103 protein-coding genes (1 of these 103 running past the window's edge) are annotated in these 115,343 nt (G+C 44.5%); 38 read left to right on the top strand and 65 right to left on the bottom strand.

Features of this window, described 5'->3' with window-relative positions:
• From AC6R00_RS01730 to AC6R00_RS01705, 6 genes are all read right to left on the bottom strand, one after another.
• Nucleotides 1-747: the 5' portion of a GGDEF domain-containing protein gene (locus AC6R00_RS01730; RefSeq protein WP_500639148.1), read on the bottom strand. Its footprint begins 444 nt before the window's first position; only the first 747 of its 1,191 coding nucleotides appear in the window; it begins with the start codon at nt 745-747; its stop codon lies beyond the left edge, outside the window.
• 152 nt (nt 748-899) lie between these two features.
• Nucleotides 900-1,085: a hypothetical protein gene (locus AC6R00_RS01725; protein ID WP_500639147.1), complete on the bottom strand. Its 186-nt coding sequence runs from the start codon at nt 1,083-1,085 to the stop codon at nt 900-902.
• A gap of 169 nt (nt 1,086-1,254) precedes the next feature.
• Nucleotides 1,255-2,286, bottom strand: a complete 1,032-nt coding sequence (locus AC6R00_RS01720) for a hypothetical protein (protein ID WP_500639146.1) — start codon at nt 2,284-2,286, stop codon at nt 1,255-1,257.
• A gap of 148 nt (nt 2,287-2,434) precedes the next feature.
• The gene (locus AC6R00_RS01715) at nt 2,435-3,103 is read right to left on the bottom strand and encodes a YiaD family glycine zipper/OmpA-like lipoprotein (protein WP_069666170.1); all 669 of its coding nucleotides are present in this window, start codon (nt 3,101-3,103) and stop codon (nt 2,435-2,437) included.
• A gap of 144 nt (nt 3,104-3,247) precedes the next feature.
• Nucleotides 3,248-3,931: a DUF2786 domain-containing protein gene (locus AC6R00_RS01710; RefSeq protein WP_486786208.1), complete on the bottom strand. Its 684-nt coding sequence runs from the start codon at nt 3,929-3,931 to the stop codon at nt 3,248-3,250.
• A gap of 204 nt (nt 3,932-4,135) precedes the next feature.
• Nucleotides 4,136-4,819 carry a DUF3334 family protein gene (locus tag AC6R00_RS01705; protein WP_004742872.1) on the bottom strand — a complete coding sequence of 228 codons (684 nt, stop codon included), beginning with the start codon at nt 4,817-4,819 and terminating at the stop codon, nt 4,136-4,138.
• A 204-nt stretch (nt 4,820-5,023) separates the two neighbouring features.
• Between AC6R00_RS01705 and ydiJ the strand changes: the two genes are divergently transcribed.
• Both ydiJ and AC6R00_RS01695 read left to right on the top strand, forming a co-directional pair.
• Nucleotides 5,024-8,056, top strand: coding sequence for a D-2-hydroxyglutarate dehydrogenase YdiJ (gene ydiJ / locus AC6R00_RS01700; RefSeq protein ID WP_500639145.1), 3,033 nt, complete (start codon nt 5,024-5,026; stop codon nt 8,054-8,056).
• Between the two features lie 72 nt (nt 8,057-8,128).
• On the top strand, nt 8,129-8,590 hold the full coding sequence (locus AC6R00_RS01695) for a methyltransferase family protein (RefSeq protein WP_486786206.1): 462 nt from the start codon (nt 8,129-8,131) through the stop codon (nt 8,588-8,590).
• Between the two features lie 247 nt (nt 8,591-8,837).
• Here AC6R00_RS01695 and hutU read toward each other — a convergent pair whose 3' ends face one another.
• From hutU to hutC, 5 genes are all read right to left on the bottom strand, one after another.
• Nucleotides 8,838-10,850 carry a urocanate hydratase gene (gene hutU / locus AC6R00_RS01690; RefSeq protein WP_500639144.1) on the bottom strand — a complete coding sequence of 671 codons (2,013 nt, stop codon included), beginning with the start codon at nt 10,848-10,850 and terminating at the stop codon, nt 8,838-8,840.
• Between the two features lie 14 nt (nt 10,851-10,864).
• Nucleotides 10,865-12,367, bottom strand: coding sequence for a histidine ammonia-lyase (gene hutH / locus AC6R00_RS01685; protein ID WP_004742801.1), 1,503 nt, complete (start codon nt 12,365-12,367; stop codon nt 10,865-10,867).
• An 89-nt stretch (nt 12,368-12,456) separates the two neighbouring features.
• Nucleotides 12,457-13,455: a formimidoylglutamase gene (gene hutG / locus AC6R00_RS01680; protein ID WP_425666747.1), complete on the bottom strand. Its 999-nt coding sequence runs from the start codon at nt 13,453-13,455 to the stop codon at nt 12,457-12,459.
• Nucleotides 13,448-14,626: an imidazolonepropionase gene (hutI, locus tag AC6R00_RS01675; RefSeq protein ID WP_500639143.1), complete on the bottom strand. Its 1,179-nt coding sequence runs from the start codon at nt 14,624-14,626 to the stop codon at nt 13,448-13,450. Before hutI ends, hutG begins: the two co-directional genes overlap by 8 nt.
• Nucleotides 14,627-14,781: 155 nt before the next feature.
• The gene (hutC, locus tag AC6R00_RS01670; RefSeq protein WP_004742804.1) at nt 14,782-15,492 is read right to left on the bottom strand and encodes a histidine utilization transcriptional repressor HutC; all 711 of its coding nucleotides are present in this window, start codon (nt 15,490-15,492) and stop codon (nt 14,782-14,784) included.
• Between the two features lie 190 nt (nt 15,493-15,682).
• Between hutC and AC6R00_RS01665 the strand changes: the two genes are divergently transcribed.
• Nucleotides 15,683-16,426, top strand: a complete 744-nt coding sequence (locus AC6R00_RS01665; protein WP_500639142.1) for a sporulation protein — start codon at nt 15,683-15,685, stop codon at nt 16,424-16,426.
• Here AC6R00_RS01665 and AC6R00_RS01660 read toward each other — a convergent pair.
• Entirely contained in the window at nt 16,423-17,397 is a 975-nt protein-coding gene (locus tag AC6R00_RS01660) for a DUF3187 family protein (protein ID WP_500639141.1), read from the bottom strand. The two genes, AC6R00_RS01665 and AC6R00_RS01660, sit on opposite strands and share 4 nt — an antisense overlap.
• 107 nt (nt 17,398-17,504) lie before the next feature.
• Nucleotides 17,505-18,278 carry a nucleotidyltransferase family protein gene (locus tag AC6R00_RS01655; RefSeq protein WP_494505081.1) on the bottom strand — a complete coding sequence of 258 codons (774 nt, stop codon included), beginning with the start codon at nt 18,276-18,278 and terminating at the stop codon, nt 17,505-17,507.
• A gap of 340 nt (nt 18,279-18,618) precedes the next feature.
• Here AC6R00_RS01655 and AC6R00_RS01650 point away from each other — a divergent pair, with 340 nt between their 5' ends.
• Nucleotides 18,619-19,269, top strand: a complete 651-nt coding sequence (locus AC6R00_RS01650; protein ID WP_500639140.1) for a thiopurine S-methyltransferase — start codon at nt 18,619-18,621, stop codon at nt 19,267-19,269.
• 64 nt (nt 19,270-19,333) lie between these two features.
• Here AC6R00_RS01650 and purT read toward each other — a convergent pair whose 3' ends face one another.
• Nucleotides 19,334-20,509 (bottom strand): formate-dependent phosphoribosylglycinamide formyltransferase, encoded by a 1,176-nt coding sequence (gene purT, locus AC6R00_RS01645; RefSeq protein WP_500639139.1) that lies wholly within the window; start codon nt 20,507-20,509, stop codon nt 19,334-19,336.
• 279 nt (nt 20,510-20,788) lie between these two features.
• Between purT and AC6R00_RS01640 the strand changes: the two genes are divergently transcribed.
• The gene (locus tag AC6R00_RS01640; RefSeq protein WP_500639138.1) at nt 20,789-21,994 is read left to right on the top strand and encodes a cyclic di-GMP phosphodiesterase; all 1,206 of its coding nucleotides are present in this window, start codon (nt 20,789-20,791) and stop codon (nt 21,992-21,994) included.
• 46 nt (nt 21,995-22,040) lie between these two features.
• On the opposite strand, the gene cdd is transcribed toward AC6R00_RS01640, so the two are convergent.
• The 4 genes from cdd to sbcB form a co-directional block, all read right to left on the bottom strand.
• Nucleotides 22,041-22,928, bottom strand: a complete 888-nt coding sequence (gene cdd, locus AC6R00_RS01635) for a cytidine deaminase (protein WP_494505077.1) — start codon at nt 22,926-22,928, stop codon at nt 22,041-22,043.
• 243 nt (nt 22,929-23,171) lie between these two features.
• Entirely contained in the window at nt 23,172-23,849 is a 678-nt protein-coding gene (locus tag AC6R00_RS01630) for a CidB/LrgB family autolysis modulator (RefSeq protein WP_500639137.1), read from the bottom strand.
• The gene (locus AC6R00_RS01625; protein WP_069666187.1) at nt 23,849-24,214 is read right to left on the bottom strand and encodes a CidA/LrgA family protein; all 366 of its coding nucleotides are present in this window, start codon (nt 24,212-24,214) and stop codon (nt 23,849-23,851) included. Before AC6R00_RS01625 ends, AC6R00_RS01630 begins: the two co-directional genes overlap by 1 nt.
• 145 nt (nt 24,215-24,359) lie before the next feature.
• The gene (gene sbcB, locus AC6R00_RS01620; RefSeq protein WP_500639136.1) at nt 24,360-25,784 is read right to left on the bottom strand and encodes an exodeoxyribonuclease I; all 1,425 of its coding nucleotides are present in this window, start codon (nt 25,782-25,784) and stop codon (nt 24,360-24,362) included.
• Nucleotides 25,785-25,991: 207 nt separating this feature from the next.
• On the opposite strand from sbcB, the gene AC6R00_RS01615 reads away from it, so the two are divergent.
• On the top strand, nt 25,992-26,375 hold the full coding sequence (locus AC6R00_RS01615; protein WP_500639135.1) for a hypothetical protein: 384 nt from the start codon (nt 25,992-25,994) through the stop codon (nt 26,373-26,375).
• 229 nt (nt 26,376-26,604) lie between these two features.
• On the opposite strand, the gene AC6R00_RS01610 is transcribed toward AC6R00_RS01615, so the two are convergent.
• A complete protein-coding gene (locus AC6R00_RS01610; RefSeq protein ID WP_500639134.1) occupies nt 26,605-27,978 on the bottom strand; it encodes an L-cystine transporter in 1,374 nt (457 codons plus the stop codon).
• A 177-nt stretch (nt 27,979-28,155) separates the two neighbouring features.
• Nucleotides 28,156-28,767, bottom strand: a complete 612-nt coding sequence (locus AC6R00_RS01605; RefSeq protein WP_500639165.1) for a Rossmann-fold NAD(P)-binding domain-containing protein — start codon at nt 28,765-28,767, stop codon at nt 28,156-28,158.
• A 592-nt stretch (nt 28,768-29,359) separates the two neighbouring features.
• On the opposite strand from AC6R00_RS01605, the gene AC6R00_RS01600 reads away from it, so the two are divergent.
• The 9 genes from AC6R00_RS01600 (at nt 29,360) to btuD (ending at nt 37,826) form a co-directional block, all read left to right on the top strand.
• Nucleotides 29,360-29,971 (top strand): flavin reductase family protein, encoded by a 612-nt coding sequence (locus AC6R00_RS01600; protein WP_500639133.1) that lies wholly within the window; start codon nt 29,360-29,362, stop codon nt 29,969-29,971.
• Nucleotides 29,972-29,980: 9 nt separating this feature from the next.
• Nucleotides 29,981-31,012 (top strand): nicotinate-nucleotide--dimethylbenzimidazole phosphoribosyltransferase, encoded by a 1,032-nt coding sequence (gene cobT, locus AC6R00_RS01595; RefSeq protein ID WP_500639132.1) that lies wholly within the window; start codon nt 29,981-29,983, stop codon nt 31,010-31,012.
• Complete coding sequence (locus tag AC6R00_RS01590) at nt 31,012-31,785, top strand: adenosylcobinamide-GDP ribazoletransferase (protein WP_500639131.1); 774 nt, start codon at nt 31,012-31,014, stop codon at nt 31,783-31,785. Before cobT ends, AC6R00_RS01590 begins: the two co-directional genes overlap by 1 nt.
• The gene (gene cobU, locus AC6R00_RS01585) at nt 31,785-32,336 is read left to right on the top strand and encodes a bifunctional adenosylcobinamide kinase/adenosylcobinamide-phosphate guanylyltransferase (RefSeq protein WP_500639130.1); all 552 of its coding nucleotides are present in this window, start codon (nt 31,785-31,787) and stop codon (nt 32,334-32,336) included. Before AC6R00_RS01590 ends, cobU begins: the two co-directional genes overlap by 1 nt.
• On the top strand, nt 32,336-32,965 hold the full coding sequence (locus AC6R00_RS01580) for a histidine phosphatase family protein (protein WP_500639129.1): 630 nt from the start codon (nt 32,336-32,338) through the stop codon (nt 32,963-32,965). Before cobU ends, AC6R00_RS01580 begins: the two co-directional genes overlap by 1 nt.
• 13 nt (nt 32,966-32,978) lie before the next feature.
• Nucleotides 32,979-34,769, top strand: coding sequence for a M3 family oligoendopeptidase (locus AC6R00_RS01575; RefSeq protein WP_500639128.1), 1,791 nt, complete (start codon nt 32,979-32,981; stop codon nt 34,767-34,769).
• Nucleotides 34,770-34,972: 203 nt separating this feature from the next.
• Entirely contained in the window at nt 34,973-36,001 is a 1,029-nt protein-coding gene (locus AC6R00_RS01570; RefSeq protein WP_500639127.1) for a succinylglutamate desuccinylase, read from the top strand.
• 87 nt (nt 36,002-36,088) lie between these two features.
• Nucleotides 36,089-37,084 carry a vitamin B12 ABC transporter permease BtuC gene (btuC, locus tag AC6R00_RS01565; protein WP_500639126.1) on the top strand — a complete coding sequence of 332 codons (996 nt, stop codon included), beginning with the start codon at nt 36,089-36,091 and terminating at the stop codon, nt 37,082-37,084.
• Nucleotides 37,071-37,826, top strand: coding sequence for a vitamin B12 ABC transporter ATP-binding protein BtuD (gene btuD / locus AC6R00_RS01560; protein WP_500639125.1), 756 nt, complete (start codon nt 37,071-37,073; stop codon nt 37,824-37,826). The genes btuC and btuD overlap by 14 nt, the downstream gene beginning before the upstream one ends.
• 314 nt (nt 37,827-38,140) lie before the next feature.
• On the opposite strand, the gene AC6R00_RS01555 is transcribed toward btuD, so the two are convergent.
• On the bottom strand, nt 38,141-38,716 hold the full coding sequence (locus tag AC6R00_RS01555; RefSeq protein ID WP_500639124.1) for a nucleoside triphosphate pyrophosphohydrolase family protein: 576 nt from the start codon (nt 38,714-38,716) through the stop codon (nt 38,141-38,143).
• Between the two features lie 184 nt (nt 38,717-38,900).
• On the opposite strand from AC6R00_RS01555, the gene AC6R00_RS01550 reads away from it, so the two are divergent.
• The gene (locus tag AC6R00_RS01550; RefSeq protein ID WP_500639123.1) at nt 38,901-39,986 is read left to right on the top strand and encodes a sensor domain-containing diguanylate cyclase; all 1,086 of its coding nucleotides are present in this window, start codon (nt 38,901-38,903) and stop codon (nt 39,984-39,986) included.
• 48 nt (nt 39,987-40,034) lie between these two features.
• Here AC6R00_RS01550 and AC6R00_RS01545 read toward each other — a convergent pair whose 3' ends face one another.
• Together AC6R00_RS01545 and AC6R00_RS01540 are read right to left on the bottom strand one after the other, a co-directional pair.
• Entirely contained in the window at nt 40,035-40,607 is a 573-nt protein-coding gene (locus tag AC6R00_RS01545) for a DUF1415 domain-containing protein (protein ID WP_500639122.1), read from the bottom strand.
• A complete protein-coding gene (locus tag AC6R00_RS01540; protein ID WP_500639121.1) occupies nt 40,604-41,839 on the bottom strand; it encodes an MFS transporter in 1,236 nt (411 codons plus the stop codon). Before AC6R00_RS01540 ends, AC6R00_RS01545 begins: the two co-directional genes overlap by 4 nt.
• 111 nt (nt 41,840-41,950) lie before the next feature.
• On the opposite strand from AC6R00_RS01540, the gene AC6R00_RS01535 reads away from it, so the two are divergent.
• The 3 genes from AC6R00_RS01535 to AC6R00_RS01525 all read left to right on the top strand — a co-directional run bounded on the left by AC6R00_RS01535 (nt 41,951) and on the right by AC6R00_RS01525 (nt 44,752).
• Nucleotides 41,951-42,820, top strand: a complete 870-nt coding sequence (locus tag AC6R00_RS01535; protein ID WP_500639120.1) for a LysR family transcriptional regulator — start codon at nt 41,951-41,953, stop codon at nt 42,818-42,820.
• A 117-nt stretch (nt 42,821-42,937) separates the two neighbouring features.
• The gene (modF, locus tag AC6R00_RS01530; protein WP_500639119.1) at nt 42,938-44,395 is read left to right on the top strand and encodes a molybdate ABC transporter ATP-binding protein ModF; all 1,458 of its coding nucleotides are present in this window, start codon (nt 42,938-42,940) and stop codon (nt 44,393-44,395) included.
• A 111-nt stretch (nt 44,396-44,506) separates the two neighbouring features.
• Nucleotides 44,507-44,752 (top strand): Rho-binding antiterminator, encoded by a 246-nt coding sequence (locus tag AC6R00_RS01525; RefSeq protein ID WP_171324053.1) that lies wholly within the window; start codon nt 44,507-44,509, stop codon nt 44,750-44,752.
• Here AC6R00_RS01525 and AC6R00_RS01520 read toward each other — a convergent pair.
• Nucleotides 44,749-44,982 (bottom strand): glutaredoxin family protein, encoded by a 234-nt coding sequence (locus AC6R00_RS01520; protein WP_004748350.1) that lies wholly within the window; start codon nt 44,980-44,982, stop codon nt 44,749-44,751. The genes AC6R00_RS01525 and AC6R00_RS01520 overlap by 4 nt on opposite strands.
• Nucleotides 44,983-45,097: 115 nt before the next feature.
• On the opposite strand from AC6R00_RS01520, the gene AC6R00_RS01515 reads away from it, so the two are divergent.
• Genes AC6R00_RS01515 through AC6R00_RS01505 form a run of 3 tightly spaced genes read left to right on the top strand, consistent with a single transcriptional unit; the run spans nt 45,098 to nt 46,871 of the window.
• Nucleotides 45,098-45,601 (top strand): M48 metallopeptidase family protein, encoded by a 504-nt coding sequence (locus tag AC6R00_RS01515; RefSeq protein ID WP_171324051.1) that lies wholly within the window; start codon nt 45,098-45,100, stop codon nt 45,599-45,601.
• A gap of 4 nt (nt 45,602-45,605) precedes the next feature.
• Entirely contained in the window at nt 45,606-46,658 is a 1,053-nt protein-coding gene (gene rlmF / locus AC6R00_RS01510) for a 23S rRNA (adenine(1618)-N(6))-methyltransferase RlmF (RefSeq protein ID WP_500639118.1), read from the top strand.
• A gap of 27 nt (nt 46,659-46,685) precedes the next feature.
• Nucleotides 46,686-46,871 carry a hypothetical protein gene (locus tag AC6R00_RS01505; RefSeq protein ID WP_500639117.1) on the top strand — a complete coding sequence of 62 codons (186 nt, stop codon included), beginning with the start codon at nt 46,686-46,688 and terminating at the stop codon, nt 46,869-46,871.
• Here AC6R00_RS01505 and pilW read toward each other — a convergent pair.
• Entirely contained in the window at nt 46,868-47,566 is a 699-nt protein-coding gene (pilW, locus tag AC6R00_RS01500; RefSeq protein ID WP_500639116.1) for a type IV pilus biogenesis/stability protein PilW, read from the bottom strand. The two genes, AC6R00_RS01505 and pilW, sit on opposite strands and share 4 nt — an antisense overlap.
• A gap of 122 nt (nt 47,567-47,688) precedes the next feature.
• Here pilW and AC6R00_RS01495 point away from each other — a divergent pair, with 122 nt between their 5' ends.
• Nucleotides 47,689-48,522 carry an alpha/beta fold hydrolase gene (locus AC6R00_RS01495; RefSeq protein WP_500639115.1) on the top strand — a complete coding sequence of 278 codons (834 nt, stop codon included), beginning with the start codon at nt 47,689-47,691 and terminating at the stop codon, nt 48,520-48,522.
• Here the strand turns inward: AC6R00_RS01495 and metA are convergent.
• Nucleotides 48,519-49,460 carry a homoserine O-succinyltransferase MetA gene (gene metA, locus AC6R00_RS01490; protein ID WP_500639114.1) on the bottom strand — a complete coding sequence of 314 codons (942 nt, stop codon included), beginning with the start codon at nt 49,458-49,460 and terminating at the stop codon, nt 48,519-48,521. The two genes, AC6R00_RS01495 and metA, sit on opposite strands and share 4 nt — an antisense overlap.
• A 130-nt stretch (nt 49,461-49,590) precedes the next feature.
• On the opposite strand from metA, the gene AC6R00_RS01485 reads away from it, so the two are divergent.
• Nucleotides 49,591-49,986 (top strand): AAA family ATPase, encoded by a 396-nt coding sequence (locus tag AC6R00_RS01485; RefSeq protein WP_500639113.1) that lies wholly within the window; start codon nt 49,591-49,593, stop codon nt 49,984-49,986.
• Nucleotides 49,962-50,399, top strand: coding sequence for a DUF3859 domain-containing protein (locus AC6R00_RS01480; protein WP_500639112.1), 438 nt, complete (start codon nt 49,962-49,964; stop codon nt 50,397-50,399). The genes AC6R00_RS01485 and AC6R00_RS01480 overlap by 25 nt, the downstream gene beginning before the upstream one ends.
• 86 nt (nt 50,400-50,485) lie before the next feature.
• On the opposite strand, the gene AC6R00_RS01475 is transcribed toward AC6R00_RS01480, so the two are convergent.
• Nucleotides 50,486-50,869 (bottom strand): hypothetical protein, encoded by a 384-nt coding sequence (locus AC6R00_RS01475; RefSeq protein WP_500639111.1) that lies wholly within the window; start codon nt 50,867-50,869, stop codon nt 50,486-50,488.
• A 265-nt stretch (nt 50,870-51,134) separates the two neighbouring features.
• On the opposite strand from AC6R00_RS01475, the gene AC6R00_RS01470 reads away from it, so the two are divergent.
• On the top strand, nt 51,135-52,430 hold the full coding sequence (locus tag AC6R00_RS01470; protein WP_500639110.1) for a methyl-accepting chemotaxis protein: 1,296 nt from the start codon (nt 51,135-51,137) through the stop codon (nt 52,428-52,430).
• Nucleotides 52,431-52,527: 97 nt separating this feature from the next.
• On the opposite strand, the gene AC6R00_RS01465 is transcribed toward AC6R00_RS01470, so the two are convergent.
• From AC6R00_RS01465 to AC6R00_RS01420, 10 genes are all read right to left on the bottom strand, one after another.
• Nucleotides 52,528-53,037, bottom strand: a complete 510-nt coding sequence (locus tag AC6R00_RS01465; RefSeq protein ID WP_500639109.1) for a MerR family transcriptional regulator — start codon at nt 53,035-53,037, stop codon at nt 52,528-52,530.
• A 153-nt stretch (nt 53,038-53,190) separates the two neighbouring features.
• Nucleotides 53,191-53,820: a MarC family protein gene (locus AC6R00_RS01460; protein ID WP_004748373.1), complete on the bottom strand. Its 630-nt coding sequence runs from the start codon at nt 53,818-53,820 to the stop codon at nt 53,191-53,193.
• An 87-nt stretch (nt 53,821-53,907) separates the two neighbouring features.
• Entirely contained in the window at nt 53,908-55,044 is a 1,137-nt protein-coding gene (locus AC6R00_RS01455; protein ID WP_500639108.1) for an ABC transporter permease, read from the bottom strand.
• A complete protein-coding gene (locus AC6R00_RS01450; protein WP_500639107.1) occupies nt 55,041-56,204 on the bottom strand; it encodes an ABC transporter permease in 1,164 nt (387 codons plus the stop codon). The genes AC6R00_RS01455 and AC6R00_RS01450 overlap by 4 nt, the downstream gene beginning before the upstream one ends.
• A gap of 12 nt (nt 56,205-56,216) precedes the next feature.
• Nucleotides 56,217-57,197, bottom strand: coding sequence for an HlyD family secretion protein (locus AC6R00_RS01445; protein ID WP_500639106.1), 981 nt, complete (start codon nt 57,195-57,197; stop codon nt 56,217-56,219).
• A gap of 9 nt (nt 57,198-57,206) precedes the next feature.
• The gene (locus tag AC6R00_RS01440) at nt 57,207-58,607 is read right to left on the bottom strand and encodes a TolC family protein (RefSeq protein ID WP_500639105.1); all 1,401 of its coding nucleotides are present in this window, start codon (nt 58,605-58,607) and stop codon (nt 57,207-57,209) included.
• A gap of 237 nt (nt 58,608-58,844) precedes the next feature.
• Nucleotides 58,845-59,333: a GNAT family N-acetyltransferase gene (locus tag AC6R00_RS01435; RefSeq protein ID WP_500639104.1), complete on the bottom strand. Its 489-nt coding sequence runs from the start codon at nt 59,331-59,333 to the stop codon at nt 58,845-58,847.
• Between the two features lie 238 nt (nt 59,334-59,571).
• Nucleotides 59,572-61,098, bottom strand: coding sequence for a tripartite tricarboxylate transporter permease (locus AC6R00_RS01430; RefSeq protein WP_004748386.1), 1,527 nt, complete (start codon nt 61,096-61,098; stop codon nt 59,572-59,574).
• A gap of 17 nt (nt 61,099-61,115) precedes the next feature.
• Nucleotides 61,116-61,634, bottom strand: coding sequence for a tripartite tricarboxylate transporter TctB family protein (locus AC6R00_RS01425; RefSeq protein WP_004748388.1), 519 nt, complete (start codon nt 61,632-61,634; stop codon nt 61,116-61,118).
• A 208-nt stretch (nt 61,635-61,842) separates the two neighbouring features.
• Nucleotides 61,843-62,814 carry a tripartite tricarboxylate transporter substrate binding protein gene (locus AC6R00_RS01420; RefSeq protein WP_367938894.1) on the bottom strand — a complete coding sequence of 324 codons (972 nt, stop codon included), beginning with the start codon at nt 62,812-62,814 and terminating at the stop codon, nt 61,843-61,845.
• Nucleotides 62,815-63,207: 393 nt separating this feature from the next.
• Here AC6R00_RS01420 and AC6R00_RS01415 point away from each other — a divergent pair, with 393 nt between their 5' ends.
• Nucleotides 63,208-66,354, top strand: coding sequence for an HD domain-containing phosphohydrolase (locus AC6R00_RS01415; protein WP_500639103.1), 3,147 nt, complete (start codon nt 63,208-63,210; stop codon nt 66,352-66,354).
• Here AC6R00_RS01415 and AC6R00_RS01410 read toward each other — a convergent pair.
• The 23 genes from AC6R00_RS01410 to AC6R00_RS01300 all read right to left on the bottom strand — a co-directional run bounded on the left by AC6R00_RS01410 (nt 66,320) and on the right by AC6R00_RS01300 (nt 96,086).
• On the bottom strand, nt 66,320-67,063 hold the full coding sequence (locus AC6R00_RS01410; protein ID WP_500639102.1) for a protein kinase domain-containing protein: 744 nt from the start codon (nt 67,061-67,063) through the stop codon (nt 66,320-66,322). The two genes, AC6R00_RS01415 and AC6R00_RS01410, sit on opposite strands and share 35 nt — an antisense overlap.
• Nucleotides 67,064-67,065: 2 nt before the next feature.
• Complete coding sequence (gene tssM / locus AC6R00_RS01405; protein ID WP_500639101.1) at nt 67,066-70,443, bottom strand: type VI secretion system membrane subunit TssM; 3,378 nt, start codon at nt 70,441-70,443, stop codon at nt 67,066-67,068.
• Nucleotides 70,440-71,645, bottom strand: coding sequence for a type IVB secretion system protein IcmH/DotU (icmH, locus tag AC6R00_RS01400; RefSeq protein ID WP_500639100.1), 1,206 nt, complete (start codon nt 71,643-71,645; stop codon nt 70,440-70,442). Before icmH ends, tssM begins: the two co-directional genes overlap by 4 nt.
• Before the next feature lie 4 nt (nt 71,646-71,649).
• A complete protein-coding gene (gene tssK / locus AC6R00_RS01395; RefSeq protein WP_500639099.1) occupies nt 71,650-72,981 on the bottom strand; it encodes a type VI secretion system baseplate subunit TssK in 1,332 nt (443 codons plus the stop codon).
• A gap of 20 nt (nt 72,982-73,001) precedes the next feature.
• Entirely contained in the window at nt 73,002-73,484 is a 483-nt protein-coding gene (gene tssJ / locus AC6R00_RS01390; RefSeq protein WP_500639098.1) for a type VI secretion system lipoprotein TssJ, read from the bottom strand.
• Nucleotides 73,484-74,428 carry a type VI secretion system-associated FHA domain protein gene (locus AC6R00_RS01385; RefSeq protein WP_500639097.1) on the bottom strand — a complete coding sequence of 315 codons (945 nt, stop codon included), beginning with the start codon at nt 74,426-74,428 and terminating at the stop codon, nt 73,484-73,486. The genes tssJ and AC6R00_RS01385 overlap by 1 nt, the downstream gene beginning before the upstream one ends.
• 3 nt (nt 74,429-74,431) lie before the next feature.
• Nucleotides 74,432-75,154 carry a transporter substrate-binding domain-containing protein gene (locus AC6R00_RS01380; RefSeq protein WP_500639096.1) on the bottom strand — a complete coding sequence of 241 codons (723 nt, stop codon included), beginning with the start codon at nt 75,152-75,154 and terminating at the stop codon, nt 74,432-74,434.
• Complete coding sequence (locus AC6R00_RS01375) at nt 75,142-76,149, bottom strand: ABC transporter substrate binding protein (protein ID WP_500639095.1); 1,008 nt, start codon at nt 76,147-76,149, stop codon at nt 75,142-75,144. The genes AC6R00_RS01380 and AC6R00_RS01375 overlap by 13 nt, the downstream gene beginning before the upstream one ends.
• Entirely contained in the window at nt 76,146-78,689 is a 2,544-nt protein-coding gene (locus tag AC6R00_RS01370; RefSeq protein WP_500639094.1) for an MFS transporter, read from the bottom strand. Before AC6R00_RS01370 ends, AC6R00_RS01375 begins: the two co-directional genes overlap by 4 nt.
• A gap of 25 nt (nt 78,690-78,714) precedes the next feature.
• Complete coding sequence (gene tssH, locus AC6R00_RS01365) at nt 78,715-81,327, bottom strand: type VI secretion system ATPase TssH (RefSeq protein WP_500639093.1); 2,613 nt, start codon at nt 81,325-81,327, stop codon at nt 78,715-78,717.
• Between the two features lie 57 nt (nt 81,328-81,384).
• Nucleotides 81,385-82,314, bottom strand: a complete 930-nt coding sequence (locus tag AC6R00_RS01360) for a type VI secretion system baseplate subunit TssG (protein WP_494505035.1) — start codon at nt 82,312-82,314, stop codon at nt 81,385-81,387.
• A 15-nt stretch (nt 82,315-82,329) separates the two neighbouring features.
• A complete protein-coding gene (gene tssF / locus AC6R00_RS01355) occupies nt 82,330-84,081 on the bottom strand; it encodes a type VI secretion system baseplate subunit TssF (protein ID WP_494505034.1) in 1,752 nt (583 codons plus the stop codon).
• The gene (gene tssE, locus AC6R00_RS01350; protein WP_494505033.1) at nt 84,074-84,499 is read right to left on the bottom strand and encodes a type VI secretion system baseplate subunit TssE; all 426 of its coding nucleotides are present in this window, start codon (nt 84,497-84,499) and stop codon (nt 84,074-84,076) included. Before tssE ends, tssF begins: the two co-directional genes overlap by 8 nt.
• Nucleotides 84,499-85,896 (bottom strand): type VI secretion system contractile sheath domain-containing protein, encoded by a 1,398-nt coding sequence (locus AC6R00_RS01345; protein WP_500639092.1) that lies wholly within the window; start codon nt 85,894-85,896, stop codon nt 84,499-84,501. Before AC6R00_RS01345 ends, tssE begins: the two co-directional genes overlap by 1 nt.
• Nucleotides 85,897-85,951: 55 nt before the next feature.
• Nucleotides 85,952-87,430, bottom strand: a complete 1,479-nt coding sequence (tssC, locus tag AC6R00_RS01340) for a type VI secretion system contractile sheath large subunit (RefSeq protein WP_500639091.1) — start codon at nt 87,428-87,430, stop codon at nt 85,952-85,954.
• On the bottom strand, nt 87,430-87,933 hold the full coding sequence (gene tssB / locus AC6R00_RS01335; RefSeq protein ID WP_004748702.1) for a type VI secretion system contractile sheath small subunit: 504 nt from the start codon (nt 87,931-87,933) through the stop codon (nt 87,430-87,432). The genes tssC and tssB overlap by 1 nt, the downstream gene beginning before the upstream one ends.
• Before the next feature lie 19 nt (nt 87,934-87,952).
• Nucleotides 87,953-88,474, bottom strand: coding sequence for an Hcp family type VI secretion system effector (locus AC6R00_RS01330; RefSeq protein ID WP_069666239.1), 522 nt, complete (start codon nt 88,472-88,474; stop codon nt 87,953-87,955).
• 29 nt (nt 88,475-88,503) lie between these two features.
• Complete coding sequence (locus AC6R00_RS01325) at nt 88,504-89,910, bottom strand: type VI secretion system protein TssA (protein WP_500639090.1); 1,407 nt, start codon at nt 89,908-89,910, stop codon at nt 88,504-88,506.
• Nucleotides 89,911-90,122: 212 nt separating this feature from the next.
• Nucleotides 90,123-90,422, bottom strand: a complete 300-nt coding sequence (locus AC6R00_RS01320; protein WP_004742854.1) for a PAAR domain-containing protein — start codon at nt 90,420-90,422, stop codon at nt 90,123-90,125.
• Nucleotides 90,419-90,991, bottom strand: coding sequence for a DUF6931 family protein (locus tag AC6R00_RS01315; RefSeq protein ID WP_500639089.1), 573 nt, complete (start codon nt 90,989-90,991; stop codon nt 90,419-90,421). The genes AC6R00_RS01320 and AC6R00_RS01315 overlap by 4 nt, the downstream gene beginning before the upstream one ends.
• A complete protein-coding gene (locus AC6R00_RS01310) occupies nt 90,991-92,973 on the bottom strand; it encodes a type VI secretion system Vgr family protein (RefSeq protein ID WP_500639088.1) in 1,983 nt (660 codons plus the stop codon). Before AC6R00_RS01310 ends, AC6R00_RS01315 begins: the two co-directional genes overlap by 1 nt.
• Before the next feature lie 262 nt (nt 92,974-93,235).
• On the bottom strand, nt 93,236-95,023 hold the full coding sequence (locus AC6R00_RS01305) for a M28 family metallopeptidase (protein ID WP_500639087.1): 1,788 nt from the start codon (nt 95,021-95,023) through the stop codon (nt 93,236-93,238).
• Nucleotides 95,024-95,288: 265 nt separating this feature from the next.
• Nucleotides 95,289-96,086 (bottom strand): hypothetical protein, encoded by a 798-nt coding sequence (locus AC6R00_RS01300; protein WP_500639086.1) that lies wholly within the window; start codon nt 96,084-96,086, stop codon nt 95,289-95,291.
• Between the two features lie 269 nt (nt 96,087-96,355).
• On the opposite strand from AC6R00_RS01300, the gene AC6R00_RS01295 reads away from it, so the two are divergent.
• The 8 genes from AC6R00_RS01295 to AC6R00_RS01260 all read left to right on the top strand — a co-directional run bounded on the left by AC6R00_RS01295 (nt 96,356) and on the right by AC6R00_RS01260 (nt 107,037).
• Entirely contained in the window at nt 96,356-97,051 is a 696-nt protein-coding gene (locus AC6R00_RS01295; RefSeq protein ID WP_494505024.1) for an FCD domain-containing protein, read from the top strand.
• 29 nt (nt 97,052-97,080) lie between these two features.
• The gene (prpB, locus tag AC6R00_RS01290; protein ID WP_500639085.1) at nt 97,081-97,977 is read left to right on the top strand and encodes a methylisocitrate lyase; all 897 of its coding nucleotides are present in this window, start codon (nt 97,081-97,083) and stop codon (nt 97,975-97,977) included.
• 111 nt (nt 97,978-98,088) lie between these two features.
• Entirely contained in the window at nt 98,089-99,231 is a 1,143-nt protein-coding gene (gene prpC / locus AC6R00_RS01285; RefSeq protein WP_500639084.1) for a bifunctional 2-methylcitrate synthase/citrate synthase, read from the top strand.
• Between the two features lie 59 nt (nt 99,232-99,290).
• Nucleotides 99,291-101,882, top strand: a complete 2,592-nt coding sequence (acnD, locus tag AC6R00_RS01280; RefSeq protein ID WP_500639083.1) for a Fe/S-dependent 2-methylisocitrate dehydratase AcnD — start codon at nt 99,291-99,293, stop codon at nt 101,880-101,882.
• 9 nt (nt 101,883-101,891) lie between these two features.
• Nucleotides 101,892-103,073 carry a 2-methylaconitate cis-trans isomerase PrpF gene (gene prpF / locus AC6R00_RS01275; RefSeq protein ID WP_500639082.1) on the top strand — a complete coding sequence of 394 codons (1,182 nt, stop codon included), beginning with the start codon at nt 101,892-101,894 and terminating at the stop codon, nt 103,071-103,073.
• 55 nt (nt 103,074-103,128) lie between these two features.
• A complete protein-coding gene (locus tag AC6R00_RS01270) occupies nt 103,129-105,006 on the top strand; it encodes a propionyl-CoA synthetase (RefSeq protein WP_500639081.1) in 1,878 nt (625 codons plus the stop codon).
• Between the two features lie 117 nt (nt 105,007-105,123).
• Nucleotides 105,124-105,603: a GNAT family N-acetyltransferase gene (locus tag AC6R00_RS01265; protein ID WP_500639080.1), complete on the top strand. Its 480-nt coding sequence runs from the start codon at nt 105,124-105,126 to the stop codon at nt 105,601-105,603.
• 12 nt (nt 105,604-105,615) lie between these two features.
• Nucleotides 105,616-107,037, top strand: coding sequence for a bifunctional NUDIX hydrolase/phosphatase PAP2 family protein (locus tag AC6R00_RS01260; RefSeq protein ID WP_500639079.1), 1,422 nt, complete (start codon nt 105,616-105,618; stop codon nt 107,035-107,037).
• A gap of 19 nt (nt 107,038-107,056) precedes the next feature.
• Here the strand turns inward: AC6R00_RS01260 and AC6R00_RS01255 are convergent, their stop codons facing one another.
• The gene (locus AC6R00_RS01255; protein WP_500639078.1) at nt 107,057-107,866 is read right to left on the bottom strand and encodes a Cof-type HAD-IIB family hydrolase; all 810 of its coding nucleotides are present in this window, start codon (nt 107,864-107,866) and stop codon (nt 107,057-107,059) included.
• Nucleotides 107,867-108,021: 155 nt separating this feature from the next.
• On the opposite strand from AC6R00_RS01255, the gene queE reads away from it, so the two are divergent.
• Nucleotides 108,022-108,690: a 7-carboxy-7-deazaguanine synthase QueE gene (queE, locus tag AC6R00_RS01250; protein ID WP_500639077.1), complete on the top strand. Its 669-nt coding sequence runs from the start codon at nt 108,022-108,024 to the stop codon at nt 108,688-108,690.
• A gap of 11 nt (nt 108,691-108,701) precedes the next feature.
• Complete coding sequence (gene queC, locus AC6R00_RS01245) at nt 108,702-109,400, top strand: 7-cyano-7-deazaguanine synthase QueC (protein ID WP_500639076.1); 699 nt, start codon at nt 108,702-108,704, stop codon at nt 109,398-109,400.
• On the opposite strand, the gene AC6R00_RS01240 is transcribed toward queC, so the two are convergent.
• The 4 genes from AC6R00_RS01240 to AC6R00_RS01225 form a co-directional block, all read right to left on the bottom strand.
• Nucleotides 109,357-111,327 carry a GGDEF domain-containing protein gene (locus AC6R00_RS01240; protein WP_500639075.1) on the bottom strand — a complete coding sequence of 657 codons (1,971 nt, stop codon included), beginning with the start codon at nt 111,325-111,327 and terminating at the stop codon, nt 109,357-109,359. The two genes, queC and AC6R00_RS01240, sit on opposite strands and share 44 nt — an antisense overlap.
• A gap of 149 nt (nt 111,328-111,476) precedes the next feature.
• Complete coding sequence (locus tag AC6R00_RS01235; protein ID WP_004743853.1) at nt 111,477-111,830, bottom strand: DUF2750 domain-containing protein; 354 nt, start codon at nt 111,828-111,830, stop codon at nt 111,477-111,479.
• A 100-nt stretch (nt 111,831-111,930) separates the two neighbouring features.
• Nucleotides 111,931-112,542 (bottom strand): OmpA family protein, encoded by a 612-nt coding sequence (locus AC6R00_RS01230; RefSeq protein ID WP_500639074.1) that lies wholly within the window; start codon nt 112,540-112,542, stop codon nt 111,931-111,933.
• A gap of 1 nt (nt 112,543) precedes the next feature.
• A complete protein-coding gene (locus AC6R00_RS01225; RefSeq protein WP_500639073.1) occupies nt 112,544-113,848 on the bottom strand; it encodes a TolC family outer membrane protein in 1,305 nt (434 codons plus the stop codon).
• A 419-nt stretch (nt 113,849-114,267) separates the two neighbouring features.
• On the opposite strand from AC6R00_RS01225, the gene AC6R00_RS01220 reads away from it, so the two are divergent.
• Nucleotides 114,268-115,343: Ig-like domain-containing protein (locus tag AC6R00_RS01220; protein WP_500639072.1), on the top strand; the 1,076-nt coding region annotated here is incomplete at its 3' end.

The following is a 115,343-nucleotide window of genomic DNA, read 5'->3' as shown; positions in this document are numbered from 1 at the left end:
GATGACGCAAAGATCTTGGCGCTTCTCTTTGGCACGCTGCCATACGGCTTCTATCTTTTGATTGAAGTAGGTGCGGTTTTTGAGCTCGGTTAACGCATCCTGCTCAGCGAGTGCCTTTATCGAGTGGTTTGCTTCAGAAAGTTGCCGAATTAATTGTTCTTTTTCAATCTCTTCTGCGATTCTTTTTAACGCTTTATTGTGCAGAATTCGGGTGTATAAGCTAACGTAAATGACGCCGCATAGCACTAAGGTAAACGCTTCAAATAAACGCTCTAAGCCAATTGAAAAGTAAACAACAAGCGGCAGAATCAGTGACCAAAAGTATATTTGCAGTGCTGAAATAGAGTTGATGTGAAAGATAGTACCAGCGAAGGCGAGGGCGGTGCACCAGATTGTGGTAGTCAGTAAGTTGTGTTCTGGAGCGATCTCAATATACCAGATAGATCCTAATGACCAGACGAAGCCGATTAAAGATCGAGTCGTAAGCAGAGCAAACCAATGTGTCTTGGTCATGCTGTGTTTATCGATATGTGGCCTTAAAGAGCGGTCAACGATATATCGCGCGCTAATGACACATAAGAACAGACCCGCCCAGATAATGCTTTGACTTGATAGCCCGTAATTGAATACGGTCAAACTTAGAACCAAAGTGGCTAAAGCACCTTGTAGAATCGCGATCATAGGGAAGGCATCCATCATTTCCAGATGCTTTCTACGATCTATTTCTATTGCGATATCAGGGTTCATTAAGAGGCTACCGTTCTCAATACCTAATTTGAACCTACCTTAATCACTTTGACTTGTAAACGAAGTGTTAATAAAACTGATGCGTATACCAATAAAGCAAAAAGCCACCTTTTAAGGTGGCCTTAGTGTCGTCCTTGGAGAAAGAGTACGAATTAACGTAGTGAGCTGATTTGACGCCCACGCTGTTGTAATTCGGCAATGTTGAACTGACGTACATCCAATGTCGCTAAGTCATTGCACTCTTTACATGAATGATGGCTTTTACCGTCAACGTATTCATGTTTGGTTAGCATGCTTGGCTTTTTGCACCAATCGCATACACCTTCGATAGTAAACATAGATTTCTCCCCACCCTATTTACTAGGTGTTATTTTCGGTGCAGATTATGACATGAATAACGGTATATGGTTAACTATTTGTTACGTGTAATGGGAGGGGGATCGATTGCGTAGCCTTGTAATTTAAGCCTTGTCTAAAATTGGAAATCTAATTACTTGGGTTTTGTAACTATTTGTTAACGTGTTTGAGTATGACTTTAAGTGCCTGATTTAGGCGCTTCATCTCTTCCTCACTTCCTTTTAGGTCTGGATGATAAACTTTAGACAACTGCTTGTAGCGAAGTTTGATCTGTTTTTCATCAGGGATCTTGGCAGGGTTAAAGCCAAACAGTGTGCAAGCGAGGGTGATTGGTTTATCTTGCGCGACAGATTGAGATTTAGTGCTCGGTTTTGTCTGAGCTTGAAGTTTTTTAATATGGCGATACATCGCCTCCATCTGGCGTTTTTGTTGCTTTAAGGTTTCATCTTTACGTCGAATTTCCCGGTCAACTTTGACTTGCTGCCTTTGGGCATCGGAATCACTGCTTTCGGTAAGCGCTCGAAGTGAGCGGTTCGTGCGCAACAGCCATATGATGAGCGCAATACACACTGCGAGCAGGCCAATTAATGCATAGATAGTGGTGCTTTGTGCTTGTCCTTGGTGGGCGAGGGACTTTGCTTTAGGGCTTAGTTCTATATCTTGATGGTCAAAGGCCACTTCTAACTGATCAATAGCCGCTACTTGCTTAGCTCTACGATTATTAAACTGCTGTTCAAGTACCCGAGCATAATCTTTCTCTGCATCTGGGTTCTCTTTCGCGGCTTGTTCATACCAAAGCTCCGCTAGATCCAGGTTGTCAGGCTGCTCTTTTACTTGCTCGTACAACTGGCCAAGTAATAATGGAGCTTGTTTGTCACCGGATATTGCAGCTTTGCTAAGCCAAAATATCGCATTCTCGATATCTACCTTTGTGCCAAGGCCTTTATAGTAAGCACGTCCTAGGTTTGCTGCTGCGGAATCACTCCCATTGTTCGCTGCTTGTTGATACCAGTAGAAAGCTTCTGAGTCAGACTGAGTCACCCCTTGCCCTTTCTGGTATCTATCTGCGAGCTCCAACTGAGCGTGGACATTGTTATTCTGAGCGCTTTGTGTGAGCTCTTCTACTGTTTGAGCAAAACTCACTGAAGAGTAAACAAGTAGTAGAAGGGATAGGATTCGCAAATCAGCCTCTAGTCACTAGGATAAAAGTGGTTGTATTTGCTAAGTATATCAATTAGCCAGAAAAAATAGACAATTATTGTCTCGAATCGATATTACGAATAAAAAAATGGCTTCCTTGGAAGCCATTTTTGCAACGATCTCGCCAAGATTATTTTAGCGGTAAGATCTGAATTTCTACGCGTCGATTGCAAGCTCGACCTTCTGAAGTACTGTTAGTACAAAGCGGGTATCGTTCACCATTGCCGCGAGCAACTGCTCGACCTGCTGCAACACCCTGTGAAACTAGGTAAGAACGTACTGATTCAGCGCGACGCTCTGACAAGATTTGGTTGGTTGTATCGCTACCTGTACTGTCAGTATGGCCATCAATAACAAGGCTAGTATCTGGGTACTCAACCAAGATTCTTGCTACGCCACGCAAGGTTTTATGAATGCTAGGGTCAAGTTGATAAGAGCTTGTTTGGAAGCCAATGCCGTTTTCTAGACGAAGCAATAACTGATTTTCTCCAACGCGCTCTACTTGCACACCAGAGTCCATAAGTTCTTTGCGTAGTGCGGCTTCTTGTTGGTCAAAGTAGTAACCGATACCGCCACCGACAGCGGCACCACCCGCAGCACCGATCAGCGCGTGTTGTCGACGCTCTGTTGCATCATCACCGGTTGCTAAGCCAACAGCAGCACCTGCGATGGCGCCGATAAGTGCACCTTGGGTTGCTGAGTTGGTTTCGGTTTCGCCAGTGGTTGCGTTTTGGCGCTGTGTGGCTTGGCACCCAGAAAGGGCTATTGCGATGGCTAAAGCAGCCGTAATCTTCTTCACGATAACATCTCCGTGTATCATTATTATTGCCAGACAAGGTTAGTCTGGGTCTCGAATGCCATGAATTAAACCGATGGCATTCGCTATGTCAACGCGGAAAAGATTAATTTACTGAATATTAACGGTGGGTGAACAAAGCTTGCTCTATCTGAGCATTTTTGGTGCTTGTGCCCCATCTATAGGACGGTTAACTGAGACGGTACGACCTTTCTTTAAACCGACTTCATAATCTTCGGTTAAGTTCTTCATCGCTTCTCTGAGTTGTTGTTTGAATGTCTCTCGGTCGATGTTTTTGAACTCTTTATCGATGTAGTCATCAATTTTTTTCGCCGAATCTTCATCAGGGCTGATGATCGGTAACTTTTCTAAAGCCCCTTCAACCCAGCCTGAAAGGAAAGAGTTTACTCGTCGAGTGACCTCTGTTGTTGGTGTGCCGGAGCCTGAAAAACCATTGCGGAAACGACCAGTTTGTTCATTCATTTCACGATAGACAATATCAAACGCAAAAGCTGCGAAGATGGCACGGTCAGCTTCACCAATGAACTCTACACGTTTCAAACCTTTGTGATTGAGTAAAACGGCTTCGACGCCAAATTTCGTGTTAATGCCGCGAATAATTCTAAGCAGATTTGAACCAACGTTGGCTGGCAGGAGGTGAGTCGATTGGGTTTTGCCCATCTTGATAAACTCAATATCGTCTTTATCGAGGCCGTACTTAAGCATCAAGCGATGAGCCATCTTGATTGCATTCGCCGCTTCGTTAACGTTAGCAGAGTTACCAAGTTCTAAACATTTCGCAATTTTCTTAAGGGCTTTTTGTTTATCCATCGACCGCTTCAAATCTCACTAATTTAGCAAAGTCGGACATTTTACCGTTTTCTGGTTAAAAACGGAAATGAGTTGTCGTTATAAGGCGCTCAGTCAGGATAATGAGAATAGAGAATAGAGAATAGAGAATAGAGAATAGAGAATAGAGAATAGAGAATGCCATCGAACTGTCGACGGCATTCCATTAGCAAGAGTGAGGTTACGCTAGATACCTAGTTCATCCAGCAGGTCATTGGCATTACTGTCTTGCTTCTCTTCCTTTTTGTCGTTTTTCGCTTTCATCTTTTGTTGAGTTTGCTCCAAGATATCATCAGGGCACTCATCTTCCGTCGCTTCAAACTCTTCTAGCTGAATGAACTCCGTTTTGTCCATTGCTAGCTCTAGGTAGAAAATATTGCCTTGCTCGGTAGAGAAGGTCACACGGCGCGCCTGAGGACGATCAAGATTGGTATCGACCGATAGGTTCACCTGTTTGTTCAAAGAAAGCATTTTCGGTTGGTTTTGCGTGATGTGAGTATGAAGGTCTTTGCGCACTTGGTTAGTAAAGTGACCGACCAATTGGTTCATAAGCTCACCCAATACATCCGCCACTTCATCAGAAGTATGCAGAGTCGCAAGCTCTTCTTCAGGCATACCCATGTTGCGCATGTAGTTTGTGTACACCTCAAGCGCAGCTTTAGAAGTGAAGTTGATAACGACTAGACCTGAAAATCCACCATCAAATAGTACAAAGCAGCCGAAATCAGGCTTAAGGCTTGTTTTCGTAATCTTCTGTACCATAGCTGAGTATGAAATTTGCGAGCTTGTCGCAGAGGTTAAAACGCCAGAAACGGACTGGCACAATTTCAAAAGAATATCTTCTGTTGTGATGACTTTATTTTTTTTCATTGATGACTCGCTCATAAGAGACACTTAAAGTTTGTCCAATAATTCTAAGTGTGGGAAAAAAATGCGATAAGTTCCATTCTGACACTGCATTTCTGTTTTGATCACCCTTTTAAATGTTGTAAAGTGACCTGATTCAAATAATAGTTTTTAAACTGAAGTGAACCCACTGCTGATTGGATCAGCGTAGTAGGGGGCAGGAAGCAAATGTTACCAAGATTACATTCACAGTCGGATGTTGATCCGATCGTACTCACCTTTCTCGAAGAACTTAAAGCCGCCGGATTTAGCGGTGACATCGAAAGCCAGTTTTCTAGCCGCTTAGCTGTCTCCACTGATAACAGCGTCTACCAAGAGTTACCTCAAGCGGTCGTGCATCCCAGAACCACCGAAGATGTATCACTTATAGGTAAGCTTAGTACTCAATCGCAGTATGAACGAATCAAGTTTTCTCCTCGTGGAGGCGGCACAGGTACCAACGGACAGTCCCTGACGAAGGGCGTCGTAGTTGACCTGTCTCGTCATATGAATAAGGTTTTGGAGATCAATGAGAAAGAAGGTTGGGTTCGCGTACAAACGGGTATTGTTAAGGATCAACTTAACGATGCAATAAGACCGTTTGGTTACTTCTTCTCTCCAGATTTGTCGACCAGTAACCGCGCGACTTTGGGCGGTATGATCAACACCGATGCCTCTGGCCAGGGTTCACTTAAGTACGGTAAAACATCGGACCATGTACTTTCGCTGCAAGCTGTGTTTGCTGATGGCTCATGCTTAGAGTCAGATTTATCGAAAGGCATGCCGCAGGAAGGCGAGTATGCATTTGAAGCATTTCACGTTACCGAAAAGGTATGTCGCGAGAAACGATCTCAAATTGAAGCGAAGTTTCCTCCTCTTAATCGATTTTTAACGGGATACGATCTAAAAAACGCGCTCGATACCGACGCAGACAAGTTTGATTTAACCCGTGTGCTGTGTGGCGCGGAAGGTTCACTCGCGTTTATCACTGAAGCAAAACTCAATCTCACGCCAATCCCCAAAGCTCGAACTTTAGTTAATGTTAAGTACAACAGTTTTGACTCTGCACTGCGAAACGCCCCCTTTATGGTTGAAGCGAATGCGCTCTCAGTAGAAACCGTTGACTCTCGGGTACTTAACTTAGCCAAGCAAGATATTGTTTGGCACACAGTGAGTGACCTTTTGACCGACGTTCCTGGCAAAGATATGCAAGGGATCAATATGGTCGAGTTTGCTGGTCAAGATGTACAGGAAGTCGAGCTGCAGGTAAAAGCGTTAACTGCGCGCCTAGAAAGTATGCTAGAGAACAATGAAGCCGGCATCATCGGTTATCAAGTCTGTAGCGATGTTGCTAGCATAGGTCGTATTTACAATATGCGTAAAAAGGCCGTTGGCTTGCTAGGTGCGGCAAAAGGACGAGCGAAACCCGTCGCCTTTGCGGAAGACACGTGTGTTCCACCAGAAAACCTTGCCGACTTTATTGCGGAGTTCCGTGAACTGCTTGATGCGAAATCGTTGAACTACGGCATGTTTGGCCATGTTGATGCAGGTGTTCTCCACGTTCGCCCGGCGCTTGATCTATGCGATCCGAAACAAGAAAGCTTGATGCATGAAATTTCCGACGAAGTGGTTAAGCTGGTGGCGAAATATGGTGGCTTAATGTGGGGGGAGCACGGTAAGGGTTATCGCTCAGAGTATGGGCCAGAGTTTTTCGGCGAAGAGCTATTTACAGAGTTACGCAGAGTAAAAGCGGCTTTCGACCCTCACAATAAGATGAATCCGGGTAAGATCTGTACACCGCTTGAAAGTACAGAAGAGTTAGTAAAAGTAACCGATACTAAGCGCGGATATTACGATCGTCAGATTGATGTTCAAGTTCGCGATAGTTTTAAACAAGCCATGGAATGTAATGGTAATGGCTTGTGCTTCAACTACGACACTTCCTCTCCAATGTGTCCTTCAATGAAGGTGACAGCCGACCGACGACATTCGCCAAAAGGGCGAGCAGGTCTAGTTCGAGAGTGGCTTCGTCAATTAACTGAGCAAGGAATCGATATCCTTGATCTTGAGAAGCAGGCACTGGAAGAAAGCTCGTCAATCAAAACCATGATTGATCGCGTGCGAAATAACCTCAATAAGCGACATGAGTATGACTTTTCTCATGAAGTTTATGAGGCAATGAACGGCTGTCTCGCGTGTAAAGCGTGTGCGAGCCAATGTCCAATTAAAGTGGATGTTCCAAGCTTCCGTTCTCGATTCCTTAATATCTATTACTCTCGTTATCAGCGTCCCGCTAAGGATTATTTGGTCGCGAACATTGAGTCTATGCTTCCTGTATTGGCGAAAGCGCCGAAACTGGTTAACGGTGCGTTAAAGCAAAAGTGGGTGCAAGACTTAACCGCTAAATCAGTAGGTTATGTTGACTCACCTTTACTCTCAGTGCCAACTTTAGCCAAGAGACTAACGTCGCTTAAGTCATTTGATCTACAAGATCTCGCGGCGCTATCGAAAGATGACAAAGCGAATCATGTTGTCATCGTTCAAGACCCATTTACTAGCTACTATGATGCGCAGGTTGTCGAAGATTTTGCTTCTTTGGTGACTAAGTTGGGCAAGACCCCGGTATTGCTACCATTTAAACCCAATGGTAAAGCGCAGCATGTGAAAGGCTTCTTAAAACAATTCGCCGTAAATGCGAAAAGTACCGCTGCCTTTTTACAGCAGGTTGCTGATATTGGGATCCCGTTAGTAGGCGTAGACCCTGCGTTAGTGCTCTGCTATCGCGATGAATACCAAGAGGTGTTAGGTGATAAGCGTGGCGATTTCCAAGTCCTCACTGTTCATGAATGGCTTGAGCCTAAGTTGAGCGAGATGGATAAGCAGCCATCAAATGGCCAAGAGCCTTGGTATCTATTTGCTCACTGTACCGAAAAAACCAAGATGCCAAATGCTGAAAAGGAGTGGGGGGCAATATTCGCTCATTTTGGGGCTCGGCTTGATACCGTACCTGTTGGTTGTTGCGGTATGGCCGGGACCTTTGGTCATGAAGTCGATAAGCTGCAAATGTCGAAAGATATTTACGGATTGAGTTGGAAACCTCGACTGCAAGACTTACCTAAGGAGCGCTGCTTGATTACCGGCTACTCTTGCCGAAGTCAAGTCAAGCGTTTCGAAGATGTAAAGGTTCAGCATCCACTGCAAGCGCTATTGCAAATTATCTAAAAATTAAATAGCTCAGCCGATACGGCTGAGCTATTTTGTATACAGTAGACCTCTGTTTGTTAAGGAATATCAATGGATAAGCTAGAAAGGAAGATTCCGCCCGTTGCTCTCTTTTTGTTGTTCTTTGTGGTGATCAATCATATTAGTCATGAACTTCTCGCATTTAAGGTCGGTTTGCCATTGAATTCGATTGTTTTCGGGCTGTGCTTTTTAGCGGCAGGCATTGCGGGCTTAGGTGGGGTGTATGAGTTTAAGCGCGCTAAAACGACGGTAAATCCAATCAAAGTCGAAAACGCTTCATCAGTAGTCGACTCAGGAATCTTCGGCTACAGCCGCAATCCAATGTATCTGGGCTTATTTCTGTTGCTATTTGGTTTCGCCTATTGGCAACAGAACCTACTCGCGATTGTGTTTAGTTTCGGTTTTGTCTGGTATATGAATCGTTTTCAAATACGACCCGAAGAACGCGCTTTAGAGTCTCTGTTTGGTGCCGAATATTTAGATTACAAACAGCGAGTTAGGCGCTGGATTTAGAACTTTTATCGTTCTCGAAGCGGCCATTGAAGCGGCTCGCGCATGGCCATATGGTATCGAGTGACGTTCAAAGCGCGATTTATTTGGTCGTGAGGAAGTTTATGAACTCGAATTTGAGTGCTCAACAAGCGTCAAAAGTTCTTGCGAATTCAATCGCTTTTCTTAAGTAACTCGTGAGCGTTTGGTTCTTCTTGTTTAGATACACATGCTACGCCCATAGTTTGGACGTAGCATGTGATTTTGAAGGTTAAATCGCTAAGTCATCAATAATTTGATCGTCAACCAAATTAGCGAGAGTTACTTTTAGCTTAGGTGTTCTATCCATTTCGCGCTTAATGGCAAAGTTGGCCTCTTCATTGCGAGCCCAGCTGCGTCTAGCGATGCCGTTGTTAACATCAAATAGAAGCATGGATTGAAGCTTGCGCTCCGCGTCACTGCTGCCATCAAGCAGCATACCAAAGCCACCATTGATAACTTCACCCCAGCCTACGCCACCACCGTTATGGATTGAAACCCAAGTGGCACCGCGGAAGCTATCGCCAATCACATTGTGAATGGCCATGTCAGCAGTAAAGCGACTACCGTCATAGATATTTGACGTCTCTCTAAATGGAGAGTCTGTACCACTGACATCATGATGATCTCGTCCTAGGACTACAGGGCCAATTTCGCCTCGATTAATGGCATCATTAAACGCTTTCGCAATTTCCATTCTACCTTGAGCATCGGCATACAGGATCCTTGCTTGTGACCCTACGACTAACTTATTGGCTTTGGCGTCATTGATCCAAGTAATATTGTCCTGCATCTGTTGCTGGATCTCAGCAGGAGAGCTTTGCATAATATTACTTAAAACTTGTGCCGCTATTTCATCTGTTTTGTCGAGATCTTCCGGTTTACCGGAGGTACAAACCCAACGGAATGGACCAAAGCCATAGTCAAAGCACATTGGCCCCAAAATATCCTGCACGTAAGAAGGGTACTTAAAATCAATACCGTTTGCTGCCATAACATCAGCGCCTGCACGCGAGGCTTCTAACAAGAAGGCATTACCATAGTCAAAGAAGTAAGTTCCTTTCTCAGTATGCTTGTTGACGGCGGCACCATGGCGTCTTAATGTCGCTTGTACTTTTTCTTTGAATACGTCCGGTTCTTCTCTAATCAAACGATTAGACTCTTCGTAGCTAATATCAACTGGATAGTAGCCGCCAGACCAAGGGTTATGCAGTGACGTTTGGTCTGAGCCTAAGTGAACAAAGATCTCTTCTTCTAGGAACGATTCCCAAACCTCAACCACATTACCGATATAGGCAATAGAGACGACCTCTTCGTTGGCTTGAGCTACTCTGACGCGCTTAATCAGCTCAGGCATATCATCGATGAGTTCATCAACCCAGCCTTGTTGATGTCGTTTAGTCGCGGCATTAGGGTTAACTTCGGCACAAACAGTAATACACTTAGCAATGTTACCTGCTTTGGGTTGTGCTCCACTCATGCCACCTAAACCAGCGGTAAGGAATATTTTGCCCTTAGCTTGTTCACCTGCTTTTAACACCTTGCGGAAAGCGTTCATAACGGTAATCGTTGTGCCATGAACAATCCCTTGAGGGCCAATATACATAAATGAACCAGCTGTCATTTGACCATACTGAGTCACGCCCAACGCATTGAATTTTTCCCAATCGTCTGGCTTAGAATAGTTCGGGATCATCATACCATTGGTGACGACAACACGAGGGGCTTCTGGTGAAGAAGGAAATAACCCCATCGGATGGCCTGAGTACAGGTGCAAGGTTTGATCGCTCTCCATCTCACTGAGGTATTTCATTGCCAACAGGTATTGCGCCCAGTTTTGAAAAACAGCCCCATTGCCACCATAAGTGATAAGCTCTTCTGGGTGTTGGGCAACCGCTGGATCAAGGTTGTTATCGATCATCAACATAATGGCGGCAGCTTGCTGGCATTTTGCTGGATAGTCGCTTATTGCTCGCGCTTTCATTAAGTAATTCGGCTTAAAGCGATACATATAAATGCGGCCAAAGGCATTTAACTCTTGCGCAAACTCATGCGCAAGCTCTTGGTGCCATGCCTTGGGAAAGTATCTAAGGGCATTGCGAATGGCGAGTTGTTTCTCTTCTGTGCTGAGAATATCTTTACGCTTGGGCGCACGGTTAACATTCACCGGATAAGGTTTTGCCGGTGGCAGCTGCTCAGGGATCCCCTGTTTAATTTGTTCTTGAAAGCTAAGTTCAAAAGTCATCATTTACTCCAAAATTAAGCGTCAAAACTCACAGTGAAAGCTTGGGATTTCACTAACTCTACCATCGCGTCAATATCAGGTTTCAATAGCCTATCTTCTTCGAGCTTAGCGACTTTAGTGCGGATCAATTCGAAGTTTTTCTCAATAAGATCAGAGCAACGATTAGGTCTTCTGAATTCCAGTGCTTGAGCGGCATACATGAGCTCAATGGCAAGAATCTTATCCAAGTTGCCTAAGATTTGATTGAGTTTTCTACCTGAAATACTGCCCATCGAGACATGGTCTTCTTGGCCCATTGAGGTAGGTACGCTATCAGCTGATGGAGGGAAACAGAGTGATTTATTTTCTGTTACTAGTGCTGCTGTCGCATACTGAGGGATCATCATGCCTGAATTGAGACCACCTGCTAAAGTCAATAGACGCGGTAAACCATGAAGCCCTTCTAATAAAAGATAACAACGACGATCAGCAATATTGCCAAGTTCTGCAGCCGCAATCGCCGCATAATCGAGAACCATAGCTAATGGCTGCCCATGGAAGCTGCCACCAGAAATGGCTTCTTCGCTACTGATAACAATCGGATTGTCGGTCACTGAGTTCATCTCGATTTCAACAAGTTCTTCTAAGTGATAGTAGGCATTACGAGAAGCGCCGTGAACTTGCGGAATACAACGCAGCGAATAAGGGTCTTGCACGCGACCACAGTTACCATGAGAGGCCATGTTTTGAGAGTCTTTAAGCAGTCTTCTCATACGCGCTGCGACTTCTAAGTTGCCAACAAAAGCTCGCGTTTGGTGTAGTTCGTCTCTGAACGGTGATTCACTACCTTGCATTCCTTCAATACTCATAGCGCCAGCGACGTCTGCAAGATCTAACAGGTAACGCATTTTTGTTAATGCAGTAATGGCATGGGATAGAATAAATTGAGTACCATTAATTAAGGCTAAACCTTCTTTTGCATGCAGCTCCAATGGTTCTAACCCATTGGCCTCAAGTACAGCCTTGGCAGACTTTATCTGATCATCCTGCCAGAATTCACCTTCGCCTATCAGTGGTAAAAAGAGGTGTGATAGAGGCGCTAAATCGCCAGATGCACCCACAGAGCCCTGTTCAGGGACAACCGGAATGAGGTCCAATTCGAGGAAAGTAAGCATACGCTCTACCACTTCCAAGCGTATACCAGAGAAACCTTGGCTAAGGGCATGAACTTTGGTGATTAGCATTAACTTAGAAATTGCTTTTTCGATCGGTTCGCCGACACCAACCGCATGGGTGATAAGCAGATTTTTTTGCAGTAAATGCGTTTCTTGTGGTGATATCTGCGTATCGCACAGCGGCCCAAAACCGGTGTTAATGCCATAAATTGCTTTATCAGAGTTGGCCATCTTATCTACATTGGCACGGCTGACATTAATTTTTGTTAAGGCTTCAGGGCACAGTTTTGCTTTGATGTGTCCATTCGCGATGCCGTTTACAGTATCAAGATCTAAACGATCAACACCGTATCTAAACGTCATGGTAAGGCTCCTTGTGGTTCACGTTATCCAGACAAACAAAGGGCTAGGGCGCCATCTCGCGCCTATCATTGCCACTGAGTTCTGGGTAGTTATTTTTCGGAGAAAGCGTTCGCAATATCCCAACAAAGACGTGCGGCTAACCGAGCGGTTTGGCTGTCTACGTCATAGGTCGGGTTGTACTCTGCGATATCTGCGATCACCAGTTTTTGCTTGTAATGTAAGATTCTGTCGATGAATGGAGCGAGCATATCAATGCTGACTCCTCTGGCGGCTGGCGCGCTCACCCCCGGCGCAGTAGCTGCAGGGAAAACATCTAAATCAATGGTGAGGTAGATGTAGTCACAGTTGTCGATAAAGTGCTGCAACTGCGTAAGGTGATAAATATGATTTAAGTGTGCGAGGTCTTTGTCTTCGATATACCAAACGCCAAGTTCGTCGGCGCGTTGGAACAGAGCCTCGGTATTGCTTGCTCGGCTGACACCTAGGCAGGCGTAATGGAATGGCCACTCTTTTTTGGCACAATAGTGCTGGATTTGGTTAAAAGGTGTGCCTGAGCTAGGTTTGATTTCCGTCTGATCACATTCAAATGCTCTCAAGTCGAAATGAGCGTCAAAGTTAATGATGCCTATCTTTGGTGGTTTTGCTGGATTGAGATACTCAAAATATTGCGCCAAGCCCTGAAATGATGCCCATGCAACTTCGTGACCTCCACCTAAAGTGATAACCGGTGTGGATTTAAGCGCTGTCGCAATTACGTTGGCACAGTGAGATTGGCTTTGTTCTAGTTGGTCGTCATCGCAGACAACGTTGCCCAAATCAATTAATGCGCTTTCTCTATGCCAAGCCATGTTTGCCAGTGCGCGGCGAATCAAATCTGGCGCTCTTTTCGCACCGATGCGCCCCTTGTTACGAGCAACCCCCGCATCACTGCAGAAACCAAGCAGGCTAACGGCATTTCTATAGGGCTGAAGCTCATCGACTTGAATCTGTTTGATGACATGATGGACACGCTTTCCTAACGCTCCATCTTCTGCATCGTGACGACCTTGCCAATGAAATTCTTGGTTGGTGGTTAATTGATTAGACATCATCGAGCTCTCCAGCAACAAGGCGAGCCGATAATCTAGGCGCACCTTGGAAATAGCTAAACTCGGCAGGGTGAGTCACATCCCAGATTGCGAGATCAGCATCAAACCCTTGTTTTATCTGACCTCTGCTCTCACCATAACCGATGGCTTGAGCTGCATGATTGGTTACGCCACGTAAGGTTTCCTCTGGTGTTAATCCAAATAACGTGCAACCCATATTCATCATCATAGTCAAGTCTGCAAATGGTGATGTGCCAGGGTTCAAATCAGTAGCAATTGCCATTGGTATTTTGTGCTGACGTAGTAACTCGATGGGTGGTAACTGTGTCTCTCTTAGAAAGTAGAATGCACCAGGAAGCAGCGTGGCTACGGTATTCGACTGAGCCAATGCAATAACGCCATTTTCATCTAAAAACTCTATGTGATCAGCGGATAAACCATCGTATTTTGCAGTCAACGCCGTGCCACCTAAATTAGACAGTTGTTCGGTGTGTCCTTTAATCGCAAGTCCATTATCAATCGCAGCTCGATAGACTTTTTCAGTTTGAGCCAAATTGAAACCGATGGACTCACAGAAAACATCGACACTCGTCGCGAGATTCTCTTGCGCGGCAGCAGGGATTATTTCTTGGCAGACCGTTTCAATGTAGTCGTCAGCGCGACCTGAATACTCGGGAGGAAGAGCATGTGCCGCGAGTAACGTTGTAGAAACGCGGATCTTTCTGTGTGCTTCCAACGCCTTCGCTGCGCGAAGCATTTTTAGTTCGTCATTAAGGGTCAATCCATAACCAGATTTCACTTCCACTGAAGTGACACCTGATTGAATTAGGCCGTCCAAACGCGGTAATGCCAATTCCGTGAGTTGTTGTTCACTTGCTTCACGAGTCGCACGCACTGTAGAGAGAATGCCCCCGCCTTGTTTTGCGATTTCTTGATACGGCACACCTTGGAGGCGCATTTCGAATTCGTTGGCGCGACTGCCTGCGAAAATGAGATGGGTATGGCAATCAATAAAGCCCGGAGTGACAAGCTTACCTTTACAGTCATAGCAGTTAACAGAAGTGCTTAGCTCACTGCTTAACGATTCTTGCGTAATCGACTGAATGCGTCCGTCTTTGATATAGATATTGCAAAGCGGTGACACTGAGTAACCGTCGCTCCCCTCGGTCATTGTGACTATCTTTGCATTTACTAATATCAAGTCGCTTGTAAGGCTCATAATCTATACTCGGATTTAAATGTATATACAAATATAGTTTCAAGTATAGATTTTGATCAAGCCTCATGTTGCGAAAATGTGATCGGTAAAAAGTATGAAATGCTCTATCAAAGAAGAACTTTAGAGCTTAATTTGTATCTAGCCCCAGGATGGTAGAGTAATGCGGTACTAACAAGCTTATCGTCACTCCATGTACGTCGATTAAGCAGCAGACACGGTTCATTGACTCCAAGGCGAAGTGCTGAGCGTACTGATTCATCAGCGACAATGGCTTCGACGGTATGCTCTATCGCACTTAACGGGCAGTTTTCAGATAGATATTGGTTGGGCGTGATTTGTGAAAAGTCCTGCTGCAGGTAGTTGGGAGCGTAGCTTGCATTCACCCAGCGAATCTCAAGCTGAATAGGGGACTTATCTTCAAAGTGAATGATTTCACTGTAGAAAACCGAACTTCCCAACATGACGCCTAGTTTCATCGCGACATTGTCATCAGCAGAAAGGGCGATCTGTTTGATAACCTTACTGCTGTAGGATTTCCCCCGCTGTTCTACTTCTTTAGCGATGTTTCTAATATCAAGAAGAGGGGATTCTGCTTTATCGTCAGGTGCGCAGACAAAGGTGCCTAAGCGCGGTCGCCTCACTAACCTACCTTCAGAAACCAAATCTCGAATCGCTTTGTTTACCGTCATCCTACTCACGTTAAACTGCTTGGTCAGTTCAAGTTCAGTGGTAATTCGATGACCGACAGGCCAAAAACCTTGTTCGATTTGTTCCGTAATGTAAGTTTTGATTTGTAAGTAAAGAGGCGAATTGCTCATATTTGTTCTAACTTCTTATTTGACTATACAAAAGGTTATACATTTAGTGGGTAAATGCAAGGTTCTAGGCGGTATGTAACCCTAATTTGGCGAGGTTCGCACGTTTTTAATCAGACTTAGCTACAAATGGCTTGCTAAATAGAGTGCAACAAGCAAAATCATGTGTGCAACAGAATCATAAGGATAAAATATGTTTGGAAAGTTAAAAGCTTCATTAGGAATTGGCGCGGCAAAAGTAGACACAGTGCTAGAAAGTATGTCTGTCTTTCAGGGGGAGACACTGAGGGGAACCGTACATATTCAAGGTGGTGATGTGGAACAGCAGATCGACGCGATCAATCTAAAGCTGTGTACCGAGATGAAAGTAGAGAGCGACGAAAGCACCAGCTACCAAGATTTTGTGTTAGCCAAGCTTCAAGCCGTCCAGCCATTTGTTATCCAACCCAATGAGACTAAACAGGTTCCTTTTGAGTTGCGCTTAGACGATGAAACTCCAATTACCGCATTGAATGCTCTGAAGAATCAATCTCATGTTTGGCTAGAAACAACGTTGGACATTGATTTTGCGATTGACCCTAAAGACCGTGATTTTGTTGAAGTCAAACCATTGCCTGTAGTGGCCAAGATACTATCCGCTATCGAGCAAGCGGGTTTTGGTATGGTTAAAGCAGATGTTGAAAAAGGTTTCCTGCGCGGTGGTAACTTCTCTTCGAAATCAGGTTGCTATCAGGAAATTGAGTTTCGCAATAATGGTTTCATCAACAAAAAGGAGATCGAACTTTCGTTTATTCTCGATGATGGGGTAGTGCACTGTTTAGCCGAGGTTGATCGCTCGCTAAGTATGCGTGGTGACCAGTACATCTCTTTCTCGTTGAATCGAAATGCCTCTGATTCGGAGATTGCTGCAGCGGTCAACCGCATTCTTTCGGTTTAAGCGGCTGAGCCAAAGCGATAGCGGAACGCAACACCAAAAGCGATGTCGGTACTATTATCCGCGTGGAACATGTTCTCGACTAAGGTAATTTCGACCGCTGTATTTTTGAGAGTGTAGCGGTAGCCATAGGTAAACTCGGTGGAGGGTTTTGAAAATTCTCCGCCATCATCCAATAGGCCTTGAGATGAAGCTAGTTGACCAATAAAAGTATGATTTTCAAACCACTCATAGCGGTAACTGATGCCAACTGTCCAAGTAGAGTCGCGATAGGGCATTTGAGTAAAGTCTGTAGGAGTGTCTCTAAATGTTAAGGCTACGGTAGCGTCTAGCGCATGTTTTTCTCTTACATAGCCATAATTTACCTGCACGCTCTGCTCAAAATCTGACGCGCTGAAGAGGCCATTGTCGGTGTCGTTGTAATAGAGCGAAACGCCAAGCGATATACCATGATGGTCATTAGTAAACGCTTGATATTGTATGTATCCTGTCACAGCGCTGCTCAACGTTTTGCTACGAAACCCTTCCTCTTGTACGCCGTACTCTGGCATATCGATAACAAATCGGTTCCGCTCGACATCTTCACGTCCATTTTGGTCAATACCGACAAAATCATGAAAGGCAATAGTGGGTTTATCTAGATGATTATTGGCTGCGAAGTTCCAACGGTATTGAAGGTCTATCTGCCAATTTGTGTCGAGTTGCCATTTACTGCCAATAGCAAGCTGGTTTTGGTAATAATCGAGTTCATAGGTGGCAGTCACTGCCCAAATACTAGAAATGGTACCAGCGCCATAAACTTCATATTCATCCTTATCTAAGGAAAAGCCAGAGCGCAATTGAGGGGAGTGGATATTAGTATGGAGAGGCGATTGAGTGTAGCTTTGAAGAGGGCCGTATCCGTCGTCTGCTGAGGCAAGATTTGTCGTTAGCAAAACGATCATGCTGATCAAGAGCCAGAGCTTCCCTCCCATTGTTGCCTCCAACTATATTATTATCTATTTGATAGAAATATAGTTTAAGAGGCGAGGCTTTGCTAAATCGAAAGGCTTACCTGAGTTTACAGATAAGCCCAGTAAGGTTAAGCGGCGCTAAGGTGAGTGGTGATGTATGGCTGCCAAGCATTTTGGTACAGCTCTTTAGACTCACTACGCATATTGCGAATCTGTGCGGTTTCAAACTCGCTGTAGTCACGACCTTCAATCGCAGCGGCGCGTTCGATTTTCTGAATACGCTCGTAGATGTCATGCTCTGGACCACTTTTCACGTCTGCAATCGCTTTTAGATGAAGCTGTACTTCAGCGACTAAATTTGTTTTTGGCAGCTGAACGAGAACGTTTAAGTCGCGGTATCCAGATTCCGCTGGTTTCTTAAAGCGGTTTTTAACTTTAACAATGGTTGTTTCGCGGTTAAGTACTTCATAGGCGGACATCAGGCTTTCAATGTCGTCAGCGACAATCGTTGCACGGGCTAGGTCTGTAATTCGCTCTGTTTGACCATCAAGTTCATAAGCAATCTTTTCTTTAGCACGGTCAGACGATTTAACACCAGCGAAGTAAGATTCTGTTGAAGTCAGTAGAGCAGTACTTTTACAGATGGTCTCTAGCTCTGCTTGAGCTTGATGGGCTTTGCTATAAAGTACGTCGAAATCAGTGTATGGCTGAAGTGGAGTGGTCGACATTGACTTAATGCCGTAAAGGCCGCTTAGGTTATGTTTGAATGCTTTGGAACACACTTCGTTCTGGTTAGTAGAACGGTTTTCCTCGTTACCCGGCGCGGTTGGAATAGCAGCAAATGCAGGGGCACGGCTGAGCATTAGAAGCATCAGGGCCGTAGTTCGCAAAAATAGGCTCATTCACTCTCCTTAGATGTGTAGGGCTTAGCTAAAAAGGTGTCGAAAAAAGTTTCAATCACTAGCGCTACTCATCTCTACATAGTTAATGGGGGGCACTTTGTGCGATTCCAATCGCTTTCCCATCGACCGTTGATAAAACTTTGAACAGTCTCGCATTTCCTTTGCGTTTAATTAGAGTGCAACCCTTTTCAAAGGTTCATCTTCAATGTGTAACTAAGTATATCTGATGAAAATGAACCTAATCTGAATGAAGTTTTCAGAATAGGATTGGTGAAGGGATACCACTCAGCTTCACTTTCCGATAGGCTATGCGCTACGAAGTCAGTCACAGAGAAACAAAATGAGAGACCCAGAATTTTGGCACGGTAAATGGGCGGCAAACCAGATCGGTTTTCACCTAGAAGACGTCAATCCGCTACTGATTAAATATTGGCAGGAAACGAACCCTAGCCAAGAAGACAACGTTTTTGTCCCTTTGTGTGGAAAGTCAGAAGACTTGGTATGGCTGGCAACGAAACACTCTGATGTGCAGGGAGTAGAGCTGAGCAATATTGCCGTGCGTGCTTTCTTTGCGGAACATTTTTACACGCCAATGGTGATGCCGATTAATGGTCAGCATGAGCTGTTTCAGTTTGATGAGCTATCTATCTATGTCGGTGACTACTTTACTGCGCCAATCAAGCCGGTTGATATCGTTTATGATCGCGCTTCTCTCATTGCTTTGCCAAAAGAAATGCGAGTGCAATACGTAGAAAAGATTAAGTCGCTCCTTAAACTCGGTGGGCGTATTTTGCTGGTTACTCTCGATTATGATCAAGAGTTGATGCCGGGGCCTCCATTTGCTGTCCCTGAATCTGAGGTGAGAGCGCTGTATGAGGGTTACAAGATCACTAAGCTAGAGAGCAATGAAGACGCTGAAAAGCATCCTAAGATTGCTAAACATGAATCTGCACGATTTGCTGAAGAAGTTTACTTGATTGAAGCGGTTTAAATTTAAGATAAACAAAGGCTTGGTCATTTCAAATGACCAAGCCTTTTAGTTTCGATAAAACGACTTAGTAAATGATTTTTACTTTATCTGCGCTTTGTTTAGCGTCTTCGATCGCTTGCTCTACAGAATCACGTCGAGTAATCGCGACCCCTAAACGGCGGCGTCCATCAATATCGGGTTTGCCAAATAGTCGAAGCTGAGTCTGTGGCGCAGCTAACGCATCGCCTAGGCCTTCGAAGCGAACATCATTTGATGTTCCTTGCCCTAAGATAACGGCTGAGGCTGCTGGGCCGTACTGAGTAATCCCAGCGATTGGCATACCTGTAAATGCACGAACATGTAGAGCGAACTCAGAACTGTCTTGTGACATTAGAGTGACGAGGCCAGTATCGTGTGGGCGAGGTGAGACTTCGTTAAAGATAACCGTGTCGCCTTTGGCAAACAGCTCAACACCAAAGATGCCGTAACCGCCAAGTGCATTCACCACTTTACCGGCAGCATCTTGGGCAGCGGCTAGCGCGTTGTCTGTCATAACTTGTGGCTGCCAAGATTCACGGTAGTCTCCATCTTCCTGACGATGACCAATTGGCGCACAGAAATGTACACCATCAACAGCGCGAACGGTGAGCAAAGTGATCTCGTAATCGAAATCAATAAACCCTTCTACAATGACGCGACCTGCTCCAGTACGTCCGCCTTCTTGTGCATAGTTCCAAGCCTTATCAATATCTTTAGCACTTTTAATGACACTTTGGCCTTTGCCTGAAGAACTCATGACCGGTTTACATACACACGGCACACCAACTGCTTCTACTGCGGCAACAAACTCTTCATAGCTGTCTGCAAAGCGATAAGGGGATGTGGTTAAGCTTAGCTCTTCTGCGGCTAAGCGACGGATCCCTTCACGGTTCATTGTTAGCTTTGTTGCCTTCGCTGTTGGCACGACGTTCAAGCCTTGGGCTTCTAATTCTACTAACGTATCGGTCGCGATGGCTTCAATTTCAGGCACGACATAATCAGGCTGTTCTTTTTCGATAATAGCTTGCAGCGCGTCACCATCGAGCATATCTAATGTATAGCTGCGATGGGCAACCTGCATCGCTGGTGCATTTTCGTAACGATCGCATGCGATCACTTCAAGACCAAGGCGTTGGCATTCGATGGCGACTTCTTTACCGAGTTCACCCGAACCAAGAAGCAGAACGCGAGTTGCATGATTTGCTGTTGCAGTACCGAACATAATTAACCCTAAAATGTAAGAGGAATAGAAGGTTTTGCGAGCATGATACTCATTGGTAAAAGAAAAGCAAACGTTTGCTTTGTGGTGTTTGGTTAATTTTAGTGGTGGAGTACTGCGAGACAAGAGCGATGAAAATTACGATTTCGATAATTCTCAACTTTATTACCGCTTTTTGGGTGTTTATTGAGCAATTGCAATCACTTATTACGTAAATACTCAGCATTAGAGTTATAATCACTAACAATAATCAACTCTAATAAGAATACGGCTACTAACTTAATGCAGTTCGACCCAGAAAAATCCATAAAAATACCAATCGGTACGCTGACCGTTGGCATGTTTGTGACTGCAATCGAAGACAGTAAACGCGTCAATCTCGCCAATGCGGGGCGTGTGCCGTCTGAAAAAGCAGTCAAACAGCTTGTTAAAAATGGAGTCAAATTTGCTTGGGTAGACAAGGAGTTGTCAGTAAAAGGGAGTGTTTTTAAACCCGTTAAGGTTGTGGAAGAAACTGAATCGCCACAAGAAGCATCAACACCAGTGAAGCGGAAAAAGGTGAGCCGCTTTTCACAGCAAAAGAAAGCGCAGAAAATCATCAAAGAAGCAAAAGGGCTGGCTAACAGGATTCTGACGCAAACTTTTGAAGGTAAGCCAATACATGTCTCCGAACTGGATGATCTCGCAGACGACATGATCGAATCCGTGTTGCTTGATTCAGATGCATTGCATTGTGTGTCTGCACTGCGCAATAAAGATGAGTACTTACTTGAACACTCAGTCAATGTTGCGACTTTACTCGTGACATTTGGTAAACATCTTGGCCTGCCGAAAGAGACGCTAAAACAAATGGCGATTGGTGGCATTATGCACGATGTTGGCAAAATTAAGGTTGATGATAAAGTTCTGCACAAACCTGCTCGGTTAACACCCGAAGAGTTCGAGCATATGAAGCTTCATCAGGTTTACGCGAAAGAGATCATCACTACGGTTACAGGTTTGAGTGATGTTAGCCGCGACGTTTGTTTGATGCATCATGAAAAACTCGATGGGAACGGCTATCCAGCGGGGCTAAAAGGTGATGAAATCCCTCTACACGGTCGTATGAGCTGCATCGTTGATATCTATGACGCGTTGACTGCCGATCGCTGTTACAAACAAGGCATGAGCCCAGCAGAAGCGTTTAAAATACTCTTGAGCTTAACACCGAATCATTTAGACAAAGAGTTGGTGTACAAATTCATCAACTGTATTGGCGTTTTCCCTGTTGGGGCTTTGGTCGAGTTGAGTGATGGACGTGTAGGTATTATTTGGACTTCGAATTCCCACGAACCGCTAAAACCAGAAATCAAATGTTTCTATTCGCGTAAGTATCACCGTTTTGTCGATGTAAGTTTTGTCGATATGAAAACAACCAAACTAACGATTAAAAAGGCGATAGCCCCTAGTCAGTTAGAAGTCGACCCCAAACCGTTTTTCGATGTTTAACCCCGAATTGATACAAAAAAGGCGCTAATTTAGCGCCTTTCTCAGTTTAAAGTTCCAAGTAAGTGATTGGAATATCAGGGTTTAGTGCTTCTAGCGTCGCTTGTGTGTTAGCTAGATGGCTGATAGTACCGTCTTCTACTTCTACCAAGGCCGCAGAATCAATACTTTCGAGCTCCTTACGGTCTAACAGTAACTGGATCAACGCAACCTGAAGTGGCGGTAGGCTTGGGTTAAATGCAGCGTTTTCTGCATATGCGCCTTGATATACTTTGCCATCTTTGGTCTTAATCGCGACACCACTTAAGTTATGTGTGTAAGGGGCATGGCTACGATTTAAGGCAGCGACGGCCAGTTGTAATAGCTCATCTTGCTCTTGTGTCTGTTTTCCATGGTCAACAGAGGTCATCAATGCGGATTCGATGCCAAGATCTGAAGGGCCAAACGATTCTGGTAAGTAGTAATGAAGTGGCTGACCTTCACGTTTCGGCAGTTGGATCTTTAGCTCGTTAGCGGTTGAAAGCTCATTCATAAACTGACGACAGTGACCACAAGGGCTGTAGTTGATCGTGATGTCAGCAACGCCTTGTTCACCCTTCATCCACGCATGGCTGATGGCTGATTGCTCTGCGTGAACGGTTTGCCCTAGTTGAACGCCGTCAAACTCGACATTCGCGCCGAAGTAGAGTTTGCCAGATAGGCCGCGAACAATTGCACCCACATAAAACTTAGAAAGCGGAGCATAGGAATAAGCGGCTGCAAATGGAAGTAGCAATACTCGTAGTTCTGCGTCATCAAGACCTGAAATAGCGAGGAGTTGCTCAAATTGCTCTGAAGAAATCGTCGCGTCAAAATCGTCAGCAAGAAGAATAGGAGATAAGAAATCTGCTACGTTTTGTGGCACTTCAGATAGCGCCTGTTCAATGCGGCTTCTCATAGTGAGTCCTTTAATAAACATCGTTGATATCTTTGAGTTTAGAGCCAGATACTGGTGTGTAAACTCCGATATTGGTATTACATTTTATGTAAAGATGAGAATTATTCGGCGATCAAGATCACAAAATATATTGTAACGATATTGTCTGTTGCATTATTTGAGTGATGTCACACATGATAACGATTACAGGCGAGAAATTAGTGATGTGCGTCGAGCCGCTAGTTGCAGCTCGACATCAATTACTTACGCTGACAACCAGACTGCCAAGGTGAAGAAAGAAGGTGCTAGGATTGAGGTGATAACACCGCACACCACAAGTGCTAGAGAGCTAAAGGCCGCATCTTGACCGTCTTTCTCAGCGCAGGTTGCTGTCCCCAGCGCGTGGGAAACCGTCCCCATCGTGAGCCCTTTGGCAATAGGGTGAGTGATGTTCAGTAAGTTATAAATCGGATAAGCCATAATCGCACCGAACAGGCCAACGATTAAAACTAGTATGGCGGCGATGGCGGGCTCACCACCAAGGTGACTAGAAACCTCCATCGCAATCGGTGTGGTCACTGATTTACCCAACAAGCTTGCGATTAGAGAAATATCTGCCTTTAAGTAAACGGCAATCATGCTTGCGGTAAACATCGACATGATACTGCCCACACCGCACGCCAGCATAATGATACGCCAATTGGCTCGGATCTGTGGTAATTGCTCAAATAGAGGATAAGCCAGCGCGACTACTGCTGGTTGCAGTAGATAATTAATCCACTGATTGTCGGCATAGTAAGTTTCAAATGGCACTTTCAGGTAAGTCAGCAGTGGAATGAGAACGGCTAGGCTCACCAATAAAGGATTCATAAAAGGGCTTTTTACTTTTTGGCATAGCCAACGTGCGGCAAAGAAAACAACAATAGTGACAAGTAACCACATTATTTTTGTCCTCCTTTAAGCATGCGATCGAGCATTAACCCCAAAACGACCAGTACGATGAGAGTACCACCTACAGCACTTGCTAAAATCGGTAAGGCGTTAGCGATTAGCATATCGAAATGCTCCATCAAGCCAACACTGATAGGGACGAATAGCAGCACCATGTAGCGAATAAAGAGAGAGGCACCGGGTTTAACCCAGTCTGAAGGCACGAGTCCGCTCGCAAGCAAACCAAACAAAATCAGCATACCGATGATGCTGCCAGGAATAGAGATACCTAATAAGTGTTGAATATTAATGCCCGCGACAAGGCACAAAAATATCAGCCCCATAGATACGACGTATTGAAGCAAAGTTTTCGCCATAGTGTAGAGTCGTCCAACTGCAGAACCTCCAGATTGCTGAAGGCTCGAATTATTCAAATGCCTAACTTAGAGTTTTGATTAGTATTTAGAGAGTTAGGCCAGGTTGTAGGGTGCAGGACTTGGTTACTATTTTTAATTTTGACTACTAGGATACTCGCTTTTGTACGTATTGGTAGATAGATTTTAAAATAGCGATTTTCTTTTGGTCACTTTCATGTTCGTGAACTAAGTTTTCCAAATTTATCATGTAGTCTTCAATACGACTTTCGAAGTAGTCACGACAGTGCGTCGCCCATCGCTGTTGTTCTGACTCATCGAGCGTCCACGGGAAGTTTCGCGCGCGATAACGGAACAGCAATGGCGCAATGCGGTCATCACTAAATGAAATATCAAGCGCAGATAGATTGTTTGGGTCAGTTTCACGAATGATGTTCATCGCCGCTTTATCTGCCGGAGAGAAGAAACCATCGTAGAGCATGCTATCGACATCATTGCTCTTTTCATATTCCCGCTCAATGCCATAAACACCAATCAGCTTTTCACGAACCTCAGGGTGCTTGCGGAGCAGAGCTAGATTCTCTAAACATTTCTCTCGGTCAATGCCAATGTTCTCGGCGTTTTCAGCAGTGAGTGTTTTGGCTGGAGCGAGAATAGGGCACTTATTAAGGTGGATAAGCTTAACAGGGACTGGAAGCTCGTCAGGCGCGAGGTCAGAGCGCTTAGTATATAGTCGCTCATTAAGCTGCTCGGTATCCAAATCCAATAGGGCTTGCGGGTCTTTCGCCAAATCAACACAAATAACTGCGTTTTGATTCGTCGGGTGCCAAGCAACAGGAACAACCCAGCTAGTGTAGTTACACTCTTTGCCCAACATGCCTGAAACATGCATCAAGGGTGTCATGTTCACGATGTCGATCAGTTCATTCAACTTGCGCTTGTGACGCATGCTTAGGAAGTAATCAAACAATTTTGGTTGAGCCGCTTTAACCTTTTTGGCCATTTCAATCGTCGCGATAACATCCGCCATAGCGTCGTGCGCGTTTTCATGTTCAATGCCATTGGCAACAGATAAATGCTCAAGCTTAAAGCTGATAAAACCTTCATCGTTCTCAGGCCAGTTTACCCCTTCTGGACGAAGCGCATAACAAGCACGCATGACATCAAGCAAATCCCAACGAGAGTTACCGTTTTGCCAACTCCACGCATAAGGGTCGATAAAGTTTCGGTAACAGGTGTAGCGCGTTACTTCATCATCGAATCGGATACTGTTGTAGCCCAAACTAATGGTGTTTGGCGTTGCCAGTTGTTCGTGGATCTTTGCGATAAACTCGGGCTCAGAAAGACCTTGGCTTTCAGCAGTTTGCGGAGTAATACCTGTAATTAGTGCGGCTTCTGGTGCCGGAAGATAATCCGCAGGCGGCTGACAATAAATAACAAGAGGTTCACCAATAATATTGAAGTCCATATCGGTACGAACACCCGCAAACTGACACGGTCGATCTTTCGCTGGGCTAGTACCCCACGTCTCGTAATCAAAAAAGAAAAACGTAGGCTGATGCTCTTGCTGCATTGTCTTTATTACCAAGGGTTTGAAATCTACCTCGGTATTAGACCATTGGCAGCCACCAAGCGCAATTGTGAGAGAGGAATAAGGCGATAAGAGATGGTTTTTTGGGCGAGTCACCAGTGTTAGAGCTTGATTATCAATGTCTGGTGATTTTATAGTCAGTGTTAGCGCTGTGCATAGTGCATTCCAACAGTTAGGAGCCTCTAAGTAATGAACATTATTGAAGTAATAAAAAAAATCGATCAGTACGAAATATCGTTTGAAGATTTTGCCCTCCTTAGCGAAGGTGATGATCTGGCTAACTTTATCAATTCGTTCTCAATGACTGTTGCGCAGCAGTTTATGGCCGATGACATTGATTTTGATGTAGCGGATGGAGCGATGAACTATGTCTGGGATTTTATGATCAATGATGTTTTCGGAACTCAAGAGGGGAATTCTGTTCCTAGCCCGGCTTATGATATCTATGATGCATTTGATATGGGAGAATATCATCATTCTGGAGACCCAAAGAATGTTTGCCCAGTTGAGAAGTATACTAAGCCATATTTAGACGAAATATTACGTGAATACAGCCATATTAAAACTATTTAGCTATTCAATTACATGAAATACCAAAATGCGGCTTGTCGTTAAAACCCTGACAATACTAAGGAGCCGGGGAATTTTAGTAAGTTTGAAGATTTTTAGCCCGATGCTTAGTTGATTGTTAGTGAAAATTAACCAAAGTTGATTGAGAACAAGTAACAGTCTCTTTGTCGAATGAAAAACGAATAATGGCCGACTGTTGTCGACCATTTTTCGTTTTAAGAAGAGTAGAGCGTTATGCTTGCTGGGTTTCTAGCTCTTCATCTTTTACGGTTTGCTTCATTAAGCGACTGGTAATGGTACCTGCTGTCATTGCACCCGATACGTTTAATGCGGTACGTGCCATATCAATAAGTGGTTCGATAGAGATCAATAGCGCGGCAATCGCAACAGGTAAGCCCATTGCTGGTAGCACGATAAGAGCCGCGAACGTCGCGCCGCCACCTACACCTGCGATACCAAATGAGCTAATCACAATAATAGCAATCAAAGAAAGAATGAAGTTGATGTCCATTGGGTCAATGCCAACACTTGGCGCAACCATAACTGCCAACATCGCAGGGTAGATACCCGCACAGCCGTTCTGGCCGATAGTGGCACCAAACGAAGCTGATAGGTTAGCGATTGCTGGTGGAACGCGAAGCTTGTTGATTTGCGCTTCAACGTTTAAAGGAATTGTTGCCGCTGAGCTACGTGAAGTAAAGGCGAAAGTCAGTACTGGCCAAATCTTCTGGAAGTACTCTTTAGGGCTCACGCCGACAAAAGAGACGAGCACACCATGGACAACGAACATCAGTGCAATCGCAACATAAGAAGCGACAATGAAGCCTAACAGGTTAAGAATATCGGAGGCACTTGAGGTCGCAACCACTTTTGCCATTAGCGCAGCGATACCATAAGGCGTAAGTGCCATGATCATCTTAACTAAGCGCATAACAATAGATTGAGCCGCTTCGACAAATGTGCGAATTGGTAATTCAAGCTCTTGTTTCTCAGCCATTACTTTACGTGCAGCAATACCAGTGAGTACACCAAAGATAACTACAGCGATGATCGAAGTAGAACGAGCACCTGTCAGGTCGGCAAAGGGGTTGGTTGGAATAAAGCTAACCATCATTTGTGGGATGGTGAGGTCACTCACGCGATCGGCACGCGTTTCTAGGGCTGCGATACGTGCTGTTTCGCGGGCACCTTCCGTTAAACCTTCAGCACTTAGACCAAATGCTTGAGTGACAACGATACCGATCAAAGCGGATATTGCCGTCGTTGCCAGTAACACTGAAATAGTTAGCCCCGAGATCTTACCCAGCGCGCCATCTTTCTCTAGCTTGACGACCGCGGCGATCATCGACACCAATACTAATGGCATGATGATCATTTTCAACAGGCCAACATAGCCACGACCGACCACATTTACCCACTCAAGCGTTTGAGCGATAACAGGATTACCTTCGCCGAAGATGAGCTGTAACGCTAAACCGAAAGCACTACCAAAGACGAGACCAAGTAACACGAGACGCGATAAAGTGTTCTCTTTTTTCTGCTGTCCATAGAGGAAAAAGAGAATGCCAACAAATACCGCTAGCGAAGCGATAACCACTACTGACATATTTACATATCCTTTAGTTTTTAATGACGATATTGATAGAATTAATATCTTATGGAATTTGATTCGGTATGAAGGGTAATGATTTGAAATACCCAATTGAAGTTACAAAAGGGCATTAAATATAGCTAACGGTTATTAAGTGCGGAAGATGTTCACATAACAGTGAAATTGAGCGGTTTATTGATACTTTTTAAGCACTTTTCGCATCGCAACGCTATCGGCCGTTTCTCGTTTTTTATTGGAGTGGGAAAAAAGCAGATACTGCATCGCCAATGCGACGTCAGAGGCTTCAATCGGAATGAGCTTGGCAAGCGGACCAATCATTAGTGGCTGACAAATCTTCAGCATGGTTTGGGTGACGACTTCGTCTTTACGTGGTTGTTCTCGTAACCCTTTTAAAGGACCTGGACGAACGAAGAGGACACGATCAAAGCCCATGCGTTCAATGGTTAGCTCCATGCGTCCTTTGCATCGCAAGTAGTGAGAAAATGAACGGGCAGATGCCCCGTAACTTGAGACGACGGCTAACTGCTTTACACCGAGTAACTTCATTTCTTGAGCGACATCACACACCAGTTGGTAGTCAACGTTTTCTAATGCTTGTTTGGAGCCTGCTTGTTTAAGTGTTGTACCTAGGCAGATAAAACCAAACTCCGGTCGTGGTTTGTCTTCATCCCACTCTTGAATGCGTAGTTCTGGATGCTGAATCTCTTCAAGTTTGGAGTGAAAAAAGGGAAGTTTACGACGAGTCAGAGCGTAGATATGTTCAATTGGTTCGCGTTCCAACATCTGCTTAATCAGCTCGTTGCCGATCAGACCGGTACTGCCCGCTGTAATTACAGTGATGTTGGTTGAGTTATCCAAGATGAACAAGCCTATCTTAAAAGTACATATTGACGAATGATTGAGCATCTTATAATCAAGCAGGAAAGTCTGTGATCTGCGACAAGGTTGATGCACCAAGAAAGAAACTTGTACCGCAGTTTTGAGTGAGAAGAGTAATCGGAACAATTAGACCTCGCGCTGGGCGAGGTCTGTTCTAAGGTTTATGTTAATGATAGAGGGACTTTCTTTTGGTTGCGTTGTTGTGGTTTGTTCTGTTTTTGTTTTTTCGAATGTTGATTGGCAATCATAAAACCTCCTTGCACTATCAATCGGGAGAAAACAATGTCACGACGAAATTTAATGCACAGTTTGTGCCGTTATAAACGCTCTCCCTAACCTAAAAGATAGGCGTATTTGGCGAAAAATTTCAGTTTTGTGGTCAAATTCGGAATCGTTTTGCAAATTGGCGAGGTCAATGAACCATGGATAAAGCGTGTTAACTGTTTGATTTCAAGTTACACTCAAGCCAATAGGAACCGCTCAGAAAGGAAAAGGGATGAACATCGAGCTCAGCACGCTGGCCCCCACCCAAATTTATCATTTGATGACACAAACCGTCATTCCAAGACCTATCGCTTGGGTATTGACCGATTCAGAACAAGACAACTACAACCTTGCGCCATTTTCTTACTTTACGGCCGTTTCAAGTAACCCGCCTTTGTTGATGTTTTCTGTGGGTAAAAAGCCTTCAGGAGAGGTGAAAGACACAACACGGAATGTCTTAGAAACCGGAAAAATGGTTATTCATATCGCTCATCATGATTCTGCCAATGATGTGACTCAAACTGCTGCAACGCTTGAACATGGTGAGTCTGAAATTGAAGCAACGGGGATAGAGCTGACGGATTTTGATGGCTTCGATTTACCAAGGGTTAAAGACTGTCCTATTGCGTTTGCGTGCAAACTGTATGAAGTGAAAGAGATCGGTGAAACACCACAAAGCCTTATCTTCGCCGAAATTGAAAAAGTATATATTGCACCGGAGGTTATCGGCGAGTGCAGCGACCGCTTAGTGGTTGATGCACTTAAAGTGAACCCTCTCTCGCGTTTAGGTGGTAGCCAATATGCCACGCTTAATAACGTTTTCTCTGTTGCTCGACCTAAATAGATTAATACTATGCTAGACCAAACTCATTCAGATGCTATCTGGCATCGTATTAACCAAAAAACCAAACCACTCGGTGCGTTGGGTCAATTAGAAGACCTTGCCCATCAAATCGCATTGATTCAGAGTCAGGGTAGAAGTGACGTCGTCACCGCTATTGAAGTAACTAAGCCGACCGCGATTGTTTTTGCTGGAGATCATGGCATTGCCGACGAAGGCGTCAGTATTGCACCGAGTGCAGTAACCCAACAGATGGTGCTTAACTTCCTAGCGGGTGGTGCAGCAATTAACTGTTTTTGCCGAACCAACAAAGTAGAGCTGGTAGTGGTGGATACCGGAATCCTATTACCCGTGGAGCATGACACCAGTGCGTTTATTGTTCAGCGACTCGGTGAGCGCACTAACAACTTTTCTCATCAATCGGCGATGAGCCTTGAGACGGCGCAGCATGGCATTGATTTGGGTAAACAGTTAATAACCAATATCATCGATTCTGGTTCAAACTTGGTGATGTTTGGTGAAATGGGAATTGGCAATACCAGCAGCGCTGCCGCCCTTCTAAGTGCTCTGAGTGGTAAAAATGCCGAGGAGTGTGTCGGTCGTGGAGCTGGTATCACTGACGAACAGCTAGCGAAGAAAGTCGAGTTGGTTGAAAAAGGTGTCTCGCGCTGTAAAGGTTTGGGCGTTATCGAAGTGCTGGCTGAAGTCGGTGGTTTTGAAATTGTTCAGATGGTTGGCGGTTTCTTAGCCGCAGCAGAACGCCAAATACCAGTCATTGTCGATGGTTTTATTGTTTCGGCCGCTGCTTATGCTGCATCACTGATTAATCCAAACTGCCGCGATGTCATGATTTTCGCTCACCAATCGCATGAAGCGGGGCATCAACACTTATTGTCTGAACTCGACGCCAAACCTTTATTGGATCTTTCGCTTCGATTAGGTGAAGGAACAGGGGCAGTGCTCGCGATGCCGTTAGTTTATGCTGCGACTGAGTTTTATAACCATATGGCAAGCTTTGAAGAAGCAGGAGTCGTGGTCGACTGATGCCTTCACTCAAAAATCAATATCAGTTATTCATGCTTGCATTGGGGTTCTTTTCTCGAATCCCAATGCCGAAAAATATCCCCTACAGCGAAGAGCGAATGAACCAAGCAGGGCGATACTTCGCTTTGGTCGGTTTATTATTGGGAAGCCTGTGCGCTGCGGTGCTGTGGAGTGCTCAACTGCTTTTCCCGGCGAGCGTCTCTATCTTCATAATGATGGTGTTTAGCCTGTTGCTAACAGGGGCTTTCCATGAAGATGGATTAACTGATATGGCAGACGGCATCGGTGGAGGCATGACGATTGAGCGCCGTCTTACCATTATGAAAGATAGTCGTATCGGCACCTATGGGGCTAGCGCCTTGGTCATGGTACTGCTTGGTAAGTTTGTTTTATTGTCTGAGCTGATCCAGTTTGAGTCGTTCTTGTTGTTTGTGGTGGTTGCCTATACGTTAAGCCGAGCCGTCGCTGCGTCGCTTATCTACGATATGCCCTATGTGAGTGACACAGACACCAGTAAGAGCAAACCTTTAGCGCAAAAACAGTCACGAGTAGAGTTATGGGCGCTGCTGACGATAGGTCTACTGCCATGTTTGATGCTTGGTTTAAGCACAACGGTCTGGCTAGTGGCTGTGGTATTAACATTTAGGGTGCTGTTTAAGCGTTGGTTAACAGTACGTATCGGCGGGTTTACTGGTGATTGCTTAGGTGCGGCTCAGCAAATTGGCGAGTTGCTTATTTATCTCACCTTGATTGCGATACAGGTAAACAGCTAATGACGATTCATTTGGTTTTAGGCGGTGCCCGTTCGGGCAAATCGAGTTTTGCAGAAGCTCAGACTGACATGATGAGCGCGCATAAAATGAAACACTATGTGGCGACTGCGATTGCATTTGATGATGAGATGAAAAATCGCATTGCACATCATCAAGCTTCGCGCGGTGAGAGTTGGGTCGAGCATGAGTGTTCAGTTGATTTAGTTAAGCTCATCCCGCAGTTTAATTCTTCAGATGTGATACTGATAGATTGTTTGACCTTATGGCTGAATAACGTCATCTACAACGAGGGTGAAACGCTTACTGAAGTTGAAATTAAGCAGCGGGTAGAGGCGCTGGTTCTCGCTCTTCAACAGTCGAAAGCAGATATACTGCTCGTTTCGAACGAAGTGGGGCTAGGGGTGATTCCTCTGGGCGAAATTTCGCGTTTGTTTGTCGATCACGCAGGTTGGATGAACCAAGCGATAGCCAAGATTGCAGATAAAGTGACATTTGTTGCCGCAGGTTTACCGATGACTTTGAAAGAGACCAATGACTTTGATAAAAGCTGATGAGTGCCAACGTGACTAAAACGATCAATATCTATCTACTTCGTCATGGAAAAACAGTCGGTGAGCCCGCACTTTATGGCCATACCGATATTGAGGTTGCACCTGAAAGGCAAGTAGAGATTTGCCGCTGTTTACTCGATGAGAAGCTCGACTTTTCGGTAGTGCAAACTTCTCCACTCAAACGTTGCAGTGACCTAGCAAAGCTTATTCATGCAAATAAGCCTGAATTGGAGCTTGTTGTTAAGTCTGATTGGAAAGAGACCTACTTTGGCGAATTAGATGGTGTCCCTTTTGAACAGGTGAAATCGTCATGGGATCTATTGGATGCATTTTGGCAAGACCCAAAACAAAACCCATTACCAAAGGCTGAACCGCTTGGCGATTTTTATCTCAGAGTTTCAGTGGCTTGGGATGCATTTTCCAAAACTGTCGATAAAGACACACTAATCGTATGTCACGGCGGTACGATTAGAATGATTCTTGCAAAGATACTCCAGTTAGATTGGAGCAATGCCGCTCTCTACTCGACGTTAAACATTGCTCATCAATCTTTAACTCACATACAATTTACCAAAGCAGACCAAGACTACTTTCGCGTCTGCATGATAGGGAAACCGTTAATCGGATAGCTAAGGAAATAACATGACCTCACCTAGCTGGAATTTATCCATCGCTTATCAAAACCTTAATGACCCAAAAATTGAACAAGATATCGAATTGATCAAACAGTGTATTCAAGCTCTTGGCTCGCACGTAGACAATCGTGAGTCGGTATCTGTTACACAAAATGCCATTCAAACCAGTGAAGCAGCAGGCAAGCTACTGTCAACAATCAATACTTTTGCTCAGTGTCATGCCTCTATTGATGCGACAGACGCTCTGGCAAAAGGGCTAGTGGGCAGAGTAGCAAAACTAAGCTCTGAGCTATCTCAAGCGTTTGCCCCTTACGAAGATACGCTGACTAACGCTCCAGATAACTTCATTGATGATGTTCTAAGTCATGAAAGCCCAGATGTTGCTGGTCAGGCATTTCAGATTGATTGTACTCGTAAGCTCGCAGCTACCAAGCTTAGTGTGGCTGAAGAGCAATTGCTTACTGCCATGGAAGTCGACGGACGTGATGCGTGGGGCAGATTGTACGACAATATCACCGGGTCGTTACAAGTCACGCTCGCTGATGGGCAAGAAAGCAAAGTCGGTTTTTCGCAAGCCGCTAGTATCTTGTACGGAACTGACTTTGAACAGCAAGAGCCAGCTTGGCGTGGTATCCAATCTGCAATGAAAGACAATCAAGAGTCATTCGCGGCAATTTTAAATGCTCTGGCAGGTTGGCGACTCACCGAATACCAAAAACGTTCGACGAAGCAAGACGTCCATTTCTTAGACCCAAGTTTGCATGGTAGCCGAATTCAAGCGGCGACGCTGGACGCCATGATGTCGACTGCAAAAGACAATCGCGGTATTGGACAAAAAGCAGGGCAGTTGATGGCGCGAGTTCACGGGCTGCAACAGATGCGTCCTTGGAACCACCTTGCTGGAATGCCGAGCTTAACTGAGGCAGAACCTACGATTTACAGTTTTGACCAAGCGATTGAGATCATTCGTGCTGCCTTTGCGCAAGTGGATGCCGAGATGGCAGAATTTGTCGATTTGATGGTTGAAAACGGTTGGATTGATGCTGAGCCAACAGAAAACCGCCGTTTAGGTGCGTATTGCACGAAATTCGCTGCCACACGCACACCCCTAGTGTTTATGACTTGGGGCGGCAGTCGCTCAGATCTTCTAACACTAGCACATGAACTGGGTCATGCATTCCACAACTGGGTTATGCGTGATATGCCTCTTTGCCAGACTCGCTACCCAATGACGTTAGCAGAGACGGCGTCTATTTTTGCTGAGAACGTTGTTCGCGACTACTTGTTAGAGCAAGTGGCAAATCTCGAAGAAAAGTTAGAAATGCTGTGGGAAGAGCTTTCAAGTTGCTATGCACTAATGGTGAATATTCCAGTCCGCTTCGAGTTCGAAAAACGTTTCTATGAGCAGCGCAATGAAGGTGAACTGACCGCACCGCAGTTGTGTGAACTGATGAGCGAAACGTGGAGCGAATGGTATGGTGACTCTATGTCAGAGCCAGATCCATACTTCTGGGCAAGCAAGCTGCATTTTTCTATCTCTGAAGTGAGCTTCTACAACTATCCATACTTGTTTGGCTACCTATTTAGTATCGGTGTTTACGCCCAGCGCGAAAGCAAAGGTGAGCGCTTCTACAGTGACTACGTTAATCTGTTGCGCGACACGGGCTCTATGATGGCTGAAGAGGTAGTAGATAAACATCTTGGTATGGATTTATCGCAAGCGGAGTTCTGGCAACAGAGCATTGATCGAGTAAAAGCGAAGATTGATGAGTTTGAATTGTTGCTAGATCAAAAATAAACAGCTTAAAATCATGATAATATCAATTAGCCGGGCGGAAGCTCGGCTAATTTGTACAGCGAGAGCCTTCTTTTCCTCCCCTTAGTGAGGAAATTGATAAATTACGATGAGGCACAGGATTTGTGTCAATAAGTGGGATCGCTCCTACATAATTTGTCTGAACAATTCATTAACATACCCGCTGTGCAATAAAGGAGTAGCGCATGACGAAAACCCTCTTTCGCCAATCTTTTCTTTTTGACAGCTTAGACTTAGAACAAGAGATGCCAGCAAGTGAGATGACAGTTGCTGGTGGAGTTGTCTTTAAATTACATCAACGTGGTGTGCTGGAGGTGATTCCAGCGAATTTTTCTGAAGAGAGTAAGCACATCATTATTTCGTGTGGTATTCATGGCGATGAGACCGCACCGATGGAAATTGTCGATAAAATCATTACAGACATTCAAACTGGTTTTCAGCCTGTTACTGAACGGCTGCTGTTTATCAATGCTCACCCAGAAGCGACCAATGCTCACACTCGATTTATCGAGATGAATCTAAATCGTCTGTTTGATGATAAAGAGTATGAGCCTTCAAAAGAGCTTGAGATCGCGAAGGATCTTAAGCGAGTCGTCACCGAGTTTTATCAAGATACGCCGCAAGATAAACGTTGGCACTTGGACTTGCACTGCGCGATTCGCTTATCGAAGCATTACTCATTTGTCGTTAGCCCTAAAGTTCGCCACCCAGTTCGTAGCGAAGCCTTGATGGAGTTTGTCTCTAGTGCGCATTTAGAAGCAGTGATGTTCTCTAACGCGCCTTCAAGTACCTTTAGTTGGTTCAGTGCTGAGAACTTTGGTGCTCAAGCTCTGACGGTGGAGCTCGGTCGAGTGGCTAAAATTGGCGAAAATGAGTTAGATAAACTCGTCGCGTTTGACTTAGCGTTGCGTGACCTGGTCTCAAGCAGCGAATCTGAGCATTTACCACGTAAACCGATCATGTATCGTGTCAGCCGCACTATCGTGCGAATTCATGATGATTTTGATTTCCTCTTTGACGATAACGTCGAAAACTTTACCGCATTTAAGCATGGCGAAGTGTTTGGTCATGATGGAGATAAACCATTAATGGCGAAAAATGAAGGTGAGGCGATTGTCTTTCCAAACCGACATGTTGCAATTGGTCAACGTGCGGCATTGATGGTCTGTCCGGTGAAAACTCGCTATGAAGAAGGGCAGATAGTCTACGATTAAAATCAATAGAGGCTTTCTATTTTAATGGCTTAACGGTATCGTTAAGCCATTATTTTTTTAGGGTTTACCCGGCTATTTAGCGACAACATGGAATTTACTCAGCTCTTGGAACGTAGGCGTCAAAGGTGGATGCGCTTTGGCCTACTGTTTATCGTTTCCTTATTACTCATCAGCAGTTTGTATTTGGTTGTTGGCGAGGTGTTCATTTCTCCCTTTCAAGAGCTCTCTTCTCTTCAGGAGCAATTAATTCTTCAGCTTCGTCTACCGAGGTTGTTTGCCGCAATTGCTGTTGGCGCCGCATTGGCCGTTTCTGGGGCAGTACTTCAAGTATTATTGGGCAATGTGCTTGCCGAACCAGGAGTGTTAGGTATCTCCGGTGGCGCCAGTGTACTTATGGTGCTGGTGCTATTCTTTATCCCCGCTTTGGCAACTCCAGTTGGCTTTATGCTTGCTGCCGTAGTGGGGGCTTTAGCGTTTACCCTGCTTCTAGTCTTTGTAGCAAAGAGAATGCGTTTAACCACGACACGACTTCTTCTGGTGGGGGTAGCATTAGGTATCCTTTCCGGCGCAGTGGTCACATGGGCTTTTTATTTCAGTGATGACCTCAGCCTACGTCAGCTCATGTATTGGCTAATGGGCAGTATCGGCGCTGCCAGTTGGTATCACCACGTGCTAACGCTGATTTTGATCCCGGTACTTATCTGGCTATGTTGTAAAGGAACATTGCTAGATAAGCTGATGATGGGAGAGCAGCATGCTAAGCAACTTGGTGTTGATGTCGATGAAGCACGTTGGAAGCTGATTTTTGCCGTATCAGTCTTAGTCGGCGGTGCGGTTGCACTGGGCGGAGTCATCGGCTTTGTTGGTCTGGTTGTCCCTCATCTACTTAGGCTCGCATTCGGTAGCGAAAACCGCTATCTATTGCCAATTTCGGCCCTTGCAGGGGCAACCTTAGTGGTGTTTGCCGACCTTATTGCTCGTACGGCGCTCAACTCTGCCGAGTTACCATTAGGTGTCGTGACTACGTCAATAGGTGCCCCTATCTTTATTTGGATGCTGGTGAGTAATCATGATTCACGTTAATAGCCTTTCTGTTGGTTCGCGATTGCTACCACTTTCCTTTGAGGTGATGCCGGGAGAGATCCTACATGTGATTGGCCCTAACGGTAGTGGTAAAAGCACTTTGCTTTCCGCCGTCGCGGGGTTATTAGACTTTGAAGGCGAGGCGAAGATCTTCGACCAGAAGGTGAAAGGTGCCTCTATTGAAGCTTTATCAATTACTCGGGCATTTCTGGCGCAAAGTGACCGACCTGCATTCAACCTTGACGTGGTGCATTACCTATCTTTGTCTTTACCAACGCTAGTATCTTCTGATTCTCCTCAGCTAACAGCTGTGATTGAAGAGCTTGCGACTTTACTAGAGATTGATGACAAGCTAAATAGATCGATTCATCATTTGTCTGGCGGTGAATGGCAAAGAGTCAGGCTGTGCGCGATCTGTTTGCAGATCTGGCCAACATTAAACCCCCACGCAAGATTACTGGTTCTCGACGAGCCCGCAGCCCCCCTCGATATTGGTCAAGAAACGCTTCTGTATAAACTGATACAGCGTGTCGCAGAAATGGGCATTACTGTGCTTATGTCTAACCACGATCTCAATCGTACACTTAAGTATGCGGATAAAGCACTGTTGCTAGAGAAAGGGGTGCTGCAAAATGTTGGCGCGGTAGATGAGGTGTTATCTGTCTCTGAGTTGTCGCGAGTATTTAGAACTGAGGTCAAGCGTGTAGTTGTCGAAGGTTCTCCCGTCCTTTTGTTTGATTAAGCTTTTAAGATCAACTGCTTTTAGTTACCACTAAAGGGTTATCTTTGGTGCGCCTTGCACTTAAATCGATCGTGTCTACACACAGTGCGTGACGGTGGATTTTTAATTGTGTTTAAAATCAATGGGTTAAAGTTTTTTCGAAATTGGCACACTATTGGCAACACTAAGAACGATACATTCTCGTTCTTGTTAGGCGGATTCAAGCGGAAGTAGGTGACTGTAGGTGGGAACTTATCTGAAGTTTGATGAAGCCATGTTTTGACTATGGCAGCTTACGCCACCTAAGGGGTTACCCAAAGGTGGCGTCTTTTTATCTATTTGGTCAGTGGTGCTAAATCCGCAGGGCGGTAGTAAACAGATTTCAGCACTTTGCCTTGGCGAATTGTCTTGCCTTCTGAAACAAAGTCTTCAGCACATTTTGCGATGATGTAATCACCTTTTTGTACCGCCATCAGCTTGATGTCTTGCTCTGCATAATGCGCTTCGGTTTCCGCGTATTCTTTTTCGTTGCGGCATACTTTACTCATATTGCTTGAATGCACTTCATCCCAACATGGTAAGAACTCAATTCCTCGGTTTACAGCCACATTAAGCAGTAAGTCGATGAGGTAGTTGATCGCGAGGTTATCTTCAATCTTATCGTGGCCTAGGTGCACCAAACGTCCCATCAAAACATAAACGCTGTCGATAATCGCGTCCGCTTGTTCTGTCTTATTATCCGCTTCTGCAAGTTCTGTTAGCTCTTCGATAGCTAGAGAAGTGTGCAGCGTGTCTGCTTTATCGTCTAAACTTTCAGGAGAAGCTACAGGTAAATCGAAAGTACTACGAAACTCAGAAATGTCTCGGTAAAGGTGATCAAAAATATCGTTGGTCAGTTTTGAAAGGTGCATATCCATTAATCCGGATGTCTGTAAGATTGAGCAATACTACCAAAGCCGTTTAGGTCTCGCCATGTAGCGATAGAAATTAATGGGCTGAACGGCAAATATTTAGGCGGCAAAATGAGAAAACAGTTGCATTAAAGATTTCGCTAACTCTATCTTAAATAATAAGATTCTTAATTGGTGGAAAGTTATGGTCGCAGAGAGTGAAAGTGAGAAAGTGATACGCAGTTTGTATCAAATCACTAATGACTATCAGAAAGGGTTTGATATTCAGGTAAGCCAACTGATTATGATGGGGTTAGAGCGCTTCGACCTTGATATCGGCATTTTGTCTCACATCGAAGGCAACAAATATACCGTGCTTCACTGTGTAACTCCCGAAGGCGTAGAGCTAGCGGTGGGTGACACTTTTGAATACGACCATACCTATTGTCAAATTACCTGCAGTTCATACGGCCCCGTCATGATTGAAAATATGGGCGAAAACGATAAGTATGCGACACACCCTGCCTATCAAGCATTTGGTTTAGAATCCTATATTGGCGTTCCAATTTTCATTGATGATGAGATTTTTGGAACGCTGAATTTTTCTTCCGCCGTGCCATATCCGCGAAAGTTTAAAGAGATCGATGTAGATGCGCTTAAGCTGATGGCGTCTTGGATCGAAGTAGAGCTGATTCGTAGGAAACAGGAAGAGCGTTTGCAGCAGCTGAATGCGCGTTTAGAGTATCAAGCTTATCACGATGCCCTAACGGGGGTTGCCAACCGTCGCAGTATGTTCAAAACCGTCCACCTAGACATCGAACGAATGAAACGTGCGGGTGGTAAGGGAACACTAGCGGTTATCGATATCGACCACTTTAAACGTGTCAATGATACCCACGGGCACCAGGTCGGTGACAATGTCCTGAAAAAGGTGGCGACAGCAATTAAAGCCCAGTTAACGGAAAGTGATTTTATTGCGCGTTTTGGTGGCGAAGAGTTTGTTATTTGGCTTCCAGAGCGAGAAGTGGAAATGCGGCGTGAGTTGGTCGAGAAGATACTTACTTGCGTCAATAGCATCGAAGTTGATGACAAGCCGATAACTGTTTCGATTGGTTCCTGCGAGTTTGATTTTGTCAACTTGGGGCATGAACAATGTGATAAGGCCACACTAGATGAAATTATTCACGTTGCGGATGATAACCTCTATGCCGCAAAAGAAGCGGGTCGCAATACCTCGATTCATTCAAGTTGGTGTGATTCCAGCACCGCTCACAGCGAGGCACTCAAATAGGACACGAAAAGAAAAAGCGCCAAGTGGCGCTTTTTAGTATGAGGTTGCTTAACGAAACAAATAAGGGAAAAGCTTTCTACGCTCATCGTTAGTAAGTGACTCCACTCTTGCTATGTTGGTATCCGGTATCGCCTCAGGGTTAGGGTAGTGCTTGAGGACTTTTTCCATACTCTCTTCACGTATAAGGTGAAACACCGGGTACGGTGAGCGATTGGTGAGGTTTTCATCGTCTTCTGGTTTTGCGCCGCCAAAGCAGTAATCAGGGTGGAAGGTCGCCAATTGAAAAATACCTTCCCACTCTTGCTGTCGGATGAGTGCTTCAATCCAATCTATAAACAAGTTGTAGTCGTAAAAGTCGCTCAACATATTAGGAACAGCAACGAGCGTTGTTTCTAGTTCTTCAGGCTCGGTTGCATCTAGCTCCATCAGTTGGGTTAGGATATCTTCAAGTAACGCCTCTTCTTTGCTCGCTTCACTAACAAAGATTTTGATCTGCTTATTACGTTGCGGCTTTGCGGCAAAAGGGCATAGGTTAAGACCGATCACGACATCATTGAGCCATTGATTAACGGCGCTTTTTACTTGTTCGACATCAGTTCGGGTTGAGCTATTGGTGGTCATTTTGCTTCCAATTTAGAATTTGGCGCAAGAATAGCAGAATCTTCAAGCTGTGGCTTGTGCTCTTCCCATTTTGATAGCTTGTGGCACAGAGCAAAAATAGTCGCGTAGAGCAATGACCCCCCAGCGATCACATAACTCCACCCACCGTGTTGCCAACAATAGATCAAGAAGAAACCGCCAATACTGCCACCAACATAGTAGTGAACCAGATACAGTGCCGTTGCGGTTGCTTTTGCGTGTGTAGCTTTTTGGCTGACCCAAGCGTATGCCAAGGTGTGGGTGAAAAATGCGCCGAAGCTAATAAGCAACAATCCCATCATCATAAAGGCTAAAGAATCCACATAGGCGACAAGCATACCTAATAGACTGATGACGGTTCCTGTTACCATGCCAGAGACGCTTTGGTGTCGTTTACTCCACACGGAAGTGAGTTTAGAACTTAAGGTTCCAGAGAGATAACAAAGGAAGATCAGTGATGCTAATCCGATCGGTAAGTTATGTGGCGCTGCGACGAGACGGAATCCCATCACGGAATAGAGGTTAACAAACAGTGCGAAGTTTACTCCGCCAATCAACATCGCGATCCAAATTGTTTTGTTCTGTAGATGCTTAACCACAGCGCGATTGTGATAGCGAAGCATACCCCGCTGCGGAGTGAAATTGTTTTGTTTAGGCAAGCTAAATGCGACCACAAGTGCGCCAATCAGAGTGAATGCCGCCATGCTGATGACCGCTTGTTGCCAGCCGAACGCATCGGTTAGGGTACCACCGACAATACGCCCCGTGATGCCACCTAAAGAGTTAGCCGCAATATAGCCGCCGATGGCTTGACTGAACGCTTTGACTGACAGCTCTTCCACCATGTAAGCCACAGCAACAGACGCAAACGCGGCTAGTGCAATGCCCATCAAAGCTCGAAGTAACACAAGCATCACAATCGATTCGCTGATGAGCATTGCTAAACCAATAAAGGGCATTGCGATCAAACCAAGCAGCATGACATTACGTCGCCCAATAGATTCCGAAGCTACTGCCCAAGGGACCAAAGAGACGGATAAGGCAAGCGTACTTGCTGCGAACACCCAGTTAACTTGTGTTTCTGTCACTTTAAAGTGCTGAGCCATGTAGGGCAGCATGGGTTGAAACAAGTAAAGATTACAGAAAACGAGAAAAGAGCCTAAAGCGAGGCTAAAGGTAACTTGCCGATATTGTTTGGTTTTTAGTTCAATCATAGGTGGTTTTGTCAACAGACCCTAGTTATGTGAGCAAAATATCAGTCCGTTGGTGATATATAAAATATATTAAAAATATTAACCTGATATATTTTTTATATGGTGATTTGATTGGACTCGAAACATCTCAAACATTTTGTTGCGGTTGCCGACCACGAAAATTTTACTCATGCAGCAAAAGCACTACACATCGCTCAACCAGCACTAAGTATTTCAATTAAGAAGCTAGAACAGAGCTTGGGCGTAGAGCTGTTTCGACGAGAAGATAGAAAAGTCTCATTGACGGATGAAGGCACTGTTTTGTACGACCATGCAAAGCGGGTTCTTCAGCAGCTCGACGATGCACAGTTAGCCATTAATGAGTTAAAGGGTCTTGAAAAAGGAGAGGTTAGGCTCGGTGCTCCTAGCATGATGGGCTCGTATTTTTTCCCGGAAGTCTTGATGGCGTTTAAGAGCCGTTATCCAAATCTCAAGCTCACTCTTGTTGATGCTGGTACACGCTCAATTCGACAAATGCTTCTAGATGGTGAACTGGATATTGGTGTCATTAACGATGAAAATGTGCCTGATGATCTGGAAACTGACCATCTACTCCAGTCAGAAATGGTGGCGGTGGTGTCCAAAGAGCATGAGTTTGCTCAGCGGGAATCAATCAGCTTTGAAGAGTTTTTTGACCATGAACTGGTGATGTTCAAGCCTGGTTACTTCCATCGAGATTTTATTGAAAACCAAGCGACCCAATGCCGTAAAGAGATGAAGTTTTCGTTTGAAACTAACTTGTTGCCTATGATTCTGAGTATCGTCAAACATGAGTTTGCCATCACGGCATTACTGGAGCTAGTGACACAGCATGAGAAAGATGTTGCTGCTGTCCCTTTTCATGACAGGGTTCGGCTTGATTTGGCGCTAGCGTGGCGAAAAGATGGTTACCTATCAATAGCCGATAAAACCTTCATCGAGTTTGTGAAGCAATACGTCTAGCATTACTAAGTCTCTGCAAATATCACATTTTGTTGTTTCTCTATCGCGCTTGGGCGAGAGATGGAGTAGTTTGGATCTACTTAATAAACTTAGACTGAAGGGTAGGGAAACCATTCTATGCAAATAAGCATCAATAACCTCGACATTGAATCTGGCACGAACCAATTGGGAATTGCTCAATGGAAAATTGCTGAAGGGCAATCTTGGGGGGTATTTAGTACCGAAGGGGATATTGGTTCGGCGTTAGGGTGCTTATTCTGTGGAGAATATGAAGTCTCTTCAGAGTCGTTGGAAATGGGCACTGGCAAGATTGCTCAAGTCTCTTTAGTTGAGCAGCAGAGACTGCTTGAAGAAGAAATTGCCAAAGATGACACTGATTTTCTAGACAAAGTCGACAAAGGCACAAGCGTATATTCACTGATTTTTGAGCAATGCCAATCTGACTTACTTACTGAGAAACTGATTGTCGATTTGGATCTGTCACACCTTGCGCAGAGTGGATTTCGAGTTCTTTCCACTGGTGAGACTCGTCGCGTCATGCTCGCCCGAGCACTCGCCACCGAGCCGGAATTGATTGTTCTTGATAACCCATTCACTGGGTTAGATATCGCTCATCGAGCTTCACTCGCCAATTATTTAACCCAACTTGCCAAATCAACTCAGATGGTAGTGACCTTCAATCGCGAGGAAGACATACCAGACTGGATTGAACAAATCGCACTGTTTAACCACGGTAAGCTTGAAAGCGTAATGGGCCGAAGTGAGTGGGAAGCTCACCCTGTTATAAGCCAGATTAAAGCTCAATCCCAACAGCAAAGCGAGCAGATGTTGGATTTGATTCACAGGTATCAACACGAGCATCACTTTGACAACCCAGTATTCGAGATACGTAATGGTAAGGTCGCTTATACCGAGAAGACCATCTTTACCGACTTAAACTGGCGAATCGATAACGGCCAACATTGGCAAATCAAAGGCCCGAACGGGTGCGGTAAAAGTACTCTGTTAGGTCTAATATTCGGTGACCACCCACAGTGTTATTCCAACGACATTCAAATCTTCGGTAATCAGCGGGGATCAGGCGAGTCGATTTGGGAGATTAAGAAGAACATCGGTATGGTTTCTTCGGCACTGCATCTTCAATACCGAGTAAGTTGCAAGGCCATTGAAGTTATTTTGTCAGGTTTTTACGATTCGATCGGTCTATATCAACAGCCAAGTAAAAAAGAGATTCAAGTGGCGCGAGAATGGTTGGAGATACTTCACATGAGTGAGTATGCCAACACCTCGTTTAGACAACTTGATTACGGTCAGCAGAGACTGCTTTTGATTGCTAGAGCGATTGTGAAACAACCGGCTTTGCTCATTTTGGATGAGCCATATCAAGGGCTAGATTATCTGGGCAGAAGGTTAGTTAAAAACACCTTAGAACTGATAGCGCAAGAAAACCTTAGTCAACTGCTCTATGTGTCGCATTATCGGAAAGATAAGCTTGAGAGCATTAGGAATGAAGTTGAGTTTGTTTATGATCAGGAGGCGGGCTGCTATAAGCCTCATGTTCGCTCCAATCTTTAATCAATAGTTTTGTCAGGTTTATGTAAATCTGTTGAACCATAAGTTTCATCATGCATCTAATGTTACTAGAGCGTTAAGTGCATTTGTAAGATTGATGATTTGAGGGAGATTATGATTAGCTGTAACGACTACGATTATATCGAAATTGTGTGCATGTACCGTTATCCGGTAAGGCTGCACCTCAAATCTGGTGTTTACGTTGAAGGTGAAGCATTAGATACGGCTCGTAACGAAGAGAAGCAAGAGTGTATCAAGGTGTGCATGAGTGGAATCGAGCACCTAGTTGTGCTCGATGATCTATCCGAGTTAGAAGTGCTCACCGATAACCCGCACTTTGTTAGCAAGCTGTTTTATTAACCCTTTGACTTGTACATCTTCTCAAAGTTACTTGCGTTCCAGCCAATCATATAACGGTCGCCAATCTTAAGTACGGGTAGCGAACGAGCACCAATTGCGTCCAACTCTTTACGGCCACGTTGCATCTTGGCGTTGGTTAATCGGTACTGATAGCCCTTCGAGTCCAAGTAGCGCTGTGCATCTTTGCAGTGTGGGCATTTGTCTTTTACATACAGTACAAGTCGTTTCATGGTTTGTTCCTACTCGTTTATTAAGCGCAGAGTTTAATGAAAAGGTCGTGAATGGCAAGTACGAATAGAGTAGACTTGTGCCCCTTTATTTATGCTCAACGCCATGACAGTCACTATGAATCCCGCACTTCGTTATATTCAAGGATACCCAGAACATATCGTTACTCCCGTTACTCAAATGGTAGATTCGGGGCGCTTGGCGGCGTGGTTTGAAAAACGTTATCCAGACAACCACACCATAAAGAGTGAGAAAGCGCTGTTTGAATATACAATGGCGCTGAAGAACCGCTACATGAAGAAGACGGCGCCTTTGAGCAAAGTCATCTACGACAACAAAATTCACCTTATCAACAATGCTCTCGGGCTACATACCTATGTGGCTAAGGTTCATGGTGGTAAAATTAAATCAAAGAATGAGATTCGCATTGCCAGTGTGTTTAAGAATGCACCTGAGCCTTTGCTTCGAATGTTAGTGGTTCACGAACTTGCCCACCTAAAAGAGAAAGAGCACAACAAAGCCTTCTATCAGCTCTGCTGCCATATGGAGCCTGACTATCATCAACTTGAGTTAGATGCTCGCTTGTTTATGATCTATCTAGAAACTGCCAAACAAAAATAGAACTATGACGCGCCCAAATAAACAATTTCAATCTAAGAAAGCCGATAAAAAAGACACGCCAAATACCAGCGAGATGAAAGTCGTCACGATTAAAGGGCAGAAAGGGCTGCATAAGCGCAACTTGCACCAAGGGCGCTATGATTTCGCAAAGCTGACAGCGGCTCTACCAGAGCTTAAAAATTACGTAGTGAAGAATCCTAAGGGTGAGCCGAGCATCAATTTTTCCGATCCTTTGGCAGTTAAGCTACTCAACAAAGCTTTACTTGCTCACCACTACGGAGTGACTGAATGGGACATTCCACAAGGTTATTTGTGCCCACCTATTCCTGGGCGCGCAGACTACATTCATCGTCTTGCTGAGATATTAACCAAAGAAAGTAAAAACCTGAAACATAACCAAGTACGTGCATTAGACATCGGGCTTGGGGCCAACTGCATTTACCCTATCGTTGGTGCGACTCAGTATGGCTGGCACTATGTAGGTTCAGATGTTGATTCTGTTTCAGTTGATAATTCTAACCAGATTGCCCAGTCGAATAAGGTACTGAGTGAGCGCGTTGAAGCTCGATTGCAAAAAGATAGCCGTCATTTCTTCAAAGGCATCATCAAACCAAACGAGTTTTATGATGTAACCACCTGTAATCCGCCTTTTCATAAGTCGCTTGAAGAAGCACAGCAGGGAACAGAGAGAAAGATCAAAAACTTATCGGCCAGTAAAAGTAAACGTGGGCAACCTACCGGACAAATGAAAGCTAAATCGTCACCTATACTTAACTTTGGTGGTCAAAAAGCAGAACTCTGGTGCCCGGGTGGCGAAGCCGCGTTTGTAAAAAACATGGCATTTGAAAGCCGTGATTTTGCACAGCAGGTACTTTGGTTTTCTACGCTTATCTCCAAAAAAGAGAATGTGCGATGGATGCGGAAAAACCTCGAAAAAGCGGGTGCTAAAGAGGTGAAAGTGGTTGAAATGAGCCAAGGGCAAAAAGTGAGCCGTTTTATCGCTTGGACATTCAAAACGGAAGTTGAACGCCAAAAGTGGCTAAAACTTAAGAGCTAATCTTGTCGAAAGCATTACGGAGGGTATATGGAGTTTGAAATTTATATGCCCTGTGAACCGATTTGGATCTGTGAAAGTTTTCTAGTCCTGTTTGCGCTTTTGTCTGTGTTGGGAATCGCTGCTTTTATTTACATTCTCTATAAAGAATATCTTAAGATTCAACGTGCATCACGAGTGAGAAGTCGTCGAAAAAAACACCACTCAAAGCGTTAGCTAAAGCTATCTAGTTTACGCTTGTACTCCTCTGCCACATTTGGGTTTCCCGCTCTTTGCTCTAGTTCGATCAACAATTTTAGCGACGGTTTATGCAGCCCAAACTTATGGTGGAATCGAACCAATCTCAACCTTGCATCTTCCAATGAACCAACTCTAATTTCCAATTCAGCCAGTGTTAGAGCTGAGCGAACTCTGTCGGGCTCAAAGTCTAAGGCGCGTTTGAAGTATCTGATAGCTTGCACGGTTTGTTGTGCTTTCATCGCGCACAGGGCTGCGTTTTCGTAACTGGTTGAGGTTAAATAGTAATTCTGTTGCTGGATCGCTTGATTAAAGTACCTGTCCGCAAGGGTGAACTCGCCTTGTTTACATAAAAATGTACCATAGTTGTTAAGCACATTTCCGTTATTTGGGTGACGCTTTAAGGCTTTTTTGTAGAAGGACTCGGCGGATTGAGTTTCTCCAACTTGTTCGTAATAGTGGGCAATAGAGAGTTGTGCTCGATAATAGTTTGGTGAGTGTTTCAAAGCTTGTTCTAAATTTTCTCGCGCTTTGCGCATGTCGCCTCTTTGCATGTAGCCGATACCGAGTTCAATGCGGGCTTCTGAACGTTGCTGGGCATCAGAATTTTGAATCTGGGTAGAGTTCATACAGCCAGTTAGCAATAGGGTTGAAATTAGAATGATTAATCTCATAGGAATACATAAGTTCTAAGACGAGATTGAATGTATATCTCAACTCATCCGGTCTGATTAGCGAGATGAGAAAAGTATGCGACATGTTTTGCAGATAACCGTGTAATCAACTGAGGTGAAGAGTGAGAAACAAAGCGGCAGTTCTAACAACTATTATAAGTTTTTTCATTGGCTTAGCAGTCAAACCTTCGTCTGCAATTGAGTTAAATGCAGAGGTTGAGCAAACAAAAGATGGCCTTGCTTTTGTCAGAATAGCTAACCCAACTGCGAGTCATAGGGTGGTGTTTATTCATGGCTCTCCAGGTAGCCATACCGCGTATGCAGACTACCTCGCCAACGAATCACTGCAGGAGCAAGCAGAGCTGATTTCTGTTGATCGCTTAGGCTATGGAGCATCAAAACCGGAATTAGTCTCTAGCCTTGATCAACAGGCGCAAGCCATTGGTGAACTGCTAGCCAGTGATAAATCTAATATAATGGTTGGACATTCGCTCGGAGCGCCTATCGCTTTGGCACTTGCACTTCAGCAGCCGGATAGGGTCGATGGGATGGTTTTGGTCGCGCCCGCTTTTGACCCTAAGCTCGAAGAACCTAAGTGGTACAACATAATTGCTGATACGTGGCTTATCAATTGGGCACTGTCTAATGATTGGCAGACGTCTAATGGAGAGATGATGCCACTGGCTGAAGAGTTGAGTGAATTGAATGGTAAAGATTGGCGCGTATTGGATACGCTTCCGGTGACGATCATTCATGGCAAAGAGGATACCATCGCAGATCCTGACAACTCGGTATTTGCGATTCAAAAACTAACCGGCACATCAAAGCAGTTGATTGAAGTAGAAAAAGAGGGCCATTTTATTCTTTGGCAAAATGTCCCTCTAATCTCTGAGCAGATCCAACAACTGTTATTTGAAACTCAGCAAGTGAGTAAGTACAAAGCTCAACGACCCTAATCGTCTTTAGTAAAATTGGCTTCGCTGAAGTGATCCAAGTCGTAAGGTGTTTGTTGGTAAACGCAGTAATTTAGCCAGTTGGAAAACAGCAAGTGTCCGTGGCTTCTCCAGCTTGCGGTTGGTTTATTATCTGGGTTGTTATTCGGGTAGTAATTAACTGGAATAACTGGCTCCATACCTTCACCTAAGTCACGAATGTACTCATTGTGCAGGGTGTGAGAATCGTACTCAGGGTGACCTGTGACAAATACGTTTCGCTTATCTTTGGTGGCTGCCAGATAAACACCTGCGACGTCTGATGTTGCAAGAATATCTAAGTCAGTATGTTCGGCAAGGAACTCTGGAGAGAAATCAGCGTAGCGGGAGTGTGGCGCTAAGAAGGTGTCATCAAAACCACGCAACACAGGGTGATAAGGCTGGTGGATCTTATGGTGGTATACCCCAGATAGCTTATCCTTACGAGTACGTTTAGGCAGATCGTAGAGTAGCTTCAAGCCTGCTTGGGCAGCCCAACAAACATAGAGCGTTGAAGTGACATGTTCTTTCGCCCAACTCATGATGGTTTGCAAGTGTTCCCAGTAGATCACATCTTCAAATTGAACCAGGCCTAATGGCGCACCAGTGATGATGAGTCCATCAAAGTTACGTCCTTTGACCATTTCAAATTGGCGATAGAAGTTATCTAAGTGCTCTGTCGGCGTGTTTTTGCTTGGCCTATCATCGATGCGTAGTAGCTCAATATCCACCTGTAGCGGGCTGTTTGATAGCAAGCGAAGGAACTGGGTTTCCGTCTCAATTTTCTTAGGCATAAGATTGAGGATCAGCACCTTAAGCGGACGAATTTCCTGTGTTGACGCACGAGACTCGGGCATGATGAAAATGTTCTCGGTACGTAATACGTCAGATGCGGGTAATCGATCGGGGATCTTAATTGGCACAGCTTACTCCCTAAGCGTATTTATGGACGTCTATACTTCTAAACTTAACCCAATCAGAATGAGATGTCGATAGCCAATTTGGTCCAATTTATATTAATATTCGTGCGTGAACTCACTAGTTAAATTCACTATGACCTTAAAACTCACCTTGATTCGAGGCTTGCCCGGATCAGGTAAAAGCACATTGGCAAAGACAATCGATGCCAAACACTATGAAGCTGATATGTATTTTATCAACGACTGTGGCGAATATGTCTATCAGCCGCAGCAAATCGCACATGCTCATCGGTGGTGTCAACAGATGACTGAGCAAGCCTTGCTCAACGGCGACAGTGTCGTTGTTTCAAACACGTTTGTTCAACGCTGGGAAATTGTTCCTTACCTGAAGCTGGCTAAGCGCGTTAAAGCCCAATTTGAAGTAGTCGAATGTCATAACAATTATGGCAACATTCATGGCGTTGCGCCTAATACGATAAAATCTATGAAAAAACGGTGGCAAGAATGGCAAAGCGTTCCCCAGTTGTAGAGATGACTTCTTACGGGATTTACAAAGAGTGGGATTCTAAATCTAAACACTTGCCTAAGATTCAAGAGTTCACGACCAAAGTCCCCGCCGATGAAGAAATTGAATTTGGTTTCATCGTCAATATAAAGAAAGCCAAAGGTGAAGTGATAGAGTTTTGTATCGTTCACCCAGGAGTGAAAGGTAAAAAAGGACAAACTTTAGAACCATTTTGTGGCGACTTGCATGTCGGAAGTAATGACTGGGATTTTTATCTGGGTGACACTATTCAGTTACTTGATCCAGTTGACGGGTTTGAATCAAACATTGGCAAGTGGCGCATGACTATCACGTTGAATGATAAGGTGATTGCTGAAAAAACGTTTGACGTGTACGCGCGTGATGAAGGTGAGTTTTGGAAAAAGCGCGGTTTTTAGTGGTTTGTCGAAGGAAAACATTGGGTATCTAAGGGCGCACAGTGTATATAAACCTGTTCGGCGCCCCTGAGTCATAGCTTGTTAACTCAAATACTAGAGAAGTCATACCCAGCAGCAAGCAACAAGCCGCGTTCATGTTTAATGAGTTGAGCGCGGTCTTCAATCAGTTCATGCAACGCTTGGCGCGGCTTACATGCCAGAGTTCTAAAATCTTCGAAAGACTGCGACGCTTCAATTTCAGCAAACATTTTGCTGATCACGTTTCTAGCTTCACATGGGTTGTTTTCAGTTTTGAAGTATTCTACACCTCGCGCAGCTTCACGAATTTCCGCCAGTAGCTCAATTGGGCTTGATTCCTGCGCCACAGACAAATAGTTATCTAGCACTCGCTTGGCAAACAGTAGCTCTTGTAATGGTATGTCACGACCACTTTCAATCAGTGCCGGACTAAGAATGTTATTTGAGCTCATCGACTATCCTTGGTTCAAATGTATCAATTGCCTAAGCAGTCTAAATTATCATCGCGCGAAAGGGAACAATCTAATTTGCCCAGACTGTAAGGGAGTGCCGATGTTTTTCCTTAGTAATTCGTATCTTGCGCATCTTGTAGATTACTGAAGCTCGACAAGTGGTCAAAGCAGCGCCAATAAACAGTGATATTCGATAATTTATATCTGAGTGATGACTATAATTACAGCACTATAAGTAAGTGTATTGCCCAAGGAAGGTTAATTTATGTTGTTTTTTAAAAATAACGAACCAACCCAGACATCTAACCATTCTGATCATGTCTATGCTGCAATCAAAAAACATGTTGCTTGGATAGAGTTTAGTCCTGAGGGGGTCATTCAAGATGCGAGTAGACTGTTTTTAAGTGTTGTTGGGTACTCGTTAGAAGAAGTAAAAGGAAAGCACCATCGGATTTTTTGTTCTGACGGTTATATTAGCTCTGCGGCCTATCAGAGTTTTTGGCGTGACTTGGCCAAGGGAGTGACCAAAGAGGGGACATTTGAGAGAAAGAACAAGCAGGGTGAAACCATTGTTCTCGAGGCGACGTATTTTCCTATCTACGATTCCGAAGGTAAGGTGTCTAGCGTGGCGAAGATTGCTTCAGACATCACTGAGATGTTCTATAAAAACCAAAAAAATGATGCACTGTTTTCTGCATTGGATAAGTCGCAAGCTATTATTGAGTTTGATCCCAAGGGCACCGTCATTGCAGCCAATCCCAATTTCTTGAGCACGCTCGGATACAGCTCTTCTCAAGTGGTTGGGCAGCACCACCGAATGTTCTGCTTTGACGAGTTTTACAAGGACAATCCTCATTTTTGGCGAGATCTCGAAGATGGACAGATCAAATCAGGTCTTTTTCAGAGACGTAGTTCTCATGGAGCGAGCGTTTGGATTGAAGCCACATACAATCCTATTAGAGATGAAACAGGGAAAGTGGTGAAGGTCGTAAAATTTGCAAGTGATATAACTGCGCGCATCGAACGTAACCAAGCAATCGCGGAGGCTTCTGAAGTGGCTTATTCGACTTCAGTTGAGACAGCGCAAATTGCGCAAGAGGGATCCCAACTACTAGCGGACTCAGTTGAGGTGTCACAGAATGTCTCCAAAAAGGCGCAAGAAACGGTTGAGAAAGTTCAGCAATTAAATGCCAGCTCCCAAAATATTCAAAACATTGTTTCTACTATTCAAGGTATTGCCGACCAGACGAATTTGCTAGCACTGAATGCGGCGATAGAAGCTGCGAGGGCAGGTGAGCATGGGCGTGGTTTTGCTGTCGTTGCTGACGAAGTTCGACAGCTTGCCTCTCGCACTTCAGAATCTACTGATGAAATTGTAAAAGTTGTCGAAGAAAACCAAGGCCTAATCAATGAAGTAACAGACATGATGAGTGAGGTTTCAACGATTTCTGAACAAGGAAACTCGAAAATAACTGAGGTTTCAACCGTTATGGATGAGATTCATAAAGGGGCTGAAAATGTTTCCAACACTGTTATGGGGCTCTCGGAAAGTCAATCGTAGTCGTTGATCTAATGTGTATATGGGGCCTGTTTGATAGGCAGGCCTCTCTTATATAGAGCAATGCAGCAGAGCTAAGAATCTCTCACGCTATCTTGCGTTACAGTTGACGAATCTTTACTATTTCTTCTTGCTTAATTCCTAGTGACTCTAGGAATTTTTGATGCTCTTCTGGCTCCATCTCTTCAAACTTTTGATGCCACTTCAGCATGTCATCTTCATTGAACCCAGCCGCGGACATGATTTCTACCCAACGTTGTTTATCTACCATGTTTTCGTTTAGTAGTTCAGGCTCTTGGAGTAATACGACAATCGCTTTTTGTTGGTTGCGTAGTGCTTGAATTTCTCGCTCCAAGTCACTGAAATGATCTTTTAACAGTTGAGTTTGAGATTGGCCTTGCTTGTTTAGCAGAGACTTGATGCTCGAAATAGAAAGGCCATATGAGCGATAAGAGATGATAGCGTCGAGTCTTTCAACTTGTTTCTCGCCATACCAGCGGTAACCGTTCTCGGATCGATGAGATGGCAGTAGAAGGTTTTCTCGCTCGTAGTACAAAATAGTGGTGCGGGAAATACCGAATTGTTTAGCAATTTGAGTGACGGTGAGCATAAAAACTCCAAGCCTTGGTCGATTCACTAAAGTTAAACCCTATACCAATAGACGGGTCAAGTTTAGCAGGAGCGACGGGAAGAAAAGTGATGTCACAAGAGTGATGACGCAAGGCAAAGAGTTGTACCTTGCGTATCAGGAAAAAATGCAGCGCTACTTTTGGAAAAGAATATAAGCGTCATGGACGCCTTGAATCAGCATCTGCATCCCTATTACCGTTAGAATCAGCCCCATTAAACGGGTGACGATATTGATTCCGCTTTCACCAAGTTTATCGACCAGTTTTGGGCCAAACAAAAAGCAGACAAAGGTGATGAGACAAAGCAAGGCAAATGCCGCGATTGTCACCACAATGCTGAAGATATCGCCTGAGGCAGAGTAGTTCATTGCCGTTGCTATGGTGCCTGGGCCCGCTAAGATAGGCAGGGCTAGTGGCGAGATGGCAATATCACCGTCTTGAGCGGCTTCTTCGCTGTCATGACTGTGCATCTTGGATGAGTTGCCTTGCAGCATATGATAGCCAACGAGAAAGACGAGAATGCCACCTGCTAAGCGAAGAGCTGGCAGGGTTATGCCAAATACTTCAAAAATGCCTTTACCAAGAAAACTAAACGCAGCAACAATGGCAAATGCTGTTGCCAGAGCTTTGAACGCCGTTTGTTTGCGTTGCTCTGCGGTTTGTTGCCCAGTCATTCCGACAAAGACAGCCGTGTTAGCAATTGGGTTCATCATTGCGAAGAAGCCCATAAATACCGTGACAGCAGTCGTGGTTAAATCGTGCATCAGTCAATCACTCATTTAGTCAGTTTAGTAATCACATTAGCACAATTTATAAAAATGGAGCTATCTATAGCTGCAAATAAATGGCATCTAGCTATCTGATTTTAAGCTGTTTTTTAAACTCCACAGAGCAATAGAGAACCAAACCAAACTTTGCAGCCAAAGTTGAGTATAGTTATCTGAAATGTTCTGCCATGTGCCGCCCATTTGATTCAAGGTCAAGAAACTTTGAATAGCTGGGGTACTCGGAAAGAGTTCCGACAACCAAACCATTGGGGTAGGAATCGCTTCAATTGGCCATATAAAACCCGCGCTAAACACAAGTGGCATTGAGCTGACCAACACGACTAACGTCACTAATTCGCGTCTTGGCGTGATGGATCCTAACCAAATACCTATCGCACAAGATGCTATCAAAAAGGGCAGTAGCAGGGTTAAAAGCTCTGTTGCATGTGCCAGTTGATTAACGCCATGCATAGAAAAACTGGCGCCAAAGTAGTACATGCTTAATAAGTAATAAACCGCGATTAAAACCAGGATACGAACTGAGATGAGTTTTAGTGGAGAGGTATGACTCCAGTAACCCGTTCCGTGTTTTTGCGTCCCTACCATTAACCCTGCTGCCATTGCTAGAGTTTGCTGCAAAATGAGCACAAACACCGCAGGCACGACGTAATCCACATAGCCCATGCGTGGGTTAAATGTTGGTTTTAGATTCAGCTTAGTCGCGGCATATTGATCGGCTGCTTTTGATAGTGGTTGACCGTCAATGAGTAGTTTAGCCACTTTAGTTTGCGCTGCTAAGGTCCCACCTGCCTGAGCAAGGCCTTCTACGATAGTGCCGTAAACCAAAAAGTAAGATGCATCTCCAGCGTATGAGAGTGTTGGGCTTTTCCCAAGCATTAAGTCTTTATAAAAGTGCTCTGGAATGACGAGTATCCCGCTCACGTCACCATCGAGAAAAGATTGATGAGCGTCTTCCAGTGTGTAATCTCGCTGCACAACGTTAACCTGTGGCGTTGCATCAACCATGAGTTCCAGTTGGTAGCTTGTTTGGCTTCTGTCTAAGTTAACCACACTGATCTTCTGTTCTTGTGGGGTTTGGTGGCTATAGGGTAAAGGATAGAGGAATGAATAAAACACCACGCCGCCAAATACGGTAAGAACCACCACAGGATTGGTAAGTAGTGCTTTAAGTTCCGCTTTGACCAATTCAAAGAAACTCATAGTGTTGCCTCACTTACGACCTTGGACTCTTGATTGTTTAAGTGCTTTTTTGCCAGCCCAATGGCAAGCATAGCGGGTACAAGGTAACCAAGCATAGGCAGTAGATGGTGTAAAGATTCTATCCATGCTTGACCGTAACTGACTTGGCTGACCTGTACTTCTATGTAGTGGCTGATAGGTAATAAACTACGCCACGCCTGGGCAAGGCTATTCATATCGGTAACAGGGAAGGTAATCCCCATAAAAGCAAAGCTTGGGGCGGTATATGCGCCAGCGAAACTCATCGCTCGTGCGGCGTCGAGAGTCAAAAAGAAAAACAGGCTGCCCATGATCATACAGGCAATGATGGTTATCCATTGAGCGACGATCAAAACCAAAAAACTACCATTCATCGGCCACTTAAACCCTAAGTAAAACCAACACAAGAAAGCGAAACCTTGTATGACGAACACCCAAGAGTAGGGGGCAAGTGTTTGAAAGATTGCACGAGCAGGGTTATTGCCGAGCCAGTGATTGAGCCCTCTGTCGCGTAAATTCGCCGATAAGACGAGAATGGTGGTCACAACCACAACAATCTGCCAAAGCGCGGGGACCACCGCTGAAACTAAGAACTGCGCGTAATTGGAGTTCTTATTGAATAGGGGAGTGATTTGCGTACGAATCGGTACCGCTTTTCCGAGCGCAGAGCTTAAAGTCGCATTACCTTGACTTAAATTGCCGACAGCACTGACTTGCGCATTAAACGTTCCTTGAGCTTGAAGAAAGGCAGAGTTGATCAACTTACCCACTAAGATCATTTGGCTGTTGTAAAAGACACTCACCTGAGGCGCTAACTGTTTATACGTATCTTGTTCAAAGTTAGGTGGGATAACGGCATAGGCGTAGATGTCACCCTCAACCAAGGCTTGTTTGGCTTCTAGCACACTCGCGAACTGCCTATCGACCTTCATTGCCGATGTTGCGTCGTAGTACCGAATCAGCTGCTGAGACATTTTGCCAGAGTCTAGATTTACGACACCGATGGGCAAATCTCGCGCGATACCTTGCGAGAAAATTGCCCAAATCATCACGGCCAGCATAACAGGTAGCCATGTCAAACTAGACAATAGCCATTTGTCGCGTCGGATAATTGAAAACTGGGAAACGCTATGATCAACCATATCGCGACCTAATTATCCCTTTAGTTCAACAACTAGGCTCATGCCCATACGCAGATTCTGTACAGGTTGAGTTGGCCTTGCTTCTACCTCGAATGTTCTTAGGTCAAAGCCCTGAGCTGCATCGGTCGAACGCCAGGTTGCAAAATCACCCATAACGGCAACGTGAGACACTTTAAACTCAATTTGCTTGTTAAGCGCTGGAACGAAAGCGGAGAAAGTTTGACCTTTTTCAAAGTGACTGAGTAGATCTTCACGTACGTTCAAGACTGCCCAAGAATCATCGGTATCAATCACAGTCACAACAGGAAAGCCCTGAGGAGCAAGTTCACCACTTTGAAGCAGTACTTGGGACACTTCACCGTCGAACCAGCTTTCGATAGTCGTGTCTTCGGCATAGGCTTCAACTTCTGCAACTGCACCCGCTGCCATTCGTGCTTTTTCTGCGGCGGCCAGCTTGGTCTCACTACGTGCACCTTCTTGTGCCATTTGGTACATTTGGAAAGCTGCACTTTCAGTGTACTTAGCGGCATCCCATTGGGTTTTCGCTTCGTCACGTTTTTGTTCGGCGACTACCCCTTCTTTATAGAGGTTGTTGACGCGAAGATAGGTTTTTTCCATCAGAGCCGATGCCGCTTTCGCTTTTTGCCACTGGTCTTTCGCCGCTTGGATTTGCTGAGCGCGTGCACCTTTTTCCGCTTCCATTGCAAGGGCACCCGCCGCTTTCTCACCTGCTTTTGCCTGTTCTAGCTTTGCTTCAATTTCTGGGCTGTGGAGCGTAAAGATGAGCTCGCCTTTTTCGACATGATCGCCTTTGCGCACCATTACCTGATCAATTCTTCCCGGTACTTTGGATGAGATACTGTATTGCTGAGATTCAATCTGACCTTGCAAGCGAACCGGTTTTGGTTGATAGGCTTGGTAAAAGCTATAGCCAACCCAAGATGCAACGCTCAATGCGACAGCCGTAAGTAGAAGTGGTTTTGCATTTTTCATCTTAGATCCTTATTTGCTCGAAATATTGATAGCGTTGTGTTGGTATTGGCTAAATGCATCCATCTCACTCGATAGTGCAAGTAACTTGGAGAGTGAGATCAAATAGTTAAAACTTGCTGCTGCTTTCTGAGTTTGAACGCTAGCGACGTAAAGCTGCGCATCTACCACATCGGTGGAGGTGGATAGTCCTTGAGAAAAGGCCTTTTGACGTAGATTGAGATTTTCGCTCGCTAACTCAATGCTTGATTCCAGCCCAAGAACTTCCTCTTGAGCTTGTTGCGCTTCAAGGTATGTTTTCTGAACCAGTACGGAAAGATCTTGTTTTGCTTGCGCTTTTAGGTAGCGGACTTGCGAAACTGCGCTGTGCGCAGCTTTAACCTGATCGCTACGACCAGAATTCTCGATCAAAGGAATATTCACACCTACACCGACCAACCAATCGGGTTTCATTTGGCTCGCGAGTGAGTCGTCTTCATGGAGGCTGTAATCCCCATACAGATACACTTCAGGGTAGTATTTACCTTTTTCTGCTTTGATTAAGCTATCGGCTTGCTTCTCTTTTGCTTCCAGCAGCGCTAAGCCTGGGTAGGTATCAAGAGTACGTTCTACGAACAAACTCTGCTCTGGTAAGTTTTGGTTGATAAATAGGCTGTCGGCAGGCTCAACATTGGTTGTTTGGTTTAGGATCTGGGTGAGCGCCGATTGAGCGATCTCTAAACTCTTCTCTGCTTTTTTACGCTCAATGACCGCTTTATCTAATGCGGATTCTGCTTGCAAGCGCTCGACGCGGGCTATCTGCCCTTGTTGCTCCAATTTCAGAGCGTTGTCTCTGTGCTTAGTTAACCCTTGCTCGACGAGTCGGCGAGTTTGTACTACCTCTTGAGCCAATAGAACCGAAAAATAGTATTTGCTGAGATCTTCAAAACGAGCTTGGGTTTCCATAGCCAACTCACTTTGCGCTTGTTCTTTACGACCTTCGGCTGCGGATTGGGCCGCGTTGATGCGCCCGCCAGTAAAGATCGGCCAAACGGCTCGGATTGAAGAACTGAAAATATCTCTTTCAGTAATGGTAGAAGTGACACCACCCAGCCCGGCAAGCAGTTGGTTAAATACAGGCCCAAGGTTTGGAAGGTGTTGACCGGTACTTTCAAAAAGCTGGTTACCAGAAACCTTTACATCAGTATCTAATCGCGTGTAGTTAGCGCCAACAGTGACTGAAGGTAAGTTGAGGTTATCCGTTGCGTTTTTAAGATGTTCATAGCGCTCGACATTCGAGCGTTGCGCGGCCAACGAGTTGTTTTCTTGTTGCAAGACTTGCCAAGCTTGATCGAAGCTGATCGCAGCGGCGTTAGAAAGGGGAGAGTAGACGCCAAGAAAACCGATCAACAGCGCTATGGGACGCAACGACATAGTGATGTACTCTATTTGTTAAAAAATAGAGTTTATACTCTAGTTTCTGTGCGGGCAATCACTAAATTGTAAAAAGTATGGCGTTTTGACGTCGACCAGGGCTTGTAATAAATGCATGCCATTTAAGTGGTCATTCTATAGAAATAAAAGAGTATTATTGGCTCTAAGTAGTTAATTATCTAAGGGAAGTAAAAATGAAAGGCAGTCTACGACTGGGCACAAACTGCCTTTTAAGTCTTAAGGTGTGTATCGGAGCCCAAGCATCTTACAGTTGTCTTCTAGATACGGTTTAGTGATGACGTTGAATCCAAAACCTCCGTAGTAATCTTTTAAATGCTCTTGAGCCGAGATAAAAATGGAGTCTTGCGGGTAAAGCTCTTTTGTTGAATCGAAGCTCACCCGCATTAGTTCGCTGCCAATACCTTTCCCTCTGTATTTGAGGCTAACAATTACCCTGCCAATACATACATCGTTAGCGTCATCTTCAATTAAAGGGAGTACTTCTTTTGGGTAACCAAGTTGCTGCGGCATGATACGGCTGTACGCTACGAGTTCTTCACCGTCAAATCCCATTACATGATATGTCTCAGGGTGTGTGTCTTTTCCGTCTAGGTCGCTATAGGACTCTTCCATCTCGACGATAAAAATATCTACCCGAAGACGCAAAAAAGCGTAAAGCTCCTGAACGTTTAACTGATCAAATTTTTTGATTCTCCACTCTAGCATTATTTTTCTCCTTATCTGCATGGAGAACAAAATAGAAGACTCGCGGTGCTGACTCATTAACTTATGTTAAGAATTCGTACTTTGAATGAGTTTTATTGGAGGATTAGTTGGAAGCGATTATTTGATGCCGGAAATGGTGTGTGGATTAATGCAGAAAGCTCAATGTTTCAACCAAAAAAAGCCAGTCGGGTTACGACTGGCTCCGGTCAAATCAAACCAAATTACACAGGAGTGATAGTTACTGCTCTACTTTTTGAGGTGTTGGCTTTAACTTTTGGAACAGTTTGACAAACAGTGGGCTGAACAAGACAAGCACCGCTAAGATTGAGAATGTCATAGTAATTGGACGTTCCCAAAGGAAGCTCAGTTCACCGTCGCTGATCATTAATGCTCGGCGTAGGTTCTCTTCCATCAAACCACCAAGAATGAATCCAAGTAGTAGGGGGGCGAGCGGGAAGTTGGCCAACCTGAGTGCGATTGCTCCCATTGCGATCAACAGCATAATGAAGACATCCATTGTGTTGAACGAGACAAGGTATACACCTGTGATTGAGAAGAACAAAATCATAGGGAGTAGAACCGTTCTCGGAACTGCAAGTAGCTTGGAGATGTACGGAATAAGCGGTAAGTTCAAGATCACCAGCACAATGTTACCAAAGTACATTGAGATGATAACTGACCAGAACACATCTGGATGCTCGACAAATAGACGTGGTCCTGGCTGAATGCCGTAAGCAATCAAAGCACCAAGCATAATAGCGGTGGTACCAGATCCCGGAATACCCAAAGTTAGAAGAGGAACAAACGAGCCACTTGACGCCGCATTGTTAGCTGATTCTGGTGCGACTAGACCACGGATGCTGCCTTTACCAAATTCTTCTTTCTTCTCTTTTGGCGCGAGATTACGTTCCATACCGTAGCTAAGGAAAGCTGCGATTGTGGCACCAGCCCCTGGAAGTACACCAGTAAAGAAGCCAAGAATAGATGAACGAATCGAAACTGGCGCCACTTCTTTCACTTCTTCTTTAGTGACTTTCATGCTGCCGATATTGCTCATTTTATCTTGTTCGTCTGAGCGGGTGTCTTGCTCAGGCTTTAAGATTCCCATCAAGGTTTCGCCTAGGGCAAAGGTAGCCATTGCCAACAGTAGGAAGCTAAAGCCATCCATTAGATCAGTTAGGCCAAAGGTAAAGCGTTCAACACCAACCCCTTTGTCGATACCAACCGTTGATAGCATCAAGCCTAGAATCGTCATCATCCATGCTTTAAGCACTTGTCCTTTACCTGCAAAACCAGCAACCGCAGAAAGACCGAGTAGCATCAAGGCAAAGTAGTCTGAAGATTGGAAACTTAGCGAGACGTTAGCCAATGCTGGAGCGGCAACTAACAGCATGATCGCGGATAACGTACCACCTGTGAATGAAGAGTATGCCGCAAGTGCAAGGGCTTTACCCGCCTGACCTTTTTGCGCCATAGGGTAGCCGTCAAAGGCAGTAACAACGGTTGATGAACAACCAGGAGCATTGATTAGGATTGATGATGTTGAACCACCAAATACCGCGCCGTAGTAAACCCCCGCCATCAATATAAGACCTGAAGATGGCTCCAAACCATAGGTAATAGGGATCATCAGGGCGATAGCCGAAATTGGGCCAAGACCCGGTAGCATGCCAATAAAGGTACCGACAAAACAACCAACAATCACCATCATGATGTTCATTGGCATCACTGCGGTCGAAAGACCTTGTAAAATTCCATCTAACATAATGTTATTTCCTTAAATTACGACCACATGGTGAAAATAACACCTGGCTCTAAGTAGATATCTAGGCCTTGGGTGAGCAGAAGGTAGAAAGCGATGACAAATGGGAAGGATGCACCAAACAGCACTTTCTTACGTCGTTCACCTAACAGATAGAAACCTGCAAGCAAAAAGAATCCTGTTGCAATGACGAAGCCGACATAGGTGAGTCCAACACCATAAAGCGCCATTAGAACGAGAAAGCCGATAAGCAGTTTCCAGTTGAAATCGACCACGGCACCGCTTTTTACATCAGGCTGTCCCGTTACCAATAAAAGTAACGAAAGGCCGATACCTGCGAATGTTAATAGCGTTGGTAGAGTGCGAGCCGTAAAGGGTTCGTATTCATCGCCAGGAAATAATGGGATTTGGGTTGTCTGGTAGCCATAACAAAGGCAGACAAGCAAAAATATCATCGCGCCAACACGGTCGCGACAGAGTAGGTTTTCTTTTGAGAAAAAATTACCTTTAGTGAATGAGTTCGTTGGCAAGTCCGACATATCCAACTCCATTTGCGTTACAGGTAAGGAAAGAAAAAAGCCGTACACGAGAGTTAATGAGCATGTTTCACCAACGAATAAGCCATTTGCTGCTAGTCAAAGAGGCCTAACTGTTTATAAATAAACAGAGGAGATTGTGTAGTTAGCCCATGTACGGCGAAAAGGGATGAGGGTGGTGCAAGTCACCCTCATACAATCGATTTAACGATTATTTTAGGAAACCAAGTTCGCGCATTAGGTCGCCCATTTGCTTCTCTTGATCTTCTAGGAATGCGTAGAACTCTTTGTCTGCTTTGTAGTTATCAATCCAACCGTTACGGTCACGAACTACTTGCCACTCGTCTGTGTTGTACATCTTAGTCAGAGCTGCGTTCCACTCGTTAATCTTCTCTTGGCTAGCGCCAGGTGCTGCAAAGAATCCACGCCAGTTAGCAAACACAGTTTCGTTACCGTATTCCGTTAGCGTTGGGATGTCAGGTGCTGCTTCAAGACGTTTTGGTGCCGTTACTGCTAGAATCTTAACTTGTCCAGATTTAGACATTTCTAGAACTTCACCTAGGCCTGTGGAAAGCAGTTGCGTTTCACCTGATAGAAGGGCTGCCATTGCTTTACCGCCTGCATCATAAGCGATGTAACGTACTTTCTTAGCATCGAAGCCTTCGCCTTTGAATGCAGCCGCAACAACAAGGTGATCCATACTACCTCGTGCTGAGCCACCAGCTATTTTTACTTTACGTGGGTTCGATTCAAATTCTTTAACAACGTCTTCCCATGTATTGTATTTAGAGTCAACGGAAGTAACGATCGCACCGTAGTCAGCGATAGTCGCTGCAACAGGTGTCAGGTCACGGAAAGATTGTGGGAAAATGCCCGTTAGTGAGCGTACTACGATTGGTGTTGAGTTCACCATAAGCGTATCTTCTTGACGCTCTGCCGTTTCGATTAGGTGGGCAATTGCTTTACCGCCGCCGCCACCAGACAGGTTCTGGAAAGAGACGTTATCGACGATATCAGATTTAACTAACACATCACCTGTGCCACGAGCTGTCATGTCCCAGCCACCACCTGCACCACCAGGGATTAAGAAGTGGATTTTCTCTACATCAGCTGCAAAAGCGTTAAAAGAAAAAGACGCAGCGATGATAGAAGCGGCTAGGGTTGGTTTTAGTACCTTAAACATGATTCACGTTCCTTATGTATGGGCATATTCTTCTTTGAGAACACGCTTATCGTTATCAATTCTCTAGTAACAAGGAGGGAACTTGTTGCTAGATGCGTTTAAGGTTAATGATCTGTTAAATTCATGTCTCCAATACGTTGATAAAAAGAATATTGGTCATTGTGGAGGTTTTGTTCATAAAGTTCATGAAACAAACACATCGCCGATATATTAAATACTTAGCAGAGTCTCGATTGTGCAATTATAATGCAATTTGTCTCATAATTTATAGGATGTTGTATTGATATATAGAGGATTTATTCTAATACTCGAATAAAGCAAAACTATAAAAAAACAATTAGCCCAGTCTTCAAATTAATTCGTTCAGTCAATGCCAATGGAGGGCGTTAAAGAATGAAAAAGAACTCGCGTCAGTCTAGAAAGTTCTCTATTCAGTTTACGGTAGGGACAATGTTTCTGTTTGCCACTCTTTTTACTGCATCTTGTGCAATCGGGCTGCAATACTATTTTGGCAAGCAGCTGTCAGAAGAAAATGTGTTGGCTAAACTCACCACAGCCTCTTCCGGTGTAGGGGCTTACCTAGAATTGGTCGACAAAAACGCTACAAGCAGCGTTCAAATTCTAAAAAGTGTTGCAGAGTCAACCAATCACACCTTTGCAGAAACTGAAATTCGTGACATTTTCACATTAATTCTCGCGGATAACCCACTCTTCTATAGCCTCTACGTTGGTCGTGATAACGATGATTTCTATCAGATCATTAATTTGGAATCTTCGCCAATTGTAAGGAAAAAAATTGATGCCGACATCAATGATCGTTGGGTAGTCATTAAAATATCGGGGCCGGAAGAAAGCCGTATTCGCACGACGAGTTATTATACTGATAGCTTCGAACTGACCAAAAGTGTTGCAGAAGACAGTAACTATTTCCCCACTCAAAGACCTTGGTATTTAGGCACTAAGGAAACAAAGATTTTTAAGACGGAACCTTATCTCTTTCAACATCTAAAAATTACCGGTCAGACATACTCTATTCGCACTCAATCAAGAGTTATTGGAGTTGATATTGTTCATTCTGCGATGAAAGAAAAGATGACACCTATGCAGCTAGGGCTCTCTTCTGATAGTGGCGCTGAATCTTTTGTATTTAATGACAAAGGTGAGGTCATTGCGGCTAACGTAGAGTTGTATCATGAAGTGCGTGTTCCGCAACCAACTCCTTTAGCACTGAGCGATGCCGAGAAAGCGGCTTTAGAAGTAGCGGGTTCGCTTATGGTCTCTAATCAAAATGACTGGGGGCCTTACGATTATGCTCAATCAGGGCAGCCTAAAGGATATGCGATAGATCTGCTGACCATAGCGTCGAAGATGACGGGTATGCAGCTAGAATTTGTGAATGGCTTTGATTCTGTGACGTTGTCGCAAATGTATCATCAGGGAGAACTTGATATGCTGCACTCCGTACCAGCGTCTGAAGCGGTGAGTGGAGTGAAAAGTGTCGCTATGTTTAGTGGTGAATTGGCGCTGGCTTCAAATCCTGATAAACCAGTTTACTCGTCACTGGCCGAGTTCTCTCAAGAGCCTATCGCTGTTGTCGGTGGGTATGGAATGAAATCGTGGCTATCAGAGCGAGCACCAACTTTAAACCTTATTGAAGTCACGAGTTTGGATGAAGGAAAACAAGGACTTGCCTCAAAACGCTACGACTACATCATTGATACGTTTCACACCTTATCTGAGCTGAATGAGTTATCTAATATTGAACAAGCTAAGGTAACAAAGCTGTCAGGTATCGAAATGCTACCCTTTCATTTTTATATGAAAAAAGAACATAGCTCGGTAGTCAACGTCTTAAATAGAGCCTTGCTAGCGATTACGCCACAACAACGAACCGCTTTGAAAAAGAAGTGGTTGGACTCCAACCAATGGCGGGGAACGTTTGTACCTTATCCGGAGCTGTTCTCATTGTCACGTAATCCCAGCCAGCATAACTCGATGGTGAAAGTTGATATTCAAGGGCAACAGTACTTTGTCTACGTTACTCCGCTGTTATCTGAACAAAACCACAACGAGTTCTTTGCTGTCGTGTTACCTGAAAATGTGGTCTTTGAGCAAGTTTGGCCTAAGCTGATAACATCCATCGCGCTTACTGTTCTGATAATGATGATCTTGCTTCCTTTAGCTTGGAAGTTTAGCGCCCCCATTGTTATTCCAATTAAAGCCCTACGTGTAGAAACTAAGAAGATAAAAGCAAGAGATTATGACGCAGTATCTCTGGTGAATACACGCATCAAAGAAGTGTCTGAACTCTCTGAGTCCATTGCCTCTATGGGGGCGGCACTCAAACGACACGAGAAACAACAAGAAGATTTTGTTGAGTCTTTCATAAAACTGATTGCTCAAGCGATTGATGATAAATCTCCTTATACAGCAGGGCATTGTAATCGTGTTCCTGAACTTGGCATGATGTTAGCCAAGGCAGTAGAAGAGTGCCAAGAAGGTAAATTCAAACAGTTTAAATTCGAGAATGATGATGAAAGGCGGGAATTTAGAATCGCGGCTTGGCTGCATGATTGTGGAAAGATTACGACTCCAGAGCATATCGTTGATAAAGGCACTAAACTCGAAGCGAACTATAATCGTATCCATGAAATTCGTATGCGTTTTGAAGTGCTTTGGCGTGATGCCGAAATTGAGTATTTGAATTCGCAACTCGCTGCAACTAAAGATAAGAGCGCGGCTCTAGCGGAGCTTAAACTGTATAAGCAAACTTTACAGGAGGAGTTTGAGTTTATCGCCAAATCCAATGTCGGCGGGGAGTTTATGGGTCAAGAAGAAGTTGAACGAATCAAGCAAATTGCTGGTAGAACTTGGCAAAGGAACTTTGATGATCGCTTAGGTCTTTCCCCATTCGAAGACTTGAATAAACCTCAATCGGACGTTGTGCTTCCCACCACCGAACCGTTACTTTCTGACAAACCAGAGCACATACAAAAGCGCATTAGACCACTCGAATTTGATGAGAAGTTTGGTATAAAAGTGGATGTGCCAGAACATCAGTATAACTTGGGCGAGATCTACAACTTATCTATTTCGCGCGGCACATTGACCACAGAAGACCGCTTTAAGATAAACGAGCATATGATCAGTGGAATAAAAATGCTTGAGGCTTTGCCATTTCCAAAAGAGCTGAGTCGAGTCCCTCGTTACGCTTCTACTCACCATGAAACCCTTAAAGGCACTGGCTATCCACGTAGATTATCAGCAGAAGAGATTTCAATTCCAGAGAGAGTGTTAGTGATTGCTGATATTTTTGAGGCGCTCACGGCGGCAGATCGGCCCTATAAGAAAGCAAAACCTGTCAGTGTAGCCGTAGATATCTTGCATAAAATGGCTCTCGATGAACACGTTGATATGGAGCTATTCTTGCTGTTCCTCGAAAGCGGGGTTTACATGGATTACGCGCAAGCGTTTCTTCCAGAAAGCCAAATCGATGATGTTGACATTAGTCAGTATTTTTCAAAGCAACAAGTCGCTTAGCTAGGCGGATCTGTTGAGCGAGTAGAACCTGATACTTTGAAGCAACAGCTCTCGAATCTGGGATCTTATTTGCTGTTACGAATTCTGTAATGGGTAGCCCTTGATATGGGTGCTTACCCAAAACGGTCTGAAGAGCTACTGCTAACGAGACATAGTCATCTTGAGTAGTAACAAGACCATGACGTTTTATTGCGCTTAAACTTCCGAAACTCGGAGTAACAGAAGAATGGGGTTGTTTCGAATAAGCTTGACCGATTGGTAGAACGCTACCAAGGTCGACAAAGATGGGTTCACCGTTTGCACTGATCACGATGTTTGCAGGTTTGATGTCGCCATGAATAAACCCCGTTTCATGAATGGTTTTCAGGCCGTCTTCAAGTTTTGAGATCAACGCGACGTCGTTGAGGAAATTACACTGCGCTAGCGAATGGCCTTCTACAAATTCGCACATCAACCAACTGACCTGATGATGGCTATCGGCATCGATAAAGCTGGGCCAATAGCTAGAGGCATAGTTCGCGAGAAAACTAGCTTCGTTGTAAAGTTGAGATTTAGCAAGTGTGGAAAGGGCAAATTTAAGGGCAACCTTTCCATGTGAGGCGCTGTCGACGAGATACACGTGATGACCAATATGCGAGCAATAGGAAACCCCTAAAGCTCGCATAGTGCTTCGGATGCTAGGGTGGAGCGCAGAGCTAGCATCCTTCATTTTTAAATGCTGGCAGGAAGTGAGAAAGCAGAGAAGAAGTTCGGAACAAATGGGTTATTTTGCCCTTGCGTCTTAATGCTTAATTCAACCTGACTATCGTCATACACAAACTTCACGGTGGTATCTTGAGATGTTGTCGATACTACTCTTGGTTCAATCAACTTGAACCAAGCCCAGCTCCCAGTGAACTTCTCATCGGCTACCTGCGTTTCTTGCGCTTGTAGTTTGAATCCTATCGAGTCTTTGTCCACGTCTTTTGCTGACCACGTCTGCTTGCTCCATAGCCTTGGGCCGTGTTGATAGCTAAACAGAGACTTCTCAGCAATGATAGAGAACTGAGTGAGGTTCGAGCTCATCTCCATCGCTTTTAGTTGGAACTGAAGCGTTAGGTTTTGCGGATCTTGCAAGAACAGTGCATTACGAATGTCCGTCGCTTTGCTAATCATCTGCCAAACGTTAGGGTCAAGTGCCAATCCTGAGTTCGGTAGTAACCCCGGCAAGAAAGGCGAGCGTTCATCGGTAGAGAAACTTTTTAGTTTGCTCTGGTAGAACTTATCCAACACACCATTACTCTTAAAGAAAGAGGCGACATCGCTGGTCGTAGCATCCACTGAAGCGGTTTTATTAAATGGATAGTACGCTGCAATCGTATCTTGATAGGTTTGGAAGACCTCGCTTTGCCAAGCAGTGTTGAGATAACCATGTGCCAGTAGCATCACCATTTCATTTGCCTGCGTAGTCACGCCAGCAATGATGTCGAGTGACAGCTGAGGCTGTTTTTCAGTTTGTTTTGCGACAGAGGAAACAGGGTTACTCACCTTTAGCTCTGCGGTCAGGGTAGAAAAAGCAAGCTCTTGAGGTTTGTCTGAAGAGTAAAACTTCTCTAGATACGTTTCCATTTCTGTAAATTGGCTAAGAAGTGTATCTATTGCTTTTGTACCCTGTTCATTGGCTTCCACTTGCTGGTGGTAAGGCATAAAGGCAATGTAAATCTGGCGAGCAGACTCTTTCTTATCGGCATCTTGAGCTGGTGGCTGCGCTTCGCCTTCGGCAGCTTTGGGCACTTCAATTTCTACTGACGTGTATTTGCTGATCGTGCCATAAAGCTGAGCTAGTGGGTTATTTGATGCCGTCGTAAGCACAGATAGTGTATTTTTCAGTGTGTCGGCACTATCAACGTTGTTAGCGAGAATATGAGAGGTGAAATCTCGCCAGTAATTAATGTAGTCGTTTTGATACATCTGCTTAAGGTCGCGACTAATACGGTAGAGCTCTAGCGCACTTGGAGAGCTACCAGCAACCCCTTCATATGCTTGCAATGCTTCAGTAAGAACAGGCGATCCAACTGAAAGGTCAAGCTCGTTAAAGCCTGATGGAGTGTACAAATAGGGTACTAAATAACCGACATAATTTGGTGAGAAACTAAGCAGTTGAGAGAAGTTTGAACCCAACTCTTGACGCACATCGACGCGTTTAGAGTAGGTTGGCGAGTTTAGGATATGCTCGTATAGCAGAGTCTCAACACCAGTTTGGTTGATGACTTTCTTAGCTAACTTCTCAAGATCAAAATTGGCTTTAGTTGGAACTAAGTCTTGAGCGAATACATCATCAAGCAAAATTTTAAGCTGAGCAAGGTTTACACTGTCTGCTTCGCCTTGGTCAGTGAGAGACGACATAAAGTAACTTTTGAGTTCTTCAATGTTGGTGCGCTTAGGATCGAACAGCAGGCGATAGTTGTTCAATAAAGATAAGGTCTTGGCTTGATCTTCTAGATTGACGTAGACAAACAGATCTTTTTCTAAGGTGTTTTCCATCGAAGGAATAAGAACACGAGCTAGCTCGTCGAAATAAGCGGCTTCCACTTCCTTCTTAATGCTTGAACTTGGCATGAAGGGCAGGGTGTACCAAGGGTCTGGTTGAAGGTAGAGTGCGTAGATACGGTTGAGAGAATACAAGTTCGGGATATTGTCCGCCATGTTCTCAATATCGTAAGGTGAAGCAGCGATCGCCTCTTTATAGCGCTCTAGCATGTTATCAGCTCGTGTTTCACGCGCGTTTTGGTAGTCAAAATCTAACTTAATAATCGCTAAGGTGGCGATTAGGAACACGGCACAAAACACGGTGTAAGCACCTTGCCAGAATATCAGCATATTCTCTTTGCGTCGGTTAACGCCAACAAGCTCATTTTCATTCAATACCACGTGGTTCATGATGTGCTGAGCAAACAGGGTCTGAGTCACTGGAATTTGTTGGTGTTGCTGGAACTTCTCATTGCCTAAAGACTGATTGATGACATTAGCCAGCAGATCATACTGCTTTTCACCGGAGCCGCTGTGAGTGAAATAAAATCCACGGAAGTTGAGACCATTGCTTAGCTGATCACCGCGATACAGTCTTTGCAAGAAATGCCACAAACTTTGTTTTAGCAAGCCAAACTGGTAAGGCGCAGCACAGATAGAGTTGCGATATTCTTGATTAAGCTGTGAAGAAAGCGCGCTGCTGGTGTTAGCAATCAATTGGCTGATTAAATGGTCATACTCCTCGTGATACCAATCGGCATCGATACCGCCATTTTTAAGGACTGGAGACGTTGCGCCAAATACATCGTTGCGTTTGGCTTCATCAAATGCAGAAAAGAACTGACAGAAATCGTTCACCTGGCCCATGTTGGTTATCAGGTTATACACGGGTAGATTCAGTCCGAATGTGTCATTGAAGGTTTTAATGGTCGATTTAACGTCATCAGCTCGCTGAGTGAGTTTTTCTTGGTTGCCCAATAACGTTGCGACTTCGGTTGTTAACAACAAGCCGTTTACAGCCTGACGCGGACGCCATTTATTGAGGCTGTCTGAGAGCGTTTTTAAATATTGAGGCTGCTGGTCTTCACCCATACTAATGGAGATGAGAATAGAGTGTTCGCTTAGCCAGAAGAGAATGGGAAACTCGATGTCATTACCGAAATCATCAACTTTGTACGCCTCGTATCCCATTTGTGTGATGATGCTTTTATCTTTGCATGGGTCATCGCTCAACAGCAGGTAGATAGGTTGGTCGTAACGACTGTTGAGCCTTTTCTTACGTTTTTGAACGCCAAGCATGCGTTTAAAATGCAGAGCCAAGAGTTTACTTCGTTTCTGAATCAGTAATCTTTGTTGATCGGAAGTTTTACTTTCACCGCGCTTACGCTGCATCAGCCAGTAGGTGAGTAAACCGATAAGGAGACCCATGAAGAATGATAAGGTCCCACCGAGAAGAAGTTTCTCTGGATAACCTAGCCACCAGGTTAAGGCGCCACCTATCAGCATGACAAGCAAAGCAAGCACTATAGACCAGACAAGGCTGCGCTTTCTTGAATTCTGTGCGGGTTTAGCGTCACTCATCGTTGTTGTGCCTCTTTATCATTTTTATTGTAGTTCTGTGTGTTTCTCACGATGATCGGTGTGAGCTGGTCTTTTTCTACATACCAGCTTTTAATGTCTCTTGCTTGTTCCGAGGATTCACTGCGTACGATAACGCGGAAGTAGGAATCAAATTCGTCAACAACAGGCTCGTATTTTGAAGGTGCGAGTGTAGAGACAAAGTTTTCAGCGTTTTTCTTCGAAGAAAATGTTGCTAATTGAACTAACCAAGATGAATGGCTGGTACCTAAATTAGGTGGCGCTGGAGCGTCGACTAGTTCAACTTTACTTGCGCGTTGGGGCATTGTTTCTAAGTCAGCGTCATCACTGATAAAGACAATATCATTCACTTGGCCTGACATAACATAGCGGGCACTGAAGTCCGGTAAATTGTTAAAATCGCGAGCTCGCTGCGAATGGGTCTTGTTGTACCAGAAATAGGTAAGGCCAATACTGGTAAAGACAAGGCACAGGAAGAACACAGTGGTGATGAAGTAGCGTTTACGACGTGTCGGTTTACGTACTTTAGGCAGTTTAATTCGAGTACGGCAATGTATCGCGCTCGTTTGTCGATACTGGCTGATCAACTGTTCTAACTGATGAATAAATGATTTTAACTGATCATTTCCAGTTTCTCTGTACTGTCCCTTAAATCCAATGTTTAGGAAAATGTAGATGATTTCCAGTAGGTCAATCATCTTATGTGGCTGTCTAAGCGCTTTATCTGCGACGGTAAAAAACAGCTCACCGCCATTTCTCATTCCAAACAGTTCGCTAAGCAGGGTTTTGTTCTCCCAGCCTCTCGATTCTCCCCATTCGCTGTAAATAATCAGTTCGTCTAAGACGACGGCATAGAGGAAGCAGAGCTTATCGATGACTGCGACAGGGTAGGAAAGCTCAGCGCCTTTTGTTTTGATGTCATTAATCCCGTCAACTAGCTGATGACGTAAAGTCGTGACGTCTTCTGGCTCGGGAAGCGTAGAGACTTTTAATGTGATCGCTAATAGTTCGCTGCTTATGTTAAGTAGCTGGTTTTCTGCTTTGTCAAAGTAGTGCAGAAATTCGCTACGCCCGCGGCTGGCATCAACGGAGGTCCATGTACTGTCGCTGACATCGTCTTCCTTAGCGACGAACTCGGATTCCTTTGCATCCCAGACTAGGGTTTCTTCATCCAAATAGTCCATAGCATTATCTCAGGGCGTAAAGCATAACTTCGAGGTCTGCGATACGAGTATCGACATGTAGAGCAATCGCATCGCGGTTTTCGAGCATTTCTAACCACATGCGGTCGGCAGTGTCGACTTCAAAGTAGGACACGCCCTGCATTGGTTTAAGTTCACTCGGGGCGACCGGCAATGGCGATAGAGCGATACCCGATAGGCCATTTCGAACGATCTCAACAATACGAGCATTGTTGCTCAACTTGGCCGCGATAGGGAACAGCTCATTGAGTTCAGCACTGCTAATGGTCGACTTAACAGAGAGGACAAATCGACGATTCGACACGCTTGCAGTGTCTTTGATTAATGTTCTGAGTAATCGACGACGTTCGAACAAAGAGCTATCCCAAGCAAACTCTAGAACCGAGTCTTGTTGAACAAGCGTGAGCATATTGCGCAGAGAGGCAAACAACGGGTTAAAACTCTCGTAGAGCTTGTGATACTGCAATGGCTGACATGGGTCTGGTATAGCTGGAGTTAAAGCCATGATCTGAGCTTCGAACTTACGCAACTCACCGTAGACTTGGTGTGTTTGCAGCTTTGGATTGCTAATAGAGAGATCAAACCACGGGAGCCAACTGTTCAAGGTTTGCAGCCACAAGTAATCTTGCATCATCGATTGTGGGCTTTTTTGACCTTGGCCAGCCTGAATTCGCTGTAATAGGGTGGCAGCGCGATTTGCAGTGAGTGCGTGTATTTCTTTTAAACGTTCAAGTAGCAGTTGAGAGGCGCCGTAATGTAAACAAGCTGGAATAAACGCGCGATCAAGGATCACTTCACCGGCTTCGGTGCATTCCAAAATTTTGGCTACGGGGATCAGGGTAAAACCAGAGGTATCTTCACCTTCCAATTTGATAGAGATATTCAAATGAGCAACATCGATCTCGACGCTCGCATTTTCTGAAGTCGAAGTATCAAATACATTAATAGAACGAGACAGGTAACGGCCCTGATCCGATTGCTCTTGTCCGTAGTCATTATTGCCCTGCAAAGAGATAGGTAGGGCGAGGTATACTACTGTTTCAATGCTTCCTTGGATGACATCTCTGGCAACTTCATGCTTCATTTCAAATTGAGTACCGTCAGGAAAAACACCTGCGCTACTAGCGATAGAAAGCTTACCAATTTTTAATAATTCGTGATTGATGGTGAGTTCTGTCACACCATAAAAGGGAGCAAATCCAGCAAGAGTCTCAACGTTCTGACGAACATAGTTCTGTACGTAGCGATCCTGTTGCTGAAAATGTTGTGGGGCAATAAACATGCCTTCTTGCCAAACTACTTTTTTAAACGCGTCCACGTTAGTTCCCTATATACTGACTAAAATACTTGCCACCAGCTGGATTCAGGTGTGACTATTTCTAATGAGGCTTTTGCCCCTTGTATGTTGAGCTGCAGATATTGATCTGCTTGGACTGGCAAAGTGGAAAATGCCTTTGTCTCACTATTTTGGTAATCAACGAACTCGACAAGAACGCCAACGTATTGCGTCGTTTTGTTGATGTCTAATACTTGCTCGGTACTCGTGTCAGGAAGTATTACTGGCAATACTTGTTTTGACACTAGGTTTGCGCTTAATAGCTGAACATCGTTTGAGTACAGATCAATAAACGGTAATTGCTTGAACATCTGTACATCTGTTAACTGATACAACCTAACGACCACAGGGTTTGCTGTGTTTGAATCAGAAGGATTCATCGTTGCGTCTGATTTTATTGTTAAGTTGTATTGAGAAACGACAGGGACTGGATCAGAAGAGCACCCAGCTAACAAAATTACTGCCGCTAAATACCACTTTCTCATCAACCTTCCTCTCGCTGTTTCTGCATGTTTTCCAAAAACAATGCTTTGAACTGGCGACGAAAGTCTCCATTTTGCTGTCGGTGTTGGAAGTGCTTACGATAAATCTTCCAGTACTTTTTCTCTTTGTTGCTGAACAGTCCGCCTGATAAGTACTCGCTAAATTGGCTTTCGAGTTCTTTAGGAGCGAACTCATTTAAGAACTGATCAACGGTTTTTTCTAGTGCATCAAACAATGCATCATGGTGAAGCATTGGATTTTGCAAATACTGTTGGTTTTTCTCAGACAGCGTAAGTAATTTCTCGATAGACGCTTCCAGCTGAGTATTATTGCTTGGCGTATCGACAGGAAGATACTCAAGATCAGTGGCTTGTTCGAAGGTCTTCGTTTGCGCTACTTCATCGACCTCGACGTGAGCAGCAATTTCGTCGCTATCTAAATCTTCAAACGGGTCTGAGGCAAAAGGATCATCGCTTAGAACATTTTTATGTGAAAACGAAGCACTGTTTTGTTTTGGTTTTGGCGTTTCTGTTTGCTCTAAGAACTCGGTCTCGTCATCGTTAAGGTTTAACTCAAATGGCTGAGAGAAAATGTCGTCATCATCTTGTTGAGGCGACTCAGTATTTGATGACACAAGAGTAGAAACAAGCATGGTGTAGTTTTCTACTTTAATAATGTCTCCGTCATTGAGTGGGTACTCTTTATCCTTCATCATGACTTTGTCGTTTATTGAAGCGCTATTTTGACCACGACTAATCAATACATAGCCTCGATCAGTCAGGCGGACTTCGCCGTGAGTACGGGAAATGCGTTTGCTTTGGTCGGGTAAACAGATATCACACGCAGGGGCACGACCAAGGGTGCCTCCTGATTCTGGAAGATACACAACTCTTGAGGCTACAACCTCTTCAGTGGGTACAGAAATCAAATGGATACTGACGGCCACTAGTTACCTCTCACATTTAGATACGGCTGCATTGAATGCAGATAAGAAACCAGAATACTTAGTTAGGAAACGATTCGAAAAATAGACGCCCATCGGTTTAGTCTCGAGAACTTGATACTGGAAAAAATCGCTCGGTAAACCTGCCTCATCTAACTCACTTTTGAAGACCAAATCATCTTCTAAAGCAATGTCAATTTCCCTTTGTTTTAAAAGCTTTAGTAATACTTTAGCATCTCTAGGCTGTTTGACTACGTTATAGCCGTTACGTTTTAGCCAAAACCACTTATTCGACCCAAATTTAGCTGAGAACTTAAGGTTGAGCTTTGACAATTCATCAATTTTAGGCTCGACACCTGGGCCGAAATACCACATGAGCTTCTGTTCTGCGATAGGTGCTGAAAGTGTGGCGTACTCGTCGCGTTCGTCAGTCTGAGTTGCAATAAAAAAGCCATGCTGAGCACCACTGTGTACGCGTAGCTGCGCGTCAGACCAACTGGTCATTGTTAGTTGGTATGGTTGGCCCATTTTTCCAAGGATGCATTTTACTTTATCCAGTGCTATGCCTTGCATTTGTCCGTGCTTGTACTCTTGGTAAGGCGCCCACTCTTGGGTGGTTAACAGTAATCGAGCTGGTCCAATGCTAGTTTGTGCGAAAGCATGGGCACTGCTAAGCAGTCCCATCATAATCATTAGGCAGAAAGTAAAACATGGCATCATTCTGACCATTCATTTCCTCCAATTAACTCGGAAATCTTTAAAATTGAAACAGGGGGATAATAATCCAAAGTGCGCGCGGCACCCACATTGACGATGTATGAATACTGGCTAAGTGGCTCAATAGGCAAGTCTTGGGCTTTACGTTTGTTGCTCAAGATTTGTTCTGCTTTGTGTCCAGCAAATTCACCAACGTTATAATAACGGCTAACTATACCAAATAGCGCGTTATGATTGCGAATAGGGGATTCAGTTGCTGAAAAAGTAGCTATTCCTTGGGCGTGAAGGCTATCTACGATGCCTTTTCCTTGGCTGATGATGTATGAGTCGGGCGGTAAATAAGCAAGTTGGACCTTATCTTCCAGCATAGTATCGATCACTTTTGATAGTGAGCTTAAGTCTGGTTTACCATCTTTAGTGCGCAGAGGGTACAAATAAACATCCATCCCGAACTTCGCAGATAGCATTTGTATCTTGCGTGCGGTTATCACTGCGTTGTTTTCTAACGGGTTGAATACGATGCCCATTGTCGAAATATTGGGTAACTTTTGAATCGCATTAAACTGAACCTGATGGGGCACAATATGGCTCACACCAGTAAAGTTACGATGCATGGAGCCGTCGTCAGAGATGATCTTTGAGCCAACGGGATCTGTCACGATACTAAAGACCACAGGGGTGTTGCTGTGTTGTCTAAATGACGTTGGTTTGTCTTCGGTGCCTAAGAGTGAGAGCGTCGTTGTGGTACCAAACGTGTACACAAGGTCTGCGTCGTATGAGTCTATGTTATTAATATAATTAGATAACGTTTCCCTGTCTCTTTTGGCGTCAAGCAAGGTGTAACTTACAGGCATTTTACTTGATAGATATTCCATAAAGCCTTTTTCAGCGTCAGTAACACCTCGCCATAAGATCATGACAACATGCTTTTTCTCTGCTGCGAATGCCAACGTTGGTACTGAGAACTGCGTGACCAAGGTGATCAAAACTAAGATTAAAACTCTCATTTTGCTACCTCTAGTTGTCTATCTTTTTTAGTGAAGAATGCGTAGAAACCCACCAACACCGTAGAGCTGATAAACAGCGTGATGCCAAACAGTATGATGGTGTCTTGGAAACCAAATAGGCTGAGGCATAAGCCCGCTAGCATTGGTCCTGCAATATTTCCGATACGCTCGGTTAATCGGAAAATACCGATTGTTTTTCCTTTATCAATCCCCTCGTTGGCGAGTAAGTCCATGACCAACGGAATTTGTGGTGAGACACTGATGCCGTGTGCAATACCAATTAGAATAACGATCATTAATAACCCCATCGTACCTGGCAGGAAGACGATGTTGACTAAGGCTAATGCTGAGAGAAGTCCACCAAATACGATGAACTTAATCTTGTTATCCCAACGATCTACGAGGAAAGCACTCAATGGTGAAATAACAATAATCGCGATGCCGTAACTCATCATGACACGACCCGATACTGCGCTGCTTTCGCCTAAATACTGCAAATAAACTGGGCAGATGTAATAAAGGAAGCCTGTGAGAACGACCTTGGCTGGTATTGCACTGAAAAAAGTAATCAGTGAGAAGTATTTGTTGCTGAGCAAGACTTTAAAGTCATTGAGCCGAACTGGCTTACTTTGAGCGTTTGAGCTGCCGCGGCTGAAAAAGCTCATAACAAATAAAACGCTAACCAAGGCTAAGACAGATGCGAGCATAAAGGTAACGCTATAGCCAAGCTTGTCCGCTAAGATACCACCGATTGCCGCGCCACACAGAGAACCAGAGAAAAACGACGATAAGAAGGTAGACATACCTTTAGTTCGGTTTTTTGTCGTCGTAGTATCAGTGATATACCCTTGGGCAGAAATGAAGACGATCCCATAACCCACTGCAGTATAGGCTCTCGCAATAAGTAGAAGTTCAAGTGTTTGACAGACAGCGGTAAGAGCTAGGCCAGTACTCGTGATTAAACCGCCGACAATTAAGGATTTTCGGCGACCTACTTTATCTGACCAATAGCCGGCAAAGGGTAGGGAGATTGCCCAACAGAACATAAACAGAGAGATAGGTAAGCTGGTGACTAAGCTTTCAGGTATCCAATCTTGCGAGCGAGATAAGCTGGCTACAAAATTGGGGAAAAACGCTAATGAAGCCGCTTCTGCGAAGACTAACATAAACAATGGCAGTCGAATAAAGCGATAGTCTTGAAGATTTTTAACCTTAAGCTCTTTGTTTGAATGTTGTCTTTGGATAATCGAGTTGATGCTATGAGTCACACGCCCAAGCTCATCTTTGGCAGAAATTCGCGCGAGCCACAATGATGCGCCAATTTTTGAGTCTGTTAGTAATTGTTTGATCTGGTGCCAAGGTTTTATGATCATGAAATTACAGACAAAAAGTATAATTTCGATAACCACTAGGGCTGAAGCGATAAGCACCGTTAACATATCCATTAAGCTATCTTCGATTAACTGAGGGATAATGTTCATGTCGGTGGTCATCTTGATCGATGTTTGTGAATCTGGGTCGATTTCCAGATTTACTGAAGATGAATGGTCGTTACCCGTAAAGTTATTCGGGTATTGATACAAAGACGTTTCAGCCTGTTGAAGCTCAATAGAGAGCAGTTCTTTATGCTGATTAAGATACTCAGAAAACTCGTCTTCGAGGCCGTAGAGTCTATCTAGGGGCACACCTTGTTTGAGCAGCCTTTGGATCATACTGCTGAGTGTGTCACCAATGACGATGGATTTTTGTTCTAACTGCGTTTCGTAAGTAGTCGAAAACTTATCGAGTGCCTGATAAGAACTCCCCACATTTGAAGCAATAGTCAGAACGATAGCCAATGCAATAATGAGTAGTGGGAAATATTTATCTCGAACGCGTTGCCAACCATTTTTTCCCTTTTTAGCGAAAAAGCGTTGATTGGCATTTTCAATAAGTTCTTTATCCGTAAGCCCCGGCTGTTCAAGGGTTTCAGAAATACCTTTTAGCTTCTTTAACAAAAAGTCTAAGCCAGTGTATAAGGCAAAGTAGCCAATAAAACATGCAATTAACACCCACATTAAGGTGTCAAACAGTTGTTGCATAAGAAGCGTCTGCTTAATGCTGTCTAAATAGCCGCTGGAGTAGTAAAGCTGAAGAGCACCTTCTTTAACATCAAAAGTATTGGTGATGTCAGACGCGATAAGTCGTTCGTTCTCATTGGCTTCACCAGCAGAGTAGAGGACATCCCCTTTATTGTTGACGACTTGCATTCGACTAATTCCGTCAACAAGCGATAGGCGTCTCTCTAAAAGAGATTGGATGTTTGAAATAGAAGAAAGTGGCAGGCCTAAACTTATAGCCTGCTTAATATCGTGATCGGTTTCGTTTAAGACGACTTGATAAGTCGAATCACTGGTTTGGGTTAGTCGTTTCTCAAAATTTAGATAGTTTAATGTGCTGTTTAAGCCATTGGAAAACAGTAAGACTGCGAAAATCGCTAACACGAGTTTGACTCTTAACGAGAAAAACGTACGACGTGAAGTGACATGGTTACTGCTCATACTTACTGCTTTCCTTGGCTATTTGTTACTTAATGGTTAGCTCAAAACCCGCTGGGTTTGATGCTGCAACAACCGAAACTTGAGAAATAGGCTGTTGTTGGCTCAGGCGGCTGATACATTCTTCCGCCAACTTTGGCATCAGAGAACGGTTGATGATCTGTTCAACGGCGCGACCACCTGTTGTTGGGTCCGTATTTTTGTTAACAACAAAGTCGACAAAACCCTTATCCCAAGTGAAGCTCGCTTGATACTGTTCAGCCAATTTTTTCTTAATTCGATTAAGAGAAATTTCGGTAATCTTCGATAGCTCTTCATCGTTAAGTGGGTAATAAGGCACAATCGTGGTACGGCCCAAGAATGCTGGCTTAAAGTAATGTTGTAAGTCAGGGCGAATGCTTTCTAGAAGCTCTTCATTGGTCATACGTTCTTCACGATCTTCACACGCATCACAAATCGCTTGGTCTGCTGCGTTAGAAGTCATAATGATAATGGTGTTTTTGAAATCAACCGTGCGGCCTTCACTGTCTTTGATATGCCCTTTATCAAAGATTTGATAGAACAAGTCGTGAACACCTGGGTGTGCTTTTTCCATTTCATCAAGAAGAAGAACAGAATAAGGGTTGCGTCGAATTGCTTCAGTTAACACACCACCTTCACCAAAACCAACATAACCAGCAGGAGACCCTAAAAGCATAGAGATCTTATGTTCTTCTTTAAATTCGGTCATGTTGATCACGGTTAGGTCATTGCTTCCTCCGTACAGTTGCTCCGCAAGTGCCATGGCTGTTTCTGTCTTACCAACGCCACTTGGACCACACATGAGGAATACGCCAATTGGTTTACGACTGTCTGTAAGCCCTGCACGAGAGATACGAATAGCCTTAGCAAGCTCTTGTTTTGCCACATTTTGGCCGATAACACGCTTATCTAGCTCTTCCTCAAGCGAAAGCAATCTAGCAATCTCATCACTCATCATGTTGCCTACTGGAATACCTGTCCAGTTAGCAATGATTTGGGCAATCGTATTGTCATCGACCATTGCATTTACGAGAGGCAATTCACCTTGCAATTCGTGAAGTTTGTCTAGCGTGTCATTGAGAGCACTCTGCTTGGTAAGATCGCCTTTCTCTTCACCTTCTGCGTTGCTAATCTCATCTTGCAAAGCCTTGATTTGATCAACTAATTCAACTTCTTGTTTCCAACGAATGTTCAGGGCTTCAAGCTTTGATTCATTGGTTTCAATTTCGCCTGTTATCTCTTTAATCTCATCTTCAGCAATACCGAAAAGCGCATTCTCTTTTTCCAGAGCCGCTTTTTCGTTCTTTTGATAACGGATCGTTTGCTCCAAAGATTCAATAACTTCAGGTTTAGCGCCTTGAGTCAGGGCAATACGTGCACTGGCCGTATCGAGTAAGCTGATCGCTTTGTCTGGTAACTGACGACTAGGCAGGTAACGAATAGAAAGGTTGACCGCTGCATCAATGGCGGTTTCAGCGATGAAAGCGCCGTGGTGTTTTTGTAGTGAAGCTGCTACGCCGCGCAGCATCTGTTTTGCATCTTCTGCATTAGGCTCTTCGATAGAAACCACTTGGAAACGACGAGTAAGGGCAGGGTCTTTTTCAAAGTACTTCTTGTACTCAGCCCAAGTCGTTGCAGCGATTGTTTTGAATTCGCCGCGCGCTAAAGCTGGTTTAAGTAAGTTTGCCGCGTCATTCTGACCAGCAGCACCTCCAGCACCGATGAGAGTATGAGCCTCATCAATGAATACGATGATGGGTACTTCACTGTTTTTCACTTCGTTGATGACGTCTTTAAGTCGGTTTTCAAACTCACCTTTAACGCTTGCTCCGGCTTGAAGTAATCCCAAATCCAGTGAATGGATTTGCACACCCTGAAGTGCTCCTGGGACTTCATCCGCTGCAATTCGAAGTGCTAGCCCTTCGACAACGGCTGTCTTACCTACGCCCGGTTCACCGACCATGATCGGGTTGTTTTGACGCTTTCTACAAAGAATATCGATGGCCTTGCGAACTTCGGCATTTCGGCCAGATATGGGGTCAATATTGCCGTCAATCGCTTGCTGAGTTAGGTTAATCGTATACTTACTTAGGGCATCGTTTGCTGACGGTTGGCCTGCTGGTGCACCACCTTCGGCTGCCGAAGTTTTGCTACGAGCAACAGCGGTTTTGTTAATCAACCCTTGTAATGACTCTAGTGATACTGATTGCAAACTTTCTAGTTGAAGCGTGTTTACTCCCAATACGTTTTGTTGCAGCAACGCCTGTATCAAATGCAAGCTGATCACTTCGCCGTGGCCGAAGTTTACTGACGCGATCATCCATGCGTCTTTAATAAGTTCGGTTAAGCCATGACTTAGAGTAGGTTGCCCTTCACTTCCTTTTGGAAGTCGAGCGATCTTGGTCGAAAGTTCATTAACAATTGCGTCTTGAGACAATTTCTGAGATTGCATCAAGTTACTCAAGTTAGCATCTTGCTGAGAAATTAATTGCAGTAACCAATGCTCAATCTCGATGGAAGGAACGCCTTGGTTCATGGCTGCGCCAGCAGAGACTTCAAGAGCCTGTTTCAGCTCAGGTGAAAGCTTGGCGACTAAATTTGTTAGTGTTACTTGTGTCATACGGTTTTCCTTGTATTTCGAAGCATCAAAACAACGAAGCTACGGAGTGTTTTTCCATTATTTGAGCAAGATACTTATCATTTTGTGCGGCTTTCTTTCTGGAGCGAGGCAATCAACCTCTCCCAGTTTTGCTGCACGGTTGATGTTGCTGGAAAGTGTAGGTCGCGAAAGGTATTCGCGTTTAACCTTAAGATAAATCGAAACTGGAGTATTATCGCGAAGGTAATGCTGAATGAGTTCACGCATACTACTTGCAAGCATTCGATCATTTTGAATATCTAAAAGGTCTTGTTCATTGGCTGGTTTTATCGATACAACCAAATGATTAAAATGAGTCAAACAGGTTTTTCCGATTAGAAACCCTTGTCCAACACGGCTGTTGTAATTGCGATTAACGCCGAGTTTGGTGAGTGAGTCTAATGGAAGTTGACGGCGCTCTTGGTGCTTCGCTGAGACTTCAACCTCATACGGGAAATAGTCATTCAGCATTTGTTCCAAGCTGCTTAAGTTACGGCTATTTTGTCCCAGTAAGAATGAGTATTGGAAAAAGTTACCGTGTTCGTCGTTAAGTGCAGCTATGTGGTTAAGTAGACGCGACTTTTCAGGATGTAGCTCATTTTGAACCACTAACCAAGGAGAGGTCTCCAGCTGAGCGACAAGTTCAAAATACCTCTGATTGAATACATCGAGAAAGTCTTTTAAAGCATGGTCGTCGTCATGCAGAGCTGCCAAAAGTTCTTCATAAATGTAGTAAGGGATTACACCTTTAACGCCCGATAACGCTTGCTTAGCAAGTCTCAGCTTAGCGTTATTGTTCTTTAAAGAAAAATACTGGATTTCACTTGCATCACCGGTTGGCATTGCTTCGGCTTTTAGTACCAAGCGAATCCGCTGATCTGATTCAGAGATAAAGTGCGACAGTAAACGCATCGCTTGAGCGAAATCGTATTTTTCAGTGTTATTGGTTAGGTCATTGACTACTTTCATGATTTCCACCCAACTCTATAAAGCGCTCTGGCTACCGTGAATCTTTGGGTAGCGTTTAACGTAACCATCGCGGCCATAAACCTTTATCGACAGTTGGATGTAACGATCAAAACTACAAAACTGCTGGAAAAAGCGATTAAGAACGTCGCTGAAAACTAGAAAACCACTGGTAGTATCCAATGTAATCTCTATTTCTGTTCCTGGTGAGAAAACGTTTTTGCCAAGAATTCTTAGTGCAGACACTTGTGAACGGATATTGACGTTACGAATCGTCTGGATTTCGTCTGCAGAAATTTGACTGCGACTACATAAACGCAGCATTCTCTTTAACGCTTCTTCAGGATGTTCTGCATGAAGCAGGGAGACAAAGTTAGCATTCAGCAGGGCGATAAACTGCCAGTGCAAATGTGGGTCTTGCTCTCGTGAAATAGGCGCTGAGGGTGGATAAATAGGGCTAAACTCACCCGGCAAATCGATGCTCTCTAGACACTCGAAATCCCCTTGAACAGCACAAGCTCGTTTCCCGTTAGTACAAAGAAGCCGAGTGCCGTACAGTTTATTGAACTCCAGGTCTTGTTGATTATTTAGGCTGATTGCGAGTCTGAATTCATTGTCGCTACCGCGAGTGCATTGCCAATGATCAGCTTTTGGATCCGAGCGATAGCTGTCTTTGAACAGAGGTGTGAGCGTTTTTTCTCCCATCGAGGTGATTTCATACACCTCAGTGACTTCAACGATCTCAATATCACCATCGCTGTGTGCGTCAGCATTGACTGGAATACTTAAACTACGCTGATCATAGGTTGTAGGCTCACCGGTTTGTTCGAACAAGTTAATCGCAGGTACAATATTTAGCTTAAATACTTGGTTATCGAATAAGCGCATAAACTCAGTCGGTAAGCTATGCATAAACAGGTTCAGAACAATATCTGATGTATCAAATTGCTTGATTGCTTGACCGAACTCTTTAAGACGGAAGAACTGACGTTTCTCTTTAAAGAAAAAGAACTCACTGATCAGTTGATAACCTGCAAACTGATTGCCTTTTTGTGGTAAAAACTGGAAGTTCGTATCGCTGATTCTACTTTTTAAACGCTCGGGTTCTAGTACCGCATGTTTTTCGCAGTCTGCATCAGAGATAGAGATAGCTTGGGTCTCAGCAAGCAATAGCTCGACCAGTGAATCTGCATTGTTTTCAAAACCTTGGACAAAAATATCTAGGTCTTCACAATCCAACGACGAGAAAAATACATCTGGATCACCCGTTGAAAAGCTGAGCTGTATTACCGCCGTTGTTTGCTCAGTACCAACTGGACGATTGAACTTGAAAGGGGCACTAGAGGCAGTTGTATCCATCAACTTAAATGAGGTGGTTTTTAGTTCATCGATAGTAGTAAAGGTGCAGCTTTGACCTTGCGCTACGGCTGAGAACTGAGAACCTTTAGGCAGTATTACTGACTCGGCCAGATCTGCCTCTTCATCGAGTTGGAGATAAGCAATGCTCGGAACGGTTTGTATGTAGCTTGGGTACAAAACACCAAGCAAACCTTCAACCACTTCTGGCAATTGGTCTGATAGTTTTTTTTCGACTGTGGCATTGAGTAAAGCCACGCCATCAAGCAGCCGAGCAAGGCTTGGATCCTCGATTTGGCCTTGATGTATGTTTAAACGTTCAGCATGACTAGGATGCTGGTGTCCAAATTGTCCTAAAGCGCGTCGAACAAGAGTCAGCTCCTGTTCGAAATATCTTAATAACGGATCACTCATAACTGTCCTCCGTCATTAATGTTCTTAAATCATTCAGCGAAATTTTTGAGTCAAATACCAACTCGGTTTCTCCTTGAGTGGTTTTGGCCTTTGCAACGATGTTAAACGCGATGGCGTTTTCATTTTCTTTGCGTTCACCAAGTTCAACCATGACGTTGGTTAATCTTGGCTCGAAGTGTTTGATGTAGCTTTCTAAACGAAGCGCGAGTTGAGCTTGGTCTAGACTAGCGCTAAGTAACTGCACGTCCTCAATACCAAAACGAAAATTAGAACGCTGCAGTTCAACAAAGCGATCATCTATCTCGAGTAGAGATGCTTCCGATTCAAGAAGTTTCGTTAGGTTATACTTGATGTCCTCAATGTCGTCATTCGGACCAGAGTTTTCATGTGGCTGAACAAAGGTTTTCCAGAAACTCATTACGCCACCTCATCCAGTTCAGTTGTCAGGACGACTTCGCCAGTGAAATGGTCGTACTGGTATTGGGGAACAATACGTAAAGTACAAGAAAAGCTTCCTTTGTGGTGCGGAGATTCTGTAACGCTTATCTTGGCGAAGCTTAGCGGGTATTTGGACAATGTTTCTTCGTTGGCAAATGAGACGTTGCTTGAGAATTTTTCAATCCAATGCGTTAAGAAAAGCTCACACTCTGATGCGGTATTGAAGCTACCTATCATTTCTCTCACTTGTACTTTTAAGTAATGAGCGATGCGACAAGACATCAGGCTGGTTTGAATTTGTGTGAGCACTTTTTCGTTATCGGTTTGAGAGCTACTTTGCCAAATCGAATTGTTGCCATTGAAGTAAAACTTTTCGCTCAAGGCACTCTTCGTCAACGGAATAAATCCATTTTGCGCGTAGAAGGTCGAAATTTGACCAAATAAAACGACATCCGTTTCAGGACGAGATAAAAACTGGCAGTCGTGATGCTCTAAGTTAACCAGTGCACCCTGAGCTTTATCGTTCCAGCGAGATTTCAAAAAACCAAACCAATTTACTCGATGATGTTCTCTCATGATGGTTGCAGCGAAAGCAAATGCAGCATTGCCCCACAGACCTTGGCCTGCCTCGTTGTAGATAAATCCAACTTTGGCATTCTTATAACTGTTACGCATACGTATGGATGGCATGACCAGTCCAACAAACTTTGATGAAGCTTTTTGTCGTAGTTCTTGCCAAGGTTTGTAGTCGCTACCTGCAAGGATTTTTTCAATCCGGTTAGTATCGGATAACCAGTCTGCAGTTGGCTGTACAAAGAATTGTTCATCGGGAGAAAACAGCATAGGGCATAAGGTAACTTCACCTAGTTTACCTAATAGCTCCAAGGTGAATAAGTCGTCATAGTCCGCATCAAAATCCATATCAAGTGAGATTTTGTGAGTAAAAACAATGCTACCAAATGGGTGACCACCTAGAGTGTTGAGTTCTTTGTTGCCAATTTTGTTGTAAAGTTCAGACCCTTTGATGGTATAGGCTTGGTTGACGTCGTTTGAAATCTCGGACCAATCCATATCAAGCAGTTTGAGTTTTGTACGTTGCTTGTTGACGGGCAGCTTGGCTAAGCCTTCCAGTCCGAGCCAACTGCCGTGAAGGGTCTCAAAGTCTTTGTGGTGCAGTATCTCATCAAGCTGTTTTGAAATGCCGTTGTCTAGCTCGGTGATCAACTGAGCGAGATACACAGTTAAACGACCTTTACTTGTGAGTGCTTCCGGAGCAATCTCAGACAGCAGAGATAGCGACTCTTTCAAAAAGTCGTTGTCTGTGGTGTCTAATCCGGCAAAATTCCGTTGCCATTCTGAATCGATGTTCAAATTCATCATGTCCTGAGAATAGAGAAAGAATAGGCCGGACAAGTCCGGCCTGATTTCTGGTTTAGCCTGGAATCTTAGCTACCATTCGAACCGAGGTTGTCAGTTCTTCAAGTTGTAGCCATGGGCGTAGATGCGCTACCGCAGAGTAAGAACCTGGGCGGCCTGGTTGTTCTACAACCTCAATACGTGATTCAGCTAGTGGTGTTTTCGCACGTTGCTCATTGCCAATTGCACCAGCGTTGGTGTATTGGTCGATCCAAAGTTGAAGTTCACGTTGGATGTCTGGAGCCTCTAGGTTTGAGCCTAGTTTATCACGGCCCATTACCTTCAAGTAGTGAGCGATACGGCCACTTGCCATGATGTAAGGCAGACGAGCAGAGATTGCAGCGTTTGCTGTTGCATCTGGATCAGTGAACGTTTTTGGTTTTTGAGTCGTTTGACCACCAATAAACACACCGTAATTTGAGTTCTTGTAATGAACCAGTGGTAGGAAGCCTAGGTCGCTAAGCTCTTTTTCACGCTCATCCGTCAAGTTAACCTCAGTAGGACATTGCTGTACTAGGTCACCCGCTTCCGTTTTGTAGGTTAAGTTAGGTAGGTTTTCTACCTTACCACCATTGTCTAGACCACGAATCGCGGTACACCAGCCTGACGCGGTGTAAGCTTGGGTCATTTTAAGACCTAAATCATAAGCTGCATTAGACCACACTAGCTCATCGTTGTTTGCAGGATTTGGATTACCATCCATATCCGTACCTAACTCTTCGTAATCAAATAAGTTAGTGCTTAGACCTTTGGCGCCGTATGGCAAGCGAGCCATAGTGCGTGGAAGCGTGAGTGTCACATAGCGAGCATCATCACTTTCACGGAACGAGTTCCAAGCTGCATAAGCTGGAGAGTCGAAACCTGCCGCTACAGGCTTGCCTTCGTCAAATGTAGTGAAGTCGTTGAATTCAAACATTTGTGCATTTGCAGCAGCAACAAACGGTGCGTGACATGCAGCAGCAACTTCACCCATGTAGCGAAGTAGGGCAACATCTTCATCTTTAGCGCTGAACTCATAGTCACCGATAAAGGTGCCGTATGGTTCACCACCAGCAGTACCAAACTCACCTTGGTAAACTGCGTTAAATAGCGGGCTACGATCAATTGCAGGTGCGTCTTCGAATTGCTCTAGTAGCTCTTCTTGACTAAAGTCGACCATCTTGATTTTAAGATCGCGGCCTAGCTCACTCTCTTTGACAAGTTTTTGCAGACCACGCCAAGAGCCTTCGAGCTTCTGGAATTCATTTTGCTGCATTACCTGAGATAGCTGTTGTGAAAGCTTCTTATCGATCTCAGAAATTGCGTTTTCAATGGTCTTAGTTAAGTTCTTGTCCCAAGTCACAGTGCCAGATAGCGCCTGCTCAGCAAGGACAGAGAAAAGTTCTTTGGTAGTATCAGCCGGAGTCTGAGTCGTTGCTTCAATCGCTCTGTCTAGAAAACTAAGAGCACCTTCTGCAGCTTCCGGTTGGGCTTGATTTTCAGCTTCTGTGCTCATTATTCAGCTCCTTCTTTATTGATACCTAATTCTTCAGACAGCGCATTAATGGTATCAGCGCTTTGAAGAACTTCTTTAAGTAGCTTTTCTAGGTCACGAGAGCGGTCAGCTTTTGAAAGCAGAACCTTAAGTTGGTTACGAGTCTCTACAAGTTTTTTCAGTGGTTCAACTTGCTCAACAATAGCTTCCGGTTCGAAGTCTTTCATTGAGTTAAACTGTAGGTTGGCTTCGAACTGGCTGTCATCGTCAGCCAGTACGTTGTCAACTTTTAGGCTCAGCTCTGGGCCGACACGCTTCATGACATTGTCGAAGTTGTCTTTGTCGACGTTATAAAACGTGCGCTCTTCAACATCTTCTTTATCTTGCTTATGACCCGAGTAGTCACCAATTACCCCAACAACAAATGGGAGTTCTTTGGTTTCTACAGCGCCATTAGTTTCCACATCGTAAGTAATACTTACGCGGTTCTTACTTACGCGTTTGTGTTGGGAATTAAGTGCCACAATGGATCTCCTTATTCAATTACGCCGCAGTCGAAGTCACTTTAGCTGTAGTTGCATCGAAGCCAACTTCAGGGCCTTTCTCGATCTTACCGCCTTCACCCTCGATGTAGTACGCTTTAGAAATTTCAGTGTACGTTAGGCTGAATGATTCGTTTGGTAGCGTGCCGTCTGATGCAGCCATGTTGTAGCTAGACATACGAGCAGCTTTAAGCGTTAGGATTAGGTATGGATCAGCACCAGAACCTTCACGGTTAGGCTTAGTCATTACGATCTCAACAGTTTTACCTTCACCACCTGGTGCGTATAGGAATGTTGTTAGGTGAGGAGTCGCACCGTCACATCCACGTGTCACGTTTACTTCACCTAGTGCAACCATACCTTGGTCTGCGTTGTTAGCGTTACCGACATCAATGCCTACACCACGTACAGCATTCCAAGTGATAGTGTCGATAGCGAAGAAGCCATCTTTACCACCAATCTTTTCTACTGTTGCAGCGCCTTTAGGTTTTGTACCGTCGATTCTCATGAAAATAGAAGCCATTTTATTCTCCTTTGCTGATCAGCATTTGGTTACCACTCGAAATCATTCAGATTACCTGATGACTCAGTGGAGCTTGCTTCAGTTTGTGATGATTGATTATTATCGGCCTTTTCCTGAGTTGGTATTTCTACAGGAGAAGTCTGATTAGTTGGTGCAGTTGCGCCATTTGAAGCAACTGCGGTTGGATTAACGATAGAGGACGTTGATATCGTTTTATCACTCAGATCAAGCTGATTTAAGTTATCCATCCCCGTTAATTGATTAATTTGTTGCATTACGCCGCTATTACCACCCGTCATTTCTTGCATTAGTTCAGGCAGGCTCATGTAACCCCAGCGTATCGCTCTCTCTAACAAGAACGAAATTGGGCTATGCGGTTCAGTTTGTTTAAAGAACTCAGAAATCCTTCTAAGTTCATGAAAAGCCTGATCTCGGCTCGCTATCTGGCCGGCACTCACCTGTATCTGTGTAACCGCGGCTTCAGGTTGCAATTGGGCTACAGCTTGTGGTGTAACGTTACTTGGTTCAGTTGCTGCCGCCGGCACATTAGCTTCAGGTGCTGGAGTGCTCTGGGGTACGCTTTCTTCTTGCTTTGGCGCTATGACCTCTTCGCTACGAGGGAGATAATCATTATCTAGTGGCCAGAAAGCGAATTTATCTCCGTTTAGAAAGCGAATCGCGTTAATCGAATCGGCGATATTTGCTTTGGCGAAACGGAAGCTAATTGGGGTCACACCGACTTGTTGGCACTCTTTGGCAATAGCGAGTTCCGCTTCAGTAAAGTTCTGATAAGCCTCAGAGAGCAAAAGTACCGTCTGCTCAACGTCACTATTGTGCAGCTGTTGGGCTTTCTTCTTAAGGTCTTCAAGCTCACCAGCTCGTTCTGCTCGCAGGTAGTCGCCGAATGTAATGTCACCAATCAAACCGATAAGCTGTAATGGCATAAACAGCGCTGTTGAGTCGTTGCTTTCACCGACCAATTGCAATAATGGCTTGATACGGAAATCTGCGATCTCTTTTAGTCTACCTTGCTCATCGTCGCTCTTAATTTTGTTGTCCGGCAGAGTGGGGTGCAGATTGCCCCAGAACTCTTCGATGAAGCCTTTTAGTACTTTAGTTGAGTCGGCTAGGTTCTGATATGGCTGCGCGGTGAACAATTGGCTTGAGATATACCAACCAAGTAACTCGAGATCTTTTGTTGATTGGGTGAGTGCTTCTAACGTGCTGTTGCGCAGTTGAGTCCAATTAGAATCATTGGCTTCTAGCAAAGCCTCATCGCTAGAAGCGTCAGGTGTTTCGATAAGCTGTCGGAACGAAGACTGCGCGGCATTATAGCTGTTACGTAACGCGCGATAGATCGAGCGATCAAGTTTAAGGTAGTTACCAGTAGGGGATTCTTCTGAAATGGGAGCCAACAAGTGCGCAATATCTACCATGCATTTTCCGTTACGTAATTATTGTAATTTGGTTAACGTAAGCAATTGTTAGAATAGTAATTTATTAGTCATTGCTCACAAATGATAGTCTAGGCTTATTTTTAAAAAAGGCTCGTCCAAATTTATTATTTACGCAAAAAGGTGACATACATCTAGAAAATTGGACGGAGCACGCTCATTTTTTATTAAACCCTTGTTCGCGAGGTGGTTTTTTAACCACCGATCATGACGGTCGGCATACCTAGAACGATTGTGCCACCATGTGCAGTTGTATCTCCCATTCGGGCGGCGGGTTTGTTCATAATAAGAACAGTAGCGCTGCCTTTAATAATGGAATCTGGTGGCCCCACACATACGCACATGTCACCGAGTGTGGCGGCAGGCATGCTACCTATAAGCACAGTGGGTACTCCAGGGCCTGTAATTGGTCCACCTACATGAGGAATAGGGGGCACTGCGGGTGTTTGCATCGGGCAAACATGCATGTCTGTTAAACGGGCTGCTAATGTCATGCGTTTCCTCCATTGCCGCCGGCAGCGATATCCAGCGCATAGTTTACAGATTGACTATAGTACTCTTCTGAGCCTTCCCAAATGGGCAGAGCAGCAGCATGGTTAATTGAGCCAGCTACAGCTTTAGCATAGAGGAAAGGGTCTGGAAGAACTGCAGGAAGATCTGGGGCCACTATGCTGCCAGAACCATTCCAAAATATTGCTTGTGCTAACCATGAAGGTCCGCAGTTTAATTCGAGTCTGTTAGACAGTAGTTCTGCTTTGCGTCGAAGGTCTTCTGCTGGAGCTTGTACCCACTGTTGTGCCGTTTGAATACATTGTGCTTGAGTTGCGTTCCAAACGTCATTACGAAGCTGTATACAGAGACTTGCCCACCAAATCGCTTCACGGACGGGTAGAGCATGGGCGAGAAACTGCACAAGGTCATTGTTAAGTGTGTTGTCTTGGAGCAATTGAATGGTCTGTTCTACGGACAACTCTTCGTTAAGTAACTCTTTCGCTTCGTCTGAAGCAGTAAATCGAGGCAGGATTTGCCCACAAGTTTGATAAGGAATTTTTTTGTAAGTCATTAATTTACCTTAACGATAGCGCCTTTTACTTCACCCATAACACCACCATTAAACGTTGCTTTAAGTCCGGATTTAAATTCCGCACTTAATGAACCTTCAGCGGAAAGCGTTGTGTCTGCTTTTATTGCTACGCTCAAGCCCTTAATTGAATTTGAACTTGTCGCTTCTAAAGCCGTTGTTGTACCAGAGACTTTGTTCGCTGAGGTGGCTTTACTCGTGACGTTAGTACCTTGAAGGTTTAAGCCGCTACTAGCTTTAATGTCAATATTGGTTGCTTCAATGGATATCGAGGAAGAAGATATTGAAATTTTGCTCGAACCCACTTTGATGTCGATGCTGTCATCGGCTTCGATAGTGATCGATTTCGCTTTCTCAGACATCGCTTTGGTGACAGTCAGGCTGTAATTATCTTCAGTGGAGATGGCCATTTGTTTGGTGACTTTTTGTGTTAATTCACCTTTGACAGTTTCTGTATGGTTATTCTCGATCTCTTGCGTAATGTCTTTTGCCGCGTGCAGGTAAATAAGCTCATTGTCTTTTTTGTCATCAAAATAGAGCTCATTGGATTGCCCAGTGAGCTTGGTTTTTATGCCACTTTTCGTTGAGTTAGCTTCCTTGTAAGGAGGCGCATTTTTACTGTTGTAGACACTGCCCGTAATGATAGGTTGGTCAGGATCACCATCAATGAAAGCGACAAGAACTTCTTGACCAACTCGAGGGACAAACTGAGCACCATAGCCGCTCCCTGCCATCATTTGCGCAACACGGACATAGCAACTGGTTTTATCTCCACTGGCTTCGGTGTCCCAATGAAACTGGATCCTGACTCGCCCTTGGTCATCTTGGTTTATTTCGCCAGCAGTCGACCCCGCGACTGTTGCGCTTTGCAATCCGTGAACTCTTTGCTTGTCGACTGGGGTTGGATAGTGAGAGGTTGTTTTAGGCACTGCCTTGATTTCAGTGTCGCAAACGACCTCTTCAGAATAATGTGTCTTTATTGAAATTATTGAATAATCCGATAGTTGCGACTTATCAAGATGGCTAGAGAGTGAAAACCAAGTCGCTATATCGAACAAGTCATGTTTCGCAGTTGCGACAATAGTTTGATAGTCCTGAGCCAGATGTTCTACACGGCGCTTGGCAAGATTACTGGCCAGATCGGTTTTATCTCCCGAGACACCCAGCGGCGGATAATGAACATTAGTCAGCTTGGTATTGTTTGCTATGGAATTACTGCTTTTTTGCGCTTTACTTGTTACCAATTTCGTTTGGCTGTAGTCGTAGGCAGTGAGCTCCATGCTCGAACCATGAAATGCGACTGCAGGTGACCAAGACTCGAGTAGTGGTAAAGAGCCTGTTGGCGTTTCCACCATATCGAATTTTGCGTTGTCAGCTTTGTCGAAAGGCGATTGAGCATCTTGCAGTACGAGAGTGTGCTCTTTATCTGAATGGGTGAAATAGTAATGAACCCCTTCTTCTGTAAGCAGCCTCGTGACAAAATCAAAATCAGACTCGTTATACTGCAGACAGTACTCGCGTTTGGTGGTCGGCATTTTGGCTATTTTGTAGCAGCCCTTGAAACCCGCATTATCGAAAATATCGCTAACAATATCCTTGGTTGATTGGTTTTGGTAGACCCGGAAAGCGTGAGTGTGTTTAAGAAGTTCTAACCATGGCTTCAAAGTGACCTGGTACAAAACGTATTGAAGATTGCTGTCCATTCCTAAGCTCTCAATACGCGTAATTATACCGTTAAAGGAGCGAGTTAATGTCGAGCTACCTGAAGTGTTTGAGTATCGGTTAATTGTGAGAAGCTGGCCTAACTGGCTTTGGGCATCGAAATTACTAGAGACAAGGGTGGCGGAAACTGAAAAAGATTCAGAGAGAGTTTGAGCCACAGAAAACTCACTGATCTTGTGCTCCTGCCCTTTATAATCCTTTGCAGAAATAGGGCTCGCCGATGCCGAATATTTTTCAGCCATAACACTTCCTTTAAAACTGACGATCATGCTTCGGGTAAATCTATTCGAAACAATGGGTTGTGATGTCTGTTAATAATTCATTAAAAAGTAGCAGGTATTCATTAGTAAATAAATCAAATTAACTGAGATTTATAATCCAGATTAGAGTGGTAAGAGGTGATTTGAGTGTTTTTTGAACGTTTAACGTGAAAATGGGCGAAAGTCTTATAAAAAGCCGCGCATTGTTCACGCGCGGCTTTGGTTTTATGGACAACTAGAACAGTTACTCACGATCTTGATCGAAATCACCATGGAAATGGTCATGATCAGAAACGCTATCTGCAGCTTTTAGTTTCTGGCCCACGCGGAGCTTGTTACTCGGAGCCGGTTCGGTGCTTAAAGAGCGAAGTACTTGTTGTGCTTGTGGTTGTTGTTCTGGGAACACAGGGTCACTAAAGGCATAAAAAGTAGTGACGTAAGCAAGCGATTGAGTGTTGACGTACAGTGCTTCTTGGCTCACGTTGTTTAGGTCATCACAGGCTTGGTGGTAGCATTTATCATAAGCGACATCAATTTCGCCACCAAACTTTTCGACTTCCTGCGCGGACTTCACTTTTTCTGCACCAGTAAACAAGCCGCCAAAAGCGATGCCCCAATCAGCAAAACCAGCATAATCTGAACGTTTAGATAAAGCTTGTGGAACGGTCGACTCTGATTTTTCAGTAAAGAACTTGTTAAAAACAGACTCGATATGTGATGTGCCATATGGCGGTTGGAAATCACCCGTGTAAGCGTTATCTGGGCTGTCTTTCGTATCTGATAAGTCTCCGTCCATAACGCCAAAGATGTAGTTAGGCGAGCCAATCATATCGAAGTTTAGGTAGAGCTTAACTTTGTTTAACTCATAGTAGCGAGCATCGACGAGATCTAGCTGTTCAGGTGTTAACTGGCTAGGGTCTTCCAAGCCTAGTTCTTTTAGGATTTCCTGTTGAGCTTGATTACGCAGTGGTGCGAAGAGCTCGTTGGTGTAGTACTCAGAGCCGACTAGACCTGCTTCTTCAGCTGCCCACCAAGCAAAACGTACTTTATTCTTAACCGGTGCTTTCAAATTCGCAAGGGTTACCGCATATTCGAGCAGACCTGCCGTACCTGAACCGTTGTCATTGATTCCAGGGCCTTCTGGAACTGAGTCCAAGTGTGCGCCAAGCATGACAACCTCATTAGCATTACCGCCTTTGGTCTCAGCAATGATGTTTTGGGTGAGTACCTCTTCATCTTGGACGTTAATATTCAATGCGATAGGCACTGCAGCGGTTTGGCTCAACTCATACCATTGCTTACCAAGTGCGTAACGAGCACCGAGAGCCGGAATAGTGGCCGTACTATCGCTACCTAATGTACCATTTACGACCGCTGTACGGCCTTCAGCGTTACCTTGGTTAAAGACAATAACACCTTTAGCTCCAGCGTTTTGAGCGTTGACAACTTTGGTATTGAAACTACATCCGCCACGTTGGATGACAGCAATTTTGTCCGTCACATTTTTGCCAGCGAAGTCGGAAGACTCACAGCCGTCAGTACTGTCATAATCAGGCGCATCGAATCTAAAATCAGGAGTAATGAAAACGGCATCTGCGGAAAGTAAGCCGTTTGAGTTACCAGAGTATGACATAGCGGCAAAGTCTGGCTCTACGCCTTCACTGGCATTGCGCACACCGATTAGATCGGTTCCATTTACATTGAGGGTTGTACCCGCAAGCTCTTCCCATGCACGAAAATCAAACTCTTGTATTGCCACATCGTAGTTATGGGCACGCATGGTATCAACAATATAGTTGAGAGACTGTGCATAGCCTTCGGTACCAGCTGCTCGAGTAACGGACGCTCCATCAGTTGTTTTCGATGCCCTCGCTTCAAGCTCTTCTAAGTGTTCCACGACCTCTTCGCGATCAATTTTACTACTGACGTACTTCGCTGCCTTTTCTGGATCATCCCAGTAACACCCAGATAGTAGCGTTGAGCTAATAATGGTAGCGAGCATAGTTTTTGTTGTTGTGACGCTTACTTGCATTTGTGACTCCTTGTATTAAATAAGCGAAGCCATAGTTGCTGAAATGCAAGGTTAAAAAAATGTTAAATTCAAATGGGTTTATAAAATATGAACGTATATCAAATTAGTTTCATTTATTAAAATTGTCAGTTACATATGTAATCGATATACAATCACATATTCAACATAAACAATAACTTAGTGTTTGAGGGGCGATTTTGTACACACAGGGAACCGGCCAGAATAGTTACTAGCCGATGTTTGTCGCAAAGTGAGAGATTGGATTTTACCTGCTATCTACAACCAGTAGCTTGGCACTCCGGTAGGCGAAATCCATACTTTCGATTTCGTTAGGGCGACTGACGAGGTGATCAACAGAAGGAAGAACAACGAAGAAGATAAGCGGCTCAGGATGCATATATCTCCAAGTGTGTGCTTTGTTGTCTTTTTTATACGCTTTTAAATTAACGGTTAGCACTAAGCTTTCAGGTGGCAACTGGCTGCCCTTAAAGTGACCGAGTTCATGCACTGCGCCCCATAGGGATTCTAACGGACGTTCATGGGTGCTTTTAAGAAACAGTTCGAGCTGCAACGTATCACTTTTATTTTGTTTGATCGTACTTAGACGTTGAGCTGTACGTAAACCTTGCTCAAAAGGCAGGTAGTCTAATCCATTGTCGACAATCTGATTCGATTGCGGGCATAGTTGAACCGAGTCTTGGGGTTGCTGACTGGCGTACAGTTCGCAAGTGAACTGTTTAATAATTTGTTCTAACCCTTTATGGAATTGTGAACCCTTTAGGTCTTCCACAGAAACAGCATGGTTGTTTATCGCTTCGGCAAAAACTTTGTCGACAGATTGGTTGACACGAGTTTCATCTTCAACAAGCACAAAGTCGTTGTGTCTAACCGCTGATTTTAGAACATTATCGGTTTCAATCACTGCGAGCTCTTCATCTGAGTAAGTACTGTCTCTCAGCAGCGGATAGTAGGGCTCTCGCTCATCCGCAAAGAACAGTGAGCATCCAGAGATATTGGCTGCAATCAACCCAGCCAGAATCGATTTAGTAGTTGGAGAGTGCATAAGCCTCTTAATTAACAAGATTCCTTTCTGTATCTAAGATACTAATCTCATACAGCAACTAAGTCATTGTCGAGATTGCAATAACCTTGCTCTGCATCACATAGCAACTGTGACTCAACCAATGTTACATCTTTTATTTACTAATCTGGACTACTACCTTGGTCTAAATTGTCGACAATTTGCTTGATTGTCGACAATGTTATGGTCTATTTTAATCTTAGAAGATGAAATTGTAGACAGTTTGGTGTCAGGCAGCGAGTGTATTAAAGATGAATATTGAACTTAAAACTCGACTAAAAGAAGGCGTTTCTGAAAAAGAAAACACCAAATCAGAGAGCTTAACCGAATCATTGGTAGAGGCTATTGTTAGTGGAGAAATTGCCCCAGGCAGCAAGATATCTGAGCCTGAGCTAGCTAAGAAGTATCAGGTAAGTAGGGGGCCTCTGCGTGAAGCGATAATGCGAGTTGAAGGATTAGGCCTAATCGAGCGTATCCCACACGTCGGTGCGAGAGTGATTACTTTCTCACCTGAAAAGCTAATAGAGCTATACGCAGTTAGAGAGGCGCTAGAAGGTATGGCTGCTCGACTTGCAGCTAGGCATATCACTGCAGAAGAGATTGTAGGATTAGAAGCAGTATTGTCGACACATTCAAATCATATTGATGAAGTCGAGGGTGCTTCGTATTTCCATCAGCACGGTGATTTCGATTTTCACTATCGCATTATTCTCGCCAGCCGCAACAGTAAGCTTATCTCATTGCTGTGTGATGAGCTTTATCACTTGTTGAGAATGTATCGATATCAATCGCCTAGAGCTCAGTCGCGACCCGTTGAAGCGCTCGATGAGCACAAATATATCTTACAAGCTATCAAGAATAGAGACGAAGAGTTAGCCGAGATGTTGATGAGACGCCATATCTCGGGTAGCCGAACATTAATTGAACAACAAATCCTTAGGGACTAAAGCCCAAAAACGGACTAGAGGAAAGAGCAATGAGTTTATCTCAAGGAGCTAAATTTAGACTTGCCGTTGAGCAAAACGATCCACTGCAAATAGTAGGGACCATTAATCCATACTGCGCCATGATGGCAAAAAATCTGGGACATCAAGCTATTTACTTATCAGGTGGCGGTATCGCTAATGCCTCTTATGGCTTACCCGACTTGGGGATTACCACACTTAATGACGTTTTAGTCGATGTCGAGAGAATCACCAATGCGTGTGACTTACCACTGCTGGTTGATATCGATACGGGGTTTGGCGGTGCATTTAATATCGCGCGAACCATCAAGGCAATGGAGAAAGCGGGCGCGGGCGCGGTACACATGGAAGATCAGGTAGCGCAGAAACGTTGTGGTCACCGCCCAAATAAAGCCATTGTTAGCCAACAAGAGATGGTCGATCGCGTTAAGGCCGCAGTGGATGCGCGTAACGATGACAACTTTGTGGTGATGGCTCGTACGGATGCTCTGGCTGTTGAAGGGATCGATAGTGCTATCGAACGCGCGATTGCTTGCGTTGAAGCAGGTGCTGACATGATTTTCCCAGAAGCAATGAACAAACTAGAGCAGTATGTTCAGTTCTCTGAAGCTCTAGAGAGTGCTACTGGTAAGCCTGTGCCGATACTGGCGAACATTACCGAGTTTGGTCAGACGCCACTGTACGGCTGTGAAGAGCTTGCTAAGTCCAAAGTTGACATGGTGCTGTACCCACTAAGTGCGTTTCGTGCAATGAACAAAGCAGCAGAGATGGTGTACAAGCACCTGTTAGAAGTGGGTAACCAAGAAGCGCTGACGGATTCGATGCAAACTCGTAAAGAGCTCTATGCGCACCTCAAATATCATGATTATGAAGACAAGCTTGATCAGCTGTTTTCAGAAGGAAAATAGGATCAAACGGAAGCCCAAGGAAACCGATTCGGAATTAATCCAATAACGTGAAATTGTTTGGTAAATAACGCTCCACTTAGAGAGCAATATCAAACAGAAAAGGAGTTCAAAATGCCTCTATCATCGAAAAAGAATGAAGAGTTAGGTGGCGCAGGTCTTCGCGGCCAAAGCGCTGGTAGCACAGCTTTGTGTACTGTCGGTAAAACGGGGACAGGTCTAACATATCGTGGTTACGATATTACTGACTTGGCAAACAATGCTCAATTTGAAGAAGTTGCCCACTTGCTGTTACGTGGTCACTTACCCAATCAAAAAGAGCTAGATGAATATAAAACGCGTCTGATTAGTTTGCGAGGTCTACCGAGTGAACTTAAGCAAGCCTTAGAGCTTATTCCTGCCTCCGCGCATCCAATGGATGTGATGCGAACGGGTTGCTCGGTACTGGGTAATCTAGAGCAAGAGATGAACTTTGAAGAGCAGCTAGACGCGACAGAAAGAATGCTCGCTCTATTTCCCGCCATCATTTGTTATTGGTACCGCTTTAGCCATGATGGTGTGCGTATAGATACAGACGATCAATCCGAAACCTGTATTGGTGGTTACTTTCTAAAAATGCTGACAGATAAAGCGCCAACTGAGATTCATAAGCAGGTCATGCACTGTTCACTCATTCTATACGCAGAGCATGAGTTTAATGCGTCTACCTTTGCAGCTCGCGTATGTGCTTCGACACTTTCCGATCTTCATTCTTGTATTACAGCAGCGATCGGTACGCTTCGTGGCCCTTTACATGGTGGTGCAAACGAAGCTGCGATGGAGATGATTCAAGACTGGCAAACGCCGGACGAAGCGGAGGCAAACATCATGCAGATGCTAGCCAACAAAGACAAAATTATGGGCTTTGGCCATGCTATCTATCGTGAGAGTGACCCTCGTAATGCGTTAATTAAGCGTTGGTCAAAAGAGCTTTCAGACGCAGTAGGAGATACTCATTTATACGCGGTTTCTGAGCGCGTTGAAGCGGTGATGAAGCGAGAGAAAGGCTTGTTCTGTAACGCAGACTTTTTCCATGCCTCTGCCTATCACTTTATGGATATTCCAACCAAGTTGTTTACGCCGATCTTTGTTATGAGTCGCCTAACAGGTTGGGCTGCGCACGTTTACGAGCAACGAGCCAATAACCGAATCATTCGACCAAGTGCAGATTACACAGGTCCTGATCATCAAGATTGGGTTCCAATCGAAAAACGATAGCACTGTCGACTTTGCTCCCTTCGATTAGGGAGCACACATCTACCTGAATGGAAGCAGATATGAGCATGAATACCCTATACAGAAAATCGCTTCCGGGAAGCCATCTTGATTATTTTGATGCCCGAGAAGCCGTAAATACACTATCCCCAGGTGCCTACGAAAAACTCCCGTATACCTCACGAGTGCTGGCTGAGCAGTTAGTTCGACGTTGTGACCCTAACACTCTGACTCAAAGTCTAGAGCAAATCATCGAGCGAAAGCGCGACTTAGATTTTCCTTGGTATCCTGCTCGAGTTGTGTGTCATGACATTCTAGGTCAGACAGCGTTGGTTGATCTTGCAGGCCTTAGAGATGCGATCGCTCAACAAGGTGGCGATCCTGCCAAAGTCAACCCTGTGGTAGAAACCCAGCTGATTGTAGACCATTCTCTTGCTGTTGAACACGCGGGCTTTGATCCAGACGCATTTGATAAAAATAGGGCGATTGAAGAGCGCAGAAATGAAGACCGTTTTCATTTTATTGAGTGGTGTAAAACCGCGTTTGAGAATGTCAGTGTTATTCCTGCTGGTAATGGCATCATGCACCAAATCAACTTGGAGAAAATGTCTCCTGTTGTTCAGGCTAAGCAAGGTATCGCATACCCAGACACTTGTGTCGGTACGGATAGTCACACGCCGCATGTCGATGCTCTAGGAGTGATTGCGATTGGTGTGGGAGGACTCGAGGCAGAGACAGTCATGCTTGGCCGTCCTTCAATGATGAGACTACCTGACATCGTCGGCGTCAAGCTTACTGGCAAGCGCCAGCCTGGGATTACAGCAACAGATATTGTTTTGGCGATTACTGAATTTTTGCGTAACGAAAGAGTCGTTTCATCCTATCTTGAGTTCTTTGGTGAAGGGGCAAAAGACCTAACCATCGGCGATCGCGCAACCATTTCCAACATGACGCCTGAGTACGGCGCTACGGCTGGGATGTTCTACATCGATGAGCAGACCATTAATTACCTAAAACTGACAGGTCGTGATGAGCAGCAAGTCGAGCTTGTTGAAAAATATGCTAAACAGACGGGTCTTTGGGCGGATGATCTTGAAACCGCTGAGTACGAGCGAGTATTAGAGTTCGACTTATCCAAGGTTTCTCGAAATATGGCAGGGCCATCGAATCCTCATAGACGTTTGCCAACCTCAGAGCTTGCAGAGCGAGGTATAGCAAAAGATAGTGAGGTTAACACTAGCGAGGGGCAATTACCCGATGGGGCAGTCATTATTGCGGCGATTACTTCATGTACCAATACAAGTAACCCGCGCAATGTGGTCGCTGCTGGGCTTGTTGCCAAGAAGGCCAATGAGCTTGGACTAGTTCGCAAACCTTGGGTGAAATCTTCTTTTGCTCCGGGCTCAAAGGTTGCAAAGTTATACCTTGAAGACGCAGGTCTTTTACCAGAATTAGAAAAGCTTGGCTTTGGTATTGTCGCTTATGCCTGTACCACCTGTAATGGTATGAGTGGCGCGCTTGATCCAGAGATTCAGCAAGAGATCATCGACCGTGACGTTTATACAACGGCAGTGCTATCAGGTAACCGAAACTTTGATGGTCGGATTCACCCTTATGCTAAGCAAGCATTCTTGGCATCGCCGCCACTAGTGGTCGCTTATGCCTTAGCTGGAACCATGCGTTTTGATATTGAACGCGATTCGTTAGGTAAAGATAAACAAGGCAATCCTATTTATCTCAATGACTTGTGGCCGAGTGATGAAGAGATTGATGCGGTTGTCGGCAAGCATGTTAAGCCCGAGCAGTTTAATCAGGTCTACATTCAGATGTTTAAACTCGATGAAGGTGAGCGTAATAGCAACCCTCTTTATGACTGGCGACCAAAAAGTACCTATATTCGCCGTCCACCATACTGGGAAGGGGCGCTAGCAGGTAAAAGAACGCTAGCTGCGATGAGACCTTTAGCCGTACTAGGCGATAACATCACGACTGATCACTTATCTCCCTCCAACGCGATACTGGCGAGCAGTGCCGCGGGCGAGTATCTCGCTTCTATGGATGTACCTGAAGAAGACTTCAACTCTTACGCAACCCACCGTGGCGATCACCTGACTGCGCAGAGAGCGACGTTTGCAAACCCTAAACTGTTTAATGAAATGGTTAAAGATAATGGTGAGGTGGTACAAGGCTCACTCGCAAGGGTTGAGCCAGAGGGTAAAGTAACTCGAATGTGGGAAGCAATTGAAACCTACATGAATCGCAAGCAGCCGTTGATCATTGTTGCTGGGGCTGATTATGGTCAAGGATCCTCTCGAGATTGGGCAGCGAAAGGAGTTCGCTTGGCTGGGGTTGAAGCGATTGCTGCCGAAGGCTTTGAGCGGATTCACCGAACCAACCTCGTCGGAATGGGCGTTTTGCCACTTCAATTTAAATCTGGCACAAATCGTAAAACATTAGAGCTCGACGGTAGTGAGCTTTATGACGTGATTGGCGATATCAAGCCTGGCGCAGATCTAGCGCTGGTCGTCACTCGTGCTAATGGCGAAAAGTTCGACGTTCCTGTGACTTGTCGTTTGGACACCGCCGATGAGGTTAGTGTTTATAACGCTGGCGGCGTTTTGCAGCGCTTTGCCCAAGACTTTTTGTCCCAATAGGTGGCCGCTATGACAGTATCTAGCCAAATGAAAGTACCAGCCACCTATATGCGTGGTGGGACGAGTAAAGGGGTATTCTTCAGTCTAGAAGATTTGCCAAAACAAGCTCAAACTCCCGGAGAGGCGAGAGACAAATTGCTATTAAGAGTGATTGGTAGTCCCGATCCTTATGCCAAGCAAATCGATGGTATGGGCGGTGCCACGTCGAGTACCAGCAAAACCGTGATTGTATCGAAAAGTGATAAGCCAGATCACGATGTTGATTATCTATTCGGGCAAGTATCGATTGAAAAACCTTTTGTTGATTGGAGTGGCAACTGTGGCAATCTATCTGCCGCTGTTGGCCCCTTTGCTATTCATGCTGGATTGGTCGATGAAGCTCGTATCCCAACCAATGGCACGGTCGCTGTGAGAGTGTGGCAGGCGAATATCAGCAAAACCATCGTGGTTCATGTGCCAATTGTGAAAGGGCAAGTTCAAGAAACGGGCGACTTTGAACTCGATGGGGTGACGTTTCCTGCGGCTGAAATTCAAGTCGACTTCATGCACCCCGCAGACGGCGAAGGCAGTATGTTTCCAACTGGAAATGTGAACGATGAGCTAGAGGTTCCTGATGTTGGTACGTTTGAAGTCACGATGATCAATGCGGGTATCCCGACGATTTTCCTTGACGCTGAAGCTCTCAGATATCAAGGGACGGAACTTCAAGAAGATATCAATAACGATGAAGCTGCATTACAACGCTTTGAAACGATTAGAGCTTATGGTGCGTTGAAGATGGGTTTGATTGATTCTTTACAAGAGGCTGAAGCTCGTCAGCACACGCCAAAAATCGCCATAATTGCGAGCCCGAAAAGTTATCTTTCTTCTAGTGGCAAACCGGTCGAAGCAGGTGAGGTGGATGTACTCGTTCGCGCTTTGTCGATGGGTAAATTGCACCACGCCATGATGGGAACCGCAGCAGTAGCGATTGCATCGGCTTCCTGTGTGCCCGGCACTATAGTCAACCGTGCTGCTGGTGGCGGAGAAATGGAATCAGTCACTTTTGGTCACCCGTCGGGAACGCTGAAAGTAGGAGCGGCCGCCACGCTAGATGAACAAGGTTGGGTCGTTGAAAAAGCTGTAATGAGCCGCAGCGCTCGAATCATCATGGAGGGATTTGTGCGCGTACCCTCCGATATCTTTGCGTAATTAGCACTGGTTAATTACCAGAAAAGCAATGTCAGGACATACTGGAGGAAGCACTATGTCTGCATATCAAAAAGAGTATCAATGGGCGCTGTCAGAACCCGAGTCGTTTTGGGCGGAGCAAGCAAAAAATATTGACTGGTTTAAACAGCCACAAACTATTCTAGCCAAAGATGAAAATGGCATAGAGCGCTGGTTCCCCGATGGAATGCTTAATACCTCTTGGTTAGCACTAGATTATCACTGCGAACAAGGACGTGGTGATAACACCGCATTGATCTACGATTCACCAGTGACTGGTACTAAGCGAAAATATACTTATACCGAGCTTCGTGATCAGGTAGCGAAAACAGCGGGTATGCTCGCAGAACAAGGCGTTGAAAAGGGTGACCGAGTGGTTATCTATATGCCCATGATTCCTGAGGCAGCAATGGCAATGCTTGCCTGTGCACGACTAGGCGCGATTCATTCCGTTGTGTTTGGCGGTTTTGCGGCTAACGAGCTAGCGGTTCGACTTGAAGATGCTGAACCTAAATTGGTGATGACAGCTTCTTGTGGTATTGAAGTTAATAAAGTTATTCCGTACAAGCCATTGGTCGATAAAGCGATTATGGACAGTCGATGGAAGCCTGAAACAGTGGTTGTTCTGCAAAGAGGCCAGTGTGAAGCTCAGCTGCAGCCTAAGCGAGATGTGGATTGGGCGACTGCACTTGAAAGCTCTCAACCTCACGCTTGTGTACCAGTCTTGGCGACTGACCCGCTCTACATTCTTTATACCTCAGGGACGACTGGTAAGCCTAAAGGTGTAGTACGCGATAATGGTGGGCATGCTGTTGCGATGAAGTACTCAATGAGCGCCATTTATAATGTTCCACAAGATGGTGTTTACTGGGCAGCTTCTGATGTGGGCTGGGTCGTAGGCCACTCTTACATTGTCTATGCGCCGCTGATTCATGGTTGTACAACAGTACTATTTGAAGGCAAGCCAGTACGGACTCCGGATCCGGGTGCATTCTGGCGAGTGTGTGAAGAGTACAAAGTCGAAGTACTGTTCTCTGCACCAACCGCGTTCCGCGCTATTAAGAAAGAAGACCCAGAAGGTGAGTGCCTCAAGCAATACGACTTATCAAACCTTAAAACCATCTTTATGGCAGGTGAGCGCTTAGACCCTCCGACATTAGAGTGGGTAGAAAGCAAAACTGACAAACCAGTGGTCGATCACTGGTGGCAAACGGAAACAGGTTGGGCGATTGCCGGTAACCCTACCGGAATTGAGCTGATGCCAGTGAAAGCAGGTTCAGCGACTAAGCCAATCCCTGGTTATCAGGTTGAGATCCTTAATGAGCTTGGTGAGCCAGTAGAAGCCAATCAACAGGGCTTTGTCGCTTTGAAGCGCCCACTGCCACCAAGCTGTCTGCCTACGGTATGGCGTAACCACGACCGCTTCGAGTCTGGATATCTGAGTCAGTTCCCGGGTTATTACGTATCGGGTGATGGTGGTTATCTCGATGAAGAGGGCTACCTATTCATTATGGGGCGTATCGATGACGTAATTAACGTTGCGGGTCACCGCCTATCAACCGGTGAAATGGAAGAGATCGTCGGCGGCCACCCGGCTATTGCGGAATGTGCGGTTGTTGGTGTTCATGACGATCTCAAAGGGCAACTGCCATTAGGTCTGGTTGTGCTTAAAGACGGAGTTAAAGTCGATGACGTCCAGCTTGAAGGTGAGCTGGTTGGTAAAGTACGCGATGAAATTGGAGCAGTTGCCTGTTTTAAGCATGCGCTCGTTGTGGAGCGTTTACCAAAGACGCGCTCCGGCAAGATCTTGCGCCGTACTATCCGCCAGATAGCCGATGGCGAGCAGTACACAGTGCCTTCGACGATCGATGACCCAACGAGCCTTGAAGAGATTGAAAAAGCACTGCATTCTTAACTTGAGCCACAGCATTTTCTGATAATGAAATTAAGCCCCTCACCAAAGGGGCTTTTTTATTGAAAAATTTTTGTTAAACCGCCAAACTGTTACTTTATTCGTAACGCAAAAATATTTATGCACAATGTGACCATTCGTAGTGCGCATGACAAAGATTTAGAGCAGTTAAATGATCTCATGTTTTACTTGCATGATGAGCACCATCGCCAATGTCCCGAACATTTTAAAACTGCTGAAGATATAGAGCAGGAAAAGAGTATTGCTCGATATTTAGATGATCCTGAATGTGTTGTATTTGTCGCATGTGAAGACGATAAAATCATAGGATTTATTAGTGGTCACTTTTGCGAGCTGATTTCCACAGTAAGTAAGCCAGTTCAGATGGGCAGCATCGATGAACTGTATATCGTTAAGGACTACCGTGGCAAAGGGCATGCAGTCGAACTGTGTCAGCATATCGAAACGCGTTTTGAGGAATATGGCGTAAAAGAGATCTTTGTTGAAGTCTGGGAATTTAATCAGTCTGCAATTGAGTTTTACCGTCATTTCGGCTTTGAACATCATATCCATTGGTTACGAAAGTCCGTAACCAATTAACAAGAATTTAGAATGAAGCTCAACACTAAAATATTATCGCTCGTACTCGGGTTTATCTCTCTATTTGCCTCTTCACTTACTGTTGCGAATGACTCGTCAATCTCTGGAGCTGCGTGTGTCATACGTTCTGGTGAGAAGATTGTATTGGTAAAAGAAATCCTCACCAACAAGCTTTCTCTCCCCGCAGGAGGCGTCGCTAAAGGGGAGTCTCCAAAGCTTGCGGCGCAACGAGAAACTTGGGAAGAAACAGGTCTTGTTGTTTCCATTAAGGAAGAACTCGGGCGTACCGAGAAAGCGGTGTTCTACGATTGTGTTTCTGACTCAGATATTGTTTCATTCCAGTTTAACAACAGGTTAGACGGATATGAACTGCCAATCTGGTTCGCTCCACATTATGGTATTGAAGTCTCTTCAGCGATGTTGATCGATCCTACTGTTGTTCCTAGTCAAGAGTACCGCTTCCCTGAGCAACTTCAGTGGCTTGGTACCGTTTTACAACAAGCGACTGATCAAAAAGTGGTGTTCGTCGATAACCTTATTGAGGCGGCTCCCATATTCCATCAAGTCGAATTGAGCTGGATGACTCAGCTTCAGCACTTCTTCTTAAAGCTACCCAGTGGCATAGTGCATATCGTCGAGCCTTTGTTACTCGCTGGAAACTGGCTGGCTGAACCTTCGTTGATTCTGGTTCTTTTCCCACTTTTATATTGGCGATTTGGTAAAGAATTCAGCTATAAAGTCTTTTTTGCCGTGACTATGACTTCACTGCTTAGTTTGGTCGCTCAGCAAGGGTTTGCGTTTCCTAGGCCACATGTTTATCTACCTGTTCTCGATCTTGCCAAGAGTTACGGGTTTAGCCTACCGAGCTTACCTATTGCGGTATGGTCGTGTGTGGGTCTTCTTGTTTTGAATGGGACTGACAAACTATCGATTAATCGTTGGTCATTGTCTTTGTTTTTTGCATTGTTATGGCTAACCGTTGCTAAGTTTTACAGTGGCTCTGCATTTTTGACTGACAGCGTAAGTGGCGCATTATTGGGCATACTTTGTTCTTGGCATTTGATTCGACTTGAATCTAAGCCAGAGGTGGATGCAAGAGCACTAATGACTTCAAAAATGGTTTGGGTAATCTTGCTTATCGCATGTACCGTTATGACGCTGTTTTGGCCCACACCGATTTTTACTTATTGGTTGGCGATAATCTTAACTGTGTTAGGGCTAGTGATGACCTTTGAACGAGATGCAAAGATCGCCTCTGGAAAGGCTTTGCTAATGATTACAGTGATGCTTATTCTGGCTAATGGATTTATTGGAGTTGTTGCTGAGCATGTATCTACAAGCAGCATTGCCTCACTGAGCGTTGAAGCGTTGAGGTATCCAGTATTGATCCTTATGTTTGCCGTCTCAGTACGTAAAGTAGCTAAAGCTGAATAGTCAGCTTTAGCTCAGAGATTTAGTTGTTTAAAACAAACTCTTCAATGACAACAGCCACGCCATCATCATCGTTACTCAATGTAATATGGTTGGCGATGGCTTTGGTTTGCTCCATTGCATTCTGCATCGCTACTCCTAACCCTGCGTATTCAATCATATGATGGTCATTTTCAGCGTCGCCCATACAGATCACTTCGCTAGATGCTATGCCTAGATGTTCAGCAATCGCCTTAATGCCAACCCCTTTGTTACTTTCAAGGTTTAAAAACTCCAAGAAAATAGGGGCGCTCTGGACGATTGTGAATTCATCTTGATAGCGAGCTGGAATATTTTCGATTGCGGCGGTGAGTTTGTCAGGAGCACCGACAATCATCGCTTTAATGATCGGATGGTCATCGTCTAACTCATCAAAGTTCTTCTCGATGACTGGAATTTGATTGATGGTTGCTTCAACGTCGGTGAACTCGTTGAGCTTTGGCGTTATTAATCCAAACTCGTTACTGAATGCATGGCAATCTAAATTCAGTTTGTTAGCCAGTTGCGCGACTTGCTTTGCTCGCTTTCCATCAATAATCGCCGAGTGAATCACTCTGTTTGTGCCAATTTCCTTCACCATTGAGCCATTGAAGTAAACGACAAACTCGTTATCGCCTTCAATCTCAAGTTCGTCTAGCTTACTTTGCATTCCATCTAATGGACGGCCAGATGCGAGGATGATTTTTACACCTCGTTTACGCGCTTCAGCGATCGTATGCTTTGTTCTTTGGGAAATCGTTTTGTCACTCGTTAGCAATGTGCCATCTAAATCGAGTGCTATCAGCTTATACATAACTTACCTAAAATATAACTACAAAATTGACAAAAAGAAGCAGAATAATCGCTGTGAAAAGATTGATCAATTTATGATTTAGTTGACCTTCCACTGCGTCTCATTTAAGGTCTCGTTCCTGCAGAATTTTGAAGATAAATTAGGCTGAGTTTAAGTTGTATAAAATTAACGAAATGTTCGAAACCATTCAGGGGGAAGGTGTGTTCACCGGTGTTCCCTCGGTTTTTGTTCGCTTACAAGAGTGTCCTGTTGGTTGTGCTTGGTGCGATACTAAGCAAACTTGGGACGCAACCCCTCAAGACGAAAAGCCTCTAGAGGAAATATTAGCTAAGAAAGAGGACTCTCCAACTTGGTGTTCTGTCTCGGCGATGGACATCGTTAATGAGTACAAGAAGCAAGGGTATACTGCTAAACATATCGTTATTACTGGTGGTGAACCTTGTATCTATGACCTGACCCCTTTGACGCAAGCGTTTGAAGAACATGGCTGTCAATGTCAGATCGAAACCAGTGGCACCTCAGAGGTCAAAGCGACAGAAAATACATGGGTGACAGTGTCACCGAAGGTCGCGATGAAAGGTAAGTTACCTGTACTTGATTCGGCGATGGTTCGCGCAAATGAAATTAAACATCCTGTGGCGACTCAAAAAGATATTGATCAACTGGATGTTCTCTTGGAAAGAGCGAATGTATCTGAACAAACGACAATTGCGCTGCAACCAATTAGTCAAAAGCCTCGTGCGACTCAACTTTGTATTGATGTATGCATTGCTAGGAACTGGCGCTTATCGATTCAAACTCACAAATATCTAAGTATTGCGTAAAGGAACTCAAAATGAAAAAAGCAGTTGTCGTATTTAGTGGTGGACAAGATTCAACGACTTGTCTGGTACAAGCAATTAAAGATTTTGATGAAGTTCATGCGATTACATTTGACTACGGTCAGCGCCACAAACTAGAAATTGAAGTCGCGCAGAACTTAGCAAAAGAGCTAGGCGTGAAAGCGCACAAAGTGATGGATGTCGGCCTACTTAATGAGCTTGCTATTAGCTCTTTGACGCGTGACGATATCCCTGTTTCTCATGAGTTGCAAGAGAATGGTTTGCCGAACTCATTTGTACCAGGGCGTAATATCCTGTTTTTGACTCTGGCAGGTATCTACGCTTATCAAATTGGCGCGCAGACTGTTATTACTGGCGTATGTGAAACAGACTTTTCTGGTTATCCAGATTGCCGCAATGACTTTGTAAAAGCGATGAATAATGCGCTTGTTCAGGGTATGGACCGCCAGCTAGAGATTTCTACGCCCTTAATGTGGTTAAACAAAGCTGAAACTTGGGCACTAGCGGACCAATACGATGCTCTGCAACTAGTAAGAGAGAAAACGCTTACTTGTTACAATGGAGTAATAGGTGATGGTTGTGGTGATTGCCCATCATGCGAGCTGAGAAAAGTAGGCCTAAACGACTACCTTTCTGAGCGTGAGACTATTATGGCTGAACTGGTACGTAAGCAGAGTTCGGCAGGAAAATAGGCTCGTTATAGGCGTCAATAATCTGGTTTTTGCCGTTTTGCTTAACTTGATATAGCGCCTGATCCAATATTGAATATAACTCGTCAAAATCATTGAGTGGTTTTGATGTAGCTAGATAGGAAAAGCTCGCGGTAACGTAGAGCTTTTCTTTGTTTTCCGCTTCAAAAACGTTGTTGGCAATTGAGTTGTGTAATTGTTCTACTTGTTCTCTGACATCTAACTCGTCGACATTTTTGAGCACAACAATAAATTCTTCACCACCTAATCGGCCGAATAAATCATCAGGTTTAATGGTTTCAGAGATCCCCTTTGCAATGGTTGAAAGTGCTCGGTCTCCTGTTGGATGTCCATAGCTGTCATTGATGTTCTTAAAGTCGTCAAGATCTAGCAAGATCAGTACGTGTTTTTGAATTTGAGCGGCGGTCTTATCAATAGCCCTGATTTTCTTAATAGCTGCAGCTCGATTGAGTGAGCCTGTAAGCTGGTCCATCTCCGCCCTCCGACTTTTCATTCGCGTGTGAATGAGTTGCCCAATCAACGTAATAATTAGCAACACAATGGAAAGCAAAAGCATCTGCCTTTGTGTCGAGAGCTTATTGAGCTGAGTTTCCAAAGATTCTAATCTTGCCAATGTTTGGTTTGTTTGAACCTTCTGGGCAAATTCACGTCGTGCCAGCTCCAGTGCAAGAAAAGCAGTACGGTTTTTTTGGGTTCTTTTGGATAGCTCCGAATCGAAGTAGTCTTGGTAATGTTGAAGGGCAAGCTCGTAGTCGCCGCGTGCTTCAGCAATATGGGCGAGAGATTTTAGAGCTAGAGCTTGCAGTCTCTCGCTATGAATTTTAACTCCCAGTGCATAGGCCTCACGAGAATACTCGAGTGCAGAAAAATCATTAGCTTGAGATTGTTCTAATGCCGATAGAGCAAGGTAAATTTCCCCGCGGATCTGGTCGTTGCCTTGAAGTTCGGCGTAATCACGCGATTGAGATAAAAAGTGCTTACTCAGTTCATACTGTTTTAAAAATCTATAGGCTTTACCTAGGCTGAGAGTGACGTGGGTCAATCCATAGACATGGCCTACATCATCTAAGATTGCTTTTGAAAGGTTAAGGTGTTGGATAGCGCCTTCATAGTCTTTTATCTCTAACAAGAGGTCTGCCATGCTGTGATGGGATTGGGCAAGCTTTAGTCGAGCATTGAGTGACTTTCTCAACCTGATTGAGATGGTTAGATATTCTTGAGCGAGTTCATATTGGCCTAAGTTTTTCAATAGAAGCCCCGCATCGTTGTAGACTCCAGAAGGATCAACGTAGCTTGGAATAGTTGCGAGATATTTTTGATAGGTTTCTAATGAAGCTTGGTAGTCACCTATGAACTCGAGGTTATTCGCAATAACTCTTAGGGCAAGGTGCTTAGGCAGAATCGATATATCGACATCTTGTAGGTGGGTTTTTAATGCATTGCAGTATAACTGAGCACTGTAAAACTGGCCTTGCATATTCATTGCACGGCATAGGTGATATTCAAAAAGAATCTTACCTTGTATGTTGCTAGTTGTGTTGGCAAATTTTAGCAGGGAAAGGTACGCAGAGCGTGCATCCGAAAAGTTTAGCTCTAGCTCCGCGTTGAGAGCTGCGATAAAGGACTGTTCTAGCTTGGAATATTCAGGGTTGTTGGCAAGTTCATTACCATAGTAAGGTTGCCCTCTTAATGTCATAAAGCCGTGCATTTTAGAGCTCACATATAACTTCTCAATGTTTGCCGGAAGGGCATTGTAGCGATCTTGCAGCATCAATAATGCGTTACTCTCGTTAATACGAAGCGCGTTATTGTATGCAGATTCCCATTGTTCCCAATGGTTATATTGACTAGCTAGTGCAGAGGGTAGGAATGTAGCGTAAGCGATAATCCAAGCTAAAAGACGTTTCATTGTATTTAGTATTAGTTTTGTTTGTTACATAGTAGAGTAACTTACTAATAGGGTACAATGTGTTGCTAAATGTGAATTGAATAAATGCGACTTAGATAGCTTTGATTTCTATAAAAAATGCGCCTTCGAGGCGCATTTTTAAAATCTACTTAGTCTAAGTATAACTTGGCTAGGTCAGATGGTTCCATCTCTTTACCTTCCAGTTGGTCATTCCAGTTTGTACCAACTAAAACACCGTCTTCAGCTAAGGTGAGTAGCCAATCTTCAACAAAGATATCTAGTGGAATCTCAAGCACTTCGAAATCTGCCCACTCTTCAACATTGTGAGTTTCTGCATCTTGTTTAGAAGACCAGAAAGGCATTACTTCGCTGTTTTCAAATTCTGTAGAATCGCAAGACAGCCAGCCTTCTTCGTTACGCATTCCCCAAACTAGTTTAGATTGCTTCGTTTCAGCAACGAATAACTCAAGGTTTGCTTGAATATCAGCAGTTAATTTGCTCATTGGTATTATCTCATACGTGGATTCGCTGCTAGAGTACCACTCAATACAGCAAAGCAAAATAAAAAAGGGAGCCTAAGCCCCCTTAATACAAGAAAAACGGTTATTTTTTTATCTTAGTAAAAATTGACCATTCTTCTTTCACGTTACCTTTGTGTCCGATAACGGTTGCGACAACTTTGCGGTTTTTAGCATGGCTGATTTCGTCGGTACCTGTCTCACTTAGGTTCGTGTCACCATAGCCAACAATACGTACTCGATTAGAGGCAGTTCCATTTGCGAGCAAAGCATCTTCGACCGCAATGGCACGTCGCTTTGAAAGCGCCATGTTGTACTCAGGCTTACCAACTTTACTTGCATAACCTTGCAGTTCAATTGAAGTTGATGGGTAGCTTTCAAGGAAGTCGGCCATCTCGCGAATTTGGGCAAGAAATACTGGCTGAATTTCATCAGAGTCATTCGCGAACAGAATATGTAAGCTCATCTCTTCTTCTGTCTTCACATAAGTACCACAGCCGTCGTTGTCAATTTCAGCAAGGCGTGGTGTTTGCGGACACAAGTCGCGAGCATTAATGACACCATCTTTGTCATCATCAAGTAAGTCGTCAACTTGATTAGGAGTTGGAGTGTCGATGTAGTCGTAAGCGTCCTCAGCTTTAAGCGGAGCAGTGAATACGGTAGCCGCGATAATCATAGTTACAAGTGATTTATTCATATCAGTATTCTACCTTTTCATTCCACTCTTGAGGTGTATCTACACGTAATGCCGCTAGTAGATTGCCCGTCGCGTTCATTACACGATACTTAGCGTATTGCTCATCATACTTGGCATCTAAATAGCCTTTACGGGCTTCGAACAATTCGTTTTCTGTGTTCAATAGATCAAGTAGGGTACGCTTACCGAGTTTATATTGCTTTTCGTAAGCAATAACTGTATCTGATGCCGAGTCTACGTGGTCTGCAAGAAAGTCTTTCTGTTGAACAGTCAGATCAAGCGCACTCCACGAAAGACGCAGGCCTTCCTCAACGCTACGATAGGTGCGGTCACGAAAATCTTTCGCTTTGTTTAATTGATAAGCGGCACTTTCAGTTCGGTCAGAGTCTGAACCGCCGTTATATAGGTTGTAACGCATACGAAGCATCGCAGAAAACTCGTCACTACCTCCTTCGATGCCACCCGCATCATCACGCCAAGTTTGATTTGCCTCTATTGAAAGCGTTGGGTAGTTCACGCCTTTAGTTTGATCGTATTGGAATCGAGCAGAGTCAACGTCTGCTTGAGCTACTTTAATCACTGGATGAGCGTTAAATGCAGTATCAAGTGCTTCGTCTACTGTAAAAGGAATAGCGGTTTGATCTGCTCTTGGGAATGTAAGACCTTGTGGGGACTGACCAACAATGCGTTTAAACTGGGTATGAACGTCGAAAAGGTTATTCTGTGCTGCTAGTAAGTTACCGTGAGCTTTGGCTAAACGGGCTTCAACCTGAGAAAGATCAGCTGTTGAACCAATACCAGAATCCACACGTTTTTTAATATCAGTATAGATTTCTTTATGAACCGCTAGGTTGCTTTCAGATAATGCTAAAACTTCATAAGCCTTAGTTGCATCCAGATAGATCTTTGTAACTTGAAGAGCGATATCTTGAGCATCTGACATCAATTGGAAGCGAACGGATTCCGCATCTGCTGCAGTGCGGTCCATGTCATTTAGTGTTGCAGAGCCATCCCACAATAATTGAGTTAGGGTCAACGTAGCTTCTTTTCGAGTAAGTTCATTGTCAGTACCTGAAGCTAAATCAACAGCTTCGTATCCAATACCTGCATCCAAATCCAATTTAGGCATGTATGCCCCACCAGAGGCTTCTGCATCAAAAAACTTGCTCTTAAATTCGTTGTAAGAAGCTTTAATCTCTGGGTTGGTCGTAATAGTAAAGGCGACGGCTTGCTCTAATGTTTGACTGTGTGCTGGAAAGCTAAGTGCAACCGCGCAACTTAGTACTTTCAACTTATTCCAATTCACTCTGACTCTCCTCGAAGTGCTCGTAGGTGAGGATAATACTCAATTTTTTTGTCTCAATACTGAGATATATCCATTAATGGCGCCAATAAAATAACACTCTTGAGCAGAGAAAACTAATCTATTTAGCAAATAAAGTGTTGTTAAATTGTTGCTTTTTACTCAATTAATCAAAATGCGATCGGAATCTAATGTTGGGACGCCATACTTTATATTATCCACTAAAATCGAGATCTTAGTTCAGTTTCTCAATGTTGAGAAATGCAACTTGTGTCGTGTTTGTTGAGGCTTTTGTTCAAAAAACAGGTTTAGCGTAGATATGAAAAATGGTAATTTATAAAGAGTATGAATTTATATTTTGCCAATTATTTGTCACTGGCAACATAGCAAAAGAAAGCAGTCAAGGATTAAGGACTTAAAGTATGGGTTTTGGTACTTACGTTGCAATGGGTAATCTAGCAGCCAATCAAGTTATCGTAATTGACGTAAACGGTAATGTCAGAGTATTGGTTGAAGGCGAGTTGCCTAGGCCAGGTGAGGTCATCGTTCAGTCAGACTCGGGTGTAAACGGTACTGACCAGCAACTACAATTTGAGGTGGTTGATCAAGGTGGAGAGCCTCAAGATATCACCGCGGAGCTTGAAGACATCTTTGCTGCCTTAGAAGAAGGTCAAGACCCAACTCAGCTTGGTGAAGACTTTGCAACGGCTGCTGGTGGGCAAACTGGTTCGAGCTTGACTGCAAGTGGTTCCGTAACACGTGATGGGACCGAAACGATAGCCAGTACTGACTTCACAACGGAAGGTTTCCAATCCCTTGGTCTTTCGGAAACTCAAAGCCTTTCACTATTAGAGCAGTTTAGGCTATTCGAACCAATTTTCGTCGATATAAACAATGATCCTTTGGGCGAGAGTATTGCTGTCACTACTGATGAAGATACCGCGATTAGCGGTACGCTTACGGCGACGGACCAAAATCCAACCGATACGCTGACTTTCTCTCAAACTTCAACTCCTACAAACGGTACGGCTGTTGTTAATCCAGACGGCACCTGGAGTTATACACCTAACACAAACTTTGATGGGGACGATAGCTTCACTGTTACTGTAGACGATGGTAATGGTGGAACCGATACTCTGGTTGTCAATGTGACAGTTACGCCTATTCCTGAAATCACAGTTAGTGGAGGAGGTGAAGTAAGTGAAGGCAGCGATGCTACCTACACAATTAGTTATGATAAACCATCTACCCAAGATACGACATTGCGATTAACTAACCAGTTAAACACTGCTGAAAGCGATGACGTTGGTTCCATTAAAGTTCAGACTTCTACCGGTCAAACTTTAACGGTTAATGCTGATGGCACGGTGCTAGTTCCAGCGGGTACCACTTCTCTCAATGTAATAATTCCAACGACGCAAGATGATATCTATGAAGGTGATGAGTCTTTCACTCTTAATGTTGAGTCAGTTTCTGGATTAGTGGGAAGCGGGGCTGG

Source organism: Vibrio sp. R10-SF1-ISO8 (assembly GCF_059833805.1).
Note: the sequence above shows the minus strand (reverse complement) of the source record. Positions and strands in the feature narration are given on the sequence as shown.

What these genes read in the sequence shown, in the direction of transcription:
- AC6R00_RS01725 (WP_500639147.1), bottom strand. Translation starts at nt 1,085, where the DNA reads ATGTTTACTATCGAAGGTGTATGCGATTGGTGCAAAAAGCCAAGCATG.
- AC6R00_RS01710 (WP_486786208.1), bottom strand. Translation starts at nt 3,931, where the DNA reads ATGGATAAACAAAAAGCCCTTAAGAAAATTGCGAAATGTTTAGAACTT.
- AC6R00_RS01705 (WP_004742872.1), bottom strand. Translation starts at nt 4,819, where the DNA reads ATGAAAAAAAATAAAGTCATCACAACAGAAGATATTCTTTTGAAATTG.
- ydiJ (WP_500639145.1), top strand. Translation starts at nt 5,024, where the DNA reads ATGTTACCAAGATTACATTCACAGTCGGATGTTGATCCGATCGTACTC.
- AC6R00_RS01695 (WP_486786206.1), top strand. Translation starts at nt 8,129, where the DNA reads ATGGATAAGCTAGAAAGGAAGATTCCGCCCGTTGCTCTCTTTTTGTTG.
- hutU (WP_500639144.1), bottom strand. Translation starts at nt 10,850, where the DNA reads ATGACTTTTGAACTTAGCTTTCAAGAACAAATTAAACAGGGGATCCCT.
- hutH (WP_004742801.1), bottom strand. Translation starts at nt 12,367, where the DNA reads ATGACGTTTAGATACGGTGTTGATCGTTTAGATCTTGATACTGTAAAC.
- hutG (WP_425666747.1), bottom strand. Translation starts at nt 13,455, where the DNA reads ATGTCTAATCAATTAACCACCAACCAAGAATTTCATTGGCAAGGTCGT.
- hutI (WP_500639143.1), bottom strand. Translation starts at nt 14,626, where the DNA reads ATGACCGAGGGGAGCGACGGTTACTCAGTGTCACCGCTTTGCAATATC.
- hutC (WP_004742804.1), bottom strand. Translation starts at nt 15,492, where the DNA reads ATGAGCAATTCGCCTCTTTACTTACAAATCAAAACTTACATTACGGAA.
- AC6R00_RS01665 (WP_500639142.1), top strand. Translation starts at nt 15,683, where the DNA reads ATGTTTGGAAAGTTAAAAGCTTCATTAGGAATTGGCGCGGCAAAAGTA.
- AC6R00_RS01660 (WP_500639141.1), bottom strand. Translation starts at nt 17,397, where the DNA reads ATGGGAGGGAAGCTCTGGCTCTTGATCAGCATGATCGTTTTGCTAACG.
- AC6R00_RS01655 (WP_494505081.1), bottom strand. Translation starts at nt 18,278, where the DNA reads ATGAGCCTATTTTTGCGAACTACGGCCCTGATGCTTCTAATGCTCAGC.
- AC6R00_RS01650 (WP_500639140.1), top strand. Translation starts at nt 18,619, where the DNA reads ATGAGAGACCCAGAATTTTGGCACGGTAAATGGGCGGCAAACCAGATC.
- purT (WP_500639139.1), bottom strand. Translation starts at nt 20,509, where the DNA reads ATGTTCGGTACTGCAACAGCAAATCATGCAACTCGCGTTCTGCTTCTT.
- AC6R00_RS01640 (WP_500639138.1), top strand. Translation starts at nt 20,789, where the DNA reads ATGCAGTTCGACCCAGAAAAATCCATAAAAATACCAATCGGTACGCTG.
- cdd (WP_494505077.1), bottom strand. Translation starts at nt 22,928, where the DNA reads ATGAGAAGCCGCATTGAACAGGCGCTATCTGAAGTGCCACAAAACGTA.
- AC6R00_RS01630 (WP_500639137.1), bottom strand. Translation starts at nt 23,849, where the DNA reads ATGTGGTTACTTGTCACTATTGTTGTTTTCTTTGCCGCACGTTGGCTA.
- AC6R00_RS01625 (WP_069666187.1), bottom strand. Translation starts at nt 24,214, where the DNA reads ATGGCGAAAACTTTGCTTCAATACGTCGTATCTATGGGGCTGATATTT.
- sbcB (WP_500639136.1), bottom strand. Translation starts at nt 25,784, where the DNA reads ATGCAGCAAGAGCATCAGCCTACGTTTTTCTTTTTTGATTACGAGACG.
- AC6R00_RS01615 (WP_500639135.1), top strand. Translation starts at nt 25,992, where the DNA reads ATGAACATTATTGAAGTAATAAAAAAAATCGATCAGTACGAAATATCG.
- AC6R00_RS01610 (WP_500639134.1), bottom strand. Translation starts at nt 27,978, where the DNA reads ATGTCAGTAGTGGTTATCGCTTCGCTAGCGGTATTTGTTGGCATTCTC.
- AC6R00_RS01605 (WP_500639165.1), bottom strand. Translation starts at nt 28,767, where the DNA reads ATGTTGGAACGCGAACCAATTGAACATATCTACGCTCTGACTCGTCGT.
- AC6R00_RS01600 (WP_500639133.1), top strand. Translation starts at nt 29,360, where the DNA reads ATGAACATCGAGCTCAGCACGCTGGCCCCCACCCAAATTTATCATTTG.
- cobT (WP_500639132.1), top strand. Translation starts at nt 29,981, where the DNA reads ATGCTAGACCAAACTCATTCAGATGCTATCTGGCATCGTATTAACCAA.
- AC6R00_RS01590 (WP_500639131.1), top strand. Translation starts at nt 31,012, where the DNA reads ATGCCTTCACTCAAAAATCAATATCAGTTATTCATGCTTGCATTGGGG.
- cobU (WP_500639130.1), top strand. Translation starts at nt 31,785, where the DNA reads ATGACGATTCATTTGGTTTTAGGCGGTGCCCGTTCGGGCAAATCGAGT.
- AC6R00_RS01580 (WP_500639129.1), top strand. Translation starts at nt 32,336, where the DNA reads ATGAGTGCCAACGTGACTAAAACGATCAATATCTATCTACTTCGTCAT.
- AC6R00_RS01575 (WP_500639128.1), top strand. Translation starts at nt 32,979, where the DNA reads ATGACCTCACCTAGCTGGAATTTATCCATCGCTTATCAAAACCTTAAT.
- AC6R00_RS01570 (WP_500639127.1), top strand. Translation starts at nt 34,973, where the DNA reads ATGACGAAAACCCTCTTTCGCCAATCTTTTCTTTTTGACAGCTTAGAC.
- btuC (WP_500639126.1), top strand. Translation starts at nt 36,089, where the DNA reads ATGGAATTTACTCAGCTCTTGGAACGTAGGCGTCAAAGGTGGATGCGC.
- btuD (WP_500639125.1), top strand. Translation starts at nt 37,071, where the DNA reads ATGATTCACGTTAATAGCCTTTCTGTTGGTTCGCGATTGCTACCACTT.
- AC6R00_RS01555 (WP_500639124.1), bottom strand. Translation starts at nt 38,716, where the DNA reads ATGCACCTTTCAAAACTGACCAACGATATTTTTGATCACCTTTACCGA.
- AC6R00_RS01550 (WP_500639123.1), top strand. Translation starts at nt 38,901, where the DNA reads ATGGTCGCAGAGAGTGAAAGTGAGAAAGTGATACGCAGTTTGTATCAA.
- AC6R00_RS01545 (WP_500639122.1), bottom strand. Translation starts at nt 40,607, where the DNA reads ATGACCACCAATAGCTCAACCCGAACTGATGTCGAACAAGTAAAAAGC.
- AC6R00_RS01540 (WP_500639121.1), bottom strand. Translation starts at nt 41,839, where the DNA reads ATGATTGAACTAAAAACCAAACAATATCGGCAAGTTACCTTTAGCCTC.
- modF (WP_500639119.1), top strand. Translation starts at nt 42,938, where the DNA reads ATGCAAATAAGCATCAATAACCTCGACATTGAATCTGGCACGAACCAA.
- AC6R00_RS01525 (WP_171324053.1), top strand. Translation starts at nt 44,507, where the DNA reads ATGATTAGCTGTAACGACTACGATTATATCGAAATTGTGTGCATGTAC.
- AC6R00_RS01520 (WP_004748350.1), bottom strand. Translation starts at nt 44,982, where the DNA reads ATGAAACGACTTGTACTGTATGTAAAAGACAAATGCCCACACTGCAAA.
- AC6R00_RS01515 (WP_171324051.1), top strand. Translation starts at nt 45,098, where the DNA reads ATGAATCCCGCACTTCGTTATATTCAAGGATACCCAGAACATATCGTT.
- rlmF (WP_500639118.1), top strand. Translation starts at nt 45,606, where the DNA reads ATGACGCGCCCAAATAAACAATTTCAATCTAAGAAAGCCGATAAAAAA.
- AC6R00_RS01505 (WP_500639117.1), top strand. Translation starts at nt 46,686, where the DNA reads ATGGAGTTTGAAATTTATATGCCCTGTGAACCGATTTGGATCTGTGAA.
- pilW (WP_500639116.1), bottom strand. Translation starts at nt 47,566, where the DNA reads ATGAGATTAATCATTCTAATTTCAACCCTATTGCTAACTGGCTGTATG.
- AC6R00_RS01485 (WP_500639113.1), top strand. Translation starts at nt 49,591, where the DNA reads ATGACCTTAAAACTCACCTTGATTCGAGGCTTGCCCGGATCAGGTAAA.
- AC6R00_RS01480 (WP_500639112.1), top strand. Translation starts at nt 49,962, where the DNA reads ATGGCAAAGCGTTCCCCAGTTGTAGAGATGACTTCTTACGGGATTTAC.
- AC6R00_RS01475 (WP_500639111.1), bottom strand. Translation starts at nt 50,869, where the DNA reads ATGAGCTCAAATAACATTCTTAGTCCGGCACTGATTGAAAGTGGTCGT.
- AC6R00_RS01470 (WP_500639110.1), top strand. Translation starts at nt 51,135, where the DNA reads ATGTTGTTTTTTAAAAATAACGAACCAACCCAGACATCTAACCATTCT.
- AC6R00_RS01465 (WP_500639109.1), bottom strand. Translation starts at nt 53,037, where the DNA reads ATGCTCACCGTCACTCAAATTGCTAAACAATTCGGTATTTCCCGCACC.
- AC6R00_RS01460 (WP_004748373.1), bottom strand. Translation starts at nt 53,820, where the DNA reads ATGCACGATTTAACCACGACTGCTGTCACGGTATTTATGGGCTTCTTC.
- AC6R00_RS01455 (WP_500639108.1), bottom strand. Translation starts at nt 55,044, where the DNA reads ATGAGTTTCTTTGAATTGGTCAAAGCGGAACTTAAAGCACTACTTACC.
- AC6R00_RS01450 (WP_500639107.1), bottom strand. Translation starts at nt 56,204, where the DNA reads ATGGTTGATCATAGCGTTTCCCAGTTTTCAATTATCCGACGCGACAAA.
- AC6R00_RS01445 (WP_500639106.1), bottom strand. Translation starts at nt 57,197, where the DNA reads ATGAAAAATGCAAAACCACTTCTACTTACGGCTGTCGCATTGAGCGTT.
- AC6R00_RS01440 (WP_500639105.1), bottom strand. Translation starts at nt 58,607, where the DNA reads ATGTCGTTGCGTCCCATAGCGCTGTTGATCGGTTTTCTTGGCGTCTAC.
- AC6R00_RS01435 (WP_500639104.1), bottom strand. Translation starts at nt 59,333, where the DNA reads ATGCTAGAGTGGAGAATCAAAAAATTTGATCAGTTAAACGTTCAGGAG.
- AC6R00_RS01430 (WP_004748386.1), bottom strand. Translation starts at nt 61,098, where the DNA reads ATGTTAGATGGAATTTTACAAGGTCTTTCGACCGCAGTGATGCCAATG.
- AC6R00_RS01425 (WP_004748388.1), bottom strand. Translation starts at nt 61,634, where the DNA reads ATGTCGGACTTGCCAACGAACTCATTCACTAAAGGTAATTTTTTCTCA.
- AC6R00_RS01420 (WP_367938894.1), bottom strand. Translation starts at nt 62,814, where the DNA reads ATGTTTAAGGTACTAAAACCAACCCTAGCCGCTTCTATCATCGCTGCG.
- AC6R00_RS01415 (WP_500639103.1), top strand. Translation starts at nt 63,208, where the DNA reads ATGAAAAAGAACTCGCGTCAGTCTAGAAAGTTCTCTATTCAGTTTACG.
- AC6R00_RS01410 (WP_500639102.1), bottom strand. Translation starts at nt 67,063, where the DNA reads ATGAAGGATGCTAGCTCTGCGCTCCACCCTAGCATCCGAAGCACTATG.
- tssM (WP_500639101.1), bottom strand. Translation starts at nt 70,443, where the DNA reads ATGAGTGACGCTAAACCCGCACAGAATTCAAGAAAGCGCAGCCTTGTC.
- icmH (WP_500639100.1), bottom strand. Translation starts at nt 71,645, where the DNA reads ATGGACTATTTGGATGAAGAAACCCTAGTCTGGGATGCAAAGGAATCC.
- tssJ (WP_500639098.1), bottom strand. Translation starts at nt 73,484, where the DNA reads ATGAGAAAGTGGTATTTAGCGGCAGTAATTTTGTTAGCTGGGTGCTCT.
- AC6R00_RS01380 (WP_500639096.1), bottom strand. Translation starts at nt 75,154, where the DNA reads ATGGTCAGAATGATGCCATGTTTTACTTTCTGCCTAATGATTATGATG.
- AC6R00_RS01375 (WP_500639095.1), bottom strand. Translation starts at nt 76,149, where the DNA reads ATGAGAGTTTTAATCTTAGTTTTGATCACCTTGGTCACGCAGTTCTCA.
- AC6R00_RS01370 (WP_500639094.1), bottom strand. Translation starts at nt 78,689, where the DNA reads ATGAGCAGTAACCATGTCACTTCACGTCGTACGTTTTTCTCGTTAAGA.
- tssH (WP_500639093.1), bottom strand. Translation starts at nt 81,327, where the DNA reads ATGACACAAGTAACACTAACAAATTTAGTCGCCAAGCTTTCACCTGAG.
- AC6R00_RS01360 (WP_494505035.1), bottom strand. Translation starts at nt 82,314, where the DNA reads ATGAAAGTAGTCAATGACCTAACCAATAACACTGAAAAATACGATTTC.
- tssF (WP_494505034.1), bottom strand. Translation starts at nt 84,081, where the DNA reads ATGAGTGATCCGTTATTAAGATATTTCGAACAGGAGCTGACTCTTGTT.
- tssE (WP_494505033.1), bottom strand. Translation starts at nt 84,499, where the DNA reads ATGAGTTTCTGGAAAACCTTTGTTCAGCCACATGAAAACTCTGGTCCG.
- AC6R00_RS01345 (WP_500639092.1), bottom strand. Translation starts at nt 85,896, where the DNA reads ATGAATTTGAACATCGATTCAGAATGGCAACGGAATTTTGCCGGATTA.
- tssC (WP_500639091.1), bottom strand. Translation starts at nt 87,430, where the DNA reads ATGAGCACAGAAGCTGAAAATCAAGCCCAACCGGAAGCTGCAGAAGGT.
- AC6R00_RS01330 (WP_069666239.1), bottom strand. Translation starts at nt 88,474, where the DNA reads ATGGCTTCTATTTTCATGAGAATCGACGGTACAAAACCTAAAGGCGCT.
- AC6R00_RS01325 (WP_500639090.1), bottom strand. Translation starts at nt 89,910, where the DNA reads ATGGTAGATATTGCGCACTTGTTGGCTCCCATTTCAGAAGAATCCCCT.
- AC6R00_RS01320 (WP_004742854.1), bottom strand. Translation starts at nt 90,422, where the DNA reads ATGACATTAGCAGCCCGTTTAACAGACATGCATGTTTGCCCGATGCAA.
- AC6R00_RS01315 (WP_500639089.1), bottom strand. Translation starts at nt 90,991, where the DNA reads ATGACTTACAAAAAAATTCCTTATCAAACTTGTGGGCAAATCCTGCCT.
- AC6R00_RS01310 (WP_500639088.1), bottom strand. Translation starts at nt 92,973, where the DNA reads ATGGCTGAAAAATATTCGGCATCGGCGAGCCCTATTTCTGCAAAGGAT.
- AC6R00_RS01305 (WP_500639087.1), bottom strand. Translation starts at nt 95,023, where the DNA reads ATGCAAGTAAGCGTCACAACAACAAAAACTATGCTCGCTACCATTATT.
- AC6R00_RS01300 (WP_500639086.1), bottom strand. Translation starts at nt 96,086, where the DNA reads ATGCACTCTCCAACTACTAAATCGATTCTGGCTGGGTTGATTGCAGCC.
- AC6R00_RS01295 (WP_494505024.1), top strand. Translation starts at nt 96,356, where the DNA reads ATGAATATTGAACTTAAAACTCGACTAAAAGAAGGCGTTTCTGAAAAA.
- prpB (WP_500639085.1), top strand. Translation starts at nt 97,081, where the DNA reads ATGAGTTTATCTCAAGGAGCTAAATTTAGACTTGCCGTTGAGCAAAAC.
- prpC (WP_500639084.1), top strand. Translation starts at nt 98,089, where the DNA reads ATGCCTCTATCATCGAAAAAGAATGAAGAGTTAGGTGGCGCAGGTCTT.
- acnD (WP_500639083.1), top strand. Translation starts at nt 99,291, where the DNA reads ATGAGCATGAATACCCTATACAGAAAATCGCTTCCGGGAAGCCATCTT.
- prpF (WP_500639082.1), top strand. Translation starts at nt 101,892, where the DNA reads ATGACAGTATCTAGCCAAATGAAAGTACCAGCCACCTATATGCGTGGT.
- AC6R00_RS01270 (WP_500639081.1), top strand. Translation starts at nt 103,129, where the DNA reads ATGTCTGCATATCAAAAAGAGTATCAATGGGCGCTGTCAGAACCCGAG.
- AC6R00_RS01265 (WP_500639080.1), top strand. Translation starts at nt 105,124, where the DNA reads ATGCACAATGTGACCATTCGTAGTGCGCATGACAAAGATTTAGAGCAG.
- AC6R00_RS01260 (WP_500639079.1), top strand. Translation starts at nt 105,616, where the DNA reads ATGAAGCTCAACACTAAAATATTATCGCTCGTACTCGGGTTTATCTCT.
- AC6R00_RS01255 (WP_500639078.1), bottom strand. Translation starts at nt 107,866, where the DNA reads ATGTATAAGCTGATAGCACTCGATTTAGATGGCACATTGCTAACGAGT.
- queC (WP_500639076.1), top strand. Translation starts at nt 108,702, where the DNA reads ATGAAAAAAGCAGTTGTCGTATTTAGTGGTGGACAAGATTCAACGACT.
- AC6R00_RS01240 (WP_500639075.1), bottom strand. Translation starts at nt 111,327, where the DNA reads ATGAAACGTCTTTTAGCTTGGATTATCGCTTACGCTACATTCCTACCC.
- AC6R00_RS01235 (WP_004743853.1), bottom strand. Translation starts at nt 111,830, where the DNA reads ATGAGCAAATTAACTGCTGATATTCAAGCAAACCTTGAGTTATTCGTT.
- AC6R00_RS01230 (WP_500639074.1), bottom strand. Translation starts at nt 112,542, where the DNA reads ATGAATAAATCACTTGTAACTATGATTATCGCGGCTACCGTATTCACT.